Origin of the sequence: Pinirhizobacter soli (genome assembly GCF_015905305.1) — a bacterium.
Taxonomy (GTDB): Bacteria; Pseudomonadota; Gammaproteobacteria; order Xanthomonadales; family Rhodanobacteraceae; genus Pinirhizobacter; species Pinirhizobacter soli.
On sequence record NZ_JADZLQ010000002.1, the window covers coordinates 115,344 to 225,073 of the forward strand.

The 109,730-nt window shown below is 64.8% G+C and carries 118 protein-coding genes (2 of these 118 cut by a window edge); 52 read left to right on the forward strand and 66 right to left on the reverse strand.

The window, feature by feature from the left end; translation table 11 throughout:
• Positions 1 to 220: the end of a SufE family protein gene (locus tag NDK18_RS10225; RefSeq protein ID WP_250623413.1), read on the forward strand. It extends 224 nt beyond the left edge of the window; only the last 220 of its 444 coding nucleotides appear in the window; the start codon falls outside the window, past its left edge; the stop codon is at positions 218 to 220.
• A gap of 41 nt (positions 221 to 261) precedes the next feature.
• On the opposite strand, the gene dksA is transcribed toward NDK18_RS10225, so the two are convergent.
• A complete protein-coding gene (gene dksA, locus NDK18_RS10230) occupies positions 262 to 1,341 on the reverse strand; it encodes an RNA polymerase-binding protein DksA (protein WP_250627731.1) in 1,080 nt (359 codons plus the stop codon).
• 162 nt (positions 1,342 to 1,503) lie between these two features.
• Here dksA and yidD point away from each other — a divergent pair, with 162 nt between their 5' ends.
• The 3 genes from yidD to NDK18_RS10245 are packed head-to-tail and all read left to right on the forward strand — an operon-like array spanning position 1,504 to position 3,899.
• Entirely contained in the window at positions 1,504 to 1,752 is a 249-nt protein-coding gene (yidD, locus tag NDK18_RS10235; RefSeq protein WP_250623415.1) for a membrane protein insertion efficiency factor YidD, read from the forward strand.
• 6 nt (positions 1,753 to 1,758) lie between these two features.
• Entirely contained in the window at positions 1,759 to 3,096 is a 1,338-nt protein-coding gene (locus NDK18_RS10240; RefSeq protein WP_250627732.1) for a dihydroorotase, read from the forward strand.
• Between the two features lie 11 nt (positions 3,097 to 3,107).
• Positions 3,108 to 3,899, forward strand: a complete 792-nt coding sequence (locus NDK18_RS10245; RefSeq protein ID WP_250623417.1) for a M23 family metallopeptidase — start codon at positions 3,108 to 3,110, stop codon at positions 3,897 to 3,899.
• On the opposite strand, the gene folE2 is transcribed toward NDK18_RS10245, so the two are convergent.
• The 6 genes from folE2 to efp all read right to left on the reverse strand — a co-directional run bounded on the left by folE2 (position 3,896) and on the right by efp (position 9,076).
• On the reverse strand, positions 3,896 to 4,822 hold the full coding sequence (folE2, locus tag NDK18_RS10250; RefSeq protein ID WP_250623418.1) for a GTP cyclohydrolase FolE2: 927 nt from the start codon (positions 4,820 to 4,822) through the stop codon (positions 3,896 to 3,898). The two genes, NDK18_RS10245 and folE2, sit on opposite strands and share 4 nt — an antisense overlap.
• Before the next feature lie 102 nt (positions 4,823 to 4,924).
• Positions 4,925 to 5,761: a squalene/phytoene synthase family protein gene (locus NDK18_RS10255; protein WP_250627733.1), complete on the reverse strand. Its 837-nt coding sequence runs from the start codon at positions 5,759 to 5,761 to the stop codon at positions 4,925 to 4,927.
• The gene (locus NDK18_RS10260) at positions 5,758 to 6,435 is read right to left on the reverse strand and encodes an HAD family hydrolase (protein ID WP_250623420.1); all 678 of its coding nucleotides are present in this window, start codon (positions 6,433 to 6,435) and stop codon (positions 5,758 to 5,760) included. The genes NDK18_RS10255 and NDK18_RS10260 overlap by 4 nt, the downstream gene beginning before the upstream one ends.
• Positions 6,432 to 7,145, reverse strand: a complete 714-nt coding sequence (gene ubiG, locus NDK18_RS10265) for a bifunctional 2-polyprenyl-6-hydroxyphenol methylase/3-demethylubiquinol 3-O-methyltransferase UbiG (RefSeq protein ID WP_250623421.1) — start codon at positions 7,143 to 7,145, stop codon at positions 6,432 to 6,434. The genes NDK18_RS10260 and ubiG overlap by 4 nt, the downstream gene beginning before the upstream one ends.
• A gap of 28 nt (positions 7,146 to 7,173) precedes the next feature.
• Positions 7,174 to 8,505 carry a TRZ/ATZ family hydrolase gene (locus tag NDK18_RS10270; protein ID WP_250623422.1) on the reverse strand — a complete coding sequence of 444 codons (1,332 nt, stop codon included), beginning with the start codon at positions 8,503 to 8,505 and terminating at the stop codon, positions 7,174 to 7,176.
• Positions 8,506 to 8,509: 4 nt separating this feature from the next.
• Complete coding sequence (gene efp, locus NDK18_RS10275) at positions 8,510 to 9,076, reverse strand: elongation factor P (protein WP_250623423.1); 567 nt, start codon at positions 9,074 to 9,076, stop codon at positions 8,510 to 8,512.
• A 91-nt stretch (positions 9,077 to 9,167) separates the two neighbouring features.
• On the opposite strand from efp, the gene epmB reads away from it, so the two are divergent.
• Positions 9,168 to 10,178 (forward strand): EF-P beta-lysylation protein EpmB, encoded by a 1,011-nt coding sequence (gene epmB, locus NDK18_RS10280; protein ID WP_250627734.1) that lies wholly within the window; start codon positions 9,168 to 9,170, stop codon positions 10,176 to 10,178.
• A gap of 139 nt (positions 10,179 to 10,317) precedes the next feature.
• Positions 10,318 to 12,387, forward strand: a complete 2,070-nt coding sequence (locus tag NDK18_RS10285) for an EAL domain-containing protein (RefSeq protein WP_250627735.1) — start codon at positions 10,318 to 10,320, stop codon at positions 12,385 to 12,387.
• 134 nt (positions 12,388 to 12,521) lie between these two features.
• Here the strand turns inward: NDK18_RS10285 and rplS are convergent, their stop codons facing one another.
• From rplS to ffh, 5 genes are all read right to left on the reverse strand, one after another.
• Positions 12,522 to 12,926 (reverse strand): 50S ribosomal protein L19, encoded by a 405-nt coding sequence (gene rplS, locus NDK18_RS10290; RefSeq protein ID WP_250627736.1) that lies wholly within the window; start codon positions 12,924 to 12,926, stop codon positions 12,522 to 12,524.
• Positions 12,927 to 12,945: 19 nt separating this feature from the next.
• Positions 12,946 to 13,725 (reverse strand): tRNA (guanosine(37)-N1)-methyltransferase TrmD, encoded by a 780-nt coding sequence (gene trmD / locus NDK18_RS10295; RefSeq protein ID WP_250623427.1) that lies wholly within the window; start codon positions 13,723 to 13,725, stop codon positions 12,946 to 12,948.
• A 17-nt stretch (positions 13,726 to 13,742) separates the two neighbouring features.
• A complete protein-coding gene (gene rimM / locus NDK18_RS10300) occupies positions 13,743 to 14,255 on the reverse strand; it encodes a ribosome maturation factor RimM (protein ID WP_250627737.1) in 513 nt (170 codons plus the stop codon).
• Complete coding sequence (rpsP, locus tag NDK18_RS10305; RefSeq protein WP_250623429.1) at positions 14,255 to 14,506, reverse strand: 30S ribosomal protein S16; 252 nt, start codon at positions 14,504 to 14,506, stop codon at positions 14,255 to 14,257. Before rpsP ends, rimM begins: the two co-directional genes overlap by 1 nt.
• A 170-nt stretch (positions 14,507 to 14,676) precedes the next feature.
• Positions 14,677 to 16,053, reverse strand: coding sequence for a signal recognition particle protein (gene ffh, locus NDK18_RS10310; protein ID WP_250627738.1), 1,377 nt, complete (start codon positions 16,051 to 16,053; stop codon positions 14,677 to 14,679).
• A 97-nt stretch (positions 16,054 to 16,150) separates the two neighbouring features.
• Between ffh and NDK18_RS10315 the strand changes: the two genes are divergently transcribed.
• Complete coding sequence (locus NDK18_RS10315; protein ID WP_250623431.1) at positions 16,151 to 16,951, forward strand: cytochrome C assembly family protein; 801 nt, start codon at positions 16,151 to 16,153, stop codon at positions 16,949 to 16,951.
• Positions 16,952 to 17,319: 368 nt separating this feature from the next.
• Here NDK18_RS10315 and NDK18_RS10320 read toward each other — a convergent pair whose 3' ends face one another.
• The 8 genes from NDK18_RS10320 to NDK18_RS10355 form a co-directional block, all read right to left on the reverse strand.
• Positions 17,320 to 17,538: a hypothetical protein gene (locus tag NDK18_RS10320; protein WP_250627739.1), complete on the reverse strand. Its 219-nt coding sequence runs from the start codon at positions 17,536 to 17,538 to the stop codon at positions 17,320 to 17,322.
• A gap of 144 nt (positions 17,539 to 17,682) precedes the next feature.
• Complete coding sequence (gene radA / locus NDK18_RS10325) at positions 17,683 to 19,068, reverse strand: DNA repair protein RadA (RefSeq protein WP_250627740.1); 1,386 nt, start codon at positions 19,066 to 19,068, stop codon at positions 17,683 to 17,685.
• Positions 19,069 to 19,132: 64 nt separating this feature from the next.
• Positions 19,133 to 20,221 (reverse strand): alanine racemase, encoded by a 1,089-nt coding sequence (gene alr, locus NDK18_RS10330; protein ID WP_250623434.1) that lies wholly within the window; start codon positions 20,219 to 20,221, stop codon positions 19,133 to 19,135.
• A gap of 43 nt (positions 20,222 to 20,264) precedes the next feature.
• Positions 20,265 to 21,656 (reverse strand): replicative DNA helicase, encoded by a 1,392-nt coding sequence (locus tag NDK18_RS10335; RefSeq protein ID WP_250623435.1) that lies wholly within the window; start codon positions 21,654 to 21,656, stop codon positions 20,265 to 20,267.
• A 177-nt stretch (positions 21,657 to 21,833) separates the two neighbouring features.
• A complete protein-coding gene (rplI, locus tag NDK18_RS10340) occupies positions 21,834 to 22,286 on the reverse strand; it encodes a 50S ribosomal protein L9 (protein ID WP_250623436.1) in 453 nt (150 codons plus the stop codon).
• 95 nt (positions 22,287 to 22,381) lie between these two features.
• On the reverse strand, positions 22,382 to 22,612 hold the full coding sequence (gene rpsR / locus NDK18_RS10345) for a 30S ribosomal protein S18 (RefSeq protein WP_250623437.1): 231 nt from the start codon (positions 22,610 to 22,612) through the stop codon (positions 22,382 to 22,384).
• A gap of 12 nt (positions 22,613 to 22,624) precedes the next feature.
• Positions 22,625 to 23,038, reverse strand: a complete 414-nt coding sequence (gene rpsF / locus NDK18_RS10350; protein WP_250623438.1) for a 30S ribosomal protein S6 — start codon at positions 23,036 to 23,038, stop codon at positions 22,625 to 22,627.
• Positions 23,039 to 23,171: 133 nt separating this feature from the next.
• A complete protein-coding gene (locus NDK18_RS10355; protein ID WP_250623439.1) occupies positions 23,172 to 23,504 on the reverse strand; it encodes a HesB/IscA family protein in 333 nt (110 codons plus the stop codon).
• Between the two features lie 87 nt (positions 23,505 to 23,591).
• Between NDK18_RS10355 and asnS the strand changes: the two genes are divergently transcribed.
• From asnS to NDK18_RS10385, 6 genes are read left to right on the forward strand one after another with little or no spacing between them, the layout of a single operon-like run.
• Positions 23,592 to 25,007, forward strand: coding sequence for an asparagine--tRNA ligase (gene asnS, locus NDK18_RS10360; protein ID WP_250623440.1), 1,416 nt, complete (start codon positions 23,592 to 23,594; stop codon positions 25,005 to 25,007).
• Between the two features lie 14 nt (positions 25,008 to 25,021).
• The gene (locus tag NDK18_RS10365) at positions 25,022 to 25,807 is read left to right on the forward strand and encodes a MalM family protein (RefSeq protein WP_250623441.1); all 786 of its coding nucleotides are present in this window, start codon (positions 25,022 to 25,024) and stop codon (positions 25,805 to 25,807) included.
• Complete coding sequence (locus tag NDK18_RS10370) at positions 25,804 to 26,145, forward strand: hypothetical protein (RefSeq protein ID WP_250623442.1); 342 nt, start codon at positions 25,804 to 25,806, stop codon at positions 26,143 to 26,145. The genes NDK18_RS10365 and NDK18_RS10370 overlap by 4 nt, the downstream gene beginning before the upstream one ends.
• A 34-nt stretch (positions 26,146 to 26,179) precedes the next feature.
• Positions 26,180 to 26,968, forward strand: coding sequence for an SDR family NAD(P)-dependent oxidoreductase (locus tag NDK18_RS10375; RefSeq protein ID WP_250623443.1), 789 nt, complete (start codon positions 26,180 to 26,182; stop codon positions 26,966 to 26,968).
• Positions 26,965 to 28,431, forward strand: a complete 1,467-nt coding sequence (locus NDK18_RS10380) for an aldehyde dehydrogenase (RefSeq protein WP_250627741.1) — start codon at positions 26,965 to 26,967, stop codon at positions 28,429 to 28,431. The genes NDK18_RS10375 and NDK18_RS10380 overlap by 4 nt, the downstream gene beginning before the upstream one ends.
• Positions 28,428 to 28,844 (forward strand): RidA family protein, encoded by a 417-nt coding sequence (locus NDK18_RS10385; protein WP_250627742.1) that lies wholly within the window; start codon positions 28,428 to 28,430, stop codon positions 28,842 to 28,844. The genes NDK18_RS10380 and NDK18_RS10385 overlap by 4 nt, the downstream gene beginning before the upstream one ends.
• 17 nt (positions 28,845 to 28,861) lie before the next feature.
• Here NDK18_RS10385 and NDK18_RS10390 read toward each other — a convergent pair whose 3' ends face one another.
• From NDK18_RS10390 to NDK18_RS10400, 3 genes are read right to left on the reverse strand one after another with little or no spacing between them, the layout of a single operon-like run.
• A complete protein-coding gene (locus NDK18_RS10390) occupies positions 28,862 to 29,503 on the reverse strand; it encodes a DUF1109 domain-containing protein (RefSeq protein ID WP_250627743.1) in 642 nt (213 codons plus the stop codon).
• Positions 29,500 to 30,078, reverse strand: a complete 579-nt coding sequence (locus NDK18_RS10395) for a sigma-70 family RNA polymerase sigma factor (protein ID WP_250627744.1) — start codon at positions 30,076 to 30,078, stop codon at positions 29,500 to 29,502. The genes NDK18_RS10390 and NDK18_RS10395 overlap by 4 nt, the downstream gene beginning before the upstream one ends.
• Positions 30,072 to 30,713 carry a DUF1109 domain-containing protein gene (locus tag NDK18_RS10400; RefSeq protein ID WP_250627745.1) on the reverse strand — a complete coding sequence of 214 codons (642 nt, stop codon included), beginning with the start codon at positions 30,711 to 30,713 and terminating at the stop codon, positions 30,072 to 30,074. The genes NDK18_RS10395 and NDK18_RS10400 overlap by 7 nt, the downstream gene beginning before the upstream one ends.
• Positions 30,714 to 30,884: 171 nt before the next feature.
• On the opposite strand from NDK18_RS10400, the gene NDK18_RS10405 reads away from it, so the two are divergent.
• The 7 genes from NDK18_RS10405 (at position 30,885) to NDK18_RS10435 (ending at position 35,280) form a co-directional block, all read left to right on the forward strand.
• Positions 30,885 to 31,169: a BufA1 family periplasmic bufferin-type metallophore gene (locus tag NDK18_RS10405; RefSeq protein ID WP_250623449.1), complete on the forward strand. Its 285-nt coding sequence runs from the start codon at positions 30,885 to 30,887 to the stop codon at positions 31,167 to 31,169.
• Between the two features lie 59 nt (positions 31,170 to 31,228).
• Complete coding sequence (gene bufB / locus NDK18_RS10410) at positions 31,229 to 32,065, forward strand: MNIO family bufferin maturase (RefSeq protein ID WP_250627746.1); 837 nt, start codon at positions 31,229 to 31,231, stop codon at positions 32,063 to 32,065.
• Positions 32,062 to 32,829, forward strand: coding sequence for an HvfC/BufC N-terminal domain-containing protein (locus NDK18_RS10415; protein WP_250627747.1), 768 nt, complete (start codon positions 32,062 to 32,064; stop codon positions 32,827 to 32,829). The genes bufB (NDK18_RS10410) and NDK18_RS10415 overlap by 4 nt, the downstream gene beginning before the upstream one ends.
• On the forward strand, positions 32,826 to 33,296 hold the full coding sequence (locus NDK18_RS10420) for a DoxX family protein (RefSeq protein WP_250627748.1): 471 nt from the start codon (positions 32,826 to 32,828) through the stop codon (positions 33,294 to 33,296). Before NDK18_RS10415 ends, NDK18_RS10420 begins: the two co-directional genes overlap by 4 nt.
• Positions 33,297 to 33,384: 88 nt before the next feature.
• On the forward strand, positions 33,385 to 33,642 hold the full coding sequence (bufA2, locus tag NDK18_RS10425; protein WP_250623453.1) for a BufA2 family periplasmic bufferin-type metallophore: 258 nt from the start codon (positions 33,385 to 33,387) through the stop codon (positions 33,640 to 33,642).
• Between the two features lie 40 nt (positions 33,643 to 33,682).
• Positions 33,683 to 34,549 (forward strand): MNIO family bufferin maturase, encoded by an 867-nt coding sequence (gene bufB / locus NDK18_RS10430; RefSeq protein WP_250627749.1) that lies wholly within the window; start codon positions 33,683 to 33,685, stop codon positions 34,547 to 34,549.
• Entirely contained in the window at positions 34,546 to 35,280 is a 735-nt protein-coding gene (locus NDK18_RS10435) for an HvfC/BufC family peptide modification chaperone (RefSeq protein ID WP_250627750.1), read from the forward strand. Before bufB (NDK18_RS10430) ends, NDK18_RS10435 begins: the two co-directional genes overlap by 4 nt.
• A gap of 68 nt (positions 35,281 to 35,348) precedes the next feature.
• Here the strand turns inward: NDK18_RS10435 and NDK18_RS10440 are convergent, their stop codons facing one another.
• The 3 genes from NDK18_RS10440 to gorA form a co-directional block, all read right to left on the reverse strand.
• Positions 35,349 to 35,558, reverse strand: a complete 210-nt coding sequence (locus tag NDK18_RS10440) for a hypothetical protein (RefSeq protein WP_250623456.1) — start codon at positions 35,556 to 35,558, stop codon at positions 35,349 to 35,351.
• Positions 35,559 to 35,731: 173 nt separating this feature from the next.
• A complete protein-coding gene (gene hutG, locus NDK18_RS10445) occupies positions 35,732 to 36,535 on the reverse strand; it encodes an N-formylglutamate deformylase (protein WP_250623457.1) in 804 nt (267 codons plus the stop codon).
• Positions 36,536 to 36,545: 10 nt separating this feature from the next.
• On the reverse strand, positions 36,546 to 37,907 hold the full coding sequence (gene gorA, locus NDK18_RS10450; RefSeq protein ID WP_250623458.1) for a glutathione-disulfide reductase: 1,362 nt from the start codon (positions 37,905 to 37,907) through the stop codon (positions 36,546 to 36,548).
• 128 nt (positions 37,908 to 38,035) lie between these two features.
• On the opposite strand from gorA, the gene NDK18_RS10455 reads away from it, so the two are divergent.
• From NDK18_RS10455 to NDK18_RS10465, 3 genes are all read left to right on the forward strand, one after another.
• Positions 38,036 to 38,584 (forward strand): C40 family peptidase, encoded by a 549-nt coding sequence (locus NDK18_RS10455; RefSeq protein ID WP_250627751.1) that lies wholly within the window; start codon positions 38,036 to 38,038, stop codon positions 38,582 to 38,584.
• A 91-nt stretch (positions 38,585 to 38,675) separates the two neighbouring features.
• Positions 38,676 to 39,107, forward strand: a complete 432-nt coding sequence (locus NDK18_RS10460; protein WP_345777078.1) for a MarR family winged helix-turn-helix transcriptional regulator — start codon at positions 38,676 to 38,678, stop codon at positions 39,105 to 39,107.
• A 25-nt stretch (positions 39,108 to 39,132) separates the two neighbouring features.
• Positions 39,133 to 39,561 carry an organic hydroperoxide resistance protein gene (locus tag NDK18_RS10465; protein WP_250623460.1) on the forward strand — a complete coding sequence of 143 codons (429 nt, stop codon included), beginning with the start codon at positions 39,133 to 39,135 and terminating at the stop codon, positions 39,559 to 39,561.
• 72 nt (positions 39,562 to 39,633) lie between these two features.
• Here NDK18_RS10465 and NDK18_RS10470 read toward each other — a convergent pair whose 3' ends face one another.
• Both NDK18_RS10470 and NDK18_RS10475 read right to left on the reverse strand, forming a co-directional pair.
• Positions 39,634 to 40,119, reverse strand: a complete 486-nt coding sequence (locus NDK18_RS10470; protein WP_250623461.1) for an FKBP-type peptidyl-prolyl cis-trans isomerase — start codon at positions 40,117 to 40,119, stop codon at positions 39,634 to 39,636.
• A gap of 54 nt (positions 40,120 to 40,173) precedes the next feature.
• A complete protein-coding gene (locus NDK18_RS10475) occupies positions 40,174 to 41,418 on the reverse strand; it encodes an MFS transporter (protein WP_250627752.1) in 1,245 nt (414 codons plus the stop codon).
• A 155-nt stretch (positions 41,419 to 41,573) separates the two neighbouring features.
• Here NDK18_RS10475 and NDK18_RS10480 point away from each other — a divergent pair, with 155 nt between their 5' ends.
• From NDK18_RS10480 to NDK18_RS10490, 3 genes are all read left to right on the forward strand, one after another.
• On the forward strand, positions 41,574 to 41,924 hold the full coding sequence (locus NDK18_RS10480; protein ID WP_250627753.1) for an EF-hand domain-containing protein: 351 nt from the start codon (positions 41,574 to 41,576) through the stop codon (positions 41,922 to 41,924).
• 82 nt (positions 41,925 to 42,006) lie between these two features.
• Positions 42,007 to 42,669 carry a class I SAM-dependent methyltransferase gene (locus NDK18_RS10485; RefSeq protein ID WP_250623464.1) on the forward strand — a complete coding sequence of 221 codons (663 nt, stop codon included), beginning with the start codon at positions 42,007 to 42,009 and terminating at the stop codon, positions 42,667 to 42,669.
• A gap of 223 nt (positions 42,670 to 42,892) precedes the next feature.
• Positions 42,893 to 44,254, forward strand: a complete 1,362-nt coding sequence (locus NDK18_RS10490) for a DEAD/DEAH box helicase (RefSeq protein ID WP_250627754.1) — start codon at positions 42,893 to 42,895, stop codon at positions 44,252 to 44,254.
• 52 nt (positions 44,255 to 44,306) lie between these two features.
• Here NDK18_RS10490 and NDK18_RS10495 read toward each other — a convergent pair whose 3' ends face one another.
• On the reverse strand, positions 44,307 to 44,855 hold the full coding sequence (locus tag NDK18_RS10495) for a GNAT family N-acetyltransferase (RefSeq protein WP_250623466.1): 549 nt from the start codon (positions 44,853 to 44,855) through the stop codon (positions 44,307 to 44,309).
• Positions 44,852 to 45,697 (reverse strand): S-formylglutathione hydrolase, encoded by an 846-nt coding sequence (gene fghA / locus NDK18_RS10500; protein WP_284692128.1) that lies wholly within the window; start codon positions 45,695 to 45,697, stop codon positions 44,852 to 44,854. Before fghA ends, NDK18_RS10495 begins: the two co-directional genes overlap by 4 nt.
• Positions 45,698 to 45,861: 164 nt before the next feature.
• Between fghA and NDK18_RS10505 the strand changes: the two genes are divergently transcribed.
• The gene (locus NDK18_RS10505; RefSeq protein ID WP_250627755.1) at positions 45,862 to 47,730 is read left to right on the forward strand and encodes a DEAD/DEAH box helicase; all 1,869 of its coding nucleotides are present in this window, start codon (positions 45,862 to 45,864) and stop codon (positions 47,728 to 47,730) included.
• A 92-nt stretch (positions 47,731 to 47,822) separates the two neighbouring features.
• Here the strand turns inward: NDK18_RS10505 and ypfJ are convergent, their stop codons facing one another.
• Both ypfJ and NDK18_RS10515 read right to left on the reverse strand, forming a co-directional pair.
• On the reverse strand, positions 47,823 to 48,713 hold the full coding sequence (gene ypfJ, locus NDK18_RS10510; RefSeq protein ID WP_250623468.1) for a KPN_02809 family neutral zinc metallopeptidase: 891 nt from the start codon (positions 48,711 to 48,713) through the stop codon (positions 47,823 to 47,825).
• Positions 48,714 to 48,791: 78 nt separating this feature from the next.
• Positions 48,792 to 50,342: a TerC family protein gene (locus NDK18_RS10515; protein ID WP_250623469.1), complete on the reverse strand. Its 1,551-nt coding sequence runs from the start codon at positions 50,340 to 50,342 to the stop codon at positions 48,792 to 48,794.
• 140 nt (positions 50,343 to 50,482) lie between these two features.
• On the opposite strand from NDK18_RS10515, the gene NDK18_RS19415 reads away from it, so the two are divergent.
• Positions 50,483 to 51,253 carry a CPBP family intramembrane glutamic endopeptidase gene (locus NDK18_RS19415; RefSeq protein ID WP_250627756.1) on the forward strand — a complete coding sequence of 257 codons (771 nt, stop codon included), beginning with the start codon at positions 50,483 to 50,485 and terminating at the stop codon, positions 51,251 to 51,253.
• Between the two features lie 7 nt (positions 51,254 to 51,260).
• Here the strand turns inward: NDK18_RS19415 and NDK18_RS10525 are convergent, their stop codons facing one another.
• A complete protein-coding gene (locus tag NDK18_RS10525; RefSeq protein WP_250623471.1) occupies positions 51,261 to 51,863 on the reverse strand; it encodes a class I SAM-dependent DNA methyltransferase in 603 nt (200 codons plus the stop codon).
• 110 nt (positions 51,864 to 51,973) lie between these two features.
• On the opposite strand from NDK18_RS10525, the gene NDK18_RS10530 reads away from it, so the two are divergent.
• The 4 genes from NDK18_RS10530 to NDK18_RS10545 all read left to right on the forward strand — a co-directional run bounded on the left by NDK18_RS10530 (position 51,974) and on the right by NDK18_RS10545 (position 56,057).
• On the forward strand, positions 51,974 to 52,267 hold the full coding sequence (locus NDK18_RS10530) for a hypothetical protein (protein WP_250627757.1): 294 nt from the start codon (positions 51,974 to 51,976) through the stop codon (positions 52,265 to 52,267).
• A 111-nt stretch (positions 52,268 to 52,378) separates the two neighbouring features.
• The gene (locus NDK18_RS10535) at positions 52,379 to 53,899 is read left to right on the forward strand and encodes a DUF1800 domain-containing protein (protein WP_250627758.1); all 1,521 of its coding nucleotides are present in this window, start codon (positions 52,379 to 52,381) and stop codon (positions 53,897 to 53,899) included.
• 2 nt (positions 53,900 to 53,901) lie between these two features.
• Positions 53,902 to 55,101, forward strand: coding sequence for a DUF1501 domain-containing protein (locus tag NDK18_RS10540; protein ID WP_250623474.1), 1,200 nt, complete (start codon positions 53,902 to 53,904; stop codon positions 55,099 to 55,101).
• 47 nt (positions 55,102 to 55,148) lie between these two features.
• Complete coding sequence (locus NDK18_RS10545) at positions 55,149 to 56,057, forward strand: peptidylprolyl isomerase (protein ID WP_250623475.1); 909 nt, start codon at positions 55,149 to 55,151, stop codon at positions 56,055 to 56,057.
• On the opposite strand, the gene NDK18_RS10550 is transcribed toward NDK18_RS10545, so the two are convergent.
• Complete coding sequence (locus NDK18_RS10550) at positions 56,054 to 57,916, reverse strand: ABC transporter ATP-binding protein (RefSeq protein ID WP_250623476.1); 1,863 nt, start codon at positions 57,914 to 57,916, stop codon at positions 56,054 to 56,056. The two genes, NDK18_RS10545 and NDK18_RS10550, sit on opposite strands and share 4 nt — an antisense overlap.
• Positions 57,917 to 58,024: 108 nt before the next feature.
• Here NDK18_RS10550 and NDK18_RS10555 point away from each other — a divergent pair, with 108 nt between their 5' ends.
• The 4 genes from NDK18_RS10555 to NDK18_RS10570 all read left to right on the forward strand — a co-directional run bounded on the left by NDK18_RS10555 (position 58,025) and on the right by NDK18_RS10570 (position 62,741).
• Positions 58,025 to 58,972, forward strand: coding sequence for a thioredoxin family protein (locus NDK18_RS10555; protein WP_250627759.1), 948 nt, complete (start codon positions 58,025 to 58,027; stop codon positions 58,970 to 58,972).
• Positions 58,973 to 59,071: 99 nt separating this feature from the next.
• Positions 59,072 to 59,710 carry a PadR family transcriptional regulator gene (locus NDK18_RS10560; protein ID WP_250627760.1) on the forward strand — a complete coding sequence of 213 codons (639 nt, stop codon included), beginning with the start codon at positions 59,072 to 59,074 and terminating at the stop codon, positions 59,708 to 59,710.
• Complete coding sequence (locus NDK18_RS10565) at positions 59,707 to 60,501, forward strand: siderophore-interacting protein (protein ID WP_250627761.1); 795 nt, start codon at positions 59,707 to 59,709, stop codon at positions 60,499 to 60,501. The genes NDK18_RS10560 and NDK18_RS10565 overlap by 4 nt, the downstream gene beginning before the upstream one ends.
• A 95-nt stretch (positions 60,502 to 60,596) precedes the next feature.
• The gene (locus NDK18_RS10570) at positions 60,597 to 62,741 is read left to right on the forward strand and encodes an AsmA family protein (protein WP_250627762.1); all 2,145 of its coding nucleotides are present in this window, start codon (positions 60,597 to 60,599) and stop codon (positions 62,739 to 62,741) included.
• A 344-nt stretch (positions 62,742 to 63,085) separates the two neighbouring features.
• On the opposite strand, the gene NDK18_RS19335 is transcribed toward NDK18_RS10570, so the two are convergent.
• From NDK18_RS19335 to NDK18_RS10595, 6 genes are all read right to left on the reverse strand, one after another.
• Positions 63,086 to 63,220, reverse strand: coding sequence for a hypothetical protein (locus NDK18_RS19335; protein ID WP_284691725.1), 135 nt, complete (start codon positions 63,218 to 63,220; stop codon positions 63,086 to 63,088).
• Positions 63,221 to 63,231: 11 nt separating this feature from the next.
• Complete coding sequence (locus NDK18_RS10575; RefSeq protein ID WP_250627763.1) at positions 63,232 to 63,564, reverse strand: ribonuclease E inhibitor RraB; 333 nt, start codon at positions 63,562 to 63,564, stop codon at positions 63,232 to 63,234.
• 18 nt (positions 63,565 to 63,582) lie between these two features.
• Positions 63,583 to 64,161 (reverse strand): hypothetical protein, encoded by a 579-nt coding sequence (locus NDK18_RS10580; RefSeq protein WP_250627764.1) that lies wholly within the window; start codon positions 64,159 to 64,161, stop codon positions 63,583 to 63,585.
• Positions 64,162 to 64,490: 329 nt separating this feature from the next.
• Positions 64,491 to 65,033, reverse strand: a complete 543-nt coding sequence (locus NDK18_RS10585) for a suppressor of fused domain protein (RefSeq protein WP_250627765.1) — start codon at positions 65,031 to 65,033, stop codon at positions 64,491 to 64,493.
• Positions 65,033 to 65,878: an RHS repeat-associated core domain-containing protein gene (locus NDK18_RS10590; RefSeq protein WP_250627766.1), complete on the reverse strand. Its 846-nt coding sequence runs from the start codon at positions 65,876 to 65,878 to the stop codon at positions 65,033 to 65,035. The genes NDK18_RS10585 and NDK18_RS10590 overlap by 1 nt, the downstream gene beginning before the upstream one ends.
• Positions 65,879 to 66,226: 348 nt before the next feature.
• On the reverse strand, positions 66,227 to 66,658 hold the full coding sequence (locus tag NDK18_RS10595; protein ID WP_250627767.1) for a hypothetical protein: 432 nt from the start codon (positions 66,656 to 66,658) through the stop codon (positions 66,227 to 66,229).
• 325 nt (positions 66,659 to 66,983) lie between these two features.
• On the opposite strand from NDK18_RS10595, the gene NDK18_RS10600 reads away from it, so the two are divergent.
• Positions 66,984 to 67,883 (forward strand): DMT family transporter, encoded by a 900-nt coding sequence (locus NDK18_RS10600; protein ID WP_250627768.1) that lies wholly within the window; start codon positions 66,984 to 66,986, stop codon positions 67,881 to 67,883.
• 3 nt (positions 67,884 to 67,886) lie between these two features.
• On the opposite strand, the gene NDK18_RS10605 is transcribed toward NDK18_RS10600, so the two are convergent.
• The 4 genes from NDK18_RS10605 to orn are packed head-to-tail and all read right to left on the reverse strand — an operon-like array spanning position 67,887 to position 71,712.
• Positions 67,887 to 68,822, reverse strand: a complete 936-nt coding sequence (locus NDK18_RS10605; RefSeq protein WP_250627769.1) for an isopenicillin N synthase family dioxygenase — start codon at positions 68,820 to 68,822, stop codon at positions 67,887 to 67,889.
• A gap of 8 nt (positions 68,823 to 68,830) precedes the next feature.
• A complete protein-coding gene (glmM, locus tag NDK18_RS10610) occupies positions 68,831 to 70,186 on the reverse strand; it encodes a phosphoglucosamine mutase (protein WP_250624417.1) in 1,356 nt (451 codons plus the stop codon).
• 57 nt (positions 70,187 to 70,243) lie between these two features.
• Positions 70,244 to 71,134 (reverse strand): dihydropteroate synthase, encoded by an 891-nt coding sequence (gene folP / locus NDK18_RS10615; protein ID WP_250628031.1) that lies wholly within the window; start codon positions 71,132 to 71,134, stop codon positions 70,244 to 70,246.
• Between the two features lie 8 nt (positions 71,135 to 71,142).
• The gene (gene orn / locus NDK18_RS10620) at positions 71,143 to 71,712 is read right to left on the reverse strand and encodes an oligoribonuclease (RefSeq protein WP_250623485.1); all 570 of its coding nucleotides are present in this window, start codon (positions 71,710 to 71,712) and stop codon (positions 71,143 to 71,145) included.
• Between the two features lie 78 nt (positions 71,713 to 71,790).
• Here orn and sbcB point away from each other — a divergent pair, with 78 nt between their 5' ends.
• Together sbcB and NDK18_RS10630 are read left to right on the forward strand one after the other, a co-directional pair.
• A complete protein-coding gene (gene sbcB, locus NDK18_RS10625) occupies positions 71,791 to 73,224 on the forward strand; it encodes an exodeoxyribonuclease I (protein ID WP_250627770.1) in 1,434 nt (477 codons plus the stop codon).
• Positions 73,224 to 73,910, forward strand: a complete 687-nt coding sequence (locus tag NDK18_RS10630) for a DUF2461 domain-containing protein (protein WP_250627771.1) — start codon at positions 73,224 to 73,226, stop codon at positions 73,908 to 73,910. Before sbcB ends, NDK18_RS10630 begins: the two co-directional genes overlap by 1 nt.
• Here the strand turns inward: NDK18_RS10630 and gloA2 are convergent.
• The 5 genes from gloA2 to rnk all read right to left on the reverse strand — a co-directional run bounded on the left by gloA2 (position 73,907) and on the right by rnk (position 79,479).
• Positions 73,907 to 74,311, reverse strand: a complete 405-nt coding sequence (gene gloA2 / locus NDK18_RS10635) for an SMU1112c/YaeR family gloxylase I-like metalloprotein (protein WP_250627772.1) — start codon at positions 74,309 to 74,311, stop codon at positions 73,907 to 73,909. The two genes, NDK18_RS10630 and gloA2, sit on opposite strands and share 4 nt — an antisense overlap.
• Complete coding sequence (locus tag NDK18_RS10640) at positions 74,308 to 75,618, reverse strand: MFS transporter (RefSeq protein WP_250627773.1); 1,311 nt, start codon at positions 75,616 to 75,618, stop codon at positions 74,308 to 74,310. Before NDK18_RS10640 ends, gloA2 begins: the two co-directional genes overlap by 4 nt.
• 69 nt (positions 75,619 to 75,687) lie before the next feature.
• Positions 75,688 to 76,641: an EF-P lysine aminoacylase EpmA gene (epmA, locus tag NDK18_RS10645; protein ID WP_250627774.1), complete on the reverse strand. Its 954-nt coding sequence runs from the start codon at positions 76,639 to 76,641 to the stop codon at positions 75,688 to 75,690.
• Complete coding sequence (gene ligA, locus NDK18_RS10650; protein ID WP_250627775.1) at positions 76,642 to 79,044, reverse strand: NAD-dependent DNA ligase LigA; 2,403 nt, start codon at positions 79,042 to 79,044, stop codon at positions 76,642 to 76,644.
• 33 nt (positions 79,045 to 79,077) lie between these two features.
• A complete protein-coding gene (rnk, locus tag NDK18_RS10655; protein ID WP_250623492.1) occupies positions 79,078 to 79,479 on the reverse strand; it encodes a nucleoside diphosphate kinase regulator in 402 nt (133 codons plus the stop codon).
• Between the two features lie 142 nt (positions 79,480 to 79,621).
• On the opposite strand from rnk, the gene NDK18_RS10660 reads away from it, so the two are divergent.
• The 4 genes from NDK18_RS10660 to NDK18_RS10675 all read left to right on the forward strand — a co-directional run bounded on the left by NDK18_RS10660 (position 79,622) and on the right by NDK18_RS10675 (position 83,542).
• Positions 79,622 to 81,085, forward strand: a complete 1,464-nt coding sequence (locus NDK18_RS10660; RefSeq protein WP_250627776.1) for an MFS transporter — start codon at positions 79,622 to 79,624, stop codon at positions 81,083 to 81,085.
• Between the two features lie 74 nt (positions 81,086 to 81,159).
• A complete protein-coding gene (locus NDK18_RS10665; RefSeq protein WP_250623494.1) occupies positions 81,160 to 82,362 on the forward strand; it encodes a cation:proton antiporter in 1,203 nt (400 codons plus the stop codon).
• A gap of 180 nt (positions 82,363 to 82,542) precedes the next feature.
• Positions 82,543 to 82,992, forward strand: a complete 450-nt coding sequence (locus tag NDK18_RS19340) for an outer membrane lipoprotein (protein WP_284691724.1) — start codon at positions 82,543 to 82,545, stop codon at positions 82,990 to 82,992.
• Positions 82,993 to 83,119: 127 nt separating this feature from the next.
• On the forward strand, positions 83,120 to 83,542 hold the full coding sequence (locus NDK18_RS10675) for a hypothetical protein (RefSeq protein ID WP_250627777.1): 423 nt from the start codon (positions 83,120 to 83,122) through the stop codon (positions 83,540 to 83,542).
• A 24-nt stretch (positions 83,543 to 83,566) separates the two neighbouring features.
• On the opposite strand, the gene lpxK is transcribed toward NDK18_RS10675, so the two are convergent.
• From lpxK to NDK18_RS10750, 15 genes are all read right to left on the reverse strand, one after another.
• Entirely contained in the window at positions 83,567 to 84,541 is a 975-nt protein-coding gene (gene lpxK / locus NDK18_RS10680) for a tetraacyldisaccharide 4'-kinase (protein ID WP_250627778.1), read from the reverse strand.
• Positions 84,542 to 84,545: 4 nt separating this feature from the next.
• The gene (msbA, locus tag NDK18_RS10685; RefSeq protein ID WP_250623497.1) at positions 84,546 to 86,339 is read right to left on the reverse strand and encodes a lipid A export permease/ATP-binding protein MsbA; all 1,794 of its coding nucleotides are present in this window, start codon (positions 86,337 to 86,339) and stop codon (positions 84,546 to 84,548) included.
• Positions 86,336 to 86,767 carry an ExbD/TolR family protein gene (locus tag NDK18_RS10690; RefSeq protein ID WP_250627779.1) on the reverse strand — a complete coding sequence of 144 codons (432 nt, stop codon included), beginning with the start codon at positions 86,765 to 86,767 and terminating at the stop codon, positions 86,336 to 86,338. The genes msbA and NDK18_RS10690 overlap by 4 nt, the downstream gene beginning before the upstream one ends.
• Before the next feature lie 4 nt (positions 86,768 to 86,771).
• Positions 86,772 to 87,413 carry a MotA/TolQ/ExbB proton channel family protein gene (locus tag NDK18_RS10695; protein ID WP_250623499.1) on the reverse strand — a complete coding sequence of 214 codons (642 nt, stop codon included), beginning with the start codon at positions 87,411 to 87,413 and terminating at the stop codon, positions 86,772 to 86,774.
• 100 nt (positions 87,414 to 87,513) lie between these two features.
• The gene (locus NDK18_RS10700; RefSeq protein ID WP_425600642.1) at positions 87,514 to 90,825 is read right to left on the reverse strand and encodes a GH92 family glycosyl hydrolase; all 3,312 of its coding nucleotides are present in this window, start codon (positions 90,823 to 90,825) and stop codon (positions 87,514 to 87,516) included.
• A 264-nt stretch (positions 90,826 to 91,089) separates the two neighbouring features.
• Positions 91,090 to 93,387: a DNA internalization-related competence protein ComEC/Rec2 gene (locus NDK18_RS10705; RefSeq protein WP_250627781.1), complete on the reverse strand. Its 2,298-nt coding sequence runs from the start codon at positions 93,385 to 93,387 to the stop codon at positions 91,090 to 91,092.
• A 101-nt stretch (positions 93,388 to 93,488) separates the two neighbouring features.
• A complete protein-coding gene (lolD, locus tag NDK18_RS10710; protein WP_250623502.1) occupies positions 93,489 to 94,193 on the reverse strand; it encodes a lipoprotein-releasing ABC transporter ATP-binding protein LolD in 705 nt (234 codons plus the stop codon).
• Positions 94,186 to 95,430 (reverse strand): lipoprotein-releasing ABC transporter permease subunit, encoded by a 1,245-nt coding sequence (locus tag NDK18_RS10715; protein ID WP_250623503.1) that lies wholly within the window; start codon positions 95,428 to 95,430, stop codon positions 94,186 to 94,188. The genes lolD and NDK18_RS10715 overlap by 8 nt, the downstream gene beginning before the upstream one ends.
• 97 nt (positions 95,431 to 95,527) lie before the next feature.
• Positions 95,528 to 95,935, reverse strand: a complete 408-nt coding sequence (locus tag NDK18_RS10720) for a hypothetical protein (RefSeq protein WP_250627782.1) — start codon at positions 95,933 to 95,935, stop codon at positions 95,528 to 95,530.
• Positions 95,907 to 96,155 carry an FAD assembly factor SdhE gene (locus tag NDK18_RS10725; RefSeq protein WP_250623505.1) on the reverse strand — a complete coding sequence of 83 codons (249 nt, stop codon included), beginning with the start codon at positions 96,153 to 96,155 and terminating at the stop codon, positions 95,907 to 95,909. The genes NDK18_RS10720 and NDK18_RS10725 overlap by 29 nt, the downstream gene beginning before the upstream one ends.
• A 17-nt stretch (positions 96,156 to 96,172) precedes the next feature.
• Positions 96,173 to 96,958 (reverse strand): succinate dehydrogenase iron-sulfur subunit, encoded by a 786-nt coding sequence (locus tag NDK18_RS10730; RefSeq protein ID WP_250623506.1) that lies wholly within the window; start codon positions 96,956 to 96,958, stop codon positions 96,173 to 96,175.
• Positions 96,959 to 96,983: 25 nt separating this feature from the next.
• Entirely contained in the window at positions 96,984 to 98,771 is a 1,788-nt protein-coding gene (gene sdhA / locus NDK18_RS10735) for a succinate dehydrogenase flavoprotein subunit (RefSeq protein WP_250627783.1), read from the reverse strand.
• Positions 98,772 to 98,774: 3 nt separating this feature from the next.
• Positions 98,775 to 99,161: a succinate dehydrogenase, hydrophobic membrane anchor protein gene (sdhD, locus tag NDK18_RS10740; protein ID WP_250623508.1), complete on the reverse strand. Its 387-nt coding sequence runs from the start codon at positions 99,159 to 99,161 to the stop codon at positions 98,775 to 98,777.
• The gene (gene sdhC, locus NDK18_RS10745; RefSeq protein ID WP_250623509.1) at positions 99,158 to 99,550 is read right to left on the reverse strand and encodes a succinate dehydrogenase, cytochrome b556 subunit; all 393 of its coding nucleotides are present in this window, start codon (positions 99,548 to 99,550) and stop codon (positions 99,158 to 99,160) included. Before sdhC ends, sdhD begins: the two co-directional genes overlap by 4 nt.
• A gap of 94 nt (positions 99,551 to 99,644) precedes the next feature.
• Positions 99,645 to 99,812 carry a DUF1674 domain-containing protein gene (locus NDK18_RS10750; RefSeq protein WP_250623510.1) on the reverse strand — a complete coding sequence of 56 codons (168 nt, stop codon included), beginning with the start codon at positions 99,810 to 99,812 and terminating at the stop codon, positions 99,645 to 99,647.
• A 109-nt stretch (positions 99,813 to 99,921) separates the two neighbouring features.
• On the opposite strand from NDK18_RS10750, the gene ygfZ reads away from it, so the two are divergent.
• Both ygfZ and NDK18_RS10760 read left to right on the forward strand, forming a co-directional pair.
• The gene (ygfZ, locus tag NDK18_RS10755; protein WP_250623511.1) at positions 99,922 to 100,734 is read left to right on the forward strand and encodes a CAF17-like 4Fe-4S cluster assembly/insertion protein YgfZ; all 813 of its coding nucleotides are present in this window, start codon (positions 99,922 to 99,924) and stop codon (positions 100,732 to 100,734) included.
• Between the two features lie 477 nt (positions 100,735 to 101,211).
• Positions 101,212 to 101,643 (forward strand): cell wall hydrolase, encoded by a 432-nt coding sequence (locus NDK18_RS10760; protein ID WP_250623512.1) that lies wholly within the window; start codon positions 101,212 to 101,214, stop codon positions 101,641 to 101,643.
• 80 nt (positions 101,644 to 101,723) lie between these two features.
• Here the strand turns inward: NDK18_RS10760 and NDK18_RS10765 are convergent, their stop codons facing one another.
• Both NDK18_RS10765 and NDK18_RS10770 read right to left on the reverse strand, forming a co-directional pair.
• Entirely contained in the window at positions 101,724 to 102,191 is a 468-nt protein-coding gene (locus NDK18_RS10765; protein WP_250623514.1) for an outer membrane lipoprotein, read from the reverse strand.
• A 50-nt stretch (positions 102,192 to 102,241) separates the two neighbouring features.
• Positions 102,242 to 102,811 carry a glycine zipper 2TM domain-containing protein gene (locus tag NDK18_RS10770; RefSeq protein ID WP_250623515.1) on the reverse strand — a complete coding sequence of 190 codons (570 nt, stop codon included), beginning with the start codon at positions 102,809 to 102,811 and terminating at the stop codon, positions 102,242 to 102,244.
• Positions 102,812 to 102,933: 122 nt separating this feature from the next.
• On the opposite strand from NDK18_RS10770, the gene NDK18_RS10775 reads away from it, so the two are divergent.
• From NDK18_RS10775 to NDK18_RS10805, 7 genes are all read left to right on the forward strand, one after another.
• Positions 102,934 to 103,716 carry a TatD family hydrolase gene (locus tag NDK18_RS10775; protein WP_250627784.1) on the forward strand — a complete coding sequence of 261 codons (783 nt, stop codon included), beginning with the start codon at positions 102,934 to 102,936 and terminating at the stop codon, positions 103,714 to 103,716.
• 74 nt (positions 103,717 to 103,790) lie between these two features.
• A complete protein-coding gene (locus tag NDK18_RS10780; protein ID WP_250623519.1) occupies positions 103,791 to 104,315 on the forward strand; it encodes a MarR family winged helix-turn-helix transcriptional regulator in 525 nt (174 codons plus the stop codon).
• Complete coding sequence (locus NDK18_RS10785) at positions 104,312 to 105,784, forward strand: efflux transporter outer membrane subunit (RefSeq protein WP_250627785.1); 1,473 nt, start codon at positions 104,312 to 104,314, stop codon at positions 105,782 to 105,784. Before NDK18_RS10780 ends, NDK18_RS10785 begins: the two co-directional genes overlap by 4 nt.
• On the forward strand, positions 105,781 to 106,983 hold the full coding sequence (locus tag NDK18_RS10790; RefSeq protein WP_250623521.1) for an HlyD/EmrA/EmrK family protein: 1,203 nt from the start codon (positions 105,781 to 105,783) through the stop codon (positions 106,981 to 106,983). Before NDK18_RS10785 ends, NDK18_RS10790 begins: the two co-directional genes overlap by 4 nt.
• Before the next feature lie 2 nt (positions 106,984 to 106,985).
• Entirely contained in the window at positions 106,986 to 108,539 is a 1,554-nt protein-coding gene (locus tag NDK18_RS10795) for a DHA2 family efflux MFS transporter permease subunit (RefSeq protein ID WP_250623522.1), read from the forward strand.
• Between the two features lie 82 nt (positions 108,540 to 108,621).
• Positions 108,622 to 109,131: a polyhydroxyalkanoate synthesis repressor PhaR gene (gene phaR / locus NDK18_RS10800; RefSeq protein ID WP_250623523.1), complete on the forward strand. Its 510-nt coding sequence runs from the start codon at positions 108,622 to 108,624 to the stop codon at positions 109,129 to 109,131.
• A gap of 121 nt (positions 109,132 to 109,252) precedes the next feature.
• A protein-coding gene (locus tag NDK18_RS10805) for an FAD-dependent oxidoreductase (protein WP_250627786.1) crosses the window boundary here: on the forward strand, positions 109,253 to 109,730 show its beginning. The gene runs 905 nt beyond the window's last position; the window shows 478 of its 1,383 coding nt (coding positions 1-478); the start codon lies at positions 109,253 to 109,255; its stop codon lies beyond the right edge, outside the window.

Genomic DNA, 109,730 nt, shown 5'->3' on the forward strand with positions numbered 1-109,730 from the left:
GCACATGACCTTCCAGGCCACCAGCGACTCGGCCATCGTGGCCGGCCTGATCGCCCTGGTGCTGCGCGTGTACTCCGGACGGTCGGCGGCGGAGATCGTGGCCACGGAACCTGCGTACATCCAGCAGATCGGCCTGGCCAAGCATCTGTCGCCGACGCGCAGCAATGGCCTTGCCGCCATGCTCGTTCAGCTCAAGGCCTACGCCGCCAAGGCAGCCTGAAAAGAAAAACCCCGCTCAAGGCGGGGTTTTTCGTCGATGGGTCAGTCGCCCATCTGCTTTTGCAGGTGCTCGCGCCGTTCCTGCGCGTCGAGCGAAAGCGTGGCGATCGGACGGGCATCCAGGCGCTCGAGGCCGATTTCTTCGTCGGTTTCCTCGCAGTACCCGTAGCGGCCGTCCTCGATGCGGCGCAGTGCGCCGTCGATCTTGGAGATGAGCTTGCGGTAGCGATCGCGGGTGCGAAGCTCCAGCGAGTTCTCCGTTTCGCGGGTGGCGCGCTCGGCTTCATCGCCGACGTCGCGGACTTCTTCGCGCAGGTTGTCCATCGTCTGGCGGGATTCTTCCACCAACTGGTCGCGCCAGTCGCGAAGCTTGTTGCGGAAGTAGGCCAGGTGACGGGGATTCATGTATTCCTCGTCGCCCTTCGGGCGATAGCCCTTGGGGAGGTCTACGGTCGTCGTGGTGGGCAAGGCATAACGCCCGTCTTCGCGGGTGACGCCGTTGTCATTCGAAGCAGAAGCAAGACTATTCATTCGTGATTGGGCTGACTTTTCGTTCTTGTGTGAGGAACTGCCCACCGCCGACGCCTTGCGTGGCGCGACCGACGTGGCCGTGGCGGATTTGCCGGCAGCGGCGTGGGGCGCGTGACGGCTTGGTGCAACAGGTGCGGGAGCGGCGGTCTTCGCGACCGGCGCCTTGGCAACCTTGGGCGATGGTACCGCAGGCTTGGCGACTTGTGCCTTCTTGCTCGCCACCACAGGTGTTTTTCCTACAGGATTTTTCGCTGGCACGGTTTTGGCGGGTGCCTTCGCCGGTGCCTTGGCGGCGGCCTTCTTCACGGGCGCTGCCTTGCCTGGCGCGGCTTTCTTCGCCACAGGTACTGCCTTCTTCACGGGCGCTGCCTTCTTGATAGCGGGTGCGGCTTTCTTCGCCGGTGCCTTGGCGACGGTTTTCTTCGCCGGCGCGGGTTTGGCCACCGGTTTCTTCGCCGGCGCCTTCACGGTCTTCACCGCCTTGGCGGCCTGGACTGCCGGTTTGGCCGGCTTCCTGGCCGTACTGGCGCCACCTGCCGCTTTTTTGGCCGGTGTCTTGGATACTGCGGAACTACGTGTGTTCTTCGCCATGTCCTTCACCCAGTGTTCGCCCCCCCGGCGGCGGGCTGTTATAGCCGAATATGACTTACCCCGGCAACCGCCTTCTGAAATACTAGCCCCTTCCACTGTCGCCGGGGCGCCATGCGCCCCTCGACAGCCGCCCCCAAAACACGAGTACTTTCGAACCGCCCCGTGTCCCGATTCCTGCAATGGCTCTTGCGCCAGTACAAGCGCTGGATTAGCCCGTTACTGGGCCAGCGCTGCCGTTTCCAACCCAGCTGTTCGGATTACGCCCGGGTGGCGATCGCGCGCTTCGGGGCGCCGCGTGGCAGTGTACTGGCCGGATGGCGGCTACTTCGCTGCCAACCCTTGTGTACCGGCGGTCACGACCCCGTGCCCGACCATTTCACCTTCGCGCGCTGCCGCGCGCATGGAGACTAAATGCCCATGACCGATGCCTGGCTGATCCGCAACGCCGAGCTGATCAACGAGAACAAGCGGCTGCACGCCGACGTACGCGTCCGCGCCGGCCGTATCGCCGCGATTGGCCGGGAACTGGCCCCTGAAAGCGGTGAGCAGGTGATCGATGCCACGGGCCTGTGGTTACTGCCCGGGATGATCGACGACCAGGTGCATTTCCGCGAACCGGGCCTGACCCACAAGGCGGACATCGGAAGCGAGTCGCGCGCCTGCGCCGCCGGCGGCATCACCAGCTTCATGGAAATGCCCAACACCAAGCCGCCGGCGCTCGACCGCGACACGCTGGAAGCGAAGTACACCCGGGCTGCTGAAACCTCCGTGGTGAACTATGCCTTCTACATGGGCGCAAGCAATGACAACCTCGAGGCGATCCGCGCGCTCGATCCGAAGACCTCCCCTGGTGTGAAGGTGTTCATGGGCGCCTCCACCGGCAACATGCTGGTGGACGATCCCGAGGTACTGGACGGCATCTTCCGCGATTGCCCCACGGTGATCATCACGCATTGTGAAGACACGCCTATGATCGACGCGAACCTGGCCAAGGCTCACGAAAAATACGGCGAGGATATCCCCGCCAGCGAACATCCCCTGATCCGCTCGCGCGAGGCCTGCATCAAAAGCACGCGGCTTGCCATCGAGCTTGCCCGCAAGCACGGCACGCGCCTGCACGTGCTGCACATTTCCACCGCCGACGAACTGGCCCTGTTCGAGCCGGGCCCGGTGGCCAGCAAGCGGATCACCGCCGAGACCTGCGTGCACTTCCTGCACTTCGACGCCGACGATTACGAAGAGAAGGGCTTCCTGATCAAGTGCAACCCGGCGATCAAGATGGCCTCGGACCGCGAAGCGATTACCCGTGCCGTGGCCGAAGGCCGCATCGACGTGCTGGCCACCGACCACGCGCCGCATCTGCTGGAAGAAAAGGCCGAAAAGTACGACAAGGCACCTTCGGGCCTGCCGCTGGTGCAGTACGCCCTGCAGGCCGCCATCGAGCGTGTCTTCGAAGGCAAGCTTACCCTCGAGCGCGTGGTCGAGGCCGTTTGCCACGCCCCGGCGATCCTGTTCGACGTGGTCGATCGCGGCTTCCTGCGCGAAGGCTACGCCGCGGACCTGGTGCTGGTGGATCCGAACAAGAAGCACACCGTGACACGCGAGGAAGTGCTGTCCAAATGCGGCTGGTCCCCGTTCGAGGGCACCACGTTCACTTCCAGCATCGCCGCCACGTTCGTCAACGGGCAGCGCGTGTGGGATGGCACCAAGGTAAACGACGGCGTGCGCGGCCAGCGGTTGGCGTTCGCGCGTTGAGGCGCAGGTCCATGGCGTGGGCCGCGCTGCTGGCGGCCTCTTCCGTAAGCGCGGCGCCAATCCCTGTCCACCTGTCCCAGGGCGGCATCGTGGTGGCCCAGGTGGCGCCGGGCTCGAAGGTCGCCGTCGCCGGCAAGCCCGTGCGCGTAGGCGGCGACGGCACGGTGGTGTTCGGCGCCGGTCGCGATGAACAAGGGCCGCTGAAGGTCGATGTGACCGCGCCCGGGGGCGCGGTACGCCATATCGCCATCGTCATCGAACCGCGTGACTGGCCGATCGAGCGCGTCAACGGCGTGCCGCCACAAACGGTGAATCCCGATCCGGCACTGGCCGCGCGCATCGCCCGCGAACAGGCAGAAGTCACCGCCGTACGCGGCCGCGACGACAACCGTGAAGACTTCGACCATGGCTTCATCTGGCCCGTCACCGGCCGCATCAGCGGCCGCTTTGGCAATCAGCGCATCTATAACGGCGATCCGAAAGCCCCGCATTCGGGCATGGATATCGCCGTTCCCACCGGCACGCCGATCAAGGCGCCAGCCGCGGGCATCGTGACCTTCGCCAAGCCCGATCTCTACCTCACCGGCGGCACCGTGGTGCTCGACCACGGGTTCGGGCTGTCATCGAACTTCCTGCACATGTCGCGCATCGACGTAAAGCCGGGCGACCATCTCGCCCAGGGCCAGGTGATCGGTGCGGCCGGGATGACCGGACGCGCCACCGGGCCCCATGTGCACTGGGGCTTCAACTGGTTCGGCGTGAGGCTCGATCCGCTGCTGCTGCCGGGGATCGACAAGCCTTAAGTCAGGCCCTTGCCCGCGTAGGCCACGGCATCATGCGGATGCAGGCTTTCATGATGGGCAATGCGCACGTGGAAGTCGGCGATGCCGGGCATGGCATCCAACGTTTGCTGCACGCGACGGGCGGCATCTTCGCAGAACATCAAGTTGGCGCCGTTGGCGAGCGCGAAGGCCTGTTCGTCCTCGCGCTTGACCGCCGTCTGCACCGCCGTGCCCAGCGATGCTTCCACCGCATCGATGATCGCCAGCAGCTTCGGCGCATTCGCCGCCGCCGGCCGGATGCACAGCTTGGCCGTGCTGCGCTGGGCATGGGGCGTGGCCACGATGCCCTTCTCCGTGCCCAGCCAACGCAGGATCACCTCGTGTTCCAACGGCTGGCCGGGTTTGAAATCCTCGGCGAACCGCTGCTGGATCATCTGCCGTGACAGTGCCGCCGACGCCGGACAGGTGGAGGAATACACGACGTCGGTACCGATTTCCATGCTGAACTTGCCATCGGCAAGCACCGCTTCGAGCCGCACGGGATACGCGCGCCAGCCGCTGTTGTCGCTGCGCAGTGCGCGGCGGCGGATCAGTTGCTCGAAGTGGATCACCACGCGCGCGGCATCGGACAGGCCTTCGTGGGAGGCCAGGAACGATTCAAGCAGCTTGCGCAGCATCGCTTCGTCCACGGGGCCCGCGCTCAGCGCTTCGTCCACCAGCAGGTACAGGCGGGACATGTGGATGCCACGGGCGCCTTCCTTCGCCAGGTTGACGAAGGCGCCGACGCGAGCGCTGGTCTGGCGCACCTGGCCATCGCCGGCGTCGAACTGCACCGGCATTTCCATGCCGTCCATGCCTACCCAATCCAGGACGCCAGAGCCCGAGGCGTGTGGCAGCGAGGCCACGTCCGGCAGCGATGAGGAGGGGCGGTCTTCATTGAACATGGCAAACAGATCCTGGTACCGGTAGGCCGGGGGCTAGTCGACCACAATGGGGATGGGGTGGGGTCATGGCAATGGTGAGTGCCAGCGAACGCTGTGTTCGGCCTAACGCGTGCGCCGGAAATTTCGCGCCGCGCGCCAGGCGAACAACGCCGTGCTCGGGCCGCCCACGGCCTGTGGCTGCTTGAGCACGGCCAGCGGGTCCACCGCCCGCGCTGCCAGCTCGGCCCGGCGTCGGGCCTGGCGGAGCGTCATGGCGCGGAAAAGCGACAGTGGCGCGCTGGGTGGAGCGGCCTGACGCAGGGCCGCGGCGATATCGCCCGACTGCGCCTTGACCGCGTCGCGGCGGGCGGGGTTGTCCGTACGCAGGCCGGCCCGGGTAAGGCCGAAACGCGCCATCCGTGCCATGGGCAGGGCTAGTCGCTCGACTTCAGAGTGCTCGTCCACCATGGCCAGGGAGCCCAGCAGGTGCGCATGGGTTGCCACGACCGTGGCCCAGCCAGGGTCGGCGCCAACACCAAACCACCAGGCTGTCTCCAGCCGAGCCAGGGCGCCATGCAGGATCGACGTGGCCGCCACCTGGGCCGGGAAGTCGGCTGCGGTGCCTTCCTCGAGCTGCCCCATCGCGGCCAGCACGGGCGCGATCCAGAGCTCCAGGGGAAGGACGTCGGCCTGGGGCTGGTTGAACAGCATGCGGGTGAGCGGATGACGTCCGCCGCTGGCGCGGGCGCCGGAAAGTTCCTCCGCCCACCAGTTGAGCTTGACCGCGGCTACCTGCGCCTCGCTGATGCCGTAGGCAGCGCCCACGATCTCCCGTTCGAAGGCCGCCAGCGCCACGTGCCCGTTGCGCAGGGCCGGATCGAGAAACCCCAGGGCCACCCGCTGCTGCGGATCGGAGGCCAGCCACTGGTCGAGGTAGCTCTGGAATGCAGCGTCGGTCATGCGTGTACGGGCAGGCCCAGCATGGCTGCGAATTCGGCCACGGTATCCACCACCAGGTCTGCGCCCCATGTGCGCGGATCGCCGCCGTCGAGGTATCCCCAACTCACGGCCACGGTGTAACACCCGGCAGCGCGCCCGGCCTCGACGTCACGGCGATCATCGCCGACGAACAGGCACCGGGCAGGATCGACACCGGCCTGCTCGCACGCCAGCAACACGGGCGCCGGATCGGGCTTCTTCACCGGCAGGGTATCGCCGGACACCACGCTTGCCGCGCGCACGTCCATCTTCAGCGCCGCCAGCAGGCGGTCGGTGAGGAAGCCAGGCTTGTTGGTGACGATGCCCCACGGCACACCGCGCTCTTCCAGAGCCAGCAAAGCTTCGTCCATGCCATCGAAAGGACGGGTGTGCACCGCGATGTCGCGCTCGTAACGGGCGAGGTAGCCGGGCATGCGTTCGATCAGGCGGTCGTTGGAATCATGCGGGTAGGCCGTAGCCAGGATGGCTCGGGAACCGCGCGAAACCACCTGGCGCACCACGTCGAAAGCCGGGGGTGGCACGCCGTCGTCCGCACACACCGATTCGAGCGCGGCGTAGAGATCAAGGGCGCTATCCAGGACAGTGCCGTCCAGGTCCAGGAACACTCCGGCCAGCGGTTGTGGCAGCTTTTTCATGCCGGACGCGTCGCGGCAAGGATGTAGTTGACCTGAGTCATGCCGGTAAGCCAAGCCTTACGCGAAAGCGGGTTATAGCCCAGGCCTTTGACCTCGTCGAGCTCAAGGCCTGCCCGGCGCAGCAAGGCACCAAGCTCGGAGGGCTTGAGGAACTGCGCGTAGTGGTGCGTGCCACGCGGCAACATGCGGGTGATGTATTCGGCGCCGACGATCGCCGCGCCGAAAGCCAGCGGCGTGCGGTTGATGGTGCTCATGAAGACACGGCCACCAGGCTTCACCATGCGGGCGAGGTCCTGTACCAGCGCGGCCGGATCGGGCACGTGCTCGATCAACTCCATGCAGCAGACCGCATCGAACGTACCGGCTTCGGCGAGAGCGAGCTCGTGCGAGCCCTGCACGCGGTAGTCCACGGAGAGGTTCGATTCGTACAAGTGCAGCTTGGCGATGCCGATCACTTTCTCGCCAAGGTCGATACCAGTGACCTGGGCTCCGGCACGGGCAAGGGCTTCGCTCAACAAGCCGCCGCCGCAGCCCACGTCCGCCACGCGGGCACCACGCAGGGTAGTGCGATCTGCGATGAAACCGGCGCGCACCGGGTTCAGGTCGTGCAGCGGGCGCGATTCGCCGTTCGGATCCCACCAGCCGGCAGCGAGCTTGCCGAAACGGGCGATTTCCGCGGCACTGACATTGGCGTTCGTGGCGTGTTCCATGGGATTTCCTTCGAAAGCCGGGGGTGGATCAGACCGCGGCGATGCGCTCGCGCCACTGGCGGGTGCGTGCACGCAGGGCATCGGTGTCGACGTCGGCAAGGATGCCATCGACAAGCTTGCGTACGCCTGCGATCCATACATCGCTTACCTGGTGGCGCGAGGCGGCATAAACCAGCTGCGAGGCCACATGGTAGAGCGGCTGGGTTTCCAGGTCGTCCAGGCGCACCGCGGTGAGGTCGGCCTGTTTGCCAGGCTCGATGGAACCGACAAGGTCGCCCAGGCCGATCGCCCGGGCACCTTCGAGGGTTGCCGAACGCAGTACCGAGGCTGCATCGAACGCCGAGGCATCCTGGGCGACGGCCTTGGCCAGCAATGCGGCGGTGCGCATTTCGCCGAACATGTCCAGGTCGTTGTTCGAAGCGCAGCCGTCGGTGCCGATGGCCACGCGCACGCCGGCCTGGCGGAGCTTGTGCACCGGGCAGAAGCCCGATGCGAGTTTGAGGTTCGACTCCGGGCAATGCACCACGCTCACGCCGTGCTCGGCGCAGGCGGCGATCTCGGCGTCGGTGAGCTGGGTCATGTGCACCGCCACCAGGCGGTCGTTGACGATGCCCAGGCGCTGCAGGCGCTGGAACGGGCGGATGCCGTGCTCGCGCTTGCCCTCTTCCACTTCCTGGGCCGTCTCGTGCGTATGCAGGTGCACGGGAATGTCCAGTTGGTCGGCCAGCACACGGATGCGCTCGAAGCTTTCGTCCGACACGGTGTAAGGCGCGTGCGGCACGAAGGCGGTACTCAAGAGCGCCTGGCCGCGGAAGCTGTCATGCACTTCCAGGGCGCGGGCGAAGTAGTCGTCCTGCGTGGTGGCCCAGGCGCTGGGAAACTGGATCACCGGCAGGCCCACCACCGCGCGGAAACCCATGCGGTTGAAGGTGGCGCCGATCACATCGGGGAAGAAGTAGTTTTCGTTGGCGCAGGTGGTGCCGCCACGAATCATCTCGGCCACGGCCAGTTCCACGCCGTCGCGGATGAACTCCGGGCCCATGAAGGCGCCTTCCACCGGCCAGATGTGGTCGTTCAGCCAGGTCATCAGCGGCAGGTCGTCGGCCAGGCCCCGCAGCAATGTCATCGGACTGTGCGTGTGGGCGTTGACCAGCCCCGGCATCAGGGCGTGTTCGGGCAGGCTGACCAGCTGGCGCGGCTGATACAGGGCGCGCGCCTCGTTGGCAGGCAGGATGGCAACAATGGTGTTGCCATCCACCACCACGGCGTGGTCATCAAGGACCACACCATGCGGTTCGATGGGGACCACCCAGCGGGCCTCGATCACGAGGTCGACGGCGGTGCCGAGCGGTTGTGACATATCGTTACTTCACGCGGCTGGTGTATTCGCCGGTGCGGGTATCCACGCGGATCAGTTCATCCTGGTTGACGAACAGCGGCACGCGAACCACGGCACCGGTCTCGAGCTTGGCGGGCTTGCCGCCACCGCCGGAGGTATCGCCGCGCACGCCGGGATCGGTCTCGACGATCTTCAGATCCACGAAGTTCGGCGGGGTGACCGAGATCGGGCGGCCATTCCACAGCGTGACCACGCACTCTTCCTCGCCCTTGAGCCACTTGGACGCTTCGCCAGCGGCGGTTTTGTCCGCCTGGTGCTGCTCGAACGTTTCCTGCTGCATGAAGTGCCAGAATTCGCCGTCGCTATAGAGGTACTGCATGTCGGTGTCGACCACGTCCGCGCCCTCGAAGGAGTCGCTGGACTTGAGCGTTTTCTCCGTGGTCCGACCGTTGATCAGGTTGCGGATGCGGATGCGGGTGAAGGCCTGGCCCTTACCTGGCTTGACGAACTCCGCCTCGACGACGACGTACGGATCGTTGTCGACGATGATCTTCACGCCATTCTTGACGTCGTTGAGACCGTATGTGGCCATGCCTTTTAAACTCCGGGATGAAAAAACCGCTGTCCCCAGCGGCTAAAATGGTCGATATCGCAGGCGGCCCCCGCCTGCACCTAGGCCCACCATGATAACCGGAAGCCCCGCCAGCCGCCTATCTCACGCCGCGCCCGACTGGCGCGCGGCGTGGCGCGACGCCGTTACCGATCCGCTGGAGCTGCTTTCCATGGTGGGCCTGCCGCACCTGGCAGCGGCCCTGCCAGCCGACGACGCTGGCTTTGCCATGCGCGTGCCCCGGGGGTTCGTGGCGCGCATGACCCATGGCGATGCCCGCGATCCGCTGCTGCTGCAGGTGCTGCCGCAGCTGGCGGAAGCCGAAGACGTCCCGGGCTTCAGCCGCGATGCCGTGGGCGATCTTGCGGCCCGTGATGCCCAGGGCCTGCTGCACAAGTACCAGGGCCGGGCGCTGCTGATCGCCAGCGGCAGCTGCGCGGTGAACTGCCGCTATTGCTTCCGGCGGCATTTTCCCTATGGCGAGGAAATCGCAGCCGCCGGGGCCTGGCGCCTGGCGCTGGCGCATGTGGCGGCCGATACGTCGATCGAAGAACTGATCCTTTCCGGCGGCGATCCGCTTTCCCTGGCCACCGGCAAGCTCGCCGAGCTCACCGACGGCCTGAGCGCCCTGCCCCATGTGCGCCGCCTGCGCATCCATACCAGGCTGCCGGTGGTGCTTCCCGAGCGCATCGACGACGCCTTCACACAGTGGCTTGAAACCGTACCGCTGCAGAAAGTGGTGGTCCTTCACGCCAACCACGCCAACGAATTCGACGGCGACGTGGACGACGCCTGCCGACGCCTGCGCGACGCCGGGGCAACCCTGCTCAACCAGTCGGTGCTGCTGGCCGGGGTGAACGATGACGCCGAAACGCTCAGCGCCCTGAGCGAACGCCTCTTCGCCGCCGGGGTGCTGCCCTACTACCTGCACCAGCTCGACCGCGTACAGGGCGCCGCCCATTTCGAAGTGGACGACGCGCGGGCGCTGGCCCTGGTCCAGGCCATGCGCGAACGGCTGCCCGGGTACCTGGTGCCCCGGCTGGTACGCGAGGAACAGGGCGAGCCCTCCAAGACGCCGCTTTAGGGGCTGGCACTCTCAAGGACTATCGAAAACCGCCGATGGTATTGGCGCAACGATTGGGGTACAAACTCAGGGCAGCACGCGAAACGGCCACGGGGGGCAACCTGGCGATCGCGGCCTTACGAATCGCCACCGGCCCAGCATGAAACAAGACAACGTCATCAAGATCGCCTTCGTCGAAGACTCCGTCGAACAGGCCGAACAGCTGATCAACGTGATGCGCAACGGCGGTACCGCCGTGCGGCCTTCGCGCGCCGGCACGCCGGACGAATTCGCCCAGTCGCTGGATGAAAGCCCGGACATCGTGCTGGTGAACCCCGCCACGAAAAAGCTAGACGTTGCCACCGTGTTGCGCCAGGTGGAAGCCAGCGGTAAGGACATGGCCGTCATCGCCATCGTCGAACGACTCAACGAAGACACCATCGCCGAACTCTTCACTTCCGGTATCCGCGGCGTGGCCCTGCGCGGCCGCCCGGAACAGACCCTCACTATCGTCCGCCGCGAATTCGAATCGCTCACCACACGCAGGCAGGTGCGCCGGCTGGAAACCGCACTGCGCGAGTCCGAGCGCCGCTGCGATGCCTTGCTCGATTCCTCCCGCGACGCCATCGCCTATGTGCACGAGGGCATGCACGTACGCGCGAACCAGGCTTACCTGGAACAGTTCGGATTCGAAGAATTCGACGACATCCTGGGCCTGCCGATCCTGGACATGATCGCCAGCGAGGACGCCGACCGCTTCAAAACCCTGCTGCGCAACCTTTCGCGCGGCGACAAGCCGCCGATGGAACACATCGAGTTCCAGGCCCGGCGCGGCGACGGCAACCGCTTCAAGACGATCGTCGAATTCGCCCATGCCACGTTCGAGGGCGAACCCTGCCTGCAGATCGTCTTCCGCCGCGAGATCGTCGACCCGAACGTCGTGGCCCAGCTCACCCGGGATACCGTCACGGGCCTGTGGAACCGCGCGCACACGCTGGAACTGGTCGACCGCGCCGTGGCCTCGGCCACCGACGGTGAGACCGGCCGGGCCCTGCTGCTGGTGGAACCGGACAACTGGAAGGACATCGTGCCGGCGATCGGCATGGGCAATGCCGACCAGCTCTTCGCCGGCATCGCCGCAAGAATCCGCGACGTGCTGGACGACGACGACGAGGCGGGCGTGCTGGGCGAACACACCATCGGCGTGGTGCTGCATGCACGCTCCGATGCCGAGGTGCACGGCCTGATCGAAAACCTCCGCAGTTCCGTGGCAGCACAGATCTTCGACGTCGGTGCGCGCTCGATCACGGTAAGCCTGACCGTCGGCGGCAGCCTGCTGGCCGAGCGCAACGCCAAAGCCGAGACCTTGCTGGAACAAGCCAGCACCGCACTTCGCAATGCGCAGAACCAGGGCGGCAACCGCAGCGAGGTGCACGACCCTTCGGCCCGCGAGAAGGCCGATGCCGAGCGCGACCTGTACTGGCTGAACCTGGTACGCGATGCGCTGGAAAGCGACAACTTCCTGCTTTACCACCAGCAGATCATCAGCCTGCAGGATGCCGCCGGCGAGTTCTACGAGATCCTGGTGCGCATGCGCGGGCCCAACGGCGACGTGCTGCCCAGTTACTTCATGCCGGTGGCCGAACGCCACGGCATGCTGCCCGCGGTCGACCGCTGGGTGCTGGGCCATGCCATCGACACGCTGCACCAGCGCGAGCGGGACGGCCTGACCACCACCTATTTCGTCAAACTCACCCTGGCGTCCCTGCACGACGCCACGCTATTGCCGTGGCTTGCCCAGCGCGTGGGAGAAGCCAAGCTCCGCCGCAGCACGATCGTGGTGGAGATGCCCGAAAGCAAGGTGCTGACCAGCCTTCGCCCGGCACAGGAATTCATCACCGGCTGGAAGAAGGTCGGCGGCCGCTTCGCCCTGGAGCAGTTCGGCTCGGGCCTGAATTCCTTCCAGATGCTTACGCACGTGGATGCCGATTACCTGAAGATCGACCGCAGCTTCATGACCGAGCTTCCGCAGCATCCGGAAAACCAGAAGAAGATCGCCGAAATCTGCGCCGAGGCCCGCGGACTAGGCAAGCAGACCATCGCCGAGTGGGTGGAGGACGCCGCCAGCACCTCACTGCTGTTCGCCTGCGGGGTGGACTTCGTGCAGGGCAACTTCCTGCAGGAGCCGGTGATGGTGGTGGCGGACAGGCACGACTTCACGCACGCCTGATCCGCACCTTCGGCGCCATAAACGCGCTCAAACGCCACGCACAGAAAAACCTCCGAGGCGTGGCCACGGAGGTTTTTCGTTTTCAGGCATTGCGCTTTCGAGCGAGCCGGTGAGCCGGCTCGCCACGAAGCCGATTACTCGGCGGCAGCAGCCTTGGCGGCCTTGATGTTGGCAGCCTTGATGCTGGCGGCAGCGGCCACGTCTTCCTTGATGCGGGCAGCCTTGCCTTCCAGACCGCGCAGGTAGTACAGCTTGGCGCCACGGACCTTGCCCTTGCGCTTGACGGTGACCGAGTCGATCGTCGGGCTGTGGGCCTGGAAGACGCGCTCGACGCCGGTACCGTGCGAGATCTTGCGCACGGTGAAGGCCGAATGCAGACCGCGGCTACGCTTGGCGATGACAATGCCCTCGAACGCCTGGACGCGCTCGCGGTTGCCTTCCTTCACCTTGACGTTGACGACGACCGTATCGCCAGGACCGAAGTCCGGCAGCTGGCGGACGATCTGCTCGGATTCGAACTGTTCGATGAGTTTATTCATGGCACACCCGTTCAAAAATTCATTGCTGCGGGCCGTCGCCGGCCGCCGCTTGTTGTTGCCGTGAGTATTCACGGCGGAATTCATCCAGCAAAGCCCTCGATTGCGCATCGAGCACCCGCTGTGTAAGCAGATCCGGCCTGCGGAGCCAGGTACGGCCCAGGGACTGCTTCAAGCGCCAGCGGGCAATCGCCGCATGGTCGCCGGACAGCAGTACCTCCGGAACCCCGCCCCATGCGTCGTGCTGCACGGGCCGGGTGTAATGCGGGCAGTCCAGCAGGCCGTCGGAGAACGAATCCTGCTGGGCGGAGAGCGCGTCGTTCAACGCGCCTTCCTGGAGCCGGCCCACGGCATCGATCACGATCGCTGCCGCAAGCTCGCCACCTGACAGTACATAATCGCCGATCGAGAGCTCCTCGTCGACCTCATGTGCCAACAGGCGTTCATCCACGCCTTCGTAACGTCCGCAAAGCAAGGCAATTCGCGGCATGGCTGCCAGCGCCTTGACCCTGCCCTGCGTCAGCCGCGTTCCCTGCGGACTGAGGTAAATCACATGCACCGGCTCCGGTGCCGCCTCGCGGACCGCGGCCAGCGCCGCCCGCAAGGGCTCGATCAGCATCACCATGCCCGGACCGCCCCCGAAGGGCCGGCCGTCCACGGTGCGGTGGACGTCATGGGTGAAATCGCGCGGGTTGAAGGTTTCAACCTGCAGCAGCTTGCGCTGCTGCGCGCGTCCCACGACACCTACCGCGGCGGACTGCTGCACGAAGTCGGGAAACAGCGTGACGACATCGATGCGCATGGTCCTGCCTTCGAAATCTAGAATTCAGGATCCCAGTCGACCACCATGCGCCCGGCGGGGATATCCACCGTACGCACGTACGAACCCTGGACGAAAGGAATCAGACGCTCCTTGTCTGCGCTCCTTACCACCATCACGTCGTTGGCTCCGGTGGCGAACAGGTGGCTTACCCGTCCCAGCGGCACGTCGTCGATGGTGACCACCTCAAGGCCTTCGAGGTCGGTCCAGTAGTACTCGCCCGGCGCCGGCGCCGGAAGCAGCTCGCGGGACACGGTAATTTCCGCGCCCATAAGCGCTGCGGCGCCTTCTCGGTCGTCGATGCCAGGCAGGCGGGCGACGATGCCCTTGCCCTGCTGCCTGCCCTCGACGTTCCGGACTTCTTGATCAATCCCCGATGCGGTGAGCTGCCAGGGCTGGTAATCGAAGATGCGCATGCGGGGCTCGGTCCACGACTCAAGCTTGACCCAACCCTGCACGCCGTACACCCCAACGATGCGTCCGACTCGGACGCTTCGCCCGGGCGACGCCATCAGGCAGCCTGCTTGCCGGCTTCCTTGACCAGGGCGCGGACCTTGTCCGTGCACTGGGCGCCCTTGGCAATCCAGGCCTGGATCTTGGCCACGTCCAGCTCAAGGCGCTTGTCCTTGCCGGCAGCGACGGGATTGTAGAAGCCCACGCGCTCGATGTTGCGACCATCACGCTTGTTGCGACCGTCGGTCACGATGACGTGATAAAACGGACGGCCCTTGGCGCCGCCGCGCGAAAGACGGATCTTAACCATAGTTACTTGCTCCAGAATCGCCGGGGACCGGCAGGCGCACGAGATTCGTACGCGGTAAACCGTGCATTCTAGCGAATGCGGCGGAAAAAGGAAGGGGTGAACCCAAAAAAAACTTCAATCAAATCCGCGAAGAAGCCTTCCAGACAGGCTTTTGAAGGGAGCCTTGAGGCTTAGCGCATCGGGGGGAAGCCGCCGCCACCCATGCCCTTCATGGCACCGGCCATCTGGCGCATCAGGCCCTTGGCGCCGCCGCGGGCCAGCTTGGACATCATTTTTTCCATCTGCATGAACTGCTTGAGCAGACGGTTGACGTCGGCCGGCTGGGTGCCGGAGCCGCGGGCCACGCGGGCCTTGCGCGAGCCGTTCAGGAGGTCCGGATGGCGGCGCTCCTTCTTGGTCATCGAGCTGATGATGGCCACCATGCGGCCGATTTCCTTGTCATTGACGCGGGATTTGACGTTTTCCGGCAGGTTCGACACGCCCGGCAATTTGTCCATGAGGCCGGCCAGGCCGCCCATGTTGTTCATCTGCTCGAGCTGGTCGCGCATGTCGTTGAGATCGAAGCGCTTGCCCTTGATCACCTTCTGGGCGAGCTTGTTGGCCTTGTCCTGGTCGACCTTGCGCTCGACTTCCTCGACCAGCGACAGCACGTCGCCCATGCCCAGGATGCGTTGGGCCACGCGGTCGGGGTGGAAGGGCTCCAGGGCGTCGGTCTTCTCGCCGGCGCCCAGGAACTTCACCGGACGGCCGGTGATATAGCGCACCGACAGTGCGGCACCGCCGCGGGCGTCGCCGTCGGCCTTGGTCAGCACCACGCCGGTGAGCGGCAGGGCCTCGGAGAACGCCTTGGCGGTGTTGGCGGCATCCTGGCCGGTCATCGAGTCGACCACGAACAGGGTCTCGATGGGGTTCAGCGCGGTGTGCAGCTGCTTGATCTCGGCCATCATCTCGGCGTCGACGTGCAGACGGCCGGCGGTATCGACGATCAGTACGTCGACCACTTCGCGGCGGGCGGCGTCCAGCGCCGCACGGGCGATGGCCACTGGATCCTGGCTGCCATCGGAGGGGAAGAAGGAAACCTCCACCTGCCCGGCCAGGGTCTTCAGCTGCTCGATGGCGGCCGGACGGTAGACGTCGCAGCTGACCACCATCACTTTCTTCTTCTTGCGCTCCTTCAGGAAGCGCGCGAGCTTGGCCACGGTGGTGGTTTTACCGGCGCCCTGCAGGCCTGCCATCAGCACGACGGCCGGTGGCGTGGCGGCAAGGTTCAATTCCGCGTTGGCGGTACCCATGACGGTGGTGAGCTCGTCGCTGACCACCTTCACCAGCGCCTGGCCCGGCGACAGGCTCTTCAACACCTCCTGGCCGACGGCGCGGACCTTCACCCGCTCGATCAGCGCCTGCACCACCGGCAGGGCCACGTCCGCTTCGAGCAGCGCAATGCGCACCTCGCGCAAGCTTTCGCGGATGTTTTCTTCCGTCAGGCGACCACGGCCGCGCAGGCGGTTGACGGTTTCGGAAAGGCGAGAGCTTAAGGAATCGAACATGGGGTGTCGGCAGTTACGGACGGATAAGCCCGTGATTATAGCCGATGGGGCGAAAGGCGCGTTTCGCGGCGAAGGGACGCTATGCCAAACTCCATGCATGACCGAATTGCTCGTCGCCCCACCCGCCATCGTGCTGTACCTGGCCGCCGCCGTGGCCCTGGCACGGCCGCTGTTCGGGCAACAGGCGCCGATGGGCCGGCTGGCGATGACCCTGGCCGGCATTGCCGTGGTTCTTCACGCCTGGCTGTTGCTGGGCCTGCACCGTGGCTCGCTGGACCTGCACTTCTTCGCGGCGCTCTCCCTGGTGGCCTGTGTCATCGCCGCCCTCACCATCGGCGTGAACCTCAGCCGGCCGGTGGCGGGCCTGGGCATCTTCATCTTCCCGCTGGCCGCGCTATTCGTGGCGCTGGACGCCTACGCGGCTCCCATCACCGTGCCCCAGCCGACGATGGGATGGCAAATCAAGCTGCATGTGACCTTCGCCCTGCTCGCCTTCAGCGTGCTGTCCATTGCCGCGGTACTTGCGATCCTGCTGGCGATCCAGGAACGCGCCCTGCGCCGCAGCCAGTTCAAGCACTGGTTGCGCGCCCTGCCCCCGCTCACCCTGGCCGAATCGCTGCTGTTCCGCATGATCGCCGCGGGCTTCGCGCTGCTTACGCTTACCCTGCTGACGGGCGTGCTGTTTGTCGACAACCTGTTCGGCCAACACCTGGTGCATAAGACGGTGCTGTCGATCATCGCCTGGGCGATCTTCGGGGCGTTGCTGCTGGGACGCTGGCGTTATGGCTGGCGCGGTGGGCGTGCGGTGAACCTCACTTTGCTGGGCATGGGAACGTTGTTCCTGGCCTTCATCGGTACCAAATTCGTGCTGGAGCTGGTGCTGCACCGGACGCTTTGAACCGGCGCCGGTGCAATACCGCGTGATCGCGCGTTAGGCGCGGCTGCCCTCGGCGGCCGCCGTCAGGTCGACAATATGCGTCGCCACCGCTCCGTGCCGTTCGGCCTGACTGTGCAAATAGGCATCATTGTGCAGATGCATTTGCGGGACGTTTTTCGCCGTTGCTGGAGTGCTGCTGTCCAGCCATCCTATTTGAGGAGGCGGCGGGGGCGGAGGCGGCGGGGGCGGGTCGGGATACGAAACGCTGCCAAGTATCGACATGCGGGCATTGCTCCTTGTTATGAGGACTCAGGCTGGTGCTGCACCGGACGCTCTGAGCGAGCGTCGGTGCAGCAACGCAGCGTTACTTACAGGACACGACCAGAGAGCTACACTTGCGGCTCATCTTGGGTCGCCGCGGCCGCGGCCGAGACCTCTGGTTTGACGGGCGAATGCGTTTGATCTTCGTGTTTCGGACGGTGCCCGGCGACGTTATCCACGTTGGTTGGAGCAGCCATGTTTTGCCCCGCGGTCGTGGCATTGGATGGCGTAATCGGCGTCATGATGACGGGGACGGGGATGCTGTTTTGTACTGGTGACAGAGACATGATTCATTTGCTCCTTCGTGTTGGGAGCACCGACGCTATCGCGCATCCGAACCCATTGCTTTCAGCTTCCGCCCACAGCGAAGTAGGTTCTACCTGACCGACGTTCACCGAGGCGATCGGCAGCCTCGACCTCCACCACGAGCGCTAGCCCATCGCCTGCCCGATGGCATCGCCAAGTCGATCCACGGCGATCACTTCCATCTCACCGATATGCGTTTTCTTCGGCGCATTGGCCTTAGGCACGATGGCTCGCCGGAAGCCATGGGTAGCGGCTTCCTTCAGTCGCTCCTCGCCATTGGGAACGGGGCGAATTTCGCCGGACAGGCCGACCTCGCCGAAGGCGACCGTTTTCTCTGGCAACGGCCGATCACGGAAGCTCGAGAGCACGGCGAGCAGCGTAGGCAGATCGGCGGCGGTTTCCTGCACGCGGATGCCGCCGACGACGTTCACAAACACATCCTGATCGTAAATGGCCAGGCCGCCATGCCGATGCAGCACGGCCAGCAACATCACCAGGCGGTTCTGCTCCATGCCCAGCGCCACGCGCCGCGGATTGCCCAGCGATGATTGATCCACCAGCGCCTGCACTTCCACCAGCAGGGGACGCGTGCCTTCGCGGGTCACCATCACCGCGCTGCCGGAGGTAGGGCCGGTGTGCGTAGAAAGGAAAATGGCCGACGGGTTCGGTACCTCGCGCAGGCCCTTCTCCGACATGGCGAACACGCCCAGTTCGTTGACCGCGCCGAAGCGGTTCTTGAAGGCGCGAAGCACGCGGAAGCGGCTGCCGGATTCGCCTTCGAAATACAGCACCGCGTCGACCATGTGCTCGAGCACGCGGGGACCGGCGATGCCGCCCTCCTTGGTGACATGGCCCACCAGGAACACCGAGGTTCCGGTTTCCTTGGCAAAGCGCGTAAGCCGCGCGGCGGACTCGCGCACCTGGCTGACCGAGCCTGGGGCTGCCGTGAGGGTTTCAGTCCAGATGGTCTGGATGGAATCGATCACCAGCACGCGCGGGCGCGTGGCCAGCGCCTGCTCCAGGATGCGTTCGATGCAGGTTTCCGCCAATGCCCGGAGCGGCGCCAGGGGCAAATCCAGGCGCTGGGCGCGGCCGGCGACCTGGGCCAGGGATTCCTCACCCGTCACGTAGACGCTGGGCAGGATCGCGCCGAGGGTGCCGAGCATCTGCAGCAGCAAAGTGGACTTCCCGATGCCCGGATCGCCGCCGATCAGCACGACCGAACCATCCACCAGGCCGCCACCGAGCACGCGGTCGAGCTCGCCGATACCGGTACGGGTGCGCGACTCAGCCGTGAGCGCGACCTCGGTGAGTGCGGTTACCTTCGGCGCTCCAGCAGCTTCGCCGGCGTAACCACGCCGGGCGCCTGCACCAGCCACCGCGGCCTTGGCCGGCTGCACCACGAATTCGCTCAGCGTGTTCCAGCCATTGCACTCGATGCACTGGCCCTGCCATTTGTTGTGTTCGGCACCGCAATCGGTGCAGACATAGGCGGTTTTCGCCTTGGCCATGGAATCGGGTGTCCAGATGGGAAGTGGTGACGATAACGCGATGCCGTCTCAACGCTTGAGCCGGCTAGCTGTCGTCCTCGACGAACAGCACGCGGCGGGTCATGCCGCAGGTGAGATCGTAGGAGATGGTACCGGCGTGCGCGGCGATGGTTTCCACTGGAAGCGACTCGCCCCACAGCACCACACGGTCGCCCACCTTCGCCCCCGGTGCGGCGCGCAGGTCAAGGGTGATCAGGTCCATCGATACGCGGCCCACCAGCGGCACGCGAACACCCTCGACCTCGACCGGCGTACCGGCCGACGCGCTGCGTGGATAGCCATCGCCGTAGCCGATGGCCGCCACGCCGATGCGCATGTCTTCAGGACAGGTGTAGGTGCCGTTGTAACCGACGCGGTCACCGGCGGCGACCTGGTTGATTGCCACCAGACGCGTGGCCAGGGTCATGGCCGGGCGGAAGCCGAGGTCGCGGCCCGATTGTCCTTCCACCACCGACAGCCCGTAAAGAAGACCACCGGTGCGTACCCACTGCCCTTTCGCATCCGGCCAGCCGACCACGCCCGCGGAATTGGACAGCGACCGGGGAGCGTCGATGCCATCGGTGGCGGCGCGGAAACGCGCCAGCTGTTCCGCCGTGACATTGCCGTCGAATACCTCGGATTCGGCGAAGTGGGTCATCAACCCAACCTGCGGATGCACGCCAGGCATGGCCACCAGGCGCGCATAGATATCGCGTGCCAGTTCCGGGGGGACGCCCAAGCGATGCATGCCGGTATCGATCTTCAGCCACACGCGCAGGCGGCCACGGTTCGGCTGCGCCTCGGCGAGCAACGCCAGCTGCGATTCGTGGTGGATGGCGGCCTCGAGCTTCAGTCGCTGCATCTCGGGAACATCGGCGGCGGAATCGGGGCCCGACAGCACCACGATGCGTTGCTTGTGCCCCGCGGCGCGTAATCGCAGGCCGTCGGCGATGGCGGCCACGGCGAAGGCCTCGGCCTCGCCATCGAGCGCACGGGCGACGCGCTCCAGGCCATGCCCGTAGGCATCGGCCTTGACCACCGCCATCACCTGCGCGGGGGCTGCGAGTTCGCGGAGCCTGCCCAGGTTATGGCGCAGGGCGCCCAGATGGATGGTGGCAACAGTGGTGCGGCTCATCGGGGTCCTTCAGTGCGACGCCCTTCGATGGTGCCGCGTCGGCTCAATCAAAGCCACCGACGTATGAATCGGGGGCGTAGTTCTCGAACTTGGTGTAGTGGCCCAGGAAGGCCAGCTTCACCGTATCGGTGGGCCCGTTACGCTGCTTGCCGATGATGATCTCGGCCAGGCCCTTATCCGGGGATTCCTTGTTGTAGTACTCGTCGCGGTAGATGAACATGATCACGTCGGCGTCCTGCTCGATGGCGCCCGACTCGCGAAGGTCGGACATCATGGGGCGCTTGTCGGCACGTTGTTCCAGCGAGCGGTTCAACTGCGACAGGGCGATCACCGGTACATCAAGTTCCTTGGCCAGGGCCTTTAGTCCACGCGAAATTTCTGAAATTTCCGTGGCGCGGTTCTCCTTGTTCCCGGGCACCTGCATCAGCTGCAGGTAGTCGATCACGATCAAACCCAGGCCGTGTTCGCGCTGCAGGCGGCGGGCGCGCGAGCGCATTTCCACCGGCGACATTGCCGGGGTGTCGTCGATGAAGATCTTCGCGTCCGACAACATGGTGATGGCGGAGGTCACGCGCGGCCAGTCTTCCTCGGCCAGGTCGCCGGTGCGCAGGTGGCTCTGGTGGATGCGGCCCAGCGAGGAGATAAGGCGGAACGCCAGCTGGGAGGCTGACATTTCCATCGAAAACACTGCCACCGACTTCTTGCCACGCATGGCGGCGGCCTCGGCGATGTTCAGGGCGAAGGCCGTCTTGCCCATCGACGGGCGCGCGGCCACGATGATCAGGTCCGACGGCTGCAGGCCGGAGGTGAGTTCGTCCAGGTCCGTGAAGCCAGTGGAAACGCCGGTCAACTGGCCGCGGTTCTCGTAGCGCTGGGACAGCAGGCGGAAGGCCTCCGAGACGGCCGTGCGCATCGAGACGATATCTTTCTTGCCGCGCGCGCCGCTCTCGGCAATCTTGAACACGCGCTGCTCGGCCAGCTCCATCACTTCCTGGACGCTTTTGCCTTCGGGCCGGTAGCCGTCCTCGGTGATCGCGGTGCCCGCGTCGATCAGCTGCCGCAGCACGGATTTCTCGCGAACGATGTCGGCGTAGGCGGCGATGTTGGCAGCGCTGGGCGTGGCGTTGGCAAGTTCGATCAGGTAGCTGGCGCCGCCGACGAGTTCGGCCATGCCGTTGGCATCGAACCAGTCGCCCAGGGTTACCGCATCGCAAGGCATGCCCTTGTTGGCAAGCTCGGAGATGGCACGCCAGATCAGGCGGTGGTCTTTGCGGTAGAAATCGCCCTCGCCGAGCTTGTCGGCCACCTTGTCCATGGCGTCGGGGGCCAGCATCAGGCCGCCAAGCACGGCTTGCTCGGCTTCCAGCGAATGGGGCGAGACGCGCAAGGCCTCGATGGCGGCGTTCTGGGACTTACGTTCAGGAACGAACGACATGCGCTGACCTCGAAGCGGGCGAAGCGCCGCTGGCTATGGAGACGATGATACGCGTCCCGGTCTCACGGACCGAGACCACAAGCTGTGGATAAGCCTGTGTATTGCTGTGGAATTCCGGTGGATAAAACAGAACGGGCGCCCAAGGGCGCCCGTTCGGCCATGCCTGGCAGGAAAGCTTTACGCCTTCTCGGCCACCACGGTGACCTTGACGGTCGCATGGATGTCGGCATGCAGCGAGACGATCACGTTGTATTCGCCGGTGTTGCGGATCGGACCTGCGGACTGGATCACTTCGCTCTTGTCCACAGCGATGCCCTTGGCCGTGAGGGCCTCGGCGATGTCGCGGGTGGAAACCGAACCGAACAGCTTGCCCTCGGGGCTGGCGTTCGCGGTGATGGTCACTTCCTGGCCTTCGATCTGGGCCTGACGACCCTGGGCGCCGGACAGGTGCTCCTTGGCCTTGGCTTCGTACTCGGCGCGGCGCGCCTCGAACTGGGCGATGTTGACGGCCGTGGCGCGGGTGGCCTTGCCGGTGGGCAGGAGGAAGTTGCGGCCGTAACCGGGCTTGACGCTTACCTTGTCGCCAAGGTCGCCCAGGTTCTTTACTTTCTGCAGCAGGATGAGATCCATGATGATTCCTTTTCGTTAGCGCGGGGTTGCCCGCGCAGCCGCGATGGCTGTCCGAAATCGATGGACGGGCCCGCCGTTACGCGGGCCCGCGGGCATCAGATGTCGTGGTTGTCGGTGTACGGCAGGAGCGCCAGGAAGCGGGCGCGCTTGACGGCCGTGGCCAGCTGGCGCTGGTAGCGCGCCTTGGTACCGGTGATGCGGCTGGGGACGATCTTGCCGTTCTCGGTGATGTACTGGCGGAGCGTGTTGAGATCCTTGTAGTCGATCTCCTTCACGTTCTCGGCGGTGAAGCGGCAGAACTTGCGGCGGCGGAAGAACTTGGACATGTCGGGCTCCTATCAGTCGTCGTTGTCGTCGGGATCACGGCTGATGCGACGGTCGTCGCTGTCGCCATCGTCGTCACGACGACGCGAACCCTTGGCGTCGTCCTTTTCCTTGCTCTTGATGATGAAGGAAGGCTCGACGTCGGCCTCGTCACGCTTGATCACCAGGTGGCGCAGGACCGCGTCGTTGAAACGGAAGCCGGATTCCAGCTCGTTCAGCGCGTTCTGGCCGACTTCGATGTTCAGCATCACGTAGTGGGCCTTGGCCAGGTTTTCGATGGGGTAGGCCAGCTGGCGGCGGCCCCAATCTTCCAGGCGGTGGATCTTGCCGTTGTCGCCTTCGATCAGCGTCTTGTAACGCTCGATCATGGCCGGCACCTGTTCGCTCTGGTCGGGATGGACCAGGAACACGACTTCATAATGACGCATGGTGTCTCCTTGTGGATGTCACCCCTTCCGGGGATGGCAGCCTCCCGCGGATGCGGTGAGGCAAGTCTTACCGTCCAGACAGACGGCAGCCCACAATAATAGCGTCAAAAGCCCGTGACGGGCAAGCGGCAACCTAGGACTGGCTGACCGAGAAGCTCTCGCCGCAGCCGCATTCGCCCACGGCGTTGGGGTTGTGGAAGACGAAGGAGGCGTTCAGCCCCTGGCGCTGGAAGTCGATCAGGGTGCCATCCACCAGCGGCAGGCTGGTATCGCTGACCACCAGGGGGATGCCCTCGATATCGAGCACCTGGTCGCCCTCGGCGACGTCCGGGGCCAGGTCCACAACGTAGCCGAAGCCTGAACAGCCCATTTTCTTCACGCCAAAGCGCACGCCCGCGGCCCCGGGACTTGAGGCCAGGAAACTACGCATGCGCTCGCTGGCGGCTGGAGTGATGGAAATGCTCATGGGCGGGTCTTCTGCTGCACTGCATTAGATTATCATGCGGGGTCTTCTTGCGCCCATTTGGGGGCGGCTTGCATGGAGTTTCAAGCAATGACGGTAGTCAGCGTCAAACAGGCTCTGGCCGGAAAGTCGGCCGATGGTGCGCCCCTGGAAGGGCGCCAGGTAACCGTGAGGGGCTGGGTACGTACCCGCCGCGACTCCAAGGCCGGGCTTTCGTTCGTGAACCTGACCGACGGCTCCTGCTTCGACCCGATCCAGGTCGTGGCCGCCAATACCCTGCCCAACTACGACGCCGACGTGCTGCACCTCACCGCCGGGGCGGGCTTTATCGCCACCGGCACCCTGGTGCCCTCGCAGGGCAAGGGCCAGGCGTTCGAGCTGCAGGCCAGCAGCATCGAAGTCACCGGCTTCGTCGACGATCCGGAAACCTACCCGATCCAGCCCAAGCAGCATTCGATGGAGTTCCTTCGCGAGGTCGCTCACCTGCGCATCCGCACCAACCTCTTCGGTGCCGTGTCGCGCGTGCGCCACACCATGATGATGGCGATCCACCGGTACCTTACGGAACAGGGATTCATCTGGGTCAATACCCCGATCGTCACCACGTCGGACGCCGAAGGCGCCGGCGACATGTTCCGGCTGTCCACCCTGGACCTGGCCAACCTTCCCCGCGACCCGCAAGGCAAGATCGACTTCAAGAAGGATTTCTTCGGCCGGGAGGCATTCCTTACCGTGTCGGGGCAGCTCAACGTCGAGGCCTACGCCATGGCGATGAGCAAGGTGTACACCTTCGGCCCCACCTTCCGGGCCGAGAACTCCAACACCCCCCGCCACCTGGCGGAATTCTGGATGGTGGAGCCGGAGTTCGCCTTCGCCAACCTCAACGACAACGCCGACCTTGCCGAGGGCTTCCTGAAGGCGATCTTCAAGACGATCCTGGAAGAACGCGCCGACGACATGGCGTTCTTCGCCGAGCGCGTGCAGCCGGATGCCATTTCCCGTCTCGAGGCATTCATCAGCCAGCCGTTCGAGCGCATCGACTACACCGATGCGGTTGAAATCCTGCGCAACTGCGGCCAGAAATTCGAGTATCCGGTGGCCTGGGGCGTAGACCTGCAGACCGAGCACGAGCGCTACCTGGCCGAGAAGCACATCGGCCGCCCGGTGGTGGTGATGAACTATCCGGAGGCAATCAAGTCTTTCTATATGCGCCTGAACGACGACGAGCGCACGGTGGCGGCGATGGACGTGCTGGCGCCTGGCATCGGCGAGATCATCGGGGGCGCCCAGCGCGAAGAGCGCGTGGACTACCTCGACCGGCGCATGGCGAAATTCGGCCTGGATGCAAATACCTACGCCTGGTACCGCGACCTGCGCCGCTACGGCACCGTTCCCCATGCCGGTTTCGGCCTGGGCTTCGAGCGCCTGCTGGTGTACGTGTGCGGTCTTGCCAACATCCGCGACGCCATTCCTTATCCACGTGCGGCAGGGAGTGCCGAGTTCTAGACCCCTTGAAGCCCATGCCTCTACGATCGACCTACCTTGCCCTGACCACCGCGAGCCTGCTCGCCCTGGCCGGCTGCCATGCCATCACGCCGCCGAACCTGCGCCCACCGGCGCAGAACCAGGAGGCCGGCCTTGATGCGGCGAAGAAGAAGCTGAGCGACGCCTCGGCATGCTGCACCACCTTCGCCGATTTCTCCTTCCAGGACATGCTGCCGCCGGAGCCGCGCCGTTTCGTCGTCAACGACTCAAGCCCTGTCGCCAACCTCAACGGCGACCGCAGCTACTTCCTGGCCTTCCGCCTGCCCACCACGGCGAAGCAGCCATACAACATCGGGGTGAAGGCCGAGCTCAACGGCCGCTGGATGCACTCGTCGTATCTGTTTGCACCCACCCTGGTGGTGCTCGACGAAGCCTTCCAGCCGATCGACTCGAAAGACCTCCAGCTTTGCGAATACATGGGCTGGACGTCGGAAACCAGCGGCGCCTTCGGTGAGCTCACCGTGCAAAGCGACAAGGCGCGCTATCTGGTGGTTTACACCTCGCCCAAGCAGTTGCAGGCGCAGACCTACTGGGAGCAGTCGCCTGCAGCGTTCTCGGCCGAAGCCCCGGTGAAGATGACCACCGCCGGCAGCTTCAAGATCCCGCACGGGCCGGATGGCGTGGTGTACGTGGGCATGCAGAACGACAGCTACCGCCGTGGCATCAAGAACGGCGTGTGCGACAAGACCCCACAAGGCAACGGTGTGATCTCCACCTTGCGCGACACCATCCCGAAGATCCTCAAGGACGTCGGTACATGAGCAACTCAGGCTCAGCAGCCTTGCTGCTGGCGCTCTATGGAGGCCTGCTGCTGGCCGGCGTGATCTGCTTCCTGCTGCATTTCATCGCCCAGTACCGCATCGCCGGCATCCTGCGCACGCACTACCCCGACCAGTGGCGCATCATCGCGGTACCCGAAGAAGGCCGCGGCAATCCCCTGCGCACCTGGGCACGCCTGCAGCACGTACTGCGCTCGGCGGCCCCGGCTCTGTTCGAGAACCGCCAGCTCAACCGCTGGCATGGTATCTGGAAGCTCACGCCCTGGCTGGCCTGGCCGTGCTGGCTGGGCGCGCTGGCGTTGCAGTACACCGCTCACTGACAATGGGCGGGTCACCGCCATAAGGGAAGCGTCGATGGAACTGGACCTTACCGGGCGTCATGCGCTCGTCTGCGGGGCGTCGCAAGGCATCGGACGCGCCATCGCGCATGAGCTCGCCCTGCTTGGCGCCACTGTTACCGCACTCGCCCGTTCCGAAGCGGTCCTGGCCGATGTGGTCGCCGCCCTTCCCCGGCCTGCCGGCCAGCATCACCATCATGCCGTGGCCGACATGGGCGACACCGAAGGCCTGCGCACGGTGGTGCAATCCATCGTTGCCGCCGCACCGGTGCACGTGCTGATCAACAACTCCGGCGGACCGCCAGGTGGCCCAGCCCATGCAGCATCCACCGACGCCTATGCCGATGTGTTCCGGCAACACCTGATCGGCGGCCAGGTGTTGCTTACCGCCGTACTGCCCGGCATGCGCGCGGCGCATTTCGGCCGCGTGGTGAACATCATCTCGACCTCCGTGAAGGAACCACTGGCGAACCTTGGCGTGTCCAACACCGTGCGTGCGGCGGTGGCGGGCTGGGCAAAGACACTTGCCGGTGAAATCGCCGCCGACGGCATCACGGTGAACAACGTGCTTCCCGGCTATACAAGAACGCAGCGCCTTTCAGGCCTGGTCGAGGCCAGCGTGCGCTCCAGCGGCAAGGATGCCAGCGACATCGAACGCGGCATGCTGGCTCACGTGCCCGCCGGCCGCTTCGGCGAGGCCAGCGAAGTGGCCGCCGTAGCTGCCTTCCTGTGCACCCCGGCAGCCGCCTACGTCAACGGCGTGAGCATAGCGGTGGATGGTGGCCGCACGCGGTCGCTGTCATGAGCATCACGACGCTCGCCAACCTTATCGGCGGCCACGCGCGGGCGCCGCGCGAGGGCGCGTACCTTGACGTGTTCGAACCGGCTACGGGCCTGGTGTTCGCACGCTGCCCGGCATCAACGGCGGCGGATGTGGATGATGCCGTGGCGGCGGCGAACAACGCCGCGCCAGCCTGGGCCGCCACGCCGCTGGACGTTCGCGCCGCCATCCTGCACCGCTTTGCGGATCTGGTCGAAGGCGAACTGGAATCGTTCGCCGCCGCCGAGTCGAAGGACAACGGCAAGCCGCTGTCGCTGGCGCGCAACCTGGATATCCCCCGTGCCGTGGCGAACCTGCGCTTCTTCGCGGCGGCCATCACCCAATGGAGCAGCGAAGCCCATCCGATGCCTGGTGGCACGCTGAACTACACACTGCGCCAGCCATTGGGCGCGGTGGCCTGCATCAGTCCGTGGAACCTGCCGCTTTACCTTTTCACCTGGAAGATTGCACCGGCGCTGGCCGCGGGCAACACGGTGGTGGCCAAGCCGTCGGAAGTCACCCCATTCACCGCATGGATGCTCGGCGAACTCGCAGCCAAAGCCGGGCTTCCCGACGGCGTGCTCAATATCGTGCACGGCCATGGCGCCGATATCGGCGACCACCTGGTGGGCCATCCGGGCATCAAGGCCGTGTCCTTCACCGGCAGCACGCGTACGGGCCGTTCGATCGCCGCGATCACCGCGCCGCTGTTCCGCAAGACCTCGCTTGAACTGGGTGGCAAGAACGCCACCATCGTCTTCGACGATGCGCGGATCGACGATGCGCGGCTGGACACCATCGTGCGCTCGGGCTTCGCCAACCAGGGCGAGATCTGCCTGTGCAGCTCCCGGCTTTTGGTGCAGCGTTCCATCTACGACAGGTTTCGCCAACGCTACCTCGAACGCGTCCGGGCATTGACGGTGGGCGACCCGCTGCATGGCGATACCGACCTCGGCGCACTGGTGTCGGCGGCGCACTACGGCAAGGTCAACGATGCGATCGCCACGGCGCGCGCGGAAGGCGGCACGGTGGCTTGTGGCGGAAACGCCGTGCACCCCGGTGGCCGATGCGCGCAAGGCTGGTTCATCGAACCCACGGTGATCGAAGGGCTGGGTGCCGACACCGCCACCAACCGCCAGGAGATCTTCGGGCCCGTCGTCACGCTCATTCCCTTCGAGGATGAAGCCGACGCCATTGCGTTGGCCAACGCCGTTGACTACGGCCTTGCCGCTTCCCTGTGGACCGACGACCTCTCGCGGGCGCACCGGGTGTCCACGCAGCTCGCCACCGGCATCGTCTGGGTCAATTGCTGGATGCTGCGCGACCTGCGCACGCCCTTTGGCGGCGTCAGGCAGTCGGGACTGGGCCGCGAGGGCGGCGTGGAAGCCCTGCGGTTCTTTTCCGAAGCGAAGAACATCTGCATCGCCATGGAGTCCCCGCAAGCATGAGTACCGTGAACACCGGCAACGCGCCCAGGCCCGTCGGCGCGTATCCCCACGCGCGGCGCGTGGGTCACCTGCTGTTCCTTTCAGGCGTAGGGCCCAGGCGCGCGGCGGACGATACGGTTCCCGGCAATGTCTTCGACGAACACGGCGTGCTGGTGTCCTACGACATCCAGGCTCAGTGCGAACAGGTCTTCGCCAACGTGCAGGCCGTGCTCGAGGCCAGTGGCGCAACGCTTGCCAACCTCGTGGACACAACCGTGTACCTGACCGACATGGACCGGGACTTCAAGGCCTACAACGAAGCCTACGCACGGTTCTTCAAGGGCGTGGATGCCTGCCGCACCACCGTGGGCATCACCGCGCTTCCCACGCCCATCGCCATCGAGCTGAAGTGCGTGGCCTGGCTGGGCGACTAGCGTGTTCTTCCGCGTGGCTACCAGCGCAGGAAGCGGGGACCAAGCAGCGATCCCACCACTGCGGGAATGAGCATGCCCGACAGGTACCAAAGCGCCCAGAACGGCGGCGCCATTTCCGGACAATGCAGGCAATAGGCAATGACGGCGGCGGCACCCGCCGCCAGACCTGCCACGGCGCCGGCCAGTCGCAGGCGCACGGGTGCCATGCCACGCATGGCCCAGAACATCGCCACGAAGGCAGGCACCGAGAGTGCCGCAATCAACGGTGGGCAGACTCGCCAGGTGTGTCCCAGGAGCAGCGCCAGGCGTGAACCCTCGGGTGCTTGAACCAGGACGAACGCCGCCAGGGCCCAGATGAGCGCCACCGGCATGGCGATGGCCGCCAGGCCGGGCGCCGCTGTCACGCCCGGGCGTGCCAGCCGTGTCGCCGCCACCAAGGCGGTGGCAAGCATCGCCACGGCGAAACCCACGCGTATCCAGAACATGGCCGCGTGCACCACGATACCGATGTCGGGACGAATGCCCAGGCCCAAAGCCATCAGCACCACGGCGGCCGCGATGCCGCCCAGCACGGCGATACCGAAGCGCCGCGACGGCGTCGGTTGATCGGCGACGCTGCCGTCGGTCGCCAGCATGTCGATGAGCCGCTCGGTCTTCATGCGTCACCCCGCAGCCGCGCCGCGAGCGCTTTCAGGCCCCGGTGGACACCCACCTTGATCGCCGATTCGGACATGCCGCTGGCCAATGATGCCTCGGCCACGGACAACCCCTGCAACTTGACGAAGACGATGGGCAACCGGTGGCGATCCGGGAGGGTCTCCAGCAGCACGCCGATGTCGCGGCGCGCGTTGGCGGGCTCGTCATCGGAAGCGGCGAAAATCCGCTCGTGCTCGTCGTCGAAGGGATCATGCAGCGCTTCGCGCCTGGCATGGGCCCGGAAAAAATCCATCAGCTTGTACCTTGCAATGGCATGCAGCCAGGCGGTGAGCGGTTGCCCTTCACGGTAAGTATGTCGCGCATTGTGCACCGCCAGCAGGGTTTCCTGGAGGATGTCCTCCACATCGTCCTGCGCCTTGGGCAGGCGGCGCCGAAGATAGGCGCGCATGTGCCCGGTCAACCCTTCCAGGAATGCCCGGTATTGCGCGGCGTCGCCGGCAAGTCCCGCCAGGAAACAATCGCGGAGCACGATCTCGGCGGCTTCCACCGTGGTTGACATGCGGTTCGTACTCACCATCGCAACAGCCTCCGGCCAAGCATCGCGCCGGCAGCGGTAGGTAGCAACATGCCCAGCACGTACCAGGTAGCCCAGAACGGTGGCGCCATCTCCGCGCAATAGATCGTGTATACCAGCACCGCCTGCGCGCCGGCGAGGAGGCCCGCCACGGCGCCGGCCAGGGTGAGCCGGGTGGGCGCCAAGCCACGCATGGCCCAGAAGGTTGCCATGAAGCTTGGCAAGGACAAGGCCACCACGTTGAACGTGCACACGCGCCATGTCTGGCCCAGCACCAGTTGCATCCGCAAGGCCGGCGGCGCGGAGGCGATCAACCACGCCGACGCGCTCCACACGGCCAGCAACGGCAGCGCCAGCAGCAGCCATCCCGCGCCCGTGCGCGCACCCGGGCGCGACAGGCGGCCGCACAGCACGAGCGCGGCGACCGCCACCGTGGCCGGGAACGCCGACTTCAGCCAGAAGACCGGATCGTCCAGGACCGGGCCCATGTCCGGTCGCATGCCTCCGGTGAGCAGCACGGCAAGCGTCGCCACCAGCATCCCCGCCATCGCCGACAACGCCAGGCGGCGACCCACGGCGTGCCGTTCCACCGGCCGCAATCCCGTGGTGAGGTTGGTGATCAGGTCATGCGTCTTCATCGGCCAGGCATCCAGTGGTCGAAGGCAATTCGTCCAGCCCTCGCCTTCGGTTACAGGCCAGGCCGAACTTTTGTGGTTCGCATGTGTAACCAACGGCATTCCTCCTGCGAATTCATCAGCAGACCGGGGCAACTGGCCGCGGTCGATCCATACCCACTACTGGAGGACCTGATGAAAGCTCGTCACATGACATCGATCGCCCTTGCCCTGGCCGCCCTGGTCTCGGGCACCGCCTTCGCCGACCAGCACGACGCCGCGGCCAAGCCGAAGGTGGAAAAGTGCTGGGGCGTTGCCAAGGCCGGGCAGAACGATTGCGCCGCGGGAGCGGGAACCACCTGCGCCGGCACCGCGAAGGCCGACTACCAGGCCAATGCCTGGAAGAACGTGCCTGCCGGCACCTGTACGGCCATCGTCACGCCCAAGGGCCACGGCTCGCTTACCAAGACCGGCGCGTGATCACCGGCGCGGCCAGTGCCACGCCACTGGCCGCGCGTTGCGGACGAAGGAGACCTTCCATGCATGCTTCCATGGGCACGGGCCTTGGCCTCAAGGCCGAACACCTCGCCCAGGCGATCGACGCCGTTGCGCCAGGGCTATGGTTCGAAGTCCACCCGGAGAACTACATGGTGGACGGCGGCCCGCAGCTCGAAGCGCTCGACACGGTGGCCAGCCGGCATCCGCTGTCGCTGCACGGCGTTTCGCTGTCGCTGGCTGCGGACGCGACACCTGATGCCGCCCACCTCGCACGCCTGCGCCGGCTCATCGATCGCGTGCGGCCCGCGTTGGTATCGGAGCATCTGGCGTGGTCGCACTGGCGGGGGCGGTACGCGCCGGACCTGCTGCCCTTCCCGCGGAGCCATGCCGCCCTCGCGCGCATCGTCGACAACATCGCTCGTACGCAGGATGCGCTGGGCCGGGCGATCTCGATCGAAAACCCGTCCCACTACCTGCAGCTGGATGGTCACGATTACGACGAAACGCATTTCTTCGGCGAACTGGTCGCGCGTACCGGCTGCGGCTTGCTGTTGGACCTCAACAATGTCTTCGTAAGTTCGCACAACCTTGGCGTGGATCCGCTCGTCTACCTCGACGCTTATCCGATGCAGGCAGTCACGGAGATCCACCTGGCCGGACATGCACCCGATCCGCTGCTGGGCGGGTCGCTGTTGATCGACTCACACGATGCGCCGGTAGCTGACGAGGTATGGAACCTCTACAGCATCGTACGGCTGCAGCTACCCACGATACCGGCACTGATCGAGCGCGACGGCAACGTCCCGCCGTTCGAAGCACTGATGGCCGAACGCGCCATGGCCGACCGCCTGCAGCTGGATGCGAGGCAAGCGGCATGACTCACACGCTTGCCGATTTCCAGGATGGTTTCGTCCAGGCCATGCGCGGCGAGGATGGACCCTTGCGGGCCATCGCCAGCCAGCCGGGTTTCGCTGTCTATCGCAACACCTGGATGAAGGCCTGCATCAACACTATCGAGGCGAACTTCCCCGCCGTGGCCTGCCTGGTGGGCCATGAGTGGATGCGATCGGCTGCGGCGGCGTTCGCGCTGGAGCATATGCCGATGGATGGCCGACTCACAAACTATGGCGAGGCATTCCCCGACTTCCTGGCCACGTCCGTCGCGACCACCGAGCTTGCCTATCTTGGCGAGGTGGCGCGGCTGGACTGGCTATTCCTTGCCTGCGGAAACGCTGCCGATGCGTCCACCCTGCATGCAGGCCAACTAGCCGCGTGCTCCACATCCGGCCTCGCCAGCACATCCCTGCGACCCCATCCCACGGCACGCTGGCATGCGTCGCCGTTACCGGCCCGCACGATCTGGGAAGCAAGCCGTTCCGGTCGCGCCGTAACGGGCGACCTGGCATGGATGCCCGAGGCCACCCTGATGCTGCGCATCGACGGCCAGGTACGCGTCCATGCCATCGGGGATTCCTCCTGTGCACTCCTCGATGCCTGCCACGCGGGCCTTGCGCTGGGCGCCGCGCTCGACCTTGCCATGTCCGCTGGCGATGCCACGCGCATGGATGCGGATCTGCTTCACCTCGTCGCCATCGGTGCATTTGCCGATGCCAGTCCATCTTTGACCAAGGACACGCCATGACCGATTCCACCCTGCCCGCGACCACCCCCGCCGGACCGATCCGCCGCTGGAATCTCCTGGCCGATCGCGTTTCGTCGCTTGTCGGCCATTCCTTCCTGGCCCTACTCGCCCGTGTTTCGATCGCCGCGATCTTTTTCCAGTCCGGCCGAACGAAGGTCGATGGCTTCCTTACCATCACCGACGGCACCTACCAGCTCTTTCAGGACGAATACAAAATCCCGCTGGTGCCGCCAGATATCGCTGCCCATATGGCCGCCTATGCCGAGACCTTCATCCCGGTGCTGCTGGTACTTGGCCTGGCCACGCGTCTTTCCGCGCTTGCCCTGCTGGGAATGACGACGGTCATCGAGGTGTTCGTGTATCCCGCCGCCTGGCCGACGCATCTTTCGTGGGCCGCGATTCTGATGTACCTGGCGGCCCGCGGCGGTGGGAAGTGGTCGGTCGACCACGCGCTGGGCGTGAAGTGAAATTTCTTTGCCCCTCGTGTAACCGACGTCGAAGCCGCGGCGAATTCACCCACGCCATTCGGCACATCACAACGCCAGGAGAAACATCATGAACACCGCAACCTTCGGTATCGCCGCTGCTGCCGCCGTCGTCGCCTTCGCCGCGGTCAGCCCCGCACACGCCGCGGGCAACGAGGCCAAGACGGTCCATTGCTACGGTATCAACAGCTGCAAGGGCACCTCCGACTGCAAGTCGGGCAACCATGAATGCAAGGGCCAGAATTCGTGCAAGGGCCAGGGCTTCAAGGCGGTGTCGGTCACCGAGTGCAAGGCGCAGGGCGGCAGCACCACCCCGCCGGCCCAGTAAGCGATCTGGCCCGGCCGGCATGCCGGCCGGGCATTCAACCATGAGAACCGCCATGCAGCGCAACGGCATCACGCCCTTCCACGGCTTCGGCATCGGCCTGCGGCCGCCGCACTACGAGGATTTCCTTGCCGCACCCGCGCGGGTGGATTTCGTCGAGGTGATCTCGGAGAACTTCATGGTGGACGGCGGCCGCCCGCTGGACATCCTGCACCGCGTTCGCGACCGCCATGCGGTGGCACTGCATGGCGTATCGATGAACATCGGCGCCGTCGATGGCGTGGACGTGGCTTACATCCGGCGCTTGCGACAGCTCGCCGACCGCATCGATCCGCTGTGGGTGTCCGACCACCTGTGCTGGACCGGCGTCGACGGCTTCAACTCGCACGATCTGCTTCCCCTGCCGTATACCGAAGAAGCCCTTGCCCTGGTGTGCGCCAACCTTGACCGGGTACAGGATGCCTTGGGCCGCCCGTTGCTGATGGAAAACCCGTCCACCTACGTGGCCTTCGACGGCGCAAGGATGAGTGAGCCCGAATTCCTCGCGGCGATGTGCAGCCGGACCGGCTGCCAGCTGTTGCTGGACGTCAACAACATCTACGTGAGCGCGACCAACCACGACCTGTCGACCGACACCTGGCTGGACGAGCTTCCCTGGCAACACGTGCGCCAGGTACATCTGGCCGGCCACAGCCAGGGCGAACACATGCTCATCGACACCCACGACGCGCCCGTTCCCCGCAGCGTCTGGGAGCTTTATGCCAAAGCTTGCGCACGGATGGGACCGGTAGCGACGATGATCGAGCGCGACGACCATATTCCGCCCCTGGTCGAATTGCTTGCCGAGCTCGACATGGCCCGTGATATTGCCTTCGTGGCAACCGCAAGCCGGCGCGAGCACGCTGCATGAACCTGCGCGACCTGCAGCGATCGTTCGTGACGAACCTGCTCGGCGCTGGCGCGTCACCACCAGGTGCTTCGATGGAAGGCATGTCGGTTTACGCCCATGCGTACCACAGCCAGCTTCTCACCTGCCTGCGTGATACGCACGCCAAAACCCGGGAGTGGATCGGCGAAGAAGCGTTCGATAAGGCGGGCAAGGCGTATGTATCCGTCCATCGTCCGCACTCGTGGTCGCTGGACGATTATGGCGACGGCTTTGCTTCATACCTGGGCGAAGAGTGGCCCGATGACCCGGACGTCGGTGAACTGGCGTGGCTCGACTGGACGCTGCGCCGGGCCTTTTCCGGGCCCGATGCGACACCGGTCGCCATGGCGTCATTGACGGACGTCCACTGGGACGATGCCGTGCTGACCTTTGCACCGACCTTGCGATGGCGCTACGTGCGCAGCAACGTTGCCGCCCTGTGGCGCGCGCTGGACGAGGAAACCTCGCCGCCGATGGCCGCCCCCGGAAGCGTGCCTCCGGCCCTGCGCGTGTGGCGACACGGATTTTCCACCCGCTTCGCCAGCATGTCCGCCATCGAAGCGGCGTGCCTGGACCTGGCAACGATGGGAGCCAGCTTCGGTGAAGTCTGCAGGGACCTTGCCGCTCGCGTGGGCGAAGAGGAGGCCGCCAGCGGCGCGGGCTCGATGCTGGGCGACTGGCTGCGCGAGGGCGTGGTCACGGCGGTGCGGTGACGTCGCAAGCGCAGGCATGAAAAAACCCCCGGCCTTGCAGCCGGGGGTTCCACCGGTGGAGCGTTCTATTACTTGCCGCTGGTGCTGGAGGAAGCAGCCGCATCAGCCTTGGCCGGAGCCTTGGCCTTGTGCTTCTTGTGCTTGGCGGGAGCGGTTGAAGAGCTGGAACTGGCAGTGGTACCCGACTTGGCGGCGGCGTCCGCCTGCGGGGCGGCCAGCACGGCGCCCGAAAGGGCAAAACTCGCCACGAGGAGGGAAGCGATCGCAAGCTTGCGCATGATCTGAGTGCCTTAAGTTGGAAGGTGTCGCGGACCCGGTCGGAACCCGACGCCTCGGGCGGCGCGACAGGCCCTAACCTGCTCCGTGAAAGGCATACACAATCTGAACACACTTAACGTCGTTCAGCCTCCATTCCTTGAAAAAACACCTTTTTAATCAATAACGTAAGTTATTACGAAGCAGTGGCCCCGACCTGTGCGAATTCGATGCACGCGAGCAGCAACGGATGCAGGATTTCCTTCAGTTCGGCGGCCTTTGCTTCGTCATAGGCGAAAGTTTTCTCGTCCATGTAGTTGAGCTGCGCCAGCTCCAGTTGCACCGCATGCACGCCTCCACCCGGCTTTCCATAGGCTCGCGTGATGTAGCCGCCCTTGAAGCGGCCGTTGACCACGTGCGTGTAGCGTTGCTGGCCGTTGAGCTTCGCGGCGAGCGATGCCTGCAGGGCTGGATCGCAACTGCTGCCGTCGGCCGTGCCGAGGTTAAGGTCCGGCAACCGCCCTTCGAACAGCATCGGCACTTCCGCGCGGATGGAGTGGCCTTCCCACAGCACGATGCGCTCGTGCACATCGCGCATGCGCGCGATCTCGGTGGCGAGCGCCACGTGGTACGGGCGCCAGTACTGCTCGACGCGTGCGGCGGTTTCATCAGGGCCCGGGGTTTCGCCGTCGCGGTAAATCGGAGCACCGTCGAACATCATCGTGGGCACCAGGCCTGTTTCGGTACGCCCGGGATAAAGCGCGTGTCCGTCGGCGGGCCGGTTCAGGTCGACCACGTAACGCGAGGCCAGCGGCTTGATCACGCTGGCGCCCAGGCCCACGGCAAAATCGTAGAGGAGGTCGACGTGCCAGTCCGAATCCGGTGAAGCCTGCGCCAGGGGCTGCATGCGTTCGGCGATATCGACGGGAATGAAACTGCCGTTGTGCGGCAGGCTCACCAGGAGCGGCGCGGTGCCGCGATGCAAATGGAACGTTTCCATGGCTTACCTTTTAAGCGGTGCGAGCATTCAGGAGCACCAGCTCCTCGCTCGATGTCGGGTGGATGGCCACCGTAGTGTCGAAATCCTTCTTGCGTGCGCCAAGGCGCAACGCCACGGCGAATCCCTGCATGATCTCATCAGCTTCTACGCCAAGCATGTGCAGGCCCACCACGCGTTCATCGGGGCCGGCGCAGACCATGCGGATCAACGAGCGTTCGCTGCGACCGGCCAGGGCGAATTGCATGGGTACGAAACTGCCGTGGTAAACGGTCACGGCATCGCCATGCGCTTGCCGCGCCTCGGCTTCGGTCAGGCCCACGGTGGCTAGCGGCGGATGGGAGAACACCACGCTTGGAATGTAGTCGGGATCGACGTGGGCGTCGGGCTTGCCGCAAAACAGGCGGTCGGCCAGGCATCGGCCCGCTTGCACGGCGACCGGCGTCAGGGCCTTGGCCTGGGTAACGTCGCCGATGGCGTGGATGCCCGGCACGCAGGTGTCCTGGTAGCGATCGACCACGATATGGCCGTCGGCATCCCGCTCCACGCCCAGGGCTTCAAGCCCGATGCCCGATGAGTTTGGCTCGCGGCCCACAGCCCAGATCAACGCGTCGTAGGGACCGGGTTGATCGCCCTTGTCACAGGTAAGCCAGAGCTGTTCGCCTTCACGGCGCACGTCCTGTATCTGACAGCGATAGTTGATGTCGATGCCATGGCCAACCATGTGCTCGCCCAGCGCGTAGGCCATGGGCTCGTCGAAACCGCCCATCAAGCGGTGGCGCACGTAAAGCGTGACATCGCTGCCGAGCGCCCGCAGCAGGCCGGCGAGTTCCACGGCGATATAGCCACCGCCGACGATGGCGGTGCGGCGGGGACATTCGCGCAGGTCGAAGAATCCGTCGGACACCATGCCCAGTTCGAAGCCCGGGGTGTCCAGACGGCGCGGCCGCGCACCGGTGGCGATGACGATGTGTGGCGCCGAGAAGGTGCGCGAGCCGGTGGTAACACGGTCGGCGGCGATCAGTTCGCCGCGGGTGGCGATCATGTGCACGTGGGTGTCAGCCAGGGTCTTGCGGTAGCCGGCGTGGATGCGGTCGATGTAGGCCTGGCGACGACCGATGAAGGCCGGCCAGTCCAGGGGACCGTCAGCCACATCCTTGAACCCGTAGTCCCGCGCCAGTCCGAAGCCATCGGCCATCTGCGCGGCGTACCACATGGCCTTCTTCGGTACGCAGCCCACATTCACGCAGGTACCGCCGATGACGCCGTCATCAAGCAGCGCCACGCGGGCCCCGTGGCGACCGGCGCGGATGGCGGCGGCCAGGCCGCCGGATCCGGCGCCGAGCACGATCATGTCGAACGATTCGATATCCATGGGCACTAGTTTCCCTGATTCGACGCCAGCCCGGCCAGCTATCGCACACTTCTCACCGCATCACTGAAGAGGTTGACGCAAGCTATTGTTTTGATAAGCTCAGGCCACCGCCACTCACGCTGCATACGATGGGCAATCGCGCCTGCACCACTGCCACGCGAAACCACCGCTGCACGCTTGCCCGGGCGTTGGCCGTACTTTCCCTGACCCTCCTGGCCGCCTGTTCGTCCTCCCCCAGCCGTTCACCCTCGCGACCCATGAACCTGGGCTGGTCGAACGAGCGTGCCGCGGCACCGCCGCCGGACGCCGCCAACGACGTCCTCTTCCGCGCCATCGGCCTGGTCGGCACACCTTATCGCTGGGGCGGCAATACGCCGGCGGGCGGCTTCGATTGCAGCGGGCTGGTGGGCTACATCTACAAGACGTCCACCGGCGTGATGTTGCCGCGCACCTCGCAGGAAATGGCTGGTTTCGGCCGCGAGCGCGTGGATGCCGAAGATCTCACCAGCGGCGACCTGGTCTTCTTCGGTAGCCGTGGTTCGGTAAGCCATGTAGGCATCTATGTCGGCAAGGGCCGTTTCGTCCATGCGCCCAACAGCGGCGGTACCGTGCGCCTGGACAACCTGGACGGGCCGTACTGGAAAGACCACTTCGTGTACGGACGGCGCGTCCTCTAGCCTGCGCAGCTTTCGGCTTTTCTAACTGGTAGCTGAACCATTTCGATCAATCATATTGTGCACAATCTAATTGTGCGCTATCGTTTTCCCCATGAGAAGCCTCGACAACCACCTCTGCTTCGCTCTTTACGCCGCTTCCCGCGCCATGACGGCCGGCTACCGTGGCCCGTTGTCGGAACTCGGGCTCACCTACCCGCAGTTCATCGCCATGGTGGTGCTTTGGGAAGCCGACGGCGTAACAGTCAGCGAGTTGGGCGAAAGGCTGCAACTGGACAGCGGTACCCTCACCCCACTCCTGAAGCGCCTTGAACAGGCCAAGCTTGTTGCGCGCCAACGCAATGCCGATGACGAGCGCGAGCTCATCGTCACCCTTACAGACGAGGGTCACGCCCTGCAGCACAAGGCGAACGACATTTCCGAACAGGTTTTCTGCCGCACCGGCCTTGAAGAGAGCCATGCGATGCAGATGCTTGGCGACCTGCACGATCTCACCGCCCGGCTTCGCAACACCCCCTCCATCTAACCCCCAAAACTGAAAGGAACCTCCCATGAGCCTCAGCAAAATCGTCTACACCGCCACTGCCACCGTGCACGGCGGCCGCGAAGGCCACGCCAAGTCCAGTGACGGCGTGATCGATATCGACCTGAAGATTCCCAAGGAAATGGGTGGCCCCGGCGGCGCGGGCACCAACCCCGAACAGCTGTTCGCGGCAGGTTATGCCGCCTGCTTCGAAGGGGCCACGCGCTACGTCGCTCGTGAAAAGAAGGTCGCGTTGAAAGATGCATCCGTGACTGCGCATGTGGGCATCGGCCCGCGCGAGCCGACGGGTTTTGGCATCGCCGTGAAGCTCGAAGTGCACCTGGAAGGCGTGGACGCGGCTACCGCGCAGGATCTGGTAGATACCGCCCATCGCGACATCTGCCCGTACTCGCACGCCACGCGCGGGAACGTCGACGTCGAGATCGTGCTGGTCTGATCGATCGTTCGGGAATAAAAAAAGGCGCCCTTCGAGGGCGCCTTTTTTCGTGCCAATCGCTGGCTGGAAGTATCAGTGCTCGCCGTCACCCTTCGGATGGGCGTGACCATGCTTGAGCTCTTCTTCGGAGGCGTCGCGCACCAGGTCGACCTCGATGGCGAAAGTCAGCGTCTTGCCCGCCATCGGGTGATTGAGGTCCACGTCGACCGTGGTCATGCCCACCTTCTGCACTGTCACCACGCGCTGGCCGCCTTCCTTCAGCGACAGCACGATGGTCTGGCCAGGCTTGATCCTGGCGGCATTGGGCACGTACTTCTTGGGCACGCGCTGGGTCTGGCCGTCACGGCGCTCGCCGTAGCCCTGTTCGGGCGCGATGGTGACCTCGAACGTGTCACCGGCCGACTTGCCTTCAAGGCCCGCTTCAAGGCCCGGGATCAGCTGGCCATGGCCGAGCAGTATCCACAACGGTTCGCCGCCTTCGCGGGAGGTTTCCACCTTCTCACCGTCGACGGTGAGGGTGTAGTGGAACGAGATGACCTTGTCCTTCGCAGCCTGCATGGGGTTGTTCTCTACGGTGCAAACCGGTCATGTTAGCGGCTGGAAGCTGCCCAGTCACGCCGGGGGGGCGTCTCGGCGGGCGCCGAAACCCACGCCCTTGGCCTCCGGACCGAATCCGGCCAGTAGGGCCAGGATGACCGCGACCACGGCGATCCATAGGCCCATGGCAAAGGCGAGGTCGCCGCCGTGCCATTGGGCGATCAGCAGCTGGGCATTGCCGGTATAGGCAGCCAGCAGGTTGCCGATCTGGTAGGCAAAGCCTGGCAAGGTGCCGCGCACGGCATCGGGCGACAGCTCGTTAAGGTGCGTGGGCACCACGCCCCAGGCGCCCTGCACCATCACCTGGATCAGGAAGGCACCGATTGCCAACAACAGCAGCGAACCACCGTGTACCCATAACGGGATCACCGGGATCGCCAGCAACGCCGCGATCACCATCGCCCGCCGCCGGCCGATGCGCTCGGACCAGGCGCCAAAGCTTAAGCCCCCCACCATCGCCCCCAGGTTAAGCATGGCCACCAGCATGAAGGCGGCGCCCGAGCCCGTCGGCAGGTGCAGGCTCTTCTCTTCGAAGGTGTGATAGAGGTCCTGCGAGCCGTGGCTGAACATGTTGAAGGCAGCCATCAGCAAGGTCATGTAGATCGCCAGCTTCCAGTGGCCACGCATCGATTCGACCAGGCTGCGTTTTCCGTGCTCGGCCCGGCTTGCCTCCCATACCGGCGATTCAGGCACCGAGCGGCGGATATAGAGCACCAGCAACGCCGGCGCCGCGCCGACCACGAACAAGCCGCGCCAACCGATATGGTCGATCAGCAACCAGTTGGCCAGGGCGCCGAGGAAGAAGCCACAGGGATAGCCGCTTTGCAGCAACCCCGAAACCAGTCCACGCGCCTTGGGCGGCACCGACTCCATCGCCAGCGAGGCGCCCAGGCCCCACTCGCCGCCCATCGCCACGCCGAACAGGAACCGCAGTACCAGCAGCATGGTGAGCGAGGATGAAAACGCCGTGGCCAATTCGAAGGCCGAGAACAGGACCACGTCGAGCATCAGGATCGGGCGGCGCCCGAAACGATCGGCCAGGCGGCCAAACAGCAAGGCGCCGATCGGACGCGCCGCGAGCGTCAGGAACAGCCCGTAAGTTACTTCGGATGGCGAAACCTTGAACTCGTTGGATATGCCGACGATGACGAAGGTCAGCAGGAAATAGTCGAAAGCATCCAGCGTCCAGCCGAGAAAACTTGCCAGGACCGTGTGCCGCTGGGTCCGGTCCAATTCTCGCAAGGGGGAAAGGAACGACATGATCAGCCTTGTTGCCCGTCGAAAGCCCGGGGCAGTGTAACCGGGCGTGGCGCGCCGATCTGCCCCCGATTTACTGCAAATAGGAAATATCCGGCGCGCGCGGCAAGGACGAAGGAGAGATAGACTCCGCAGGACCCAACAAGGAGGAGCCACCCATGCAGTTACGTCATGTCCTCGCCGCCGGCGCCATCGCCACTCTCCTGGCCGGCCCCGCATTCGCCCTGCAGGAAGCACGGGGCGCACCGCCGCCGCCGCCCGCCCACGGGAACATGGGTGCACCGTCGGCAGCGTCGGATTCCAGCACCGCCCCGTCATTCGACGAACTGGACAAGGATCACAAGGGCTCGATCAGCCGCGGCGACATCCCCAAGGACGTCGAGTCGCTGAAGCAGTTGCGCGCGCACTTCGGCGAGGCCGACCAGGACCACAACGGTCGCCTGTCGCCTGCCGAATACAACACCTATGTCGGCGCCAGCAAGGTGCCAGGTGCCGACCAGCATCGGTGATGGAGCCTGCGGACTGGCGCGGACAACCCCGCGCCGGTCCGAAGGTTCGCCGTCGCCGACGACAAGGATTCCCGTTATCGACGTGCCCCACCTGAACCGTCGCGCCCGCCAGCGCATCGCCCGCCGTTTCGGCACGATCAACCAGCGGCTCTACATCGGCTTCAAGCTGGCAGCCGATCCGGTCTATGCAGCGGCTGCGCGCGTGCGCGGCAACAGCGCGCTGCCCCTCTTCGACTTAGGTTGTGGCATCGGCCTGCTTGCGCACTACCTGCACGGTTGCGGCCTGCTCGACCGCTACATCGGTACCGACCACGATTCCCGCAAGATCGAAGCGGGCAACGCCGCGCTCCTTCGCGGCGGCATCGACCGGCGCGTGCAGTTGCATCATGGTGACGCCGCCGATGGCTACGATCTGCAAGGCGATGTGGCGATGCTCGACGTGCTGCACTACCTGCCCCGCGAGCGGCAACCGGACCTGCTCTGCTCCGCCGCCTCTCTGGTGGCTCCGGGCGGGGTGTTGATCCTGCGCAATGTGGTCCGCGAACCCAACTGGCGTTTCCGCTTCACGGTGTGGGAGGAGCACATCCTCAGGGCTTCGGGCTGGATTCCCGGCGGCGCCCAGCACTACCCCAGTGCCGAGGAAATCCAGGCTCCCCTGCGTGAGGCGGGCCTCTCCGTATCGATGCAGCCCCTGCGCGGCCGCACCCCGTTCAACAGCTACCTGATGGTCGGCCGGCGAGCCTGAACGGGTCAGTTCGCACGAAAACCACAAGCCTGCTACACTTGACCGGCTCGTAGACGCCCCCGACTCCCTTGCGGACTCATCGGCGAGGGACATTCCCCCGCCCGATCCCCCACCCCGGTTGCGCGCACGGCACCGGCCAGCCCCTCATCCGACGGGCGGCCGCGAAATCACCAGCATCGAGGCGCGGTATCAGGGAGCGCCCGGGCACATCAGGAGTTTTTCCATGTCTTTCGAGTCGCTGGGCCTTGCGCCCGCGCTTCTTCGTGCGTTGTCCGAACAGGGCTACACCGAACCTACCCCCATCCAGGCCGCGGCCATCCCGCTGGTGCTCAAGGGCGCCGACCTCATGGCCGCCGCCCAGACCGGCACCGGCAAGACGGCCGCCTTCGCGCTGCCGCTGCTACAGCGCCTGAACGAGAAAGCCCTGGGCGACGGCCGTCGCCCGGTCCGTGCCCTCGTGCTTACCCCTACCCGCGAACTGGCCGCCCAGGTGCATGACAACCTGCGTGAGTACGGTCGCCACCTGCGCCTGTCCTCCACCGTGATCTTCGGCGGCGTCGGCATGGGCAACCAGCTCACGGCGCTGCGCCGTGGCGTGGACATCATCGTGGCCACCCCTGGCCGCCTGATCGACCACATGCAGCAGCGCTCCGTCGACCTGTCGAAGATCGACGTACTTGTGCTCGACGAAGCCGACCGCATGCTCGATATGGGCTTCCTGCCGGCGTTGAAGCGCATCCTCAATGCGCTGCCGAAGCAGAACCGCCAGACGCTGTTGTTCTCGGCCACCTTCGCGCCGGAGATCAAGGCACTGGCGCGCGAGTTCATGCGTGATCCGCGCGAAGTGTCGGTTAGCCCCGCTAACTCCGTGGCTGCCCTGGTCACCCACCACGTCCACCCGGTGGATGCGGAGCGCAAGCGCGACCTGCTGCTGCACATCCTGTCCATCGACAGCCGCCGCCAGACGCTCGTGTTCAGCCGCACCAAGCACGGCGCCGACAAGCTCGTTCGTCACCTGGAAGTGTCCGGCATCCGCGCCGCGGCCATCCACGGCAACAAGAGCCAGAACGCCCGCACCAAGGCCCTGTCGGACTTCAAGGCAAACAAGATCACCGTGCTTGTGGCCACCGACATCGCCGCGCGCGGCATCGACATCGACCAGCTGCCGGTCGTGATCAACTACGACCTGCCGATGGTGGCCGAAGACTACGTGCATCGCATTGGCCGCACCGGTCGTGCGGGTTCGGACGGCCAGGCCATCTCGCTGGTCAGCCACGACGAAGCCGGACTGCTGCGCGACATCCGTCGCCTGCTCAAAGACGAGCTCAACGTCAGCGACATGGCCGGCTACGAGCCGTCCACCCCGCTGCGCACGGATGCTGCCGCACCCCGTCCGAAGCAGGCCCAGCGCCAGCCGCAGGGCCAGCGTCCGCAGCGCAGCGGTTCGCGCGACGGCAAGCCCGGCCAGCGCCCGCCGGCCACGCATCGCCCGCACGGCCACGTGAACAATGGCGGCAGCGAACATGCCGCCGGCAACAAGCGTCGCCGCCAACGTCGCGGCGGTGCGGCCAGCAACAAGGCCTGAGCCACGCTAACGATGTGAGATGAAAAAGGCCGCGAAAGCGGCCTTTTTCTTGTTAGTCCGTGCGCACTTTCGAGGTAAGCACGTGGTCTTCCCACACGCCGTGGATCTTCAGGTATCCGCGCGCCATGCCTTCGCGCTCGAAGCCGAGCTTCTCCAATAACCTTCCGCTGCGCTCGTTGCGTGGCATGTAGTTGGCCATCACGCGGTGCAGGTCCAGGGGGCCGAAGGCGTAGTCCAGGCCCTCGCGCAGCGCCTCGGCCATAATGCCGTGCCCTTGCCATTCGGCAGCCAGTCCATAGCCCAGGTGGGCTGCCTGGAAGACCCCGCGCACGATATTGGCGAAGGTAAACGAACCCATGACCCGGCCGGTTTCGGGGTCGAAGATGCAAAAAGGCCATGCAATGCCGGCCCTCGATACGCTCGACCATTGCACGATCGAGGTGCGCGCACCCTCCAGCGTGTAGTAAGCCTCGTCACGCAACGGCTCCCACGGCGCCAGGTGCGCACGATTCTCCAATCGGTACGCAAGCACGGCCTTGGCGTCGGCGATGCGGGCTACCCGCAATTCCGTGCGTGCTGTGCGAAGGACCGGCTGGGTCATGTGCGCAACGCGGCCGCGTGGTGGTGGAGATGGTCTTCCATGAAGCTGGCGATGAAGTAATAGCTATGGTCGTAGCCTTCCTGGCGGCGCACGCGCACGGGTTGGCCGGCAAGTGCGCAGGCTTCCTCGAACAACTCAGGCTTCAGCTGATTGGCGAGGAACTGATCGGCCAGGCCCTGGTCGATGAGGATCTCGCCGTCGAACCGATGCTTCTTCACCAGTTCGCTGGCGTCCCAAGCCTTCCACGCCTGACGGTCGTCGCCCAGGTAACGCCCGAAGGCCTTTTCGCCCCAGGGAACACGGCTCGGCGCCACGATCGGGGCAAAGGCCGAGAGAGAGCGATACTCGCCCGGATGGCGCAAAGCCGTCACGAGTGCGCCGTGCCCACCCATCGAATGGCCGAAGATGCCGCGGCGGTTCCCGTCGAGAGGGAAATACCCTTCCACCAGAGCCGGCAATTCCCGGGCGACGTAGGTGCCCATGTTGAAGCGCACCGACCATGGTGCCTGTGTGGCATCGAGGTAGAAACCAGCCCCCTCGCCGAACTCCCAGTCGCCGGTGGCGCCTTCGATGCCGGTGCCGCGCGGGCTGGTATCTGGCATCACCAGGCCCAGGCCCAGTGCCGACGCCATGCGCTGTGCGCCGGCCTTGATGGTGAAGGTTTCCTCGGTGCAGGTGAGGCCCGCCAGCCAATAAAGCACCGGAACGGGGCCGCCCGCGGCCTGGGGAGGCAGGTAAACGGCGAACTTCATCACGCCGCCGCAGGCTGCCGATTCGTGCCGGTAGAACCCTTGCGTGCCGCCGAAGCTGCGCTGTTCCGAGACCACTTCGATGGCTGTCATCGACTCTTCTTCCCTCGTGGATGAATGCGACGCAATCGCGGCCAGGAAGTGTACTCCACCGCAATGCAGCAGAAATTCAGCAGGGCAGCCCTCAGCGCTGCTAGAATGACCGCTTCGCCCCGCCGCAAAGGCCGTTGGCGCGTCCCATGTTCCCCGAGGTTCCCATGTCGTCCCCTGCTTCCGAAACCACCCCGGCCATCCCCGGGTTCAGCGCGCTCGCCCTCGAGCCGAACGTCGCCCGCGTGCTCGCCGAAGTGGGTTACGAAACACCTTCGCCGATCCAGGCCGCGATCATCCCCTCGATGCTGGAGGGCCGCGACGTGCTGGGCCAGGCGCAGACGGGCACCGGCAAGACGGCCGCCTTTGCGCTGCCGATCCTTTCGCGCATCAACATCACCCATGGCAAGCCGCAAGCACTGGTGCTGGCGCCCACGCGCGAACTGGCGATCCAGGTAGCCGAGGCGTTCCAGAAGTACGCCACCTACATACCCGGCTTCCAGGTACTGCCGATCTACGGCGGCCAGAGTTACGGCCCGCAGCTGCACGGCCTTCGCCGCGGCGCGCACATCGTGGTCGGCACGCCCGGCCGCGTGATCGACCATATGGACAAGGGCACGCTCGATCTTTCGGAGCTGCGTTTCCTTGTGCTGGACGAAGCCGACGAAATGCTTCGCATGGGCTTCGTCGACGACGTGGAGAAAGTACTCCAGGCCACGCCCGAGACGCGCCAGGTCGCGCTGTTCTCGGCCACCATGCCATCGCAGATCCGCCGCATCGCGCAAAAGCACCTGAAGAACCCGGTCGAAGTCACCATCAAGACCAAGACCACCACGGCGGCCAATATCCGCCAGCGCTACTGGTGGGTCAGCGGCGTGCACAAGCTCGATGCGCTCACGCGTATCCTTGAAGCCGAATCGTTCGACGCGATGATCATCTTCACGCGCACCAAGCAGGCCACCGAGGAACTTGCCGAGAAGCTGCAGGCGCGCGGATTCGCCGCCGCGGCGATCAACGGCGACATCGCCCAGCCGCAGCGCGAGCGCGTGATCGCGCAGCTTAAAGACGGCAAGCTCGACATCCTGGTCGCCACCGACGTCGCCGCTCGCGGCCTCGACGTGGAGCGCATCAGCCACGTGCTGAACTACGACATCCCCACCGACACCGAAAGCTACGTGCACCGCATCGGGCGCACCGGCCGCGCCGGGCGTAGCGGCGAAGCGATCCTGTTCGTCACCCCGCGCGAGCGCAACCTGTTGCGGGCGATCGAAAACGCCACCCGCCAGCCGATCGAACAGATGCAGCTGCCCACCGTGGAAGCGGTGAACGACCAGCGCATCGCCAAGTTCAAGACCCGTATCGGCGAGTCGCTGGCCACTGGCGGCCTGCAGCTCTTCCAGCAGCTGATCGAGCAGTACGAACAGGAAAACAACGTACCGGCGGTGGAGATCGCCGCGGCGCTTGCCCGCATCGCCCAAGGCGACCAGCCGCTGTTGCTCGAGCCGCCTGCGCGTCGCGAATACAGCGAGCGTCCTCAGCGCGACGATCGTCCTTCGCGCGATGACCGCCCCTCCCGCGACGATCGCGGTCCGCGCGCCAGTCGCGACGATCGCCCGCCGCGCCGGGAATTCGATCCCGCCGAACGCCGCCCGGCCCCGGCCCGCGCCGTGCGCGAGCACGTCACCGAGCACGGCAAGCGCACCTACCGCCTGGAAGTGGGCCACGACCACGGCGTGAAGCCCGGCAACATCGTCGGCGCGGTGGCCAACGAAGCCAATATCGACAGTCAGTTCATCGGCCGCCTTTCCATCCGCGGCCACTACAGCCTGATCGACCTCCCCGAGGGCATGCCCGCGGAAGTCTTTACCCACCTGAAGAACGTTTGGGTGTCGGGCCAGAAACTGCAGATCGCCGAATGGAACGGACAGGAAGAAGCCGGCAGCTCCGCCCCACCGCCGGCGAAACGTCGGTTCAGTGGCGACAAACCGCAAGGCAAGAAGCCGTACCTCGGCAAGAAGCCGCCGCGTAAGACATAACTTTCACCGGGGATCGAAGGCTGGACTTCGATCCTGCACATACCGGGTGGTGAAGATCGGGGTCGAAGTTCATCTTCGACCCCTTCTTTTTGTCACGGCACGCCGACGAAGGTATTGCAGCTGTTCGGGTCGCCGCTGCTGAAGCCGGCCTTGAACCACTTCACGCGTTGCGCGGAAGTGCCGTGGGTGAAAGAGTCCGGCACCACGCGACCCTGGGCTTGCTGCTGCAGGGCGTCGTCGCCAATGGCCGTGGCCGCTGTCATGGCCGATTCGATATCCCCAGGCTCAAGCCATTTGTTGCGCTGCTGGCCACGGTTGGCCCATACGCCGGCAAAACAATCCGCCTGCAATTCCTGCCGAACCGAAAGGCCATCGGCACCTTCCATCCGCGCGCCCGAACGACGCGCCTGCGCCACCTTGTCGAAGATGCCCAGCTGTTCCTGCACGTGGTGACCCACCTCGTGGGCGATCACGTAGGCGCGGGCGAAATCGCCTGCCGCATGGAACCGATTGCTCAGTTCATCGAAGAAATCGACATCCAGATAAACGATCTGGTCACCCGGGCAATAGAACGGGCCCACCGCCGCCGACGCCGAGCCACAGGCGGTATTCACGCTACCGCGGAATAGCGCCAGCTTCGGATCGACGTACGTCTTCCCCTTCTCCTGGAATATCTGGTGCCAGGTGTCCTCGGTATCGCCCAGGATCGCCCGCACGAAATCCTTCTGCTCGGCCGAGGCGCTGGCCGCTCCCGTGCCCGCCTGCGGCGCCGCCCGCTGCTGGGTTTGCACCGGGCCGCCCTGGTCACCCTGCAGCAATGCGGTGGGATCCTTGAAGAACACCAGCCCCAGGATGGCCAGGATCACGATCCCGCCCAGCCCCAGCCCGCGCCCTCCGCCAAACCCACCCCCGCCAAATCCGCGTCCCCCGCCCGACCCGACATCCTCGACATTGTCGCTACGACGACCTTTCTGCCAAAGCATGGACTTCTCCCCGTTCGGCCCGCTGTTCGCGAACGATAGCAGGCCCCGCAAGCCATGAGGGGCCCCGCGAAGGGGACCCTACGCCGCGCGCGAAGCGCGCACCCGCTGCACGCGGGCACCGTCCATGGCCACAACCTCGAACCGCCATGCGGTAACGACAAACGCGTCGCCAGGTTCGGGCATGCGGCCCATGTGCTGCAGCACGAACCCAGCCAGGGTGGAGAAGCTGTTGTCGTCGGCGGCGAACTCGGTGGCCAGCAGATGGCCGACGCGGCGGAAATCCAGGCTGCCGTCGAACAGCCACGCACCATCGGACTCACTGACGGCGGCGGGATCGCCCTGGGCCTCGTCGGGGAATTCACCGGCGATCGCTTCCAGTACATCGGCTGGCGTGGCAAGGCCCAGCACGCTGCCGTATTCGTCCACCACGATCGCCACCTGCAACGGCGAGCGGCGGAATTCATCGATCAGGCGCAGCACGCTAAGCGATTCGAGCACGGTGATGGGCTTGCGCGCGATGGCATCGACATCCACCCGTCCGTGCTCGGCCAGGCTCGCCATCAGGTCGCGGGACGTGGCCAGGCCCACCAGGAAGTCCAGGTCGCCACGGGCAAGCGGCAGCCAGTGATGCTGCGACTGGCGGGCTTCGTCCTTGAGCGTCTGGAGGTCTTCGTCGGGGTCGATCCATACAATGGCCGTGCGGGGCGTCATGATCGAGCGCACGGGACGCTGCGAAAGATCGAGCACGCCCTGCACCATCGCCAGTTCGTCCTTGCCGAACACCGATTCGTTGCCGGCCTCAGGCTCCGTGGGCTTGCCGCGGGGGGTGTCTTCGTCGTCGCCACCGAGCATCCGCAACACGGCCTTGGCAGCCCGCGCACGCATGCCGCGCACGCCACCGGCGATGTTCTTCCGGCGGTTGCTGCGCATGGTCTGGTTGAACGTCTCGATCATGATCGAGAAGCCGATCGCGGCGTACAGGTAGCCCTTGGGAATGTGGAAGCCGAAGCCCTCGGCGATCAGGCTGAAGCCGATCATCAACAGGAAGCTCAGGCACAGGATCACCACCGTGGGCCGCGCGTTGACGAACTCCGTCAACGGCTTCGATGCCGTGATCATCAGCGCCATCGCCACCACCACGCCGATCATCATGATCGACAGGTGGTCGACCATGCCCACCGCGGTGATCACCGAATCGAGCGAGAACACTGCATCGAGCACCACGATCTGCACCACCACCAGCCAGAAGCTCGCCGGCTTCCCGCCGCGGCCATCGCCCTCGTCGCCGGCCTCCAGGCGCTCGTGCAGTTCCACGGTGGCCTTGAACAGCAGGAAGGCGCCACCGACGAGCAGGATGATGTCGCGCCACGACAGGCCGAAACCATGGATATCGAACAGCGGCTGGGTGAGCGCGATCAGCCATGACATCACCGCCAGCAGGCCAAGGCGCATCACCAGGGCCATGCCCAGGCCAAGCAAGCGCGCCCGGTCCCGGAGTCCCGGTGGAAGCTTATCGGCCAGGATGGCGACGAACACGAGGTTGTCGATGCCCAGCACGATCTCCAGGACGATCAACGTCAGGAGGCCTGCCCAGGCCGAGGGGTCGGATAACCAGTCGAAGACGAACATGGGTCGGCGGCGGGCGCCGGGGGTCCTCCATTCAGGAACCGTCGATAATACACGGCTGATAAGACACCCCTGCCGGAAGACGGCCTTGCGCCGGGACCACAGGGGAGCCACTTTGCCGACAAAGCCCAGCGGAACCTTACGTGAGCCACGCCATCGACTTTCCCACCCCTGCGACCCAGCCGCCCCCGCGCTGGTGGGAGGCGTTGGCGCTGATCGCGATCTATTTCCTCCTGCAGGTGGCCGTCGGCACCCTCGTCGGCCGGTCCATCCTGGCCATCGACAACCTGATGCTGGACTCAGGTTCCACAGGCCTGGCGCCGGCGCTGCGCCTACCCACGGTGGTCGTGGTCACCCTGACGCTTGCCACCGCGATGATCATGGCCCTGGTGCGCTGGCGCTGGAGCGCCTGGCTCGACGGCAGCCGCCTGCCGGGCCTGGGTTTCGTCCGCGCGTCGGACCGGTTCCTGGTCATGGCGGCGGGACTGGGCTTCGTCGTGCCCATTGTCGGCGGCATCCTGACCGGCTGGCTCGCCCACGGCCAGGACCTGGGCCAGACCATTACCGAAATCGGCCGCGGTACGCCCTTCGGCGCCCGGGTGGTGCTGTTGCTGGTGGTAGTGAGCGTAGGTCCGCTGGTGGAAGAAACCCTGTTCCGCGGGGTGTTCCTGGGCGCGCTTAGTCGTCATATGTCGTCGGCTTTCGCCATCACCGCCAGCGCGCTGCTGTTCGCCGTGGTCCACCTGCCCGACCTTCACGGCGCGGCCTATGCGCTGCCCAACCTGTTCCTGCTGGGCTGGGTGTGCGGGTGGCTGCGCGTGCGCAGCGGGTCGATCTGGCCGGCGGTACTGGCGCACGGGGCGAACAACCTCATCGCCGCCGGTGCGTGGTTCGTTGTCACGCACCAGCCATGACAAGCCGTTACCAGGCACGCTCCAGGGCGGCGACGTGGCGTTCCAGGCGCGGTCCCAGATAACAATGCGAGCCGCAGGGCAAGAGCCCCGCATCGCCGAACTGCCGCAAGTACCAAGCCGGCGCACGTGAGAAGAATCCGTCGTGGTCGCCGGCGACGTCATCCTTGCTGGTGTAGAGCTCCAGGAAGGCGATGCCCTCGAGCATCTCGCCAATGCCCGCAAGACCCTTACGGATCTCCGCCGGACGCAAATAGTGCAGGACATCGGTGCATACGATGAGGTCGAAACGATCATCGAAGCGCAGGTGTTCAAGCTGGCCGAATGTGGCAAGGCCAATGTTGCGGCTGCGGCCGAACCGCTGCACCACATAGGGACTGGCGTCCAGACCGCGGTATTCGATGCCGGGCCGCAGCTTCTTCAGCGCCGCCCGCCAGTTGCCTTCGCCGCAGCCCACGTCAAGCACGTTACGCAGGGGCCGGCCAAGGTAGTACTCGGCCTGGGCCACCACCATCGCCACCTTCCGCCCAAGCTCCGCGCGCGACTGCACGCTGTGGCGGGGGTTGCGGTACCACTTGTCGAAATAGCGGCGATCGTACTGCTTTTCGGCCATCGCGGCCCTCCTGGGAATGCGCTGCAAACGTGCATGGTAGCGGCGCCTTGACCCGGGGCACACACCTCGCGTTCCACGATAGCCTTTTCCGCTGCAAGGAGCCCAAATCCATGGCCATGGTCCGCATCCGCTTTACCGGCAATCGCGAGGAGGCCGACTCGCTGATCAATGTGCTGCACGGCATCGATGGCATTGAGCACGTCGAGGAAGTGGACGACATGATGCCGGCGATGCGTGACGATTCCAGTTCCAGCGAGAACTCCGACGACATGGGGGGTGGCAGCAGCACTTATTACGTGGAGGTGCTCGCGCCCAACCGCAGCCACGCCGATACCGTGCGTGAGGCGGCGGAACTCTACGCGCGCCGCTCGGGCTCGGGGGTAGAGATCGTCGACGAGTTCTAGCGGGGGTAAAAAACGCGAGCGTCCAGCCGGTGAATGCCGGCCGAACGTGCATGTAGACCGATTGCGGTCTGGCGCGTTTGTTTCTTGCGACCCAAGGAGAAGGATCCCCGCGTGACCCGACGCCACCTGATCGTTGCCCTGGCCCTCTTCCCGATGGCCTGCGCGCAAGCCGCGCCCCTCGGGCGTGATGACATCACCTGGCTTGCGCGCCTTGGCTTCGGCGCCGATAGCCAGATGCTCGAAACCTACCAGCGCGAGGGCCGCGAGGCTTTCCTGGAGGAACAATTGCAAGGCCGCGATACCTCGCTGCCGCCGGCCATCGACGCCTTCGTGAGCAGCCTCACCATAACGAAAACCCCGGTGCAGGAATTGGCCCTGCAATTCCGTGACGCCCAGCAGGTGATCCGGGCTATGCCCGATGGACCGGCACAGGTACAGGCGCGCAAGGACCAGCGCCAGCGCGGCCAGGTACTGGAGCAGGAAACCCAGGCCACCATCATGCTGCGCGAGATCTATGGGCGCGACCAGCTTCGCGAGCAGCTCACCTGGTTCTGGCTGAACCATTTCAGCGTCTTCGGCGACAAGGCGCGCGTGCGTCTTTTCGTTGGCGACTACGCCGACCGGGTGATCCGCCCCCAAGCCCTGGGCAAGTTCCGCGACCTGGTGATGGCAAGCCTGACCAGCCCCGCCATGCTCGATTACCTGGACAACTCGAAGAATGCCAAGGGCCACGTCAACGAGAACTACGCCCGCGAGCTGATGGAGCTGCATACGCTGGGCGTGGATGGTGGCTACACCCAGGCCGACGTGCAGCAGATGGCACTGGTGTTGACCGGCGTCGGCGTGAAACTCGACGACACAGCGCGCAAGCTCCCACCCAAGCTGTTGCCGTACTACCGGTACGAGAACCTGTTCGAATTCAACCCGGCGCGCCACGATTTCAGCGACAAGGTGCTGATGGGACGGCCGATCAAGGGCAGCGGCTTCGACGAGATCGAGCACGCGGTGACGCAGCTCACCCGCACGCCTGCGTGTGCGAAGTTCATTGCGCGCAAGATCGCCGTGTACTTCGCCGGTGACAACCCGCCACCCGCCCTGCTCAACCGCATGGCCGAAACGTTCCTGCGTACCGATGGGGATATCGCGCAGGTCATGCGCACCCTGTTCACCGCGCCGGAACTCAGCGCCATGCCGCCGGTGAAATTCAAGGACCCCAACCGTTTCATTGTTTCGGCGATGCGGCTTACCCTCGACGGCAAGCCGGTGGTGAATCCGATGCCGATGCTGCGCTGGGCGCAACAAATGGCGCAGCCCACCTTTGGCCGCCTGACGCCCGACGGCTGGTCGCTCGATGGCGGCGCGTGGAGCAGCTCCGGCCAGCTCAGCCGCCGCTTCGAAATCGCCCGTGCGATCGGCAGCGGCGCACCACAGCTCTTCGCGCCTGAGCCCTTGCCGGGCGACAAGACACCGCCGCCACGCCTGCCACCGCCGGACCTGAAAAATTCCCCGCTGGTCGCCGCCACCTTGATGCCATGGCTTTCCGAATCCACGAAAGCCGCCCTGGCGCAGGCGAAGTCGCCGGTGGAATGGAACACGTTTGTCTTAAGCAGTCCCGAGTTCAACCAGAGGTAGCCATGAACCGTCGACAATTCCTCCTGGCCAGCGCAGCAGCCGCCGCCGTTCCTGCCCTGGGCCTCGCGCCCGGACGGCTTTTCGCAGCGCCCGTGGACACGCCGCGCCTGCTGGTGGTGTTCCTGCGCGGCGGCTACGACGCCAACAACCTGCTGGTGCCGTATGGCAGCGACTTCTATTACCAGTCGCGGCCGAAGCTGGCGATCGCCAAACCCGATACCGCCAACCCCGACAGCGCCATCGCGCTTGACGGACATTGGGGCCTGGCACCGGCGGTGAAGGACACGGTGAAGCCGCTGTGGGACCGCAAGCAAGTGGCCTTCGTCCCGTTCTCAGGCACCACCGATCTATCGCGCAGTCATTTTGAAACCCAGGACAACATCGAGGCTGGCGAAGCGGACGGCCATTCGATGGCGCAGCGTTCGGGATTCCTGGCACGGCTGTCGGCAGTGATGAAACCCGCAAGCCCGATCGCCTTCACCGACTCCCTGCCGCTTTCCTTCCAGGGCGCCGGCGACATCCCGAACATCTCGCTGCGCGGTGCCGGCAAGGCCGCCTTCGACGACCGTCAATCGGCCCTGCTTGCCGGCATGTACCGCGGCACGCCACTCGAGCAGGCCGCCAGCGATGGCCTGAAGCTTCGGCAGCAGGTATCGGCGGACTTGACCCGTGAAATGGTGGCCTCCTCACGTGGCGCCGTCAGCGCCAAGGGCTTCGCGCTGGAGACCCAGCGCATGGCCACGCTGATGCGCGATCAATACCGGCTCGGCTTCGTCGACGTCGGGGGCTGGGACACGCATGTGAACCAGGGCGCGGCCAAAGGCCAGCTGGCCAATAACCTCGGCAACCTGGGCGCGGGGCTGGCGGCCTACGCCGATGCACTGGGCGAGGAATGGAACAACACCGTGGTAATCGTGGTATCTGAATTCGGCCGCACTTTCCGCGAGAACGGCAACCAGGGCACCGACCACGGCCACGGCACCACCTACTGGGTGCTCGGCGGCCGCGTGCGCGGCGGCCGCATCGCCGGCGACCAGGTGACCATCACCCAGCCCAACCTGCTGCAGGATCGCGACTACCCCGTGCTCAACAACTACCGCGACGTGATCGGCGGCCTGCTGGCCCGCGGCTGGGGCCTGTCGTCGAAGCAAGTGCAGCAGGTATTCCCGGGATCGAAGCCGAAGGACTTACAGCTGGTGTGACGAACCTGCTACGTTCGCCCCCTGACCAACGTTCGGGGAAGCTTAAGATGAAGACCCTCCTGCTTGCCGGCGCGGTTGCGCTGGGCCTGGCCACCGTCGCGGTGGCAAGCGACGCGACCAAGACGCCGTCGGCGAAGGACATCCTGGCCAAGTCGTCGCCACAGGATTGGCGCACGCCCGACCCGGAAAACCTGATTTACATGGACCTGCCGCAGGGCCGGGTGATCATCGAACTCGCCCCCGACTTCACTCCCCTGCACGCGGCCAATATCCGCACCCTCGTGCGCGAACACTACTTCGATGGCCTGGCGGTGATCCGCGTACAGGACAACTTCGTCACCCAGTGGGGCGACCCGGAAGAAGACGACAAGGCGAAGATGAAATCGCTGGGCAAGGCCAAGGCTTCCCTGCCCCCGGAATTCACCCGCCCGATCGACGCGAAGCTGGCCTGGACACCGTTGCCCGACGGCGATGTGTATGCGCCGGAAGTAGGTTTTTCCAACGGCTTCCCTGCAGCCCGCGACAAGGCCAGCGGCCAGGCGTGGCTGGCCCATTGTTATGGCGCGGTCGGCGTGGCGCGCGATGTCGGGCCCACCACCGGCAGCGGCAGTTCGCTGTACGCCATCATCGGCCAGGCCCCGCGCAATCTAGACCGCAACCTCGCCGTCGCCGGCAAGGTGATCAAGGGCATGGAGTTCCTTTCGGCCTACCAGCGTGGCGCGGAACCGATGGGTTTCTACAAGGATGCTGGCCAGCGCACTACGATCAAGAGCGTACGCATCGCCGCCGACGTGCCCGCCGCCGAGCGCACGCCGATCCAGGTATTGCGCACCGACTCGGCAACCTTCGCCGCAGTGGTGGACGCCAAGCGCAATCGCCACGACGACTTCTATACCTTGCCCGCAGGCAAGATCGACCTGTGCAACATCAACGTGCCGGTGCGCGAGAAACCCTAGCGGTAACCGGCGGCCTGCAGTTCGAAGAGTTCGGCGTATTGACCCCCGGCAGCCACGAGTTCCTCGTGGCTGCCCACTTCCACCACATGGCCATTGCCCAGCACCAGGATGCGGTCGGCCATGCGAACGGTGGAAAATCGGTGCGAGATGATCACCGCCGTTTTTCCCGCAGAGAGATCCTTGAAGCGCTGGAACACACCGTATTCGCTGCGCGCGTCCAGCGCCGCGGTGGGCTCGTCCAGGATCAACAAGGGCGCCGCGCGCATGTAGGCGCGGGCGATGGCGATCTTCTGCCACTCACCGCCGGACAGGTCCACTCCGCCCTTGAAGAATTTGCCCAGCATCTGGTCATAGCCCTTCGGTAGCTTGCCGATCACTTCATCGGCCATGCTGCGCGCGGCGGCATCCTCGATGCGGATCTTGTCATCGCGCGCATCGATGCGGCCCACGGCGATGTTCTCTCCCGCCTGCAGGTAATACCGCACGAAGTCCTGGAAGATCACACCGATATGTGCGCGCAGTTCCTCCAGGTCGTATTCGGCCAGCGGATGGCCGTCGAGCAGGATCTGCCCCTCGTCCGGGTCGTAAAGTCGCGAAAGAAGCTTCACGATGGTGGTCTTGCCCGCGCCGTTCTCGCCCACCAGTGCCAGCACCTCGCCAGCGCGAAGGGTGAAATCAAGATGGCGCACGGCCCAGCGCTCGGCACCGGGGTACCGGAAACCAACATCGACGAAACGGAAGCCCTCGCGCACCGGCACCGGGAACGGCCGGGCATCCTTCGGCGAGAGGATTTCCGGCTGGATGCGGAAGAACGAGAACAGGTCTTCCAGGTACAGCGCCTGCCCCGCCAATTGCGAGAAGCCCGAAAGCAAGCCATCAAGCAAGGTGCGCAGCCGCCGGAACGAGGCGGACAGGAAGGTGAGGTCGCCGATGGAAAATTCCCCATGCACCGTGCGCCAGGCGATCAGCGCATAGGCGCCGTAGTAGCCGAGCGTGCCCACCGTGGTGAACAGGCCGCCCCAGCTGGCGCGCCCCACGGCAATGCGTCGGTTGGCTGCGTACATCGCCCGGGACAGCGTGGCGAAGCGCTCGATCAGGAAGGGATTGAGGCCAAAGCTCTTCACCTCCTTGGCGGTGTTCGCGCTGGCGCCCACCATGCGCAGGTAATCCAGCTCGCGGCGTTCGGGTGTCCATTCGTAGTTCACCGCGTAGCTGCGCGCGTTGAAATGGATCTCGCCCAGGAACGCCGGCACCAGCGCCACCAGCAACAGCAGGATCAACCATGGCGTGTACACCGCAAGGCCGATGGCGAAACTCGCCATGGTCACGATGTCCTGGGCCTGGCCGAACAATTGCGAAAGCATGCCGCTGCGGCCAGCCACCTGGCGGCGCGCACGGTCCAGGCGGTCCTGCAGGTCTGCGTCTTCGAAGTCTTCCAGGTCCAGGCTTGCCGCGTGCTGCATCAACTCGATGCTGGTGCGGTTGGCGTAGAGCTCGGACAGCAGCGAATCCACCAGCGATACCACGCGGCCGAGCAGGTCCGCCCCCACCGCCAGCGCGAACTCGATACCGAGCAACCACCACAGGTGCTCGTAGTCGAGCACGCCGCCCGACAACGCCCCGCCGCGGATCAGCCGGGTGACCTCGTCGATGATCAGCTTGCCGACAAACAGCGTGGCCACCGGCAGCAAGGCACGCACCAGGCGCAGGCCAAGATCAAGCACCGTGAGCGTGCGGCTGGTACGCCAGATCGCCGCCAGGAACTGCGGCACGTTGGCCATCGCGCCCAGGCGCTCACGGAAACCCAGCGGCGGCGTAGGCTCGGGATGACCACCTTGCGTGCGGGATTGACGGGCCATCGATCAGGTTCCGGGCAAGATGCGAAGCGGCAAGGGTACGCCGTGTAAGGTAAGTGGAGTTATCACGGTCATTTACAACGACTTCGTACACCCGAAAGGACAGCACCCATGTTTGCCCGCCGTTTTCTCGTTCCCCTTCTTGCCGCCCTGGTTGGCACCTGCGCCATCCTGCCGGCGTCCGCGCAGCAGGCGCCGGAGTTCACCGGCATCGCCGGCTGGCTGAATTCCAAGCCGCTCACCATGCAGGGCCTGCGCGGCAAGGTGGTGCTGGTGGATTTCTGGGCGTACTCGTGCATCAACTGCATCCGCACCTTCCCGCACGTGACGCAGTGGTATGAGAAGTACAAGGACAAGGGCCTGGTGATCGTGGGCGTGCACGCGCCGGAATTCAACTTCGAACGCCAGGAAGGCAACGTGCGCGATGCGATCAAGCGCTACAACATCACCTACCCGGTGGCGCTGGATAACGACCTGAAAACCTGGGATGCGTTCTCCAACCAGTACTGGCCGGCGGAATACCTGATCGACAAGAACGGCAACATCATTTCCAAGCGGTTCGGCGAAGGCCACTACCTGGAAACGGAGAACCAGATCCGCACCCTGCTGGGCTTGCCGCCGCTTCAAGGCGATGAGGCACCCAGCACGCTGGGCATGGTGGGCAGCCCCGAGATGTATTTCGGCAGCGATCGCCAGGAGTTCCTGGCCAGCCCCGAGAGTGGCCGTCTGGGTACGCGCGACTTCACCGCGCCCACACGGCTTGAACTGAACAAGTTCGCGCTCGTCGGTGCCTGGGAGATCGGCCGCGAGAACGCCACCCTGGTGGGCGACCACGGCGAGATCCGCCTGCACTACAAGGCTGCGAAGCTGCACATGGTGGCAAGCGCCGTGACGCCCACCAAGCTTGAAATCATCGTCGACGGCAAGCCGCAGCCGCCGGTCACGGTCCAGGGCAGCATGCTGTACACCCTGGCGGACGGCGCCGACTACAAGGACCACGTGGTGACGATCAAGATACCCAAGGGATCGTTCCACGCCTTTACCTTCACCTTCGGCTGACCACCTGGCCCCTGGCAGTATTTTGCTTCCAGGGGGTTGTCTTTGGAATATCTAAGATATATCGTACGCCCACACCTACGATATATCGGAGATACATCCATGCGTTGGCACGACCGTTGGAACGAAGTCCGCGACCGCCTCCACGAGGCGCACGCCATGCACCACCACCATCACTTCATGGGCCGCCACGGCATGTTCGGCGGCGCTGGCCGCCGGGGCGGCGGCTTCTTTGGCGATGATGAAGACATGCGCGGAGGCCCGATGGGCGGCCGTGGCCGCATGTTCGGCCAGGGCGACCTGCGCCTGTTGCTGTTGGCCCTGATCGAACAGCAGCCGCGCCACGGCTATGAGCTGATCCGCACCATCGAGGAAATGGTCGGCGGCGGCTATTCGCCGAGCCCCGGCACCATCTACCCCACCCTGACCATGCTCGAGGAACTGGGCTACGCCGTGGTCGAGGCCACCGACGGCGGCAAGAAGCGCTACGCCATTACGCCTGAAGGCGTGGTCTGGCTTGACGGCAATCGCGCCGAAGTCGAGACGCTGATGAAGCGTATGCAGGACAACGCGCACCGCATGCACAAGATGAATGCGCCCAACGACGTGCGCCAGGCCATGCATGAGATCAAGCATGCCCTGTTCGCCCGCGCCGGTGCGTGGAGTGTCGATGAAGCCGCGCGGATCACCGCCATCCTGCGCAAGGCCGCCGCCGCCATCGCCAGTGGAGACAAGGCATGACGGTAGCCACCCACGAAAGCCGGCGCGTCCGGCATACGCTGGTGTTCCGCCATGTGCAGGTGCTTGCGGTGCAGGACATCACGCCATCGATGCGCCGCGTCACCCTCGGCGGCGAGGAGCTCGATGGTTTCGTGAGCGCCGCACCGGACGATCACGTCAAGCTGTTCTTCCCCGTCAACGGCGAGCCCTTGCCACGTCCGACCATGGGCGCGGAGGGGCTTCAGTTCCCCGAGGGCGTCGCGCGACCCCCGATGCGCGACTACACGCCGCGTCATTTCGATGCCGCGGCGTGCACGCTCGACATCGACTTCGTGCTGCACGGCGATGGCCCGGCCGCAAGCTGGGCTGCCACGGCCGCGCCCGGCCAGGTGATCGGCCTGGGTGGCCCGCGCGGCTCGATGCTGGTGGCCGATGATTTCGACCACTACGTGATGGTGGGCGATGAAACCGCCCTGCCCGCGATCAGCCGCTGGCTCGAGGAACTTCCCGCCAGCGCCAACGCCACGGTGCTGGTGGAGATCGCCGACGAGCGCGATCGCCAGACCTTCGAGTCACGCGCCAACGTGCAGGTGACGTGGATGCATCGTGATGGCACGCCGCCAGGCGGTGGCACCTTGCTGCAGGATGCACTTGCCGCGCTACCCCTGCCCGAAGGCGACGTGTTCTGGTGGATCGCTACCGAATCACGGCGTGCCCGGTTGATCCGGCAGTCGCTGGTGGCGCGTGATGGCGTGAATGCCGAATGGGTGAAGGCCACCGGTTACTGGCAGCTGGATCCCGCGGACGACTGAACCCGTATTAAGGTTCACGCACGGCAAACGACATAATTTTGCCGTCCGCTCCGTTATGCCTAGTCGCTGGACAGGCAAGGCGGCGGAGATCCACGATGAAACGCGGCAGGAAAATACTGGCTTGGGTGCTTGGCATCGTGCTGTTGCTTATCGTGATCGGAGTGATCGTGATCGCCACCTTCGACTGGAACCGGGCCAAGCCCTACGTCAACGAGAAAGTCTCCGAGGCGATTGGCCGGCCCTTCGCCATCAATGGCGACCTGAGCGTGCACTGGGCGCGAGAGGCTTCGGAAACCGGTATCGGCTCGATCGTGCCGTGGCCGGAATTCACCGCGCGGGACATCACCGTCGCCAACCCCGACTGGGCCAAGACACCGACATTCGCAAAGCTCGACGCCGTGCAATTCCGCTTGAGGTCGCTGGGCCTGCTGCACCACCGCATCGTGATCCCCCACCTGCAGCTGACCGCCCCTACCATCGACCTTGAGCGCGTGAAGGACGGCCGCGACAACTGGACCTTCAAGATGCCCGAGAGCACCGGGCCATCCGAATGGGCCATGGAGCTCAACGAGGTCGGCTTCGACAAGGGCCACATCGAGCTGGTGGATGCCGCCACCGCGCTGTCGATGAAGATCGACGTTTCACAACTGGAAAAAGCCATCCCGTTCTCGGACATCATGGCCCAGCAGGAACAGGCCTCGCGCGACCAGGCCGGCGCCACGGTGGGCACCTCGAAAGACCTGCGCAAGAACAAGGCCGGCAAGGACGACCGCGCCGATGAAACCAAGCAGCGCCAGACCTACGCCTTCGGCTGGAAGATGTCGGGCAGTTTCCACGGTGCGTCCATCCAGGGTAGCGGCAAGACGGGCAGCGTGCTGGCCCTGCGCGAGGCCACCAAGCCGTTCCCGGTGCAGGCCGATACGCGCATCGGCGATACGCACATCGCCATCGTCGGCACGCTCACGGACCCCGTGAACCTGGGCGCGCTGGACGTGCGCCTGTGGTTCTCCGGCAACAGCATGTCCAATCTTTACGCCATCACCGGCATCACCCTGCCCGACACGCCGCCCTTCGCCACCGAAGGCCATCTGATTGCCAATCTGAAGAAAGGCAACAGCGTGTACCGCTACCAGGACTTCACCGGGCGCGTGGGCGGCAGCGACATCACCGGCTCACTCACTTTCAACGGCGGCGGCCCCCGGCCGAAGCTCACGGGCAACCTCACCTCGCACCTGCTGCTGTTCTCGGATCTGGCGCCCCTGATCGGCGCCGACTCCAACAAGGAAAAAGCCCAGCGCGGCGATGCCACCCAGCAACCCGCCGACAAGGCGCTGCCGGTTGAGCCGTTCCGCACCGATCGCTGGAAGGCAATGGATGCCGATGTCACGTTCTCGGGCGAAAAGATCATCCAGGATGCCAAGCTGCCCATCACCTCGCTGCAGACCCACATGGTGATGGACAACGGCGTGCTCAGCCTGCAGCCGCTGAAGTTCGGCATGGCCGGAGGCACGGTGGACAGCACGATCGGCCTGAATGGCCAGGCCGTGCCGATGAAGGGCACCATCAAGATGTCCGCTCGGCATATGAAGCTGAAGGAACTCTTCCCGGGCTTCGCCCCGATGCAGACGAGCCTGGGCGAACTCAACGGCGATGCCGCCCTCTCGGCCACGGGAAATTCGGTGGCGGCCCTGCTTGGCTCGTCCAATGGCGAAATCAAGATGCTGATCAACGACGGCGCCATCTCCAAATCGTTGCTGGAAATCGCAGGCCTCAACGTCGGCAACTATGTCGGCGCCAAGCTCTTCGGCGACAAGACCGTGAAGATCAACTGCGCCGCCACCGACCTGACCGCCACCAACGGCCTGGTCGACGCCCGCCTGTTCGCCTTCGACACCGAGGACGCCATCATCAATGTATCGGGCACGGTGGACCTCAAGACCGAGAAGCTTGATCTGGACATCGTTCCCCACACCAAAGGCTTCCGCGTGTTCTCGCTGCGCTCGCCGCTATACGTGCACGGGACGCTGAAGAATCCAAGCCCGGGCGTGCACGCCGGCCCGCTGATCCTGCGTGGTGGCGGCGTGGTGGCGGCGGCGGTGATCGCTCCGGTGGCGGTTCTGCTGCCGCTGATCGCGCCTAGCCACAACAAGGACGAGAACACCTGTGGCACGCTGCTGGATCAGGTGAAGAATTTGCCGCCGAAGGCGCCGCCGGCGGGGAAGACGCAGCCAGCGAAGTAGCCTGGAGCCAGGATGCTGCCCCAACCTAGGCGGACTTCTTCAGGAATATCCAGAAACCGCCTAGCGGAAGGTCGGCGTGATTGGATACAACGATCCTGTGAGAAATCTCAAAATCGCTGGGGAAGTCAGAAATGACTTCTGTCTCGATGGTCCGGGTCTCGATGGAATCCGCACCGCCACTTCGATAGCCACCTGGCCGGATCGGAAGCTATAGAAAGAAAAAACCGCGACCAGAACAAATGGCGAGATAGAGAGAATGACGCGAACCATCAAGAATCTCTTTCGCAAGGAACCGGGGCAGAACTTTTTCGGGACGTCCGAATCAAAGACCAATTGAACGATCGCTATTCAACTTCCGCTCCGAGGTACTCGAAATATTCAGGATCGACCTTTTCAAGTTCGAACAGGATGCGACGGGCTGCAAAGTAATAGATCAGCGCATAGATAGCCCCGATTCCGATGACGATACTAGCGCTCATGAAACGTTGTCCTACTGCTGGAAACAGCCCCACCCATCATTCCGCCCTCCAAGCGGGGCAGCTACTGCATCGAGCTCATTCTCAAAGTCCGTAATGCCATCGTGGGTAGGCAACATGTGTTTTACGACCACGATGTCCCATGGCAACTCCGGGTCAGCACGGGTTTCGTCGACCTTTACTCGATAGCCCGCATTTGCGAAGTGCGCGCTAAACGTCATGGCGGAATCCTCATCCGGCATGATGACTGTGAAGTCGATATGCCGCGGCTTGGATAGATCGTCGCCCTGCTCTGCTATATAGCGCAGCACTTGGCCATTCTCGTCATCTTGGACTCGATCAGTCATCGAATGCGCACGCCAACCTTAGTGAGGGGGAGTCCAGGCGAGTGCTTCGGACAATGTCAACACGTCGTAAGCCTTTCCCAGTAAATCCATTTCATCTGGGTCTACAGTAGATTTCAGGCTGCACCCCTTAGTGTCATCAATGGATATAACCAGTTTTGACTCACCTCCGTCATTGCTGAAGATCACGCCACGTAGCGCTGTGCCTGCAGAAATGGCTGCGTCAGGAATTTCCGATAGGGCGCCACATTCTTCGACAATTTGATCAAAATTTTCAGGTACTTCACCAGGCTTGGCAGGACGGGTCCAGTCTGTTTCGAGTAGAAAACGCAATTCAGAAAACGTTGGGGTGGCGCCAGCCTTAACCAAGCTAGGCGGTACGCTCTCCAGATGATCTATAGATATTCCATAAACTTCAAACTTAAATTCGACGTCGAAATAGTTCCACTCTAGGGCTAGCCAATTACCGTCTTCTTTTTGAAAAAACACCTTTAACCATTTTTGGCTACTTTCACTGTCAACAAAGTATGGGCCGGCCCTTACATTTGTCAGGTCGCCTAGGCCCTCGCCCCTTGGTAAGAAGTTCTTCCATATCTTCATGATGTAGGCTTCAGCGCCACCCGAGTTTCAAGAACCATCGCCCAATCCGGCACCGCGCGCGCACCTCACGCATACACCCAGTCTCCGACTTCCACCGCCCCAGTGCTTCAAGCGAGCTAGCCACGCGCAACACATTGTGTACCAGATCATTCCTCCGCTGCCGAACGCGCCCCAGCCGACACAGCCAGCGACGAAGGGGATCGTGGCGTGCCGGGCTCGAAAAACCGCGTACCGGAACGACTCGGACTAGCCCCGCACCGACGTCGCCGCCAAAGGCGACGCACGGGCGCCGCGGATTACTCGTGTGGATCACTACACCACTTCAACAGCTAACGACGCAAAGCGTCATAGACGTCAGTATTCTCCGCGTCCAAGCGCGACTCAAACAACTGCCAACCGTTCTCTTGAACGAACAAGACTTCGCTGGTGGTTATCGGTGTAAGCCAAACGAATACCGTCGGAGGATCGGTGCCCTCGTAGACGTCGAACGCATCATCAAACTGAATCGGCGACGTGCAATAGAGAGCAGTTACGCCCGTAGACGTAATGGCTTCAGCGGGTAGTTCAATAAGATCACCCTTCGCGTAGGCAGCATGTCGCGAAAGACAAATTTCGCAGATAAAAAATAGAAGTGAGTTAACTGCGGAATCTGGAATGGTGCGGCGATGGCTAAACACGAATTCCTGGCGTACATCCTTTCCCGAAGGAAGACGAAGTACATGCTTGCCGAGGCCTATCGTGATCCATGTATCAACCTCAGGATCAGGAACCCCGCGAATTGTGGCAAGCCTTAAATCAATTTCGCCGGCACTATCATCCCAAACGTCAGTAGGCGCGCCTACATAGGTCCGGATGTGATCAATTATAGTCATTAGTTGTCGGACCGGTTACATGACACGCAGCGAAGACGAGTATCGGAATTGTAGTCGTCGAGGACCTCTTGGCGCGTCGGCTTAGGATCACGATCTTTCCATTTCGGATCGTGATCAACGTCCCAGTCGCGCTTGCCTTCTTTTGGAGCGACTTTAACGTCTTTGCCGCACGTTGGGCACGCCTTCGTCCCCGATTTCGAACCTTCTTTTGCGCTCTCCCACGCGTTCTTTACGGTTGACGTTCGAACTCTTGTAGGTCTTGCGTTGATCTTGGCAGCATCTTCGATCACCTCAACGACTTTCGCCGCTGCTTTCCCTAATTTAGCAATCTTTCCGACTGGCATCACGCCCGCGGCTTCCACGGCCCAGCCGCCAGCTCCGCAACCGTCTAGAGCACAGCCAAGGCCAGGGACAACGGTCTTCGCGAGTTCCTTGCTGTCTTCCTCGGGAAGGTCGTGTTGCACAGGCATGCCCATCAATGCCTGTCGACCGTCGGGGTCGGTATTGTTTACAGGATTGTTGAGCGCATAGACATAGGGATTCAGGGCAAACTTGTCACCCGCCGTATAACCTGCGGGATCGCGGCTAAGGAAGCGCCCCACCTCCGGATCGTAGTAACGCTGCTGCATGTAAACGAATTTGGAATCGACATCGTTCACATGCCCGGTATACCCGGGCCCTTGCTCTGACGTCCCAAGCGCCTGCGCGCCATAAGCGCGATAGTCCACCCTCGTCAGTACAACGCCGTTCTCGTCGGTCGTTGCCAGGGGTGTGCCCTGTTCATTCGTGTAGTAGTAGGTGACTTTTTCTGCGGCCCAGGCGTTGCCTAGCAAAGCCAGAAGCAACGTCAGGAATATCCCGCCTCGAGTAATAACTCTGGCTACCCGTCTAGCGGGTAGCGGGCGCATTCCTGCGCAACGAACGTCCAACATGTAGTTCCCCTATTCCCCGGCACCATTCAGGGTGCGGCCGGAAGATAGCAAGAACTTACGAATCGCATCACTGCGCGCAGTGATGGCGATTGGGCCCAGGAAGAGTCAAACCGCTCAAACCATTGAATCAGTTAATGCTTCCTGGAACTCTTGCCGAAAACGTACATGTCACTGTGGTTGGAATCCTGGGACCAACGCAGTGCTACCCAAGCGTCGATATAGCAACCTCTATAGCCGGCCCGGCGGACCTTGCGATGACGACTATGCGCAAGCACTCATGCTCGCGACTCGCGATTCCAGTACCGCCGCCCATTCGGGCGCCTGCGCGCACACCTCACGCATATACCCAATCTCCGACTTCCAAAGCCCCAATGTTTCCGGCGAACAAGCCACCCGCAGTACGTTATGAACCAGGTTATTCCTTCGCTGCCGAACACGCCCCAGCCGACGCAGCCAGCGGCGGAACTCCACCAGGGTGGTGTCCCGCCGATCATAGAGAAGCTGTGCTACTTCGTGCAGAGTCGCCAGCTGGCTAGCGAGGTTCAGGCGCCTTAGCACCGGTTGCGAAAGCTCGAGGCTTGCGTTGGGCAGGCACACGGCGATGCACGATTCCAGGGAGGCTTCCACCCTTGCGGACAGCACCATGATTTCGCCGACGAGGGCGTAGAGTTCGTTTTCATCCGTGATTGGCATTGATGCTCCGGGGCCGTGGCCACCCCCGCGAAGGGGTGGCGGCGTGCCGGGCTCGAAAAACCGCGTTATCGGAAACGGTCCGGGCAAAGCCCGCACCGGCACGCCGCCATAGGCGACGCACAGGCGCCGCGAATTGCTCGCGGCGCCTGTCCGATAACAAACGGGCTTTCGAGACCCGGTTACCTCGACCGAGGTAACCCTGCAATGGTGCCCGTCTGCGACGCTGGCAGTCGATAGTAAGCGTCTTAAAGTTCGCCAGCTTTTTCCATCGCATCTTGCTCAATCTTCCGGCTATCGAGCCAGGAGATTGCTACCATGCCTCCCAATGCAACCCCTCGCCAAAGCCCGCCTGCAGATCCACTTCTGCGTCCTCCTGTGGGGCTTTACGGCCATCCTGGGCAAGGCCATCAAGCTTGACGCCCTGTCGCTGGTGACCTGGCGCATGGCGCTGGTGACCGGTGCACTGTTGCTGGTGCCGCGCGTATGGCGATCGCTGCGGGCGATGCCGCTTCGGCTGCTCAGTGCCTACGCCGGCATCGGCGTATTGGTAGCCATCCACTGGCTTACCTTCTACGCCTCGATCAAGCTGGCCAATGCCTCGGTGGGTGCCACCTGCATCGCACTGGCGCCGGTATTCCTGTCACTGGTGGAACCCTGGGTGGCACGGCGACCGTTCAATCCGCGCGAGCTTCTGCTTGGCGTGGCCGTGGTGCCCGGCGTAGCGTTGGTGGTCGGTGGCGTGCCTGCGCACATGTATGCGGGCATCGCCGTGGGTGTGGTCTCGGCGCTTTTCTGCGCGCTGTTCGCCTCGCTCAACAAGCGGCTGGTGGAGCATGCCGACCCGCTTACCGTCACCTGCCTGGAACTGGGCACTGGCGGCATATTCCTGGCGCTGTTCATGCCTTTTTTCGGCTTCCAGATACCCACCGGGCACGATGCATCGCTACTGGTGTTGCTGGCCTACGGCTGCACCCTCTTGCCCTTCGCCCTGGCCCTGGTGTCGCTGCGGCATCTGACCGCCTTTGGCGTGCAGATGGTGACCAACCTGGAGCCGGTGTACGCCATCGTGCTGGCGGTGCTGCTGCTGGGCGAGCAGCGCGAACTGGGCATCGCGTTCTATGCGGGCGTGGTGGTGATCCTGTCCGCGGTGTTCGCGTACCCGTATCTTTCGCGCGAAACGAAGCCGGTGCCGGAGTTGATCGGCACCAGCGAAACGCACGGGTGACGATCAGATCAGCTTGATCTCGCGCAACCGCTCCTGCAGGTACTCGTGCGCCGTGATCGGCTCGGGGTAGCGGTTGGGATGCGCCGCATCCACGCACGAAGGCAGCACGTCGATCAGGAAATCCGGGTTCGGGTGCAGGAAGAACGGCACCGAGTAACGCGGCTTGCGTGCATTGGCGTTGGGCGGGTTCACCACGCGGTGCGTGGTGGACGGGTACACGTGGTTGGTCAGGCGCTGCAGCATGTCGCCGATGTTCACCACGATGGCATCGCCCTCGGTGGTGATGGGCAACCACTCGCCCTCGCGCGTGAGCACTTCCAGGCCTTCGGCACTGGCGCCCACCAGAAGGGTGATCAGGTTGATGTCTTCGTGCGCGCCGGCGCGCTCGTTGGGGATATTGTCCTGCTCGATCGGCGGATAGTGGATCGGGCGCAGGATGGAATTGCCCTGGTCGGTCTTGTCGGCGAAGTAGTCTTCCGGCTGGCCGATGTGCAGGGCGAGGGCCTTGAGCACCCGCGAACCTAAGCTATCGAGCGCCTCGAACAGGCCATAGCCGTGCTGCTTGAAACCGGGTACTTCTTCCGGCCATAGGTTCGGTGCCATCACGTCGGCGTATTTCGAATCGCGGGGAATTTCCCGGCCGATGTGCCAGAACTCCTTCAAGTCCGGCAGCTTCGAATCCTTGGCGGTTTCCACCTTGAACGGCGTGTAGCCGCGCGCACCGCCGCCACCGGGGACGTGATACTTGCGCTTGGTGGCGTCGGGCAAGGCGAAGAAACGCACGAAATTATCGTAGGCGGCATCGATATCCTGGCGCGGGATGCCGTGCCCGGAAATGCAGCAGAAGCCGAATTCCCTATAAGCGGCGCCAAGTTCCGCCACGAATGCCTCGCGGTCGGTATCGTAGCGACGGATATCCAGGGTAGGTACGTGTTTCATGCGTTTGATCAGCCGGTGACGGTAGCCGCTGATTTTACCGCGTCCGCCAGCCGCGTCGCCAACTGGTGCACTTCGCCCTCTTCCGGCCCTTCCACGGTAACCCGCACCAGGGGCTCGGTGCCCGAGGCACGCAGCACCACGCGACCCCGGCCGGCCAGGGCAGTTTCTACCTCGCCGAGCACGTGCCGTACCTGCTCGCTGTCCAGCGCCTCCCGGGCGCCGTCCGCACGGACGTTGATCATCACCTGCGGCACGGTGGATAGCCCGGCCCGGGCCACGGTGAGGTCTTCGCCCGACAGCACCAGGGCTTCGAGCACCGCCAGCGCCGCCACGATGCCGTCGCCGGTGGTGAAGCGGTCCAGGGTAAGGATATGCCCGGACGTTTCCCCGCCCAGCACCCCGCCGCGATCCTTCAGCTGCTGCAACACGTAGCGGTCGCCCACATTGGCGCGCACCAGTTCCGTGCCCATCTCGCGCAAGGCGCGCTCCAGGCCGTAGTTGCTCATCAGCGTGCCCACCACGGGGCCTTGCAGCATGCCCCGCTCGCGCCAGCTGCGCGCCAGCACGTACAACAGGACATCGCCGTCGGCGAGCACGCCATGGCGGTCCACCAGCTGCACGCGGTCACCGTCGCCGTCGAAGGCGATGCCAATATCCGCGCCCTTCTCGACCACGGCCTTCTGCAGCGCCGCGGGACTGGTGGACCCGCACTCATGGTTGATGTTGAAACCGTCGGGTTCGGCACCGATGGTGATCACCCGGGCGCCGAGCTCGGCGAAGATCTTCGGGGCTACCTGGTAGGTGGCGCCGTTGGCGCAGTCCAGCACGATCTTCATGCCCGCGAGCGAGAAATCCTCGTTCACCGTGCTCTTGCAGAATTCGATATAGCGCGCCGCGGCATCGTCCACCCGGCGGGCCTTGCCCAGCTGCTCGGAGTCCACGGTGACGAAGGCGCCTTCCAGACCGTCCTCGATCGCTGCTTCCACCTCGTCGGAGAGCTTCTCCCCCTGCGAGGAGAAGAACTTGATGCCGTTGTCGTAGTGCGGATTGTGCGAGGCGCTGATCACGATGCCGGCGTCGGCGCGCATGGAGCGGGTGAGGTAGGCCACGGCCGGGGTGGGCATCGGGCCCAGCAGCTTCACGTCCACGCCGGCCGCCACCAGGCCCGCTTCCAGCGCCGATTCGAACATGTAGCCGGAGACGCGGGTGTCCTTGCCGATCACCACGCTCACCCGCGCGCCACGGCGGGAGGCCAGCGCGGTGCCCACGGCACGGCCCAGGCGCAGCATGAATTCGGCGTTGATCGGCCAGTCGCCGACCCGTCCACGAATCCCGTCCGTCCCGAAATACTTGCGTTGGCTCATCGCATTGGCCGCCTTGGCTCGAAAGGCGGTCATGATACCCCCCGGGGGACGGGGGTCCTACTCGTCGTCCGGCCAGCGCGGGGCGGCGGGACCTGGCCGGGGGGCCACGTCGCCGGCCTTGATGCTATGCCAGACGGCCAGGGCATCGACCGTGGCGGCCACGTCGTGCACCCGCAGCATGATGGCGCCGCGCTGCACGGCCACCAGGCCCGCCGCCACGGAACCGGCGGCGCGGTCGGCCGGGTCCTTGCGGCCGGTAAGCTCGCCGATCATCGACTTGCGCGACACGCCGGTGTAAACGCCGGCACCGAGTTCGGCGAAGCGCGCGGTGGCGCGGAGCAACGCCAGGTTGTGTTCAAGCGTCTTGCCGAAGCCAAAGCCCGGATCCACCAGCACGCGGCGCTTGTCGATACCGGCCAGCTCGCAGGAGAAAATCCGGTCGGTCAGGAAACGGTGTACCTCGCCCACCACGTCGTCGTAGCGCGGGTCGTCCTGCATCGCGCGGGGCTCGCCCTGCATGTGCATCAGGCACACCGGCACGCGCAACTCCGCGGCGGCGTCCAACGCCCCTTCGCGGCGCAGGGCATAGACATCGTTGATCATGCCCGCACCCGCAGCCACGGCGGCGCGCATCACTTCGGGCTTGGAGGTATCCACCGAAATGGGCAGCCGCGTGGCGGCTACCAGGCCCTGGATCACGGGGATCACGCGGGCCAGCTCTTCCTCGACGGAAACATCGGCCGCACCCGGGCGCGTCGACTCGCCGCCGACGTCGAGCATGTCGGCGCCCTCCTGCGCCAGCCGCAGGCCGTGCGCGATGGCTGCCGCGGTATCGGCATGGGCGCCACCGTCGGAGAACGAATCGGGCGTGACATTGACGATGCCCACCACGCGCGCACGGTCAAGCACCAGCGGCCGCCCGTTGCAGTCCAGCGTGGTGGCGAACATGGCGTCGATCACTGGGTGGGGCCCTTGCCGCCGAGCTCACCCATGAAGCCGCGGTAGTATCGCAGTTCGTCGATGGAATCGCGGATGTCCGAAAGCGCGGTGTGCGCGGAGTCCTTGGCATGGCCCTTGGCCACGGAAGGGGCCCAGCGGCGCGCCAATTCCTTCAAGGTGGAAACATCCAGGTTCCGGTAGTGGAAGAAGCGCTCCAGCCGCGGCATCTGCCGGTGCATGAAACGGCGATCCTGGCAGATGGAGTTCCCGCACATCGGCGACTTGCCGCTGGGAACCCAATCACGCAGGAAGGCGAGCGTGGCTTCCTCGGCCATCGAGTGGCTGGCCTGGGAAGCCACGACCTGGCCCCACAGGCCCGAGCGCGTGTGCTGGTTGCGGTTCCATGCATCCATCGCCTGCAGGCGCCATTCCTCGTGGGCAATGGCAAAGACCGGCCCCTCGGCCAGGATATTGAGTTCCCGATCGGTGACGATGGTAGCGATCTCCAGGATCGAGTCCTCATCGGTATCGAGCCCGGTCATTTCCAGGTCGATCCAGATCAGGTTGTCTTCGTGGGCCTGGGCCATGGTCTCTCCTAGTCTGGCGGGAAGTCTAGGGACCGCGGGCCGGCTTGGAAAGCCAAAGGGCCGTGCGATGATGTGAAGATGGCCGATCCGACCTTCTTCTGGCACGACTACGAGACCTTCGGCGCCGATCCCCGACGCGACCGCCCCTCGCAGTTCGCCGGGATCCGCACCACGATGGCGCTTGAACCCCTCGGCGAGCCGGTGATGTTTTTCGGCAAGCCCCCGCGTGACTGCCCACCGCACCCGGTGGCTTGCCTGATCACCGGCATCGCACCGCAGGATGCCGAGCGTGACGGCCTTATCGAGGCCGAATTCGCAGCCGCCGTGCACGAGCAGCTGGCTTTACCCGGCACCTGTGGCGTGGGCTACAACTCACTGCGCTTCGACGATGAGTTCACGCGCAACCTGCTGTACCGGAATTTCTTCGAGCCCTACGGCCGCGAATGGGAGAACGGCAATTCCCGCTGGGACCTGATCGACCTGGTGCGCATGTGCCATGCGCTGCGACCCGAGGGTATCCTCTGGCCGCGCCGCGACGATGGCAGCGTGAGTTTCCGCCTGGAAGACCTGGCTCGCGTCAATGCATTGAAGCAGGAGCGCGCCCACGATGCGCTGTCGGACGTCGAGGCCTTGATCGGCCTGGCGCGGCTGATACGCGAAAAACAGCCGCGGCTGTGGGACTGGTACCTGGGCCTGCGACGCAAGGCACGGGTGCAGGATCTGCTCGATGTGGTCCGCATGACGCCGGTGGTGCATGTGTCCTCGCGCTACCCGGCCTCAAGGCATTGCCTGGCCATCGTGGCGCCGCTAGCCATGCATCCCACCCGCAATGGCGAGACGATCGTCTTCGACTTGAACGACGATCCCACGCCACTGTTCGAGCTGGACGAAGAGGCCATCGCCGACCGGATGTTCACCCCTCGGGCCGATCTTCCCGAGGGCATCGAACGCGTGGCGCTGCGCACCGTGCGCGCCAACCGGTCACCCGCGCTGGCGCCGCTGTCGGTACTCACCGGGCCCGATATCGAACGCCTTGGCCTGCAGATGGACGCAGCCCACGCCAACCTGGAACGACTGCGCTCCCATGCGGGCCTGGCGGAGAAACTCCGCCGTATCTTTGCCAGCGCCGCCAACCTGCCACCAGCGACCGATCCGGAACTTGCGCTCTACGATGGCTTCCTGCCCGATGCCGACAAACGCCTGCTGGGCCAGGTGCGGGGCACGCCGCCTGGGATGCTTGGCAGCGCGGGCTTCACTTTTCGCGATCCGCGTTATGCCGAACTGCTGTTCCGCTATCGCGCACGCAACTGGCCGCACACGCTGGACCTTGCCGAACACCAGCGCTGGGAAGCCTTCCGCCAGGCACGGCTGCACAACGAAAGCGAACTGACCACCCTCACCCTTGCGCAGTACCGCGCGGAGATTGCCGTGCAACGCCTGCGTCCGGACCTTTCCCCCAACCAACAAGCCCTGCTCGATCGCCTCGAGGCCTGGGCCGACGAGCTTGCCTGATGCCACGCGCCTATTTCAGCCCCGCTACCTTTCGTTTCTTCAAGGCCATCGGCCGTCACAACAACCGCGACTGGTTCCACGAGCACAAGGACGACTACGAAAACCACGTACGCGGGCCTTATCTTGACCTGATCACCGACCTGGCCGCGCCGCTGGCGAAGATCAGCCCGCACTTCCGCTCCGATCCGCGCAAGGTGGGCGGCTCGCTGTTCCGCATGCATCGCGACACCCGTTTCGCCGGCGACAAAACACCTTACAAGACCTGGGCCGGTGCGCGCTTCTTCCACGAGCGGCGCCATGAAATCCAGGCGCCGGCGTTCTATATGCATTTGCAACCGGGCGAATGCTTCGCCGGTGGTGGCCTGTGGCACCCGGAGCCGGATGTGCTGAAGAAGATCCGCAGCTTCCTGGACGACAATCCCAAGGCATGGATTTCGGCCACGCGCAGCAAGGCCTTCGCGTCGCGCTTCGAGTTTTGGGGCGAAAGCCTGTCGCGGCCACCGCGGGGCTTTCCCGTCGACCATCCGCTGATCGACGACCTGCGTCGGAAGAATTTCGCCGCAGGGGAGAATTTCAGCGAGGAGCTGGCATGCTCCACTGAGCTGCTGCCCTACCTGGTGGACAACTTCAAGAAAGTGGCGCCCATGGTGGATTACCTGTGCGCCGCCCAGGAGCTGGAGTTCTAGGCTTCGTACAGTTCCAGTGGAAGGCCGTCGGGATCTGCGAAGAAGGTGAAACGGCGGCCGGTGTATTCGTCCACGCGGATGGGCTCGCAGGTCACGCCGCGTTCGGTGAGCACCGCCGCCACATGTTCTACATCGGGCACGGCGAAGGCCAGGTGGCGCAAGCCCCGGGCCTCCGGGCGGGATACGCGTGCCGGTGCATCCGGGAAGGAAAACAGTTCAATCTGCACACCGGGCGATACTTCCAGATCCAGCTTCCAGGAATCGCGTTCGGCACGGTAGGCCTCGGCGATGATGCGCAGGCCCAGCACGCGGGTGTAGAAATCCTTCGAGCGTTCGTAGTTGCCCGCGATGATCGCGACGTGATGGATGGCTTTTAGAAGCGGCGTGTCCATCGGCGTCATGAAACCGTGTTGAGCCGGCGCCGCGCAGCCATCAGGTACACGCCGCACAGCACGCCGATCACCGCCACCCCGCCCACATAGTACGCCGGGGCCAGGCCGCCCAGCGACTTGGCCATGTAACCCACCAGCGGTGGCGTCATCGCGGCCAGGATGGCGTAGGCCACGTTGTACGACAGCGAGATACCCGAGAACCGCACGTTAGGCGGGAACGCCGACACCAACACCGCTGGCACGATGCCGGAAATGCCGGCGAAGAACCCCGCCAGCGTATACAGCGACAGGAAATGCGCGCCGCCCGTGGCGAGGTCGAAATACAACGCATAGGTGGCCACGCCCAGGCAGGCCGACCCCAGCAGCATGGCAAGGCCACGCCCGACGGCATCGACCAGCAGGCCGCCGCCGATGCAACCGAAGGTCAATCCCAGCGCCGCGAGGCTTGCGCCGGTGAAGGCCAGCGGCGCCGGTACCTTGAACGCCGTCTGCACGATGGTCGGGGTCATCAGGATCACCACCACGATTGCCGCGGTGAGCACCCAGGTCACCAGCATCGACAGCGCCACACCCGGAAGATAGTTCTTGAGCACGACCTTGACCGGGAGCTCCGGGCTGAGCTCGCGGCGTTCACGCATGCGCATGAACACCGGCGTCTCGCTAAGCCAGCGCCGCAGGTACACGGCGAAGAAACCGAAAGCGCCGCCCAGCAGGAAGGGAATGCGCCAGCCGTGGTCGAGGATGTCGGCCTGGCTCATGTGCGAGTTCAACCCTTGGGCCACCAGCGAGCCGATCAGGATGCCGACGGTGAGGCCGGCGGATAGGCTGGCGCAGGCCAGGCCCATGCGACGCTTAGGTGCGTGTTCGGCTACGAAAACCCACGCACCGGGCACTTCGCCGCCGATGGCTACGCCCTGCACGATGCGAAGCAACAACAACAATACCGGCGCCAGCGCGCCGACTTGCGCATAAACCGGCAACAGACCCATCAGCAAGGTAGGCACGGCCATCAGGAACACGCTGAGCGTAAACATCCGCTTGCGGCCGACACGATCACCGAAATGCGCCATCACGATGCCGCCCAGGGGGCGGGCCAGGTAGCCCACGGCGAAGATCCCGTACGTTTCGAGCAACCGCAGCCAATCTGGCATCGTCGCCGGGAAGAACAGCGTGCTCAGCACCTTGGTGAAGTACGCGAACATGACGAAGTCGTAGAACTCAAGCGCCCCGCCCAGCGCGGACAGCATCAGGGTCTTGGCATCCCGACGATCCAGCGGCCGGTCGTCCACGGCGTCTTGATCGAAGTTCGTACTCATGGAGTCAGTCATCAATCGGCCTGCCAACGTCAAAAGGGTGCCGCAACAGTGGCGGCGTGGAGACTCAAGTCAGGCCTGGTCGAACGAAAAGGCCAGCACATCGGCAATTGCATGGGTATCTTCCAGGCACATCAGCAAGCGCTCGACGCCCAACGCCACGCCCGCGCAATCGGGCAAGTCGTCGAGCACGGCCAGCAAGGCTTCGTCCATCGGCAATTCGTGCTGGCCGCGTTCCCGCCGCACGCGGTTATCGCGCTCAAAGCGCGCTCGTTGTTCGGCGGCGTCGTTGAGTTCATGGTAGCCGTTGGCAAGCTCGATGGGCCCGAGGTAAAGCTCGAACCGCTCGGCCACCGGGGGATCGTCGCGCCGCACGCGCGCCAGCGCGCACTGGCTGGCCGGGTAGTCGATGACCACGGTGATACGGTCGCGCGGAAAGCGCGGCTGCAACAGGTGGGTCATCGACAGGTCCAGCCAGTCGTCGCGCGTGAGGCCTTCCGGATCGATGCCGAAGCCGGCAAGCGGCGCCTGGAGCTGCGCGATATCGTCAAGCAAGGCGTCCACACCCAGTTCGCCGCGGAACAACTCGCGATAGCTGACGACAAGCAACTCGGCCTCGCGTCCCTTCAGCGCCAGGGCCTCGCGCACCAGCTCCACCACTTCATCGGCCAATTGCAGGTGATCGAACCCTACCCGGTACCACTCCAGCATGGAGAATTCCGGATTGTGGCGGCCACCCGCCTCCCCGTTGCGGAACACCCGGCCAAGTTCGTAGATGTCGCCGGAACCTGCCGCCAATAATCTCTTCAGCGGGAATTCCGGCGACGTTCGCATCCATCGTTCGCGTGGGCCGGCATCGACGTGGCCGGTGAACTGCGTGCTGAAACTCTGGATGTTCGGATCGGTGTTGCCGGCGGCCGACAACACCGGGGTTTCCACTTCCAGCACGTTGCGCGCACCGAAGAATGCCCGGACAAACGCATGAAGCGACGCACGCCGCGCCAGTTTCTCCCGAAGTGCGTTCACTTATGGCTCCAGTCCGTGCGAGGCCAGCAGGGCCAGAAGATCGCCCTCTTCCTTTACCGGGACACCCAGTTCAGCCGCCTTGGCGAGTTTGGACCCCGCCGCCTCGCCCGCGTACACCACCGAGGTTTTCTTCGATACCGAGCCGGACACCTTGGCGCCGAGTGATTCGAGCAGTTCCGTGGCGCGGTCGCGGCCCAGCGCCTGCAGGCTGCCGGTAAGCACGATGGTCTGCCCATCAAGCGGCAGGCTGGCCGCTTCAGCCTTCGCCGGGATGGCCGCCAACAAGGTTTGCATGGCTTTCTCGGCGTTACCGAAATCCTTTTGTGTTTCCTTCGAAGCGAGCGCCGCGGCAAGGTTCGCCGCCGCCGCGGCATTAAGCCCCGCGGTGATCCAGTGGCTTTCCCCCGCGGCGATCAGTTTTGCGGACGTTGGAAAATGCTGGGCCAGGAGCGCGGTGGCCTTGGGGCCGAGCTTGTTGACGTTCAACGAATCCAGCAGCACCGACATGCCCAACCGGTCACGCAGTGCCGGCGACGGCGTGGATTCGTCGCTGAAAGTGATGTGGGCGCCTTTTGGATCGACCAGTGCATCGACGACGCGCTGGTTACCTTCCTGTGCGAAAAAGGCTTCGATCGAATTTGCCACTTCGTGTCCGATATCCGGAAGCACGCGTAAAACCGAAGCCGGCGTATGACGGATGCGCTCAAGGCTGCCCAGCCAGTTGGCCAGCGTCTTGGCCGTGCTTTCGCCGATATGCATGATGCCCAGGCCAAACAGGAACCTCGGCAGCGTCGTCTGCTTGCTGTGCTGGATCGATTCGACGAGGTTCTCGGCCCAGCGCGTGGCGATCTTGCCCTGGCGAACCGTCTCGGGCACCGTGCCATCGCGTTCGTCCAGCTGCTGCTTCATGTCGATGAAACGCTCGACGGTAAGGTCGTAGAGGTCGGCCGGCGTATGCACGATGCCCAGCTCCACGAGGCCATCGATGAAGCGGTCGCCGAGGCCATCGATGTCCATCGCGCGGCGCGAGGCGAAGTGGATCAGCGCTTCCTTGCGTTGCGCGGCGCACACCAGGCCACCGGAACACCGGAAAGCTGCGGCGCCCTCCTCGCGCAGCAGTGCCGATCCGCAGACAGGGCACGTCGAGGGCATGGTCCAGGGATGCGTGCCTTTCGGCCGCATCTCCTCAACCACCCTCACCACCTCGGGGATGACATCGCCCGCGCGGCGAACGATCACGCCATCGCCCACGCGCACGTCCAGCCGCGCCACCTGGTCGGCGTTATGCAAGGTGGCGTTGGTCACCGTTACGCCGGCCACCTGCACGGGCGCAAGACGCGCCACCGGCGTGGCGGCGCCCGTCCGGCCGATCTGGATCTCGATCGCCTCCACGCGGGTGGTCTGTTCCTGGGCAGGGAATTTATGCGCCAGCGCCCAGCGCGGGGCGCGCGAAACAAAACCCATCTCGCGCTGGCCGGCGTAGTCGTCGAGCTTGTAGACCACACCATCGATGTCGTAAGGCAAGTTGTCGCGCCGGGTGCCGATGCGCTTGTAGTACGCAATCAGCCCCTTGAAGCCCTTGGCCGTGGACACCTCCGGCGACACCGGGAAGCCCCACTCGCGCAGCTTCTGCAACGTGGCCGAATGTGTATCAGGAAGCTCGCCGCCCTCGACAACACCCGTGGCATAGGCAAAGAAAGTAAGCGGACGCTTCTTGGTGACGGCGGGATCGAGCTGACGCAAGGAGCCTGCCGCGCCATTGCGCGGATTGGCCAGCGGCTTCTCGCCCGCGGCCAGCGCGCGTTCGTTGAAGGCGGCAAACGCGGCGCGCGGCATCACCACCTCGCCACGCACTTCCAGCACTGCCGGATAGCCCTCGCCTCGCAAGCGCAGCGGGATGGCTTTCACCGTGCGCAGGTTGGCCGTAACGTCCTCGCCCGTGGCGCCATCGCCGCGCGTGGCGCCCTGCATGAACACGCCCTGCTCGTAGCGAAGGCTGATGGCCAGGCCATCGAGTTTCGGTTCCACCGAAAACACCGGCTCGCGGCGCTCGAGCGTCTGCTCGATGCGCCGCTCGAAGTCGGCGACGTCCTTGTACCGGGTTTCGTCGGTGTCGCCCTCTTCCTGGAAGGCGTTGCCCAGCGAGAGCATGGGCAACCGGTGCTTGACCTCGGCGAAGCCGCCGTGGGCCCGGGCACCGACCCGCCGTGTGGGTGAGTCGTCGCGGGCGAGTGCTGGATGCTCTTCTTCCAGGGCATCCAGTTCACGCAACAGGCGGTCGTAGTCGGCATCGGCGATCGCCGGGTCGTCAAGCACGTGATACCGGTAGTTGGCATCCTCGATGCGTGAGCGCAGTTCCTCGGCGCGGGCCAGGACGTCGGCAGGAGGTGCAGGTGCGGTCATGCTTCGGCTCGGCCATGGCTAACCGACAGGATGTTACCGGTGCGGGGCCTCGGCCGGGTAGTCAACCTTCAACACGCGAAGCGAGCGTGAATGACCGTCAGGCATCGGCCAGGCGATGTGCTGGCCCACCTTCAGGCCGATCAGCGCCGAACCCACCGGGGCCAGGATCGACACCGTGTCAGGGCTGCCGGCCATGGGCGGATAGACCAGCGTGAGGCGGCTCTCATGGCCCGATTCCTCATCCTCGAAGGTCACCGTGGAGTTCATCGCCACGGTGTTCTTCGGTAATTTACCCGCTTCCACCAGGCGGGCGCGCGCAAGCTCGGCGCGAAGCGCGGCATAACGCTCGCTTTCGGCCACGGGCTGGCGGTCGAGAAGGGCCTCGATACCGTCCATGTCGCGCTCGGTGATGGTGATGCTCGGTTTCCTGTCCATGCCTGCTCCAAGGTGTAACGCGCCGGGACGTCGTGCCCCGGCGTGGGAATCTGAAAAAAAGTGAAACGAGGATAACCAAGGGGTTGTGAACGCCGGTCAACAGGGCCGGGAACTTCCCCCTTGCAACGGTATAATGCGACCAATGCCTGATAGTCTGAAAGTCCCGCTGGCTCCCACGCCCGCCACTGTCGCCATCGCGGCCACGGCCAGCGCGAAGGCGGGACACAAGGGGCTGATCTGGCTGGTGGCCGCGGCCTTCTTCATGCAGGCGCTCGACTCCACCATCGTCAACACCGCCGTGCCCGGCATCGCCTCGGCGCTGGCCGTCACCCCGCTGTCCATGCGCAGCGCCCTGACCACCTACGTGCTCACCCTGGCCATCTTCATCCCAGCCAGCCCCTGGCTGTGCGACCGCTTCGGCACGCGCCGGGTGTTCGGCGCCGCCATCGGCGTGTTCGCGCTCGGTTCGCTGCTGTGCGGGCTGGCGCAGTCGCTGCCCCAGCTGGTGGCCGCGCGCGTGGTCCAGGGCCTGGGCGGCGCGGCCCTGATGCCGGTCGGGCGCTACGTGCTGGTGCGCACCATCGAACGCAAGGATTTCGTCTCGTCGATGACCACGGTGGCCACCTTCGGGCTGATCGGGTCGGTGCTGGGCCCCCTCCTGGGCGGCGTGCTGGTGCAGTACACCTCGTGGCGAGCGATCTTCCTGATCAACGTGCCGGTAAGTCTATTGGGCATGTATTTGAACCGGCGGCAGATGCCCGACTACCGCCTCACCGAATCGCGCCGTTTCGATACCCTGGGTTTCGTCCTGTTCGCCGGTGCCTCCGCCATGCTGCTGCTTGCCTCGGAGAAAGCCGGCGGCGTGGGCGAATGGGGGAAGGTGGCGATGTGGTCGGCCGTGGCGGTGCTGCTGGGCTTCCTTTACGTGCTGCATTCCCGCCGCACCGAGTTCCCGGTGACCGACCTGAAACTGCTCAAGGTGCGCAGCGTGGCCGTGGCATTGGCCGGCAACCTCTTCACCCGGTTGGGCGTTTCCGGCATGTTCCTGCTGCTGGTGCTTTTCCTGCAGCTGGGCTGCGGATGGTCGCCAAGCGTGGTGGGCCTGATGATGGTGCCCCAGGCGCTGGGCGCGATCGCCGTGAAGTGGGTGGTGAACCGCCTGCTGCTTCGGCTGGGCTACCGGCGCCTGTTGCTGGGTAACACCGTGGCGGTGTCGCTGATGCTGGCCTCATTTACCCTGGTCGGCCCGCAGACGCCGCTGCCGGTGATCGCACTGCAGGTATTCGCCTACGGCGCCTTCATGTCGCTGCAGTATTCCTCGATGAACACGCTGGCCTATGTGGATCTGGACGTCAGCCACGCGTCGATGGCTTCATCCATGGCCTCCACTGCGCAATACCTGTCGATGAGCTTTGGCATCGCGCTGGCTTCGCTGCTGATGGAAGCCTTCCTGGCCGGACACGAGCCCGCGCAATACGTGCACGCTTTCCGCTGCTCGATCCTGATCCTGGCGGCTATGACATTGGCCGCCAGCTGGATATTCTCGCGTCTGCGCAAGGATCGCCCGGTGAATGCGCGCACTACCGACGAAACCACGTCAGTGTAAGATCGGCACGGCTGGGTGGCGACGGATGCCGCCCAAGCGCTTCGCACCCGAGGCCCCAGATCAAGGTTGATCCCATGCACCATGCCAGCGCCATCCTGTTCACCCTCTTCGTCATTTTCGTCGCCGCCCAGATAGGCGCGGAAATCGCCCAACGGCTGAAATTGCCGGGTGTGGTCGGGGAAATCGCCGCCGGCTGCATTGTCGGTCCCTCGGTACTGGGCTGGGTACAGCTCGATCAGATCGCCGACGGCACGCCGCTATCGGTGATCGCCGAGATCGGCGTGGTGTTACTGTTGTTCTCGGTGGGCCTGGAAACACGCCTGGACGACCTCAAGAAGGTCGGCAAAAGCGCCCTGCTGGTGGGCCTGCTCGGCGTGGTCATCCCCTTCGCCGCAGGCGCCCTGTGGGCACACGGCGAAGGCTACGAATGGGCCAAGTCGATGTTCGTGGCCGCGGCTTTCGTGGCCACTTCCGCCGGCATCACCGCACGCGTGCTGCAGGAACTTGGTGTGCTGCAGCGGATGGAAAGCCGGGTGATCCTGGGCGCGGCGGTAATCGACGACATCCTGGCCATGCTGCTCTTGGGCGTGGTGGTGTCGATGCAGGGCGGAGGCGAGCTCAACATCAAAGCGCTGCTGATTACGCTGGGCAGCGCCGTGGGCTTCATCGCCGTGATCGGCTGGGGCGGCTCGAAGGTGATGCGGCGCAATTCCGCGTGGCTGGACAAACCCTTGAGCCCCTGGTCGGCGCTGAACATCGTGCTGGCCCTGTGCCTGGGGCTGGCGTTCCTCTCCACCGAGTTCGGGCTGGCCGCCATCATCGGCGCCTTCCTGGCCGGCATGATCGCTTCGGAAACCCGTCAACGCGAGGAACTGGAGCATCAGGTAGGCCCCCTGCTGGCCCTGCTTACGCCGTTCTTCTTCGTCATAACCGGCGCGAAGATCAACCTGGCGGAACTGGCCAGCGCGCACGCATTGTGGCTGCTGCTGGTGGTCACGCTCATCGCCATTGCATCGAAGCTGCTGGGCGGTTACCTCGGCGCCCGTTCGCTGGGCAACCGGGGCGCCCTCATCGTGGGCTTCGGCATGGTGCCGCGCGGTGAGGTGGGCGTGGTGATCGCAAGCCTGGGCCTTGCCGCGGGTGTCTTCACCGAGCAGATCTATGCGGTGATCGTGGCGATGTCGCTGCTCACCGCGATGGTGACGCCGCCGATCCTGGCCTTGCTTCTGAAGCGGGCGCCAGCGGAAGCCGCGGACGAAGCGGTGTCCGGCGGCTAGGTTTCGCGTTCCCTACCCCGGGAGCAGAATTCATGCCGCGGAGTATGACCTGCGTCACCGTGGTGAAGGGCGCCATCGGCTTATCTTCACGTTCAGGCTTGCAGCATAAACTGCGAACGTATCCGTAAGACCGACCAGCCGGCGGAATTGCCGTCCCTGAACACTGCCAGGAGCTCCAAGATGAACTTCAAGACCATGCTGGGCATTCCGCTCGCCGCCTTTGTGGCCGTGGCCGCCATGAATCCCGCCGACGCCGCCGTCCTCAAGCGTCCGGATGGTATCTACGTCCGTTGCGACCAGTGCGGCACCGTGACTTCGATCGAACACAACGTCACCCAGGGCCGTGACCACGGCACCGCTGGCGCTATCATCGGCGCGGTCGCCGGTGGCGTGCTGGGCAACCAGATCGGCAAGGGCAACGGCCGCAAGATCGCCACCGTTGGTGGCGCCGTAGGCGGCGGCTTCGCCGGCAACGCCATCGGCAAGGGCGGCGGCAGCGAAAGCTGGACGCTTCGCCTGCGGATGGGTGATGGCTCGGTCAGCAATGTCACGATTGCCGATGCCTCGGCGGTGCGCGAGGGCGACATCGTGGCGGTGGATGAAAAGGGTAATGTGACTCGCGTGCAGTAAACAGCGAAGTTTCACCGATGAAAAGCCGCGGCGCCTGGCGCCGCGGCTTTTTTCTTTGGGCGATTTTTGGATGTGAAGGTACGCGCTGGCGAGGAGACTGACCGCCGGAATCACTGCGGAGTCCCTCATGTCGATCATTCACGTTAGCGGTACCACCAGCCTATCCGCCGCTATCCTGGCCAAGGCCGTCAACACCACCGTCTCGACAAAAACGCTGAAGAAAATTGAAGAAGTGGCTGCCCGCCTTTACGGTGTGAACAACAGCGGCAACCTTCGTCTGATTGACTCGCCGCTAGGTAAAGCTGCGTTCAAGAACGATGTCAACGACTGCATGAAAGCGATTGAAACGATGCCCGACACGCGGGCACGACGAGATCTTGGGACATTACTGCAACGCATTGAAACGCGGACAGCCAAGGCGTATGAAAGGCTGGACAAGAGTTTCAGTCGCGGCGACATACAGGACATGAAGAAAGGCGTTACCAACTTGGAGAACAATTTTCGGCTGGCTTACCTGCTTGGATCCCAAGGCGGCACCAATCCCAAATAAGCACAGAGATGCCGGACGACGCATCTAGCCACGCTTCGTGTCTGCACCCAGCAGGCTCATCAAACGATCGTAAAAGGTAGCCGGGCACTTCGCCCTTACCGGCACCACGAACACATTCGGTCCGGCAAAGGCCTGGCACTTCATGCCATCCTTTGCCGTCATCAACACCGGATGTTCGTCGCCGAACACAATGTCGCCGGGAATGAAATCGTGGTGGTCGGGAAAGGGGTGTTCGATGACATCGATGCCCCGTTCATGCAGACCGTGAAAAAACCGCCCCGGGTTGCCGATGCCCGCCACGGCGTGCACCGTGCGGCCGCGGAAGTATTCCAGCAACATGCGCCGCGACGGATCGGCCAGCGATTCGGCTTCGCTCCCATATAGCGACATGGAAATCTCATCGCCCCGAGCGGTGCCGCCATTGCAGACGACGAAATCCACTGTCGCCAGGCGCGAGACGGGCTCACGCAGGGGACCTGCCGGCAGGAGCCGTCCATTGCCGAAGCGGCGCGCGCCATCGATCACGCAGATTTCCACGTTGCGGGCCAACCGCAGGTGCTGCAAGCCATCGTCAGCCACTACTACGTCGCAGCCGTGCTCAACCAACAGACGTGCCGCCGCGGGGCGATCACGACCCACGGCGACCGTGGCGCCGGCTTGCCGCATCAACGCCGGTTCGTCACCGTACTGGCGGGCCGTGGCTCCTTCGGGCAGCACCGCGGGCTCGACCTGGCTGCCGCCATAACCGCGGCTCACCACACCCGGGTTCATGCCACGCGCCCGAAGCTCGTCCACGATGGCGAGCGTCAAGGGCGTCTTGCCGGTACCGCCGACGGTGATGTTGCCGACCACGATCACCGGTACGCCGACAGTCACCGGCGATGTCCTGCTCGCCCGCGCCGCAGACACGCTTCGATACAAGGCTTCCAGCGGCAAGGTCCACCAGGGCGGTGGGAGGTCCGAGTACCAGCGCTGCTGCAGGCGCGTGGCCAGCGACATGGCGCTAGGCGGGCCGGCCGGCGGCCAACGGCGCCGTGTCACTGAACTGCATGCGATGCAAGGCTGCGTAGGTACCGCCGTGCGCCAGAAGCTCGTGGTGCGTACCCAGCTCCACCACCCGGCCCTGGTCCATCACGGCGATCTGGTCGGCGTGTTCGACGGTGGACAAGCGATGGGCGATCACAAGCGTCGTGCGGTCGCGCATCAGGCGTTGCAGGGCATCCTGGATCAGGCGCTCGGATTCGGTATCCAGCGCGCTGGTGGCTTCGTCCAGCACCAGGATAGGGGCGTTCTTCAGGATCGCCCGGGCAATGGCGATGCGCTGGCGCTGTCCGCCGGAGAGCATGTTGCCGGCCTGGCCGATCGGGGCATGGATGCCGCCGGGGAGCTTCTGGATAAATTCCATCGCGTTGGCGGCTTCCGCAGCCGCGACGATGGCTTCCTCGCTGGCGCCAGCCAGTTCGCCGTAGGCAATGTTGTTGGCCACGGTGTCGTCGAACAGCACCACCGACTGCCCCACCCAGGCGATCTGGCGCCGCAGCGAGGGCAGCGTATAGGCCTCGTAGTCGTGGCCGTCGAGCAAAATCTGTCCACCCGATGGCTCGTAGAACCGGGGCAGCAGGCTCACCAGGCTGCTCTTGCCGCTGCCGGAGCGGCCGACCAGCGCTGTGACGGTACCCGGCCGGCAGGCAAGGTCCACGCCACGCAAGGCGGGGAACTGGTTCCGCGGATACACCAGCTGCACGTCCTTGAAGACGATGTCACCGCGGGTGCGGTCGAGTGTTTGCGTGCCCGCGTCGCGCTCGGGCGGCATGTCGATGATCTCGAAAAGATCTTCCGCGGCCGAGATGCCACGCTGCATGGCCGACTGCACGCCGGCAAGTCTTTTCAGCGAAGGCAGGATCGCACCCATGGCCGTAAGTACTGCCATGAATGCGCCGGGCGATATGTTCGACAGCACCGCCGGGCGCGTCGCCAGGAACACCATCAATGCCAGCGCTGCGGCACCCACCGTCTGGATGGTGGCACTGGACAGGGCGCCCGTGGATGAAATCTTCAGGTTCAGCAGGCGCGCGCGTTCGGCCACGTCGAAGAAGCGGCGCGTCTCGCGTTCTTGGCCACCGTAGATGCGGACTTCGCGGTGGGCGCCGACGGATTCCTCCACCGCGCTGGTCACCGAACCCATGTTGCCCTGGATGCGCTTGCTGATACGCCGGTAGCGCCGGCTCACCACGGTGACGATCAGCCCGACGCAGGGCACCAGCACCAGCAGCGACAAGGTGAGGTAGGCACTGGTGGTGAGCATCACCAGCAGCATGTACACCACCATCAGGCTATCGGTGATGACCGTCTTGAGCGAATCGGTGGCGGCGTTGGCCACCTGCTCGCTGGTAAAGGTGATGCGGGAAATCTGATGGCCGGAGGCCTCGCGGCCGAAGAAGGCCGCGGGCAGTCGCATGTAGGCATCGAACACTTGCTGGCGCACCGTCTGCACGACGTTGCGGCCGATGTAGGCAATGCCGTAATCCGTGGCATAGGAAGCAAAGCCACGCACGATAAACAGGCCAATGATCCAGATCGGCGTCCAGAAGATCCAGAAGGTGTCCTTGTCCACGAACACACGGTCGACGATCTGCTTGAGGAGCTTGGTGAACACGGCAAGGCAGGCCGGATCGACGATCATGCCGATGATGGCGATCAGCGCCACGCCCTTGTAGCGCGAGGAATAACCCAGCAGCCGTTTGTAGGTGACCCAAGTTTCCTTGCCGAAGGGCGAGGTTTTCTTCGCGGTGTTCACTTGCCCTGCGCATCCTGCGTGGGTGTGGTGGCAATGGAAAGCTTCGAGAACCCCAACTGGCCCAGCGCATCCATGGCTGTCACGACATTCTGGTTGGCGGTAAGCGCGTCGGCGCGGATCACCACGGGGCGATCGTGGTCGCCGTTGGCCACGCGTGCGATGGTTTCCTTCAGCGCCTCGATGCCCTGCCCCTGCACTGCGTCGCTGCCGACGTAATAGTGCCCTTCGCGGTCCACCACGATGGTGAGCGCTTGGGATGCAGGATCGCGTGCCTCGGCACTGGCCTTGGGCAGGTTCACCTGCAGGCGCGAATGCTGCACGAAGGTGGTGGTGAGCACGAAGAACATCAGCAGGGTAAGCAGCACGTCGATCAGCGAGATCACGTTGATCTCGACATCGTCGTCGCGCCGGCCGTTGGTCAGTCGCATCGGCTTATTCGGCCGGCGTGGCGACAGCGGCGCGACGGCGCGGCTTGGGCAGGGAGAGATCGTCCAGCAGCGCTGTGGCCTGCTTCTCCATGTCAACGATGTAGCCGCCTACCCGCGAGCGGAAATAGCGGTGCAGCACATAGGCCGGGATCGCCACCACCAGGCCCGAGGCCGTGCAGATCAGCGCTTCGCCGATGCCACCTGCCATCTTGGCCGGATCGCCCACGCCGCCGCCCATGACATCCATGAACATGCGGATCAGGCCGATCACGGTGCCCAGCAAGCCCAGCAGCGGACCGATCAATGCGATGGTGCCCAGGGTGCTCAGGAACCGCTCAAGGCGATGCACCACGTGGCGGCCGGTGTCCTCGATGCGCTCCTTGATGAGTTCGCGCGGGCGGTCGCGCACGCTGAGCGCGCCGGCCAGCAACTCCCCAAGCGGGGACCCTTCGGCCAGGGCCTGGACATGTTCGTTGTCCAGCTGGCCCGAGCGGGCCCATTCGCGCACTTCCTCGCCCAGCCCAGGGGGCAGTACCGAGGCCCGGCGCAATGTCCAGAAGCGCTCGAGCACGATCGCCAGCGCCACGAGCGAGCAGATCAGGATGGGCGTCATCGCCCAGCCACCAGCCAACAGGATTTCCAGCACGGCAAACGCCCCGGGGGGTTATCAAAGTGTCCAGGGCGGGATGATAGCAGGACGCCGCCGGGCGCAAGCCCGGCGGCGTCACAGCGCGCCCTGTGCCTTGCTACTTCGCGCTGGGCGCGAGCAGTTCCAGCTCCGCGATGCCGGTACGGCGGCCGCCATTGAAGGTAAACCGGTAGTACGTGTATTCCGCGGGCTTGGCCACGGCGAAGGCGCGCGTCAGGCGTGCCCAGGCGAAGCGCTCACCCGAACGGGTGTCCAGGGTGGTCCAGGCGGCGCCGTCCATCGAACCTTGCAGCGACCAGTTGAACGGGGCATCGAGCGCCCCGGGCGACGTGATCGTGTAGACGGCAACCGCCGCGGGCCTGGCGAGCTTGTAGTTGATGTTGCTGGTGGTCTCGGGCAACTGGTACGCCGAGGCCGAATCGTCGTCGGCCAGCGCCGCAAGCAGTTCCGGCAGGGCGCCGTCGGCGCTCAAGCTCGCCTGCGAAGACACATCCACCAATGGCGCGGGCTTGTGACCTTCAGCCGAGATCGACGCCGGCAACGCATCGTCGCCCGTGCCCCACTTCGAGGGCTTCGGACCCATGGTGAAGTCGAGCGTGGCGCCGGCGGCAAGCAAGGCGTGCGGCAGGGTGAGCTTCGTCCACGGCTGGCCGTTGACGTTCAGCGATTGCACATAGCGATTGGTGTCGCTCACACCGGGGGCGTTGATGGTGATCTGCTTGCCGCCTTCCAGGTTCAGCGTCATGTGCTCGAAGCGCGGCGCGCCGACCACGTATTCAGGCGTGCCCATGCGCAAGGGATAGAAGCCGGCGGCGCCAAACACCCACCACGCGGACATCTCGCCGTTGTCTTCGTCGCCGGGATAACCCTGGCCGATTTCGCTGCCCACGTACAGTCGGTTCATGGCGTCGCGCAACTTGTCCTGCGTCTTCCACGGCTGCCCGGCTTCGTCGTACATGTAGATGATGTGGTGCGAAGGCTGGTTGCTGTGGCCGTACTGGCCCATGCGCACATCGCGTGCCTCGAGCATCTCGTGGATCGCCTCGCCGTAGTCGCCCACGTCGAAGGTTCCCTCGGCCGAGAAAAACGCATCGAGCTTCTTGCCGAGCTTGTCGCGTCCACCATAGAGCGCCGCGAGCCCCGCGCCGTCCTGGGGTGCGTGGAAGGCCATGTTCCAGGCATTGGTCTCGGTGTAGTCGCCGCCCCAGCGGGTGGGGTCGAAGTGCTTCTTGTCGAAGCGCCAGCTGCCATCGCTGTTGCGGCCGACGAAGAAGCCCACATCCGGATCGAAAAGATGCACGTAATTCAGCGCGCGGCTGCGGTAGTACACCGCATCGTCGGCATAGCCCTTGTAGCGACGGTCCTCGGGCGGGTTGGTCGCGAGTTCCTGCGCCAGGTTGCCGATGGCGAAGTCGTTGATGTAACCGTCCATCGACCACGACAGGCCTTCGTCCACCGATCTATCGGTGTAACCACTGAAGAGGCTACGGCCGATGCCCTTGCGCCCCGCACCGGGAACGGGGCTCACCACGGCGGAGTTCTTCAGCGCCGACATGTAGAACGCGGCCACGTCGAAATTACGCACGCCCTTCAGGTAAGCATCGGCAAAGGCCACGTCGGAACTGGTGCCGACCATCAGGTCCGCATAGCCGGGTGATGTCCAGCGGGCGATCCAGCCACCGTCGCGATACTGCTGCACGAAGCCATCGATCATCTCGCCTGCGGTGTGCGGGGTAAGCAACGTGTAGGCCGGCCACGCGGTGCGATAGGTGTCCCAGAAGCCGTTGTTCACGTACACCTTGCCGGGCATGATCCGCGCACCCGTGCGCAGCGGAGTATTCCCGCCTACCTGCGGACTGAAAGGGCTGGCATAGCTGTAAACAGGATTGGCGCGCGTGCCGGTGTTCTCGTAGCCGGAATTGGGATACAGGAACAGGCGGTAGAGGTTCGAATACAGCACCACTTTTTCGTTGCGGTTGGGCGTGTCGATGGATGCCACCGACAACTGCTGGTCCCACTGCGTGCGGGCGCGTTCTCGGACGGTCTCGAAGGTGTCGTCAGCGGAGATTTCCTGGTCGAGGTTTTTCTTCGCCTGTTCCACGGAAATCAGCGAGGTGGCGATGCGCATGTTCACCGCGCCGCCTTGTCCCACGTCGAATCCGAACCAGCCCGCGGCATCTTCGCGTTCGCTGCCGTCGAAGGTCCCGGCGACGATCACCGGCCGGTCGAAGCGGGCGTAGAAGAACATCCGCGTGGCGCCGGTGGAAAGACGGCTCTTGCTGTCCGACCAGCCGCTGATGGCGCGGTGTGATTTGTCCAGGTCAACCCCATTGTTGGCATCACGATTGTCGAACACCAGCTGGGCCGCCTTGCCCGGGAAGGTGAAGCGCATGATCGCCGCATGATCGGTGGGCGTGATCTCGGCGGTGACGCCGGAATCGAAATGCACCTGGTAATAGTCCGGCTGCGCCACTTCGTTGGCGTGGTCGAACGACATCGCCCGCGTCGCACGGTCGAGGGCCGGCGTGTCGCTGGCGATGGCCGGCATCACCTGGAAAGTCTGGCGGTCGCCCATCCAGGGGCTCGGCTCATGCGACAGGGAAAACGCCTCGATGCGCGGTCGATTGTCATCGCCATTGCGCTCGGCGTACTGGTAGATCCAGTTGGAGCCTGCGTTGGTGGTGGGCGTCCAGAAGTTGAAGCCATGCGGCACGGCCACGGCGGGAAAATTGTTGCCCCGCGAGAACCGCCCGTTGGCATTGCTGCCGCGGCGCGTATCGACGAAATCAGTGGGGCGCGAGGACGGCAACTCCGGCGCCGGGGCCACGGCGACGTCATCAAGATAGCCCTCGACCTGCGATCCATCGCTGTCGTCATGCACCAGGAACACCTTGCGCAGGTGACGCCCGGCAGCAACGCGGCCGATATCCACCGATACCGCGTTCCACTGGTCGGGATAGAGGACGCGCGCCTCGCCCTGGGCTTTCGCTTGCGCGAGCGTGCCATGGCTGTCCACGGCGCCCAGGGTCGAAAGGCGGCTGCCGTCGTCGAATTCCAGGTCCACTCCAATGTAGGTGGCGCCGTTATGCAGGTCGTTGGGCTTGGAGCGCGGGAACACCACGTACGACAGCCGAGTGGTCGAGGACACCGGTGTATCCACCGCGGCCAGCAGCACTTCGCTTTTACCCTTCACATCGCTGGTGTAGTGCAGCGAATGCAAGCCGGTGAAGCCGGCATCGGCCTTGGCGGTAAGCGCGGCCTCCTTCGGCGGGCCGCCGGTGACTTCCGCATGCAGGGTGCCCGGCACCGCCGGTGAGGGCTGCACCTGCCCGGGCTCGAAGGAGGTTCGGAAGCCCTCCTCGACCTTGGGCAACGGCGCCTGGGCAATGGCCGATCCCATCAGGCCCATAAGGATCGATGCGGCCAGGATGGTGTTCGCGCGGCGGAGAGGGCTTCCGGGTGCCATCGATCTTCAATCCCCTAGGTAGGTGGCGTCTCTACGCCTATTTAAATCGCTCTAAATTTTCATTGTCAATTAGCGCTGCAACATGCTCGCCATGCAGCGCCCGACAGCTTGCATACGATAGCCTATCTCGTCGCACGCATCCGCCGCCGCTGCCGGTCATTTTATTGCCACGATCCAAATTTCGGTAATACGCGTGATGGGCCTGGCTTATTCCTGCCACCAGCGGCGAATATCGCGGCGCCAGCGCGTTTGGACGACGGGAGGCTGCCCGGCCAGCAAATGGATGCCGATGGCGCCGTCGCTGGCAGTGTTTGAAATGTCCACGGCATGCCGTTGCAGGCGGCCGATGACATCGCGGTGGGGATGGCCAAACCGGTTGCGCCATCCTGCCGAGACGATGGCATGCGTGGGTTCAAGTGCCCGCAGGAAGGCCTCGGACGTGGCGCTGGCGCTGCCGTGATGGCCGGCCACCAGCACTGTCGGCGGCCCGGCCCCCACCTTGTTTGCCAGGGCCCCCTCCACCGCCTTGCCCGCATCGCCCGGCAGAAAGAGGCGCCCGGCATCGGTGGTCACCAGCACGACGCAGGAGCGGTCGTTGGCAGGCCCTGAGCCTGAGGCGGGCCAGACATCGAACCGCACGCCGTCCCATGTCCAGCTTGATTCCACACATGGATTCGCACCGGGTGCCGTACGGCGGGGCTCACCGCTTATTCGCCGCACCGCTGGGTAGGCCATGACCACCGAGGCCTCGCCTCCTGCATGGTCGATATCGCCATGGCTGAGCACCAGCATGTCCAGCGTGTGCACGCCTGACGTGCGAAGTGCCGGTACCACCACCGCGGCTCCCAGGTCGTATCCCGATCGCGAGCGCGGGCCTGCATCCACCAGCATGGCATGCGAGTGCGTCTGCACCAGCACCGAAAGCCCCTGCCCCACATCCCACACCGATGCATGCACCGCACCGGTGCTGGGCCGGTCGGCCGGCGGCCACGCCACCGCGGCCAGCGGCAGCAAGCCGAGCCATCGCCGTGGCCACCCGCGTGGCGCACAAAACCACAATGCGCCGGCGATGCCCGATACCACAAGGGCCGGGCCGCCGCCGGCGAGCGACCATTGCCCATGCGGTATCCGTGCGAAAGCCTGCAGCAGCCACCACGTGGCATCCATACCGGCGGCGGCCAATTGCAGGACGGGTGTGGCGACCGTCCCCACACCATGGAGCAACAACGCACCGGCAAGGATCAACGGCACCACCACGATGCTGACGAAAGGCGCCACCAACACATTGGCAAGCATGCCCACGAGCGACCATTGTCCGAAGAAGGCAACGCTGAGCGGCATCAACGCCAGGGTCATCAGCAGCTGCATGCGTAGCAATTGCACGAACCAGGCGCACACGCTGCGCTGTGCCGGACCGAGCATGCCCACCAAAAGTGCAACGCCCGCGAAGGAAAGCCAGAAACCGGCGGCGAGCGGCGCCATGGGATCGACCATCAAAACGGCAACCAGGGCCATGGCCAGGACATGCGACGGCGCCACATGACGTCGGCGTGCATGGGCTAAGGCAACGATACAGACCATGATCGTGCTGCGCACGGCCGGTAGGCCGGCGCCTGCCAGCATGCAGTACGGCAACACCAGGACCACGGCACCCACGGCCTGTGCCACCTGGCGCGGCACGCGGAGCCCCAGCGAGGGCCACGCTCGCCACGCCAGGCCTGCCAGCCAGGCGGCGAGAAGGGCCGCCATGCCGGTGTGCAGGCCGGAGATCGCCACCAGGTGGGCCGTTCCGGTCACCCGTGCCAGATGCCAGTCAGCCTCGTCCAGGCTTCGCGTGTCCCCAACAGCCAGGGCCAGCACCAGGCGGGCCGCACGCCGGCCGCCGAGCCGCTCGGCCACCGTGTCACCGATCGTCTCGCGGACGCCGTCGATGCACTGCATCGTGCCGAGGTTACGATTCAGTGGACCGTCGCGCACGTAACCGACGGCATCGATGCCGCGCACCACCGCCATGCGTTCGGCATCTTGGCCACCGGGATTGGCCAACCCCCGCGGTCGCTTCAGCCTTAGCAAGAGCTGCCAACGCGAGCAGGCCGGCGGTGCCCGCACCGCGCCGAACCACGCCACGCGCACACGGCCTTCGAAGCTGTTTGCGTCAAGGTTGCGCTCGATCTCAAAGACGAAACCCACGCTGTCGTGGTTGCGCACCGCAAGGCTCGCCACACGGCCTTCGACCAGGAAGTCCCTTCCCTCAAGCTCCACTGGCAGGCGAGCGGACATCGCACGTATCCCCGCCACCGCGGTCACGGCATACCCGAGCATTGCGAGGGCCACCACGGCGACGATCCATTTGCGGGGTACTGCCTGGACCCAGGTTAGCCAGATGCACAGCAGGGCACCGACAACGCCGATGACCATCGCCACAGGCATGGACGGCAACCGCGGCGACGCCTGCACCACCAGGTTGCCTGAAAACATGGCCAGGGCCGCGACGGGCCAGGACATTGACGGGCGCATCGCGGCGTCCACACAGGAAACCCCGAGGTTGCGCGCCATGCGCCCGCCGCGTCTGCCGGGAGGCTGCTCAACCGGATGTCGGCATCGCCTTAGGCGGCGACGTGCGGGTGCAGCTCGCCGTTGGAGAGTTCCAGCGTCCGATCCATGCGCGCAGCCAGACGCGGATCGTGGGTGACCAAAATGAAGCTGGTGCCGATCTCGCGGTTCAATTCGATCATCAGCTCGTACACCTGGGCTGCGTTGTGCTCGTCGAGATTGCCGGTGGGTTCGTCGCCCAGCACGCAGGTCGGCCGCGTCACCAGCGCGCGCGCCACCGCGCAACGCTGCCGCTCGCCACCGGACATCTCCGAAGGACGATGCCCCATGCGCGCGGACAACCCCACGCGCTCGAGCAATACCTGCGATTGCTTCGTGGCCTCGGTGATCGACACGCCGCGAATCAGGAGCGGCATGCACACGTTCTCGAGCGCGGTGAATTCCGGCAGCAGATGATGGAACTGGTAGATGAAACCCAGCGAGCGGTTTCGCACGCGGCCGCGCTCGGCGTCGGACAGCTTCGACAGCACCCGGCCGTCCACTTCCACTTCGCCGCGGGTGAGCGTGTCCAGGCCCCCGATGATGTGCAGCAAGGTGCTCTTGCCCGAACCTGAGGCACCGACGATGGCCAGCGTTTCGCCCTTGTGCAGGCTGAAACTCACATTGGAAAGCACGCCCGTGCGCAAGTCGCCTTCTTCGTAGACCTTGGCCACGCCCGAAGCGCGCAGCACGACCGGGGCGGAAACGGCGTCATTCATAGCGAAGGGCCTGCGCCGGCTGCGTGCGCGAGGCGCGCCAGGCCGGATAGAGCGTCGCCAGCAAGGCGAACAGGAAGGTGATCAGCGATACCCAGAAGACGTCGCGGGGTAGCAGCTGGCTGGGCAGTTCGCTGATGTAATAGACGTCCGGCGACAGGAAGGTGACCCCGCTGACGCTTTCGATCCACTTCACGATCTGCGGCAAATAAGCCGACAGCAGCGAGCCTATGCCCACGCCGAAGACGATCCCCACCACGCCCACCAGCAAGCCCTGCACCATGAAGGTGCCCATGATCGACAGCGGCGTGGCGCCCAGGGTGCGCAGGATGGCGATATCGGCCTGCTTGTCCGTCACCAGCATCATCAGCATCGAGACCAGGTTGATCACCGCCACCAGGATGATCAGCGACAGGATGATGAACATCACCTTCTTCTCCATCGAAATGGCCGAGAAGAAATTCTGGTGGCTGTCGTACCAGGTGGTAACGCTATAGACCTGTCCCAGCTGGTCGACCAGTTCCCGAGCCACAGGACGGGCGTTGAACATGTCGTCCAGGCGCAGGCGGATGCCGGTGGGGCCGTCAAGGTCCGACAGTCGTTCGGCGTCGTGGATATTGATCAGGGCAAGGTTCGAATCGAACTCCTGCATGCCCAGCTCGAAGATGCCGCTGACATGGAACTGGCGGATCGTCGGCAATGATCCGGCCACCGGCGACGACCTGAAATTGGGCACCACCACGGTGACGCGGTCGCCCACGTTCACCCCAAGGTTCTGCGCCAGCTCCTTACCCAGCACGATGTTCCAGCTGCGGTCGGTGAGGTCGGTGAGCTTGCCCGCGACCATTTTCTGGTCGATGTTGGACACCTTGGGCTCAAGCGACGGTTCCACGCCGCGCACCTGCGCGCCACTGGAGCGAGGACCCTGCATGAACGACTGGATGTCCACATAGGGCGCGGCGCCCTGCACGTGCGGGTTGCCGTCGGCGATGTGCACGGCGCGCTGCCAGTCCTGCACCGTCTCGCCCACGCCCGACACGGTGGCATGGGAAATGGCGCCCAGGATGCGCGTGCGCAGCTCACGGTCGAAGCCGTTCATCACCGACAGCACCGTGATCAGCGCAATCACGCTGATCGAAATACAGGTGATGGCCACGGTGGAAATGAACGAGATGAACTGGTTACGGCGCTTGGCCCGGGTGTATCGCAGGCCGATGAATAATTCGAGGGGTCTGAACATGCGGCTCAATCGCGGGCGATGGGTGGTGTCGCATCCGGCATCCGGTTGCGCCACCGCACCCGGCAGAGTGCCCGAACGCGTCGGTGGCGGCAAGCTGTCAGCGCGTCCGCTGGCCGGCCAGGCGGATCCGCAGGTGGCGCCAGGTGTCGGCCGGAAGGTCGGACGCGGTGAGCAACAGGGTGTGCGTACCGTCTGGGAAGGCCAGCCGCAGCACGACCACACTGGCGAGCCGGGCACTACCCACCAATTGCGCGTCCTGTCGGCCCTTTCCAGGTGGGAGCACCGACCACTGGCCGTCGCCATCCCAGGTTATCTGCAAGGGTCCGCGGAGCGGCCGCCAGGTGAGCCACCCGGCCACGGCGAGGACGGCCAGGGTGATCCGGACGGCGCCCGGCAGGCCGCTGGCCGCCACGCAACCCACGGCGATGAGCGTCATCACGCCCACCGCCAGGCGCACCCGCGGCGAGGGTGAGTATTCAAAGTCGATGTCGGGCGCGGATCTCATCGATGATGCGGGCGAAGTCCTCGCGCCCTGGCCTTCCATGTCCCATCACCCAGTCCCAGAGGTCGGGGTCCTGTACGTCGAGCAGTTCGTCGAATGCCTTGCGGGTGGCTTCGTCGGCGCCGGCGAAGGATTCGTCCAGCCAACTGCCGAACAGCGCATCGAGTTCGCGGGTGCCGCGGCGGGTACGCCAGCGCAGGCGACGGATGATGGTCTCGTCCATCGCCTGCGTGTCCTTACTTAGGCCGAACGGCGCTGCACGATCAGCTTCTTGATCTCCGCGATCGCCTTGGCCGGGTTAAGGCCCTTCGGGCAGGTGCGCGCGCAGTTCATGATGGTGTGGCAGCGATACAGCTTGAACGGATCTTCCAGGTCGTCCAGGCGTGCACCGGTGTCCTCGTCGCGGCTGTCGACGATCCAGCGATAGGCCTGGAGCAGGATGGCAGGACCCAGGTAACGGTCGCCGTTCCACCAGTAGCTCGGGCACGAGGTGCTGCAGCAGGCGCACAGGATGCACTCGTACAGGCCGTCGATCTTCTTGCGGTCTTCCGGCGACTGCAGGCGTTCCTTATCGGCCGGCGCCGGGCTCTGCGTACGCAGCCACGGCTTGATCGAGGCGAACTGGGCGTAGAAGTGGGTAAGGTCGGGGACGAGGTCCTTCACCACCGGCATGTGCGGCAGTGGGTAGATCGCCACCGTACCGCCGCTGCATTCGTCCACCGCGCGCGTGCAGGCCAGCGTGTTGGTGCCGTCGATGTTCATCGCGCACGAACCGCAGATGCCCTCGCGGCAGGAACGACGCAGGGTGAGCGTGGGATCGATCTCGTTCTTGATCTTAAGCAATACGTCCAGGACCATCGGGCCGCAGGCGGCCATGTCCACTTCGTAGGTATCGGTACGCGGGTTCTGCCCGTCGTCCGGATTCCAGCGATAGACCTTGAAGGTACGGGGCTTCTTCGCCCCCGGGGACGCGTGGTGCTTACCGCCCTGGACCTTGGAATTCTTCGGTAGCGTGAACTCGGCCACGATTGCCTCTCCAGATAACGGTTGTTTAGTAGACGCGCTTCTTCGGCGGCACCACCTCGACCTCATCGGTCAGGGTGTACATGTGCACCGGACGGAAGTCGAAGCGGCTGTTGCCGGCTTCGTCGATCCACACCAGCGTGTGCTTCTGCCACTCAGTGTCGTTGCGGTCGGGGAAGTCCTCGCGGGCATGGGCGCCACGGCTTTCCGGACGCTGCCGGGCCGAGTGCATGGTGGCCACGGCCTGGTCCAGCAGGTTGCCCAGCTCCAGCGTTTCGATCAGGTCGGAGTTCCATACCAGGGAACGGTCGCTCACGGCGACGTCCTTGAACATGTCGTGGACTTCGGAGATCTTCTTGGAGCCTTCGTCGAGCGTCTGGCCGGTGCGGAATACCGCGGCGTCGCTCTGCATGGTCTTCTGCATGGCGGCGCGGATCTCGGCCGTGGGCTTGCTGCCCTTGGCATAGCGGATGCCGTCGAAGCGGGCCAGGGCCTTGTCCAGCACATTGGCCGGGAGATCCTTGTGGGCCGTCTCGGGCTTGATCAGCTCCGCGCAGCGGTGCGACACCGCGCGTCCGAATACCACCAGGTCCAGCAGCGAGTTGGAGCCCAGGCGATTGGCGCCGTGCACCGACACGCAAGCCGCCTCGCCGATGGCGAACAGGCCCGGCACCACGGCGTCGGGATTGTCGCCCTGCCTGGTCACCACTTCGCCGTGGTAGTTGGTGGGGATGCCACCCATGTTGTAGTGCACCGTCGGCAGCACCGGGATCGGCTCCTTGGTGACGTCGACGCCGGCGAAGATGCGCGCGGATTCGGCGATGCCCGGCAGGCGCTCGTGGATCACTTCCGGACCCAGGTGCATCAGGTTCAGGTGGATGTGATCCTTGTGCTCGCCCACGCCGCGGCCTTCGCGGATCTCGATGGTCATGGCGCGGCTGACGACGTCGCGCGAGGCAAGATCCTTGGCGCTGGGCGCATAGCGCTCCATGAAGCGCTCGCCCTCGGAGTTGGTGAGGTAACCGCCCTCGCCACGCACGCCCTCGGTGATCAGGCAGCCTGCACCGTAGATGCCGGTGGGATGGAACTGCACGAACTCCATGTCCTGCAGCGGCAGGCCGGCACGCAGCACCATGCCGCCGCCGTCACCGGTGCAGGTATGGGCGGAGGTGGCGCTGAAATACGCGCGGCCATAACCGCCGGTGGCCATCACCACCGCGTGGCCGCGGAAGAAATGCAGGCTGCCGTCATTCATGTCCAGCGCCAGCACGCCGCGGCAGGTGCCGTCGGCGTCGAAGATCAGGTCGATGGCGAAGTATTCGATGAAGAACGTGGCGTCGTGCGCCAGCGCCTGCTGGTAGAGCGTATGCAGGATGGCGTGGCCGGTGCGGTCGGCCGCGGCGCAGGTGCGCTGCGCGGTGCCCTGCCCGTAATGGGTGGTCATGCCGCCGAACGGGCGCTGGTAGATCTTGCCTTCCTCGGTACGCGAGAACGGCACACCGTAATGTTCCAGTTCGATGATCGCGGGGATGGCCTCGCGGCACATGTATTCGATCGCGTCCTGGTCGCCCAGCCAGTCCGATCCCTTGATGGTGTCGTAGAAGTGGAAGCGCCAGTCGTCTTCGCCCATGTTGCCCAGTGCCGCGGAGATGCCGCCTTGCGCCGCCACGGTGTGAGAACGGGTGGGAAATACCTTGGTGATGCACGCGGCCTTCAGGCCTTTTTCGGCCAGGCCGAAGGTGGCGCGCAGGCCCGCGCCGCCGGCGCCGACCACGATCACATCATATTTGTGTTGCTGGACCTTATAGGCTTCCATCGATCAGCTTCCCAACGCGATACGCAGGACGGCGAGCACGCCGGCCAGGACGCCCGCGACCGCGAGCAGTTTGATGACGATCATCGAGGTCACTTCCAGCCAGCGGGTGTGCACATAGTCTTCGATCACCACTTGCAGGCCGAGTACCGCATGCCAGAAGGCGGCGATGATGAAGGCGATCATCAGCAGTGCGTTCCAGGGGCGCGCGATGGACGCGCGCACGGCCTGGTAGTCGTGGCCCAGCAGGCCCAGCACCAGCACCACGAACCACAGCACCAGTACGACGAGCGCGATGGCGGTCAGGCGCTGGCTCCACCAGTGGCCCACGCCATCCTTCGCCGAGCCAAGGCCCCGGGCCCGCTGCAGCGGGTTGCGCAGATCGCGGCTCATGCGGCGCCTCCCATGAACACGTAGGCCCAGGTGGCAAGCGTAAGAACCAGCGATCCAATGATCGAGAACCAGCTTGCCTTGATGAAGGTGCTGATGGCGTAACCGGCGCCAGCGTCCTGGTAAAGGTGGCGGATGCCATTGATGAAGTGGAACCACAGCGCCCAGGTCCAGGCGAACAGCAGCGCCAGGCCCAGCGGCGAGGCAGCGATGGCATGGAAGCTGGCCCAGGCGTCAGGACCCATGGACAGGGCGACGAGGCCCCACAGGATGACCAGGCTGCCCACGGCAAGGGCGATACCGGTGGCGCGGTGCAGGATGGAAGTGACCATCTGCGACTGCCACTTGTAGATCTGCAGGTGCGGGGAAAGAGGTCGAGTGGTCTGTGCCATGGCGGCTATCCTTCAGGAATCGCTTGACGCCCCTCCCCGACCACCCTCGTCGACCCATGCGCAACGGCCTGCCCCTTGGGGCCGGCTTTTGCCCTCAGAAGTCGATGCAGCGTCCATTCTTTTCCCAATCGCCGTAGCGGGTGGGATCAAGCGGTGGACGCTCTTCCTGCTTCATGGCCGGTGCCGCGGGTGCGGCGCCGTGGCCGGTTTCCACGACCGTGGATTCCGGGGCCTGGGCAGGAGGGGCAGACGTGTCAGGCATGGTTTTCAAAGCCTGCGAATGTTAAACCCTGTGCAACCGCAGCACAACTGAAGGGGGGCTGGATTGCGCCCGGGGACGCCCTAACATCTTCCCGATGCAGAACCCATCGATGCCAGCCTCCCTCCTTATCCTCGACGGTCCTGACGCCGCCGCCTTTGCCCAGGCCCAGTTTTCCTCCGATGTCTCAGGCTTGGCCCCGGGACAGTGGCAGTGGAGCGCCTGGCTGGATGCGAAGGGACGCTGCCGCGCCTTCCTGCAGTTGGCACGGCCGGCCACTGACCGTTTCACTGCCCTGCTGCGCGGTGGCGACGCGGCGGCCATGGCGGAAGATCTCAGGCGCTTCGTCTTCCGTTCCAAAGTACGTATTGCCGCCACCGACGACATGACAGTAGTCGATGGGCCTGCGTTGCACGACGGCTTGATCACCGTCGATGAAGATGACGGCATCACCTACGGCGGCGGCATCCGAAGCTGGCGCATCGTCAACGCGACAAGCAAGCACGCAATCGAGCATGCGACGCGTGACTGGATCCAACATGACATCGACGCGGGATTCGCTTGGCTGCCCGATGCAGCGATCGGTGAACTGTTGCCGCAGTCGCTATCCTTCGAACGCCTTGGCGCGGTGAGTTTCAACAAGGGATGTTTCCCGGGACAGGAAATTGTCGCGCGCATGCATTACCGCGGCGCAGGCAAGCAGCGCCTGCATACAGCGAGTTTCGACGTCATCGCTTCACCAGGTGCGACATTGCGCCGCAACAACGCTGCTGCCGGCATGGTGTTGAACACTCATGTCGTCAATGGCGCAAGCAAGGCACTGGTGATCCTGAACGACGCGGGCCTTGGCGACGAACGCACTGGGATATTCGATGTCCAAGGTGTTGATGCGAACCTTGCATCGCTGCACACATGGCCACATTGAATAGATCGAAAGGCATGTGCCGTTAACGCGTACACGTAAATTTCATCTACGGTGCAGCACAAACCAGTTCACGTGTGTTGTGAGCCCTTGCTGAACAAGAAGGCCCTTGCACTTGCCAATGTGATGCATCCCCCACTAGGCTCCGCCGATCGAATTTGGGTAACGGCGCAACACCTCCGTTACATGACGCGACGAATCGACTGGCAGTCGAATCGGCGCGACCCGGCACAAACGCCGGTGACAATACGCTGTGGTGCGCCGCCAATGCTTCAAGTGCAGGCCGCCCAATCAACAACAGCGAAATGCATTCCCACCGGGCTCGGACACCCGGCGTGATAGTCACATGTCGTGACGCCCGCAAGCCAATGTATCGGCGAGCGGTCAATCCAGGTGGCCACGGCCTGCCAGCCGTCCACCGCTACACGTTCAAGGCTGCGTCATCCGCCTTCGACGGAAAGCAAGTTGGAGGCAGAACGAATGAAATTATCGATGTTGCTTTGGGTGGCGTCCGTCCTCCCGCAACACCTCGCCGACCAGACGTGCCTGGCGACGACGGTTTATCTTGAGTCACGTAGCGAATCGACCATCGGGCAGTATGCCGTGGCCGAAGTAGCAATGCGGCGTCGTGACCGCAGCAACGATGGCACGTCGGTGTGCGATGTTGTCAGCGCACCGCGCCAGTTCGCCATCAGCACCACGCCAAAGACGTTTGAAGTAACCGATCTCACCGCCTGGCAGAAGGCATGGAAGATCGCCGGCGATTCCATCGACAACTGGAACCTGCCAAAGAGCCAACGACTGGTCTATGTTCCCCGCGCAGACCACTTCGCCACGACCTCGGTGAACACCGCCTGGTCACGCAACAGAGTGACGACGATCGGCGACCACGCCTTCTACGCCGTCAACTAGCAATACCCCCAAAACCCACGCAAAAGAAAAGCCCTCCTTTCGGAGGGCTTTTTGTTTGGACGTCTGGACGTCCGTTACATCTAGCGGCGGAAGACGTGGCCGTCGCGCACTTCCACGTAGTCGCCCCGGCGCACCTGGGGATCTTCTTGCTGGGTGACGGTGGCGGTGCGGCCGTCGTCGAGCCTTACCACGGTCTGGAAGGCCACGTCGTCGCCCGACTGGTTCTTGCCCACCGCATTGCCGACGAAGCCACCGGCCACGGCGCCGCCCACGGTGGCCGCCGTGCGCCCGTCGCCATGGCCCACGGTGCTGCCCAGCACACCACCGATCACGGCACCGAGGATGGCGCCGCCCGGGGAGGACTGCTTGCGCACGTACACCTGCTGGATGTCATCCACCACACCGCATTGGCCACAGCCACGCGGGGCTTGCTGGTACACCACTTCGCGGCTCTCGTAACGTCGATGCGGCTGCTCGACGCAGGCTGACAGGCTAACGCAGGCCACGGCGGCGGCAAGCACGATCCGGGTGACGACTAGGGTCTTCATGGATTGAAATTCTCGCTCGGGGTTGAAGGAATGATTCAGGGAAAAACCCGTTACTGGGCCGACTGGCGCGGATCGCGCGCATCGGACACCGACACCACGCCTTCCTGGACCTCGACCCGGTCGCCTGGGTCATGGTCCATGCGCACGGTGCGGGTGACGCCGTTGTACTGGTACTTCACGTCATAAGCGACGACCTTGTCGCTGGCCTGCCCCACCGTCTGGCAGCGGCGCTGCGTCGACTGCGTGACATTGTTGGCCTGGCGATTTTCCTGGATACGCTTGCCTGCATAGCCGCCGCCGACGGCGCCTGCCACGGTGGCCAGCGTACGGCCATTGCCGTGGCCGACCTGGTTGCCAAGCAAGCCGCCGGCCACGGCACCGATGGCGGTACCGGCCAGCTGGTTGGGATCTTTCACCGGTGCGTGCCGGGTCACCACGACATCGTGGCACTCCTGCTGCGGCTGGGTCTGTTCGCGGACCGGGTCCACGCTCACCACCCGGGCGAACTTCGAACCGGCTTCGCCCACGGCGGCGTCGGCATCGCGGTTGCAGCCGGCGACGCCCAGGGCCATGGTCGCGCCAAAGGCGAGATACAAGGTCGACGTCATAAGGGACTTCATGGATCACTCTCCTGTTATCAGCCAGACCGGACACGACCCCTCGCCGTGCCGGTGGGCACGCTGCCATTGAACGTTCGGCATACTGAATGCGCGCTTAGAGCGGAATTCACGAGGACTGCACATTGATAGCCATCGTTGACACCCATGCCCATCTTGACGACGCAAGCTTCGCCGCGGACCTTGCGCCGGTGATGCAGCGCGCCGTCGACGCCGGAGTCGCGCGCGTGGTGGTGCCGGCCATCGACCGTGGCAACTGGGAGGCCGTGGCCCGCCTGGCCGCCGGCGATGAGCGCATAGCCGCGGGCTACGGCCTGCATCCGCTGATGCTCGATCAGCATCGCGACGAGCATCTGGATGAGCTTCCAGGCTGGCTCGACGCGCATCCCCATGTGGCCATTGGCGAGATCGGCCTGGATTTCTACGTGGAGGGGCTTGAGCCTTCCCGCCAGCGGGAAATCTTCACCCGCCAGCTCGACCTCGCCGGCGAACGCAAGCTGCCGGTGATCGTGCACGCGCGCCGCGCGCTCGAGGAAGTGACCCTCACCCTGCGCCGGCACAAAGGCCTGCGCGGTGTAGTGCACAGCTTCGCCGGCAGTGCCGAGCAGGCGCGGCAATTGTTCGATCTGGGCTTCATGCTGGGTATTGGCGGGCCCGTGACCTACGAACGGGCCCGGCGGCTACGCGAGGTGGTGCGCACGATGCCGCTGGAGTTCCTGCTGCTGGAAACCGACTCACCCGACCAGCCATTGCACGGCCACCAGGGAAAGCGTAACGAACCGGCGCTGACGGCAAGCGTGCTCGAAGCGGTCGCCGCGCTGCGCGAGGAATCCGCCCAGGACATCGCCCATGCCACCACGGCCAATGCCGCGCGGCTGTTCGGCTGGGCGCCCGACCCCAAACCGTAAGTCCAACCATCGGCCCTTGCGCGGCTACCTGAAGCACTGCTAGCCTAAATACTTCACCGATGAATTATTTTTCGATGAACAAGGTTACCGAGATCATCGCAGGGCTGGACGAGGGCATGGCGCGTGTCGAGCAGATCGTGCCCGGCATGCCCATCGACGATGTCCGCCTTTACAAGCTGCTTACCCTCACCGCCGGGGCCATGCAGGACGAACTGGCCCGCAACCTCAAGCCGCACGGCATGGCCGAAAGCGACTTCCACGCACTGATGATGCTGTTCTCAAGCCCCAACGGTTCGGCCACGCCCAGTGACCTGGCCTGCGTTGCCACGCAGAGCAGCACCAACATGACGCGCATCGCCAACTCGCTGGTGAAGAAGGGCTTTATTACGCGGGCACACGCGGTGGACGACCGTCGCCGCATCGTCATGCGCATCACACCGGCCGGAAAGCGCTTCGTCAACAAGCTGCTGCCACCGATGTTCCCGCGCCTTGCCGCCACCTTCGCCACCTTCTCGGCAAGGGAAAAGACCACCTTGCAACGCATGCTGCGCACGTTGGCGCAGAGCATCGACGATGTCACCGCCAGGGGCGACGAATGACCCAAGCCTTCACTTCCCTCCGCCGCGGCGCCCTTGCACTGGGCCTGGGCCTCGCGCTGGCCGCATGCGCGCCGGCACGCGTGGAGCGTCCGGCAAACCTTCGCGCCGACGTGCCGCTGCAAGGCATCGACGTGCCCGCCACCGGCCAATGGCCAGCACAGGACTGGTGGCGCAACTACAACGACCCGCAGCTGGATCAGTTGATCGATATGGCGCTGAAGGGCTCGCCCGATCTTGCCCAGGCCCGGTCGCGCGTGGACACCGCGCAGCAATCGGTACGCATCGCCGCCGCTCAGGCGGGCTTGCGCATCGACGGCAGCGCGCAGGTAGCCCGGCAGCGCCTGAGCGAGAACGGCATGATTCCCCCGAAATTCCTGGGGTTCACCTGGTACAACCAGGCCGACCTCGGCGTGCAGCTGCAATACGACTTCGATTGGTGGGGCAAGAAGCGCAACAGCGTCGATGCCGCGCTCGACCAGGCCCGCTCGGCGCAGGCCCAGCACGCCGCCGCAGCGCTCGCCCTGCAAAGCTCGGTGGCTGATACCTATTTCGGTTTCCTTGCCGATCGGCAGCGCGCCTTGCTCGCCGGTGAGCTGGTGGCCAATGCCGAGCGCATGGAGCGCATCGCGACCCTGCGCGTGAAACAAGGCGTGGATCTGTCCGATACGGTGCAGCAGGCACGCTCGCAAGTAGCCTCGGCGCGCCAGGCGAAAGTGGCCTACGAAGGTTCCGCGGCAATCCGCCGGGCGGCACTGGCGACGCTTGTGGGCGTGGCTCCCGCAGACCTGCCAACCCTTGCCGACCGTCCCCTTCCCACCGTGGACGGCGCGTTGCCTGCCAACGCCAGCGTCGACCTGATCGCCCGCCGCCCTGACATCGCTGCCAGTCGCTGGCAGGTGGAGGCCGCGCTGAAACAGACGGACGTCGCCCGCGCACAGTTCTTTCCCGATTTCAGCCTTACCGCGATGGCAGGCCTGTCGTCGATCGACATGGACAAGGTATTCAACGGCAGCAGCCGCGTGTTTGGCCTCACCCCGGCGCTGCACCTGCCGATCTTCGAAGGCGGCGCGCTGGAAGCCAACTACGGTTATAGCAAGAGCGAGCTCAGCGCCGCGGTAGCGCAATACAACGCCACCGTGATCGCCGCTGCGCGCGACGTTGCCACCCAGGCGCTCAGCGCGCGCCAGGTGGCTGACAGTCGCGTACAGCAGGCCGAACAAATGGATGCGGCCAGCCGCATGGTGGCCACCAGCGACGCCCGTGCACGCCAGGGCGTACGCGATGCACGCGAGGCACTGGGCGCCCGCGCACAACTGATCCAGCAGCGCGACGGCGATATTGAACTGCAGGGCCAGGCCCTGTCCGCCGACGTCGCCCTTGCCAAGGCCCTGGGTGGCGGCTACCGCGCCGACACCGGCGCCGACGACACCCGAACCGATTCGACTTCGCACGGAGCAGCACAGCCATGAGCTCGCAAGATTCCGAAAAAACATCCGGCGCTCCGTCCGCCGAAGATAATGGCAACGGCGCGAAGGATCCGCGCAAGCGCCGGCGCATGCTCGTCGTCGCCGTGGTGGTGTTCCTGCTGGCAGGCGCCACCTGGGTGTTGCTGTGGCTGCTGGTGTTTTCCCGCCGCGAGGAAACCGACGACGCCTATGTCGGCGGCAACCAGGTGGGTATCTCGGCGCAGGTGCCGGGCATCGTGGTCGGTGTGTTCGCCGACGATACCCAACGGGTGAAGGCTGGCCAGGTGCTGGTGCGCCTTGACCCTACCGACGCTGATGTGAACCTGCGCAAGGCGGCCAGCGGCCTGGCCCAGGCCGTGCGCCAGGTGCGGCAGCAAACGCAGTCGGTCGCAAGCGCCGACGCCGCCGTGACCGCCCGGCAACTGGACGTCAAGCGTGCCCAGCAGGACCTCACCCGGCGCCAGCCCCTGCTCGCCGAGCAGGCCGTGGCCCCCGAAGAACTCCAGCACGCACGCGACGTGCTCGATAGCGCGCGCGCCGCGCTGGAATCATCCCAGCGCCAGGCCGATGCCGCGCGTGCGCTTATCGATGGTCGTGAAATCGCCGACAACCCCGCCGTGGAGCAGGCCCGCGCGGCGTACCGCCAGGCCTGGATCGCTGCCCAACGCAACGCGATCCTGGCCCCGGTGGATGGTTATGTCGCCCAGCGCAGCGTGCAGGTAGGCAATAGCGTCACGCCCGGCCAGCCGCTGATGACGGTGGTGCCGCTGCATGATCTGTGGGTGGATGCCAACTTCAAGGAAAGCCAGCTGCGCCACGTGCGCATCGGCCAGCCGGTGAAGATCCAGGCCGATCTCTACGGCGGCAGCATGACCTACCACGGGCGCATCACGGGCCTGGGCGTTGGCACCGGCAGCGCGTTCTCGCTGCTGCCGGCGCAGAACGCCACCGGCAACTGGATCAAGGTGGTACAGCGCCTGCCCGTGCGTATCGCACTGGACAACGCAGACCTCGACAAATACCCGCTGCGCATCGGACTTTCCACCAACGCCACCGTGGACATCACCGATGCATCCGGCGCCGCGCTGCCGGCACAGCCTGTCACCACGCCCACGGCGCAGACCTCTGTCTACGATGACATCGCCGCCAAGGCCGATGCGCAGGCGCAGGCCATCATCGACGACAACCTGGCCGTACGCTGACCATGGCCGAAGCCACGCCCGCACCCCAGCCGCTGAAGCCGCTTTCAGGCGGCACGCTGGTCCTGCTCACCATCGCTGTCGCGTTCTCCACCTTCATGGAGATCCTGGACATGACGATCGTGAACGTGGCCGTGCCGCACATCGCCGGCAGCATGGGCGTGAGTGCCAACGAGGGCACGTGGGCGATTAGTTCCTATGCCCTGGCCAGCGCCATCATGCAGCCGTTGACCGGCTGGCTGGCCAAGCGCTTCGGCGAAGTGCGCACGTTCTGTTTTTCCGTGCTGCTGTTCGTGGCGTTCTCGATGCTCTGCGGCCTTGCCACCAGCATGCCGATGCTGGTGGTGTTCCGCCTGCTGCAAGGCGCCGGATCAGGACCGATGGTGGCCCTGTCGCTGTCGCTGCTGCTGGCAAGCTACCCCAAGACCAGACAGGGCATGGCGCTGGCAATGTGGGCCATGACCGTGGTGGTAGCGCCGATCTTCGGGCCCATCCTGGGCGGTTACATCACCGACAATTTCTCCTGGCCCTGGATTTTCTTCATCAACGTACCGGTGGGCGCGGCCGCGGCGGTGGTCACCTGGCGCCTGTTGCGCGGCCGCGAGACGGCAACGCAACGCACGCCGATCGATGCGGTGGGCCTGGGCCTGCTGGTGGTGGGCGTGGGCTGCCTGCAGTTCATGCTGGATAACGGCAACGACCACGACTGGTTCGCTTCGCCGTTGATCCTCACCCTGGGCCTCATCGCCGTGGTGGCACTGACTTTCCTGATCATCTGGGAACTCACCGCCAAGCATCCGGTGATCGACCTGTCGCTGTTCTCGCGCCGCAACTTTGCTGTCGGCGTGGGGGCGTTGTCGCTGGGCATGCTGGCATTCTTCGGCATCAACGTGGTGTTCCCGCTGTGGCTGCAGACCACGGTGGGCTATACCGCGACGTGGGCCGGCCTTGCCGCCGCGCCCGTGGGCGTCCTGGCCTTCGTGGTCTCGCCCTTCATCGGCGCGAACATCCAGCGGCTGGAATTGCGCTGGGTGGTGACCTTCGCCTTCATCGTGTTCGCGTTCTGTTCGTTCTGGTTCGCCGACTTCACCAGCGACTCGTCGTTCGCATCCATGCTGCCGCCACGGTTCATCATGGGCGTGGGCATCGCCTGCTTCTTCATTCCCCTGAACCAGATTTTCCTGTCGGGTCTGCGTCCGGACCAGATTGCCAGCGCATCGGGCCTGGCCAATTTCTGCCGCACGCTGGCATCGAGCGTGTCCACCGCAGTGTCGGTCACGCTGTGGCAGCACCGCAGCGAGTTCCACCATGCCTCGCTGACCGAACACATCAACCAGGGCAGCGCCGCCGCCACGCAATACCTGACGCACCTGCAGGGCCTGGGTGCCACGGGCCAGACGGGCCTGGCGGTGGTCAACCAGGTGCTTACGCGCGAGGCCATGACGCTGGCCGTGAACGACGTTTTCTATGGCTGCGCCATCCTGTTCATCCTGTTGATACCGGTGCTCTGGCTGGCCAAACCGCCTTTTGGCAACGCCGGCGGGGCGGCGGGCCATTAGCTCCGGGCCAATTGCCACGATCCAATAAACGTCGATCTCACGGAACTGGTGCGGCGCAATACGTTCTGCTACGTTTCGCCGCATGGCACAAACCCTCCGCATCATCAAGAAGTACCCGAACCGGCGTCTTTACGACACCGAGATCTCGAGCTACATCACGCTGGAGGAGGTTCGCCAGCTGGTGCTGGACGGCGAAAATTTCGAAGTGCGCGATGCGAAGTCGGGCGAGGATCTCACCCGCTCGGTGCTGCTGCAGATCATTGCCGAGCACGAGGAACACGGGCAGCCGATGCTCTCCCCGCAGCTGCTTTCGCACATCATCCGTTTCTACGGGGATTCGCTGCAGGGCTTCATGGGACCGTACCTGGAGCGCAGCCTGCAGGTATTCCTGGACCAGCAGCAACAGTTCCGCTCGCAGTTGAACAACCTGATGGGCCAGACGCCGTGGTCGATGCTCAACGAGCTCACCGAACGCAACCTGGACATGTGGAAATCCATGCAGCGCGGCTTCTTCGACGCCGCCGCGCAGAAAGCCCCGCCCGAGGCAGCGCCGACCCGGCCGGCCGCGCGCGGTGGCAAGAAGGCCGGGTAAGCCCAGCGCCCGTTACGTTGCAGCGCAAGATGCGCCGCCCTGCACCAATTGCTGCGCCCGCACCTGATTCCATGCTGCGCAGCATGGGCCGGCCAAACGCAACCGACCTAGGTCCCGCACCGTGTCCGCATCCCTCCCGCGCCAGGTAACGAAATCCATCACGGTCATCGGCGCCGGACTGGTCGGCGCGCTGGTGGCAACCCTCCTGGCCCAGGCCGGGTTCGAGGTAGACGTCTTCGAAAAACGCCCCGATCCGCGACGTGCGGGCGCAGGCGGCGGCCGCTCGATCAACCTGGCGCTGGCCGAGCGCGGCCTGCATGCACTGCGTGCCACGGGGCAAGCCGACCGCGTGCTTGCACAGGCGGTGATGATGCGCGGCCGCATGGTGCACACGCCCGGGGGCCAGCCGGCCCTGCAGCGCTATGGGGTGGACGACAGCGAGGTGATCTGGTCGGTCTCCCGCGGCGGCCTGAACGGCCTGATGATCGACGCGGCCATCGACGCCGGCGCGCGCTTCCATTTTGGCCAGGCACTGGTCCGGGCCGATTTCAACGCAGGGCGCATCACCCTGTCCGACGGCCAGGCCAACCGTGACGTCG

Bases quoted from the DNA above. Each gene is read 5' to 3' on its own strand.
- dksA (WP_250627731.1), bottom strand. From the start codon at position 1,341: ATGGCGAAGAACACACGTAGTTCCGCAGTATCCAAGACACCGGCCAAA.
- NDK18_RS10240 (WP_250627732.1), top strand. From the start codon at position 1,759: ATGACCGATGCCTGGCTGATCCGCAACGCCGAGCTGATCAACGAGAAC.
- NDK18_RS10245 (WP_250623417.1), top strand. From the start codon at position 3,108: ATGGCGTGGGCCGCGCTGCTGGCGGCCTCTTCCGTAAGCGCGGCGCCA.
- folE2 (WP_250623418.1), bottom strand. From the start codon at position 4,822: ATGTTCAATGAAGACCGCCCCTCCTCATCGCTGCCGGACGTGGCCTCG.
- NDK18_RS10255 (WP_250627733.1), bottom strand. From the start codon at position 5,761: ATGACCGACGCTGCATTCCAGAGCTACCTCGACCAGTGGCTGGCCTCC.
- NDK18_RS10260 (WP_250623420.1), bottom strand. From the start codon at position 6,435: ATGAAAAAGCTGCCACAACCGCTGGCCGGAGTGTTCCTGGACCTGGAC.
- ubiG (WP_250623421.1), bottom strand. From the start codon at position 7,145: ATGGAACACGCCACGAACGCCAATGTCAGTGCCGCGGAAATCGCCCGT.
- NDK18_RS10270 (WP_250623422.1), bottom strand. From the start codon at position 8,505: ATGTCACAACCGCTCGGCACCGCCGTCGACCTCGTGATCGAGGCCCGC.
- efp (WP_250623423.1), bottom strand. From the start codon at position 9,076: ATGGCCACATACGGTCTCAACGACGTCAAGAATGGCGTGAAGATCATC.
- epmB (WP_250627734.1), top strand. From the start codon at position 9,168: ATGATAACCGGAAGCCCCGCCAGCCGCCTATCTCACGCCGCGCCCGAC.
- NDK18_RS10285 (WP_250627735.1), top strand. From the start codon at position 10,318: ATGAAACAAGACAACGTCATCAAGATCGCCTTCGTCGAAGACTCCGTC.
- rplS (WP_250627736.1), bottom strand. From the start codon at position 12,926: ATGAATAAACTCATCGAACAGTTCGAATCCGAGCAGATCGTCCGCCAG.
- trmD (WP_250623427.1), bottom strand. From the start codon at position 13,725: ATGCGCATCGATGTCGTCACGCTGTTTCCCGACTTCGTGCAGCAGTCC.
- rimM (WP_250627737.1), bottom strand. From the start codon at position 14,255: ATGGCGTCGCCCGGGCGAAGCGTCCGAGTCGGACGCATCGTTGGGGTG.
- rpsP (WP_250623429.1), bottom strand. From the start codon at position 14,506: ATGGTTAAGATCCGTCTTTCGCGCGGCGGCGCCAAGGGCCGTCCGTTT.
- ffh (WP_250627738.1), bottom strand. From the start codon at position 16,053: ATGTTCGATTCCTTAAGCTCTCGCCTTTCCGAAACCGTCAACCGCCTG.
- NDK18_RS10315 (WP_250623431.1), top strand. From the start codon at position 16,151: ATGACCGAATTGCTCGTCGCCCCACCCGCCATCGTGCTGTACCTGGCC.
- NDK18_RS10320 (WP_250627739.1), bottom strand. From the start codon at position 17,538: ATGTCTCTGTCACCAGTACAAAACAGCATCCCCGTCCCCGTCATCATG.
- radA (WP_250627740.1), bottom strand. From the start codon at position 19,068: ATGGCCAAGGCGAAAACCGCCTATGTCTGCACCGATTGCGGTGCCGAA.
- alr (WP_250623434.1), bottom strand. From the start codon at position 20,221: ATGAGCCGCACCACTGTTGCCACCATCCATCTGGGCGCCCTGCGCCAT.
- NDK18_RS10335 (WP_250623435.1), bottom strand. From the start codon at position 21,656: ATGTCGTTCGTTCCTGAACGTAAGTCCCAGAACGCCGCCATCGAGGCC.
- rplI (WP_250623436.1), bottom strand. From the start codon at position 22,286: ATGGATCTCATCCTGCTGCAGAAAGTAAAGAACCTGGGCGACCTTGGC.
- rpsR (WP_250623437.1), bottom strand. From the start codon at position 22,612: ATGTCCAAGTTCTTCCGCCGCCGCAAGTTCTGCCGCTTCACCGCCGAG.
- rpsF (WP_250623438.1), bottom strand. From the start codon at position 23,038: ATGCGTCATTATGAAGTCGTGTTCCTGGTCCATCCCGACCAGAGCGAA.
- NDK18_RS10355 (WP_250623439.1), bottom strand. From the start codon at position 23,504: ATGAGCATTTCCATCACTCCAGCCGCCAGCGAGCGCATGCGTAGTTTC.
- asnS (WP_250623440.1), top strand. From the start codon at position 23,592: ATGACGGTAGTCAGCGTCAAACAGGCTCTGGCCGGAAAGTCGGCCGAT.
- NDK18_RS10365 (WP_250623441.1), top strand. From the start codon at position 25,022: ATGCCTCTACGATCGACCTACCTTGCCCTGACCACCGCGAGCCTGCTC.
- NDK18_RS10370 (WP_250623442.1), top strand. From the start codon at position 25,804: ATGAGCAACTCAGGCTCAGCAGCCTTGCTGCTGGCGCTCTATGGAGGC.
- NDK18_RS10375 (WP_250623443.1), top strand. From the start codon at position 26,180: ATGGAACTGGACCTTACCGGGCGTCATGCGCTCGTCTGCGGGGCGTCG.
- NDK18_RS10380 (WP_250627741.1), top strand. From the start codon at position 26,965: ATGAGCATCACGACGCTCGCCAACCTTATCGGCGGCCACGCGCGGGCG.
- NDK18_RS10385 (WP_250627742.1), top strand. From the start codon at position 28,428: ATGAGTACCGTGAACACCGGCAACGCGCCCAGGCCCGTCGGCGCGTAT.
- NDK18_RS10390 (WP_250627743.1), bottom strand. From the start codon at position 29,503: ATGAAGACCGAGCGGCTCATCGACATGCTGGCGACCGACGGCAGCGTC.
- NDK18_RS10395 (WP_250627744.1), bottom strand. From the start codon at position 30,078: ATGGTGAGTACGAACCGCATGTCAACCACGGTGGAAGCCGCCGAGATC.
- NDK18_RS10400 (WP_250627745.1), bottom strand. From the start codon at position 30,713: ATGAAGACGCATGACCTGATCACCAACCTCACCACGGGATTGCGGCCG.
- NDK18_RS10405 (WP_250623449.1), top strand. From the start codon at position 30,885: ATGAAAGCTCGTCACATGACATCGATCGCCCTTGCCCTGGCCGCCCTG.
- bufB (WP_250627746.1), top strand. From the start codon at position 31,229: ATGCATGCTTCCATGGGCACGGGCCTTGGCCTCAAGGCCGAACACCTC.
- NDK18_RS10415 (WP_250627747.1), top strand. From the start codon at position 32,062: ATGACTCACACGCTTGCCGATTTCCAGGATGGTTTCGTCCAGGCCATG.
- NDK18_RS10420 (WP_250627748.1), top strand. From the start codon at position 32,826: ATGACCGATTCCACCCTGCCCGCGACCACCCCCGCCGGACCGATCCGC.
- bufA2 (WP_250623453.1), top strand. From the start codon at position 33,385: ATGAACACCGCAACCTTCGGTATCGCCGCTGCTGCCGCCGTCGTCGCC.
- bufB (WP_250627749.1), top strand. From the start codon at position 33,683: ATGAGAACCGCCATGCAGCGCAACGGCATCACGCCCTTCCACGGCTTC.
- NDK18_RS10435 (WP_250627750.1), top strand. From the start codon at position 34,546: ATGAACCTGCGCGACCTGCAGCGATCGTTCGTGACGAACCTGCTCGGC.
- NDK18_RS10440 (WP_250623456.1), bottom strand. From the start codon at position 35,558: ATGCGCAAGCTTGCGATCGCTTCCCTCCTCGTGGCGAGTTTTGCCCTT.
- hutG (WP_250623457.1), bottom strand. From the start codon at position 36,535: ATGGAAACGTTCCATTTGCATCGCGGCACCGCGCCGCTCCTGGTGAGC.
- gorA (WP_250623458.1), bottom strand. From the start codon at position 37,907: ATGGATATCGAATCGTTCGACATGATCGTGCTCGGCGCCGGATCCGGC.
- NDK18_RS10455 (WP_250627751.1), top strand. From the start codon at position 38,036: ATGGGCAATCGCGCCTGCACCACTGCCACGCGAAACCACCGCTGCACG.
- NDK18_RS10460 (WP_345777078.1), top strand. From the start codon at position 38,676: ATGAGAAGCCTCGACAACCACCTCTGCTTCGCTCTTTACGCCGCTTCC.
- NDK18_RS10465 (WP_250623460.1), top strand. From the start codon at position 39,133: ATGAGCCTCAGCAAAATCGTCTACACCGCCACTGCCACCGTGCACGGC.
- NDK18_RS10470 (WP_250623461.1), bottom strand. From the start codon at position 40,119: ATGCAGGCTGCGAAGGACAAGGTCATCTCGTTCCACTACACCCTCACC.
- NDK18_RS10475 (WP_250627752.1), bottom strand. From the start codon at position 41,418: ATGTCGTTCCTTTCCCCCTTGCGAGAATTGGACCGGACCCAGCGGCAC.
- NDK18_RS10480 (WP_250627753.1), top strand. From the start codon at position 41,574: ATGCAGTTACGTCATGTCCTCGCCGCCGGCGCCATCGCCACTCTCCTG.
- NDK18_RS10490 (WP_250627754.1), top strand. From the start codon at position 42,893: ATGTCTTTCGAGTCGCTGGGCCTTGCGCCCGCGCTTCTTCGTGCGTTG.
- NDK18_RS10495 (WP_250623466.1), bottom strand. From the start codon at position 44,855: ATGACCCAGCCGGTCCTTCGCACAGCACGCACGGAATTGCGGGTAGCC.
- fghA (WP_284692128.1), bottom strand. From the start codon at position 45,697: ATGACAGCCATCGAAGTGGTCTCGGAACAGCGCAGCTTCGGCGGCACG.
- NDK18_RS10505 (WP_250627755.1), top strand. From the start codon at position 45,862: ATGTCGTCCCCTGCTTCCGAAACCACCCCGGCCATCCCCGGGTTCAGC.
- ypfJ (WP_250623468.1), bottom strand. From the start codon at position 48,713: ATGCTTTGGCAGAAAGGTCGTCGTAGCGACAATGTCGAGGATGTCGGG.
- NDK18_RS10515 (WP_250623469.1), bottom strand. From the start codon at position 50,342: ATGTTCGTCTTCGACTGGTTATCCGACCCCTCGGCCTGGGCAGGCCTC.
- NDK18_RS10525 (WP_250623471.1), bottom strand. From the start codon at position 51,863: ATGGCCGAAAAGCAGTACGATCGCCGCTATTTCGACAAGTGGTACCGC.
- NDK18_RS10530 (WP_250627757.1), top strand. From the start codon at position 51,974: ATGGCCATGGTCCGCATCCGCTTTACCGGCAATCGCGAGGAGGCCGAC.
- NDK18_RS10540 (WP_250623474.1), top strand. From the start codon at position 53,902: ATGAACCGTCGACAATTCCTCCTGGCCAGCGCAGCAGCCGCCGCCGTT.
- NDK18_RS10545 (WP_250623475.1), top strand. From the start codon at position 55,149: ATGAAGACCCTCCTGCTTGCCGGCGCGGTTGCGCTGGGCCTGGCCACC.
- NDK18_RS10550 (WP_250623476.1), bottom strand. From the start codon at position 57,916: ATGGCCCGTCAATCCCGCACGCAAGGTGGTCATCCCGAGCCTACGCCG.
- NDK18_RS10555 (WP_250627759.1), top strand. From the start codon at position 58,025: ATGTTTGCCCGCCGTTTTCTCGTTCCCCTTCTTGCCGCCCTGGTTGGC.
- NDK18_RS10560 (WP_250627760.1), top strand. From the start codon at position 59,072: ATGCGTTGGCACGACCGTTGGAACGAAGTCCGCGACCGCCTCCACGAG.
- NDK18_RS10565 (WP_250627761.1), top strand. From the start codon at position 59,707: ATGACGGTAGCCACCCACGAAAGCCGGCGCGTCCGGCATACGCTGGTG.
- NDK18_RS10570 (WP_250627762.1), top strand. From the start codon at position 60,597: ATGAAACGCGGCAGGAAAATACTGGCTTGGGTGCTTGGCATCGTGCTG.
- NDK18_RS19335 (WP_284691725.1), bottom strand. From the start codon at position 63,220: ATGAGCGCTAGTATCGTCATCGGAATCGGGGCTATCTATGCGCTGATC.
- NDK18_RS10575 (WP_250627763.1), bottom strand. From the start codon at position 63,564: ATGACTGATCGAGTCCAAGATGACGAGAATGGCCAAGTGCTGCGCTAT.
- NDK18_RS10580 (WP_250627764.1), bottom strand. From the start codon at position 64,161: ATGAAGATATGGAAGAACTTCTTACCAAGGGGCGAGGGCCTAGGCGAC.
- NDK18_RS10585 (WP_250627765.1), bottom strand. From the start codon at position 65,033: ATGACTATAATTGATCACATCCGGACCTATGTAGGCGCGCCTACTGAC.
- NDK18_RS10595 (WP_250627767.1), bottom strand. From the start codon at position 66,658: ATGCCAATCACGGATGAAAACGAACTCTACGCCCTCGTCGGCGAAATC.
- NDK18_RS10600 (WP_250627768.1), top strand. From the start codon at position 66,984: ATGCAACCCCTCGCCAAAGCCCGCCTGCAGATCCACTTCTGCGTCCTC.
- NDK18_RS10605 (WP_250627769.1), bottom strand. From the start codon at position 68,822: ATGAAACACGTACCTACCCTGGATATCCGTCGCTACGATACCGACCGC.
- glmM (WP_250624417.1), bottom strand. From the start codon at position 70,186: ATGAGCCAACGCAAGTATTTCGGGACGGACGGGATTCGTGGACGGGTC.
- folP (WP_250628031.1), bottom strand. From the start codon at position 71,134: ATGTTCGCCACCACGCTGGACTGCAACGGGCGGCCGCTGGTGCTTGAC.
- orn (WP_250623485.1), bottom strand. From the start codon at position 71,712: ATGGCCCAGGCCCACGAAGACAACCTGATCTGGATCGACCTGGAAATG.
- sbcB (WP_250627770.1), top strand. From the start codon at position 71,791: ATGGCCGATCCGACCTTCTTCTGGCACGACTACGAGACCTTCGGCGCC.
- NDK18_RS10630 (WP_250627771.1), top strand. From the start codon at position 73,224: ATGCCACGCGCCTATTTCAGCCCCGCTACCTTTCGTTTCTTCAAGGCC.
- gloA2 (WP_250627772.1), bottom strand. From the start codon at position 74,311: ATGACGCCGATGGACACGCCGCTTCTAAAAGCCATCCATCACGTCGCG.
- NDK18_RS10640 (WP_250627773.1), bottom strand. From the start codon at position 75,618: ATGAGTACGAACTTCGATCAAGACGCCGTGGACGACCGGCCGCTGGAT.
- ligA (WP_250627775.1), bottom strand. From the start codon at position 79,044: ATGACCGCACCTGCACCTCCTGCCGACGTCCTGGCCCGCGCCGAGGAA.
- rnk (WP_250623492.1), bottom strand. From the start codon at position 79,479: ATGGACAGGAAACCGAGCATCACCATCACCGAGCGCGACATGGACGGT.
- NDK18_RS10660 (WP_250627776.1), top strand. From the start codon at position 79,622: ATGCCTGATAGTCTGAAAGTCCCGCTGGCTCCCACGCCCGCCACTGTC.
- NDK18_RS10665 (WP_250623494.1), top strand. From the start codon at position 81,160: ATGCACCATGCCAGCGCCATCCTGTTCACCCTCTTCGTCATTTTCGTC.
- NDK18_RS19340 (WP_284691724.1), top strand. From the start codon at position 82,543: ATGAACTTCAAGACCATGCTGGGCATTCCGCTCGCCGCCTTTGTGGCC.
- NDK18_RS10675 (WP_250627777.1), top strand. From the start codon at position 83,120: ATGTCGATCATTCACGTTAGCGGTACCACCAGCCTATCCGCCGCTATC.
- lpxK (WP_250627778.1), bottom strand. From the start codon at position 84,541: ATGTCGCTGGCCACGCGCCTGCAGCAGCGCTGGTACTCGGACCTCCCA.
- NDK18_RS10690 (WP_250627779.1), bottom strand. From the start codon at position 86,767: ATGCGACTGACCAACGGCCGGCGCGACGACGATGTCGAGATCAACGTG.
- NDK18_RS10700 (WP_425600642.1), bottom strand. From the start codon at position 90,825: ATGGGCCTGATGGGATCGGCCATTGCCCAGGCGCCGTTGCCCAAGGTC.
- NDK18_RS10705 (WP_250627781.1), bottom strand. From the start codon at position 93,387: ATGTCCTGGCCCGTCGCGGCCCTGGCCATGTTTTCAGGCAACCTGGTG.
- lolD (WP_250623502.1), bottom strand. From the start codon at position 94,193: ATGAATGACGCCGTTTCCGCCCCGGTCGTGCTGCGCGCTTCGGGCGTG.
- NDK18_RS10715 (WP_250623503.1), bottom strand. From the start codon at position 95,430: ATGTTCAGACCCCTCGAATTATTCATCGGCCTGCGATACACCCGGGCC.
- NDK18_RS10720 (WP_250627782.1), bottom strand. From the start codon at position 95,935: ATGAGATCCGCGCCCGACATCGACTTTGAATACTCACCCTCGCCGCGG.
- NDK18_RS10725 (WP_250623505.1), bottom strand. From the start codon at position 96,155: ATGGACGAGACCATCATCCGTCGCCTGCGCTGGCGTACCCGCCGCGGC.
- sdhA (WP_250627783.1), bottom strand. From the start codon at position 98,771: ATGGAAGCCTATAAGGTCCAGCAACACAAATATGATGTGATCGTGGTC.
- sdhD (WP_250623508.1), bottom strand. From the start codon at position 99,161: ATGAGCCGCGATCTGCGCAACCCGCTGCAGCGGGCCCGGGGCCTTGGC.
- sdhC (WP_250623509.1), bottom strand. From the start codon at position 99,550: ATGGCACAGACCACTCGACCTCTTTCCCCGCACCTGCAGATCTACAAG.
- NDK18_RS10750 (WP_250623510.1), bottom strand. From the start codon at position 99,812: ATGCCTGACACGTCTGCCCCTCCTGCCCAGGCCCCGGAATCCACGGTC.
- ygfZ (WP_250623511.1), top strand. From the start codon at position 99,922: ATGCCAGCCTCCCTCCTTATCCTCGACGGTCCTGACGCCGCCGCCTTT.
- NDK18_RS10760 (WP_250623512.1), top strand. From the start codon at position 101,212: ATGAAATTATCGATGTTGCTTTGGGTGGCGTCCGTCCTCCCGCAACAC.
- NDK18_RS10765 (WP_250623514.1), bottom strand. From the start codon at position 102,191: ATGAAGACCCTAGTCGTCACCCGGATCGTGCTTGCCGCCGCCGTGGCC.
- NDK18_RS10770 (WP_250623515.1), bottom strand. From the start codon at position 102,811: ATGAAGTCCCTTATGACGTCGACCTTGTATCTCGCCTTTGGCGCGACC.
- NDK18_RS10780 (WP_250623519.1), top strand. From the start codon at position 103,791: ATGAACAAGGTTACCGAGATCATCGCAGGGCTGGACGAGGGCATGGCG.
- NDK18_RS10785 (WP_250627785.1), top strand. From the start codon at position 104,312: ATGACCCAAGCCTTCACTTCCCTCCGCCGCGGCGCCCTTGCACTGGGC.
- NDK18_RS10790 (WP_250623521.1), top strand. From the start codon at position 105,781: ATGAGCTCGCAAGATTCCGAAAAAACATCCGGCGCTCCGTCCGCCGAA.
- NDK18_RS10795 (WP_250623522.1), top strand. From the start codon at position 106,986: ATGGCCGAAGCCACGCCCGCACCCCAGCCGCTGAAGCCGCTTTCAGGC.
- phaR (WP_250623523.1), top strand. From the start codon at position 108,622: ATGGCACAAACCCTCCGCATCATCAAGAAGTACCCGAACCGGCGTCTT.